Origin of the sequence: Bradyrhizobium sp. SZCCHNRI1009 (assembly GCF_032487575.1) — a bacterium.
Lineage (GTDB): Bacteria > Pseudomonadota > Alphaproteobacteria > Rhizobiales > Xanthobacteraceae > Bradyrhizobium.
The window spans coordinates 1-115,343 of sequence record NZ_JAUEUL010000010.1 but is presented as its reverse complement, the minus strand read 5'-3'; the positions used below and the strand labels follow the sequence as shown (position 1 = coordinate 115,343).

The 115,343-nt window shown below is 64.7% G+C and carries 94 protein-coding genes and 2 pseudogenes (1 of these 96 running past the window's edge); 35 read left to right on the top strand and 61 right to left on the bottom strand.

Annotation, left to right across the window (positions count from 1 at the left end):
• On the bottom strand, positions 1-402 hold the 5' portion of the coding sequence (locus QX010_RS18935; RefSeq protein ID WP_315804597.1) for a hypothetical protein. 207 nt of this gene lie to the left of the window's left edge; 402 of the gene's 609 nt are visible here — the first part of the coding sequence; the start codon lies at positions 400-402; the stop codon falls past the left edge of the window.
• Between the two features lie 154 nt (positions 403-556).
• On the opposite strand from QX010_RS18935, the gene QX010_RS18930 reads away from it, so the two are divergent.
• On the top strand, positions 557-2,119 hold the full coding sequence (locus tag QX010_RS18930) for an AMP-binding protein (RefSeq protein ID WP_316181127.1): 1,563 nt from the start codon (positions 557-559) through the stop codon (positions 2,117-2,119).
• Positions 2,120-3,072: 953 nt separating this feature from the next.
• Here the strand turns inward: QX010_RS18930 and QX010_RS18925 are convergent.
• Complete coding sequence (locus QX010_RS18925) at positions 3,073-4,152, bottom strand: hypothetical protein (protein WP_316181125.1); 1,080 nt, start codon at positions 4,150-4,152, stop codon at positions 3,073-3,075.
• A gap of 420 nt (positions 4,153-4,572) precedes the next feature.
• The gene (locus tag QX010_RS18920; RefSeq protein ID WP_315804600.1) at positions 4,573-4,995 is read right to left on the bottom strand and encodes a DUF1801 domain-containing protein; all 423 of its coding nucleotides are present in this window, start codon (positions 4,993-4,995) and stop codon (positions 4,573-4,575) included.
• Positions 4,996-5,237: 242 nt separating this feature from the next.
• Here QX010_RS18920 and QX010_RS18915 point away from each other — a divergent pair, with 242 nt between their 5' ends.
• Positions 5,238-6,929, top strand: a complete 1,692-nt coding sequence (locus tag QX010_RS18915; protein WP_316181124.1) for a methyl-accepting chemotaxis protein — start codon at positions 5,238-5,240, stop codon at positions 6,927-6,929.
• Between the two features lie 331 nt (positions 6,930-7,260).
• On the opposite strand, the gene QX010_RS18910 is transcribed toward QX010_RS18915, so the two are convergent.
• From QX010_RS18910 to minC, 4 genes are read right to left on the bottom strand one after another with little or no spacing between them, the layout of a single operon-like run.
• Positions 7,261-8,034 (bottom strand): thioesterase family protein, encoded by a 774-nt coding sequence (locus tag QX010_RS18910; RefSeq protein WP_316181122.1) that lies wholly within the window; start codon positions 8,032-8,034, stop codon positions 7,261-7,263.
• A 21-nt stretch (positions 8,035-8,055) separates the two neighbouring features.
• Positions 8,056-8,331 (bottom strand): cell division topological specificity factor MinE, encoded by a 276-nt coding sequence (gene minE, locus QX010_RS18905; protein WP_315716282.1) that lies wholly within the window; start codon positions 8,329-8,331, stop codon positions 8,056-8,058.
• Positions 8,328-9,143: a septum site-determining protein MinD gene (minD, locus tag QX010_RS18900; protein WP_315804603.1), complete on the bottom strand. Its 816-nt coding sequence runs from the start codon at positions 9,141-9,143 to the stop codon at positions 8,328-8,330. The genes minE and minD overlap by 4 nt, the downstream gene beginning before the upstream one ends.
• A gap of 20 nt (positions 9,144-9,163) precedes the next feature.
• Entirely contained in the window at positions 9,164-9,859 is a 696-nt protein-coding gene (minC, locus tag QX010_RS18895) for a septum site-determining protein MinC (RefSeq protein WP_316181120.1), read from the bottom strand.
• Positions 9,860-10,378: 519 nt separating this feature from the next.
• On the opposite strand from minC, the gene QX010_RS18890 reads away from it, so the two are divergent.
• The 4 genes from QX010_RS18890 (at position 10,379) to QX010_RS18875 (ending at position 16,118) form a co-directional block, all read left to right on the top strand.
• Positions 10,379-11,017, top strand: a complete 639-nt coding sequence (locus QX010_RS18890; RefSeq protein WP_315804605.1) for a hypothetical protein — start codon at positions 10,379-10,381, stop codon at positions 11,015-11,017.
• Positions 11,018-11,059: 42 nt separating this feature from the next.
• On the top strand, positions 11,060-12,670 hold the full coding sequence (locus tag QX010_RS18885; protein ID WP_316181118.1) for an ABC transporter substrate-binding protein: 1,611 nt from the start codon (positions 11,060-11,062) through the stop codon (positions 12,668-12,670).
• 131 nt (positions 12,671-12,801) lie between these two features.
• Positions 12,802-14,334 (top strand): ABC transporter substrate-binding protein, encoded by a 1,533-nt coding sequence (locus QX010_RS18880; RefSeq protein ID WP_316181116.1) that lies wholly within the window; start codon positions 12,802-12,804, stop codon positions 14,332-14,334.
• A 212-nt stretch (positions 14,335-14,546) separates the two neighbouring features.
• On the top strand, positions 14,547-16,118 hold the full coding sequence (locus QX010_RS18875) for an ABC transporter substrate-binding protein (RefSeq protein WP_316181115.1): 1,572 nt from the start codon (positions 14,547-14,549) through the stop codon (positions 16,116-16,118).
• Positions 16,119-16,200: 82 nt separating this feature from the next.
• Here the strand turns inward: QX010_RS18875 and QX010_RS18870 are convergent, their stop codons facing one another.
• The 5 genes from QX010_RS18870 to QX010_RS18850 form a co-directional block, all read right to left on the bottom strand.
• Positions 16,201-17,169, bottom strand: coding sequence for a nitronate monooxygenase family protein (locus QX010_RS18870; protein WP_316181113.1), 969 nt, complete (start codon positions 17,167-17,169; stop codon positions 16,201-16,203).
• 141 nt (positions 17,170-17,310) lie between these two features.
• Entirely contained in the window at positions 17,311-17,949 is a 639-nt protein-coding gene (locus QX010_RS18865; RefSeq protein ID WP_316181111.1) for a hypothetical protein, read from the bottom strand.
• Positions 17,949-18,530, bottom strand: a complete 582-nt coding sequence (locus tag QX010_RS18860) for a YqaA family protein (protein WP_316181277.1) — start codon at positions 18,528-18,530, stop codon at positions 17,949-17,951. Before QX010_RS18860 ends, QX010_RS18865 begins: the two co-directional genes overlap by 1 nt.
• A 69-nt stretch (positions 18,531-18,599) precedes the next feature.
• On the bottom strand, positions 18,600-18,998 hold the full coding sequence (hisE, locus tag QX010_RS18855) for a phosphoribosyl-ATP diphosphatase (RefSeq protein WP_316181109.1): 399 nt from the start codon (positions 18,996-18,998) through the stop codon (positions 18,600-18,602).
• Positions 18,999-19,102: 104 nt separating this feature from the next.
• The gene (locus QX010_RS18850) at positions 19,103-19,504 is read right to left on the bottom strand and encodes a hypothetical protein (RefSeq protein ID WP_316181108.1); all 402 of its coding nucleotides are present in this window, start codon (positions 19,502-19,504) and stop codon (positions 19,103-19,105) included.
• Between the two features lie 290 nt (positions 19,505-19,794).
• Between QX010_RS18850 and QX010_RS18845 the strand changes: the two genes are divergently transcribed.
• The 6 genes from QX010_RS18845 (at position 19,795) to QX010_RS18820 (ending at position 28,361) form a co-directional block, all read left to right on the top strand.
• On the top strand, positions 19,795-20,850 hold the full coding sequence (locus QX010_RS18845) for an ABC transporter substrate-binding protein (RefSeq protein ID WP_316181107.1): 1,056 nt from the start codon (positions 19,795-19,797) through the stop codon (positions 20,848-20,850).
• A gap of 86 nt (positions 20,851-20,936) precedes the next feature.
• Entirely contained in the window at positions 20,937-22,727 is a 1,791-nt protein-coding gene (locus tag QX010_RS18840) for a glucan ABC transporter ATP-binding protein/ permease (protein WP_316181105.1), read from the top strand.
• Between the two features lie 173 nt (positions 22,728-22,900).
• Entirely contained in the window at positions 22,901-24,319 is a 1,419-nt protein-coding gene (locus tag QX010_RS18835; protein ID WP_316181104.1) for a D-alanyl-D-alanine carboxypeptidase family protein, read from the top strand.
• Between the two features lie 187 nt (positions 24,320-24,506).
• Positions 24,507-26,198 carry a long-chain fatty acid--CoA ligase gene (locus QX010_RS18830; protein ID WP_316181102.1) on the top strand — a complete coding sequence of 564 codons (1,692 nt, stop codon included), beginning with the start codon at positions 24,507-24,509 and terminating at the stop codon, positions 26,196-26,198.
• Between the two features lie 139 nt (positions 26,199-26,337).
• Entirely contained in the window at positions 26,338-26,823 is a 486-nt protein-coding gene (locus tag QX010_RS18825) for a peroxiredoxin (protein ID WP_315804617.1), read from the top strand.
• Positions 26,824-27,017: 194 nt separating this feature from the next.
• A complete protein-coding gene (locus QX010_RS18820; RefSeq protein ID WP_316181100.1) occupies positions 27,018-28,361 on the top strand; it encodes an FAD-dependent oxidoreductase in 1,344 nt (447 codons plus the stop codon).
• 47 nt (positions 28,362-28,408) lie between these two features.
• On the opposite strand, the gene rnhA is transcribed toward QX010_RS18820, so the two are convergent.
• The 3 genes from rnhA to ispH all read right to left on the bottom strand — a co-directional run bounded on the left by rnhA (position 28,409) and on the right by ispH (position 30,960).
• Positions 28,409-28,873 carry a ribonuclease HI gene (rnhA, locus tag QX010_RS18815; RefSeq protein WP_315736125.1) on the bottom strand — a complete coding sequence of 155 codons (465 nt, stop codon included), beginning with the start codon at positions 28,871-28,873 and terminating at the stop codon, positions 28,409-28,411.
• Positions 28,870-29,844: a homoserine kinase gene (locus QX010_RS18810; RefSeq protein WP_316181099.1), complete on the bottom strand. Its 975-nt coding sequence runs from the start codon at positions 29,842-29,844 to the stop codon at positions 28,870-28,872. Before QX010_RS18810 ends, rnhA begins: the two co-directional genes overlap by 4 nt.
• 147 nt (positions 29,845-29,991) lie before the next feature.
• On the bottom strand, positions 29,992-30,960 hold the full coding sequence (ispH, locus tag QX010_RS18805; protein WP_315804620.1) for a 4-hydroxy-3-methylbut-2-enyl diphosphate reductase: 969 nt from the start codon (positions 30,958-30,960) through the stop codon (positions 29,992-29,994).
• Positions 30,961-31,228: 268 nt separating this feature from the next.
• Between ispH and QX010_RS18800 the strand changes: the two genes are divergently transcribed.
• The gene (locus QX010_RS18800) at positions 31,229-31,924 is read left to right on the top strand and encodes a DUF1013 domain-containing protein (protein ID WP_315804621.1); all 696 of its coding nucleotides are present in this window, start codon (positions 31,229-31,231) and stop codon (positions 31,922-31,924) included.
• Positions 31,925-32,222: 298 nt separating this feature from the next.
• On the opposite strand, the gene QX010_RS18795 is transcribed toward QX010_RS18800, so the two are convergent.
• From QX010_RS18795 to QX010_RS18770, 6 genes are all read right to left on the bottom strand, one after another.
• Entirely contained in the window at positions 32,223-32,954 is a 732-nt protein-coding gene (locus QX010_RS18795; protein ID WP_316181096.1) for an OmpW family protein, read from the bottom strand.
• A gap of 183 nt (positions 32,955-33,137) precedes the next feature.
• On the bottom strand, positions 33,138-33,410 hold the full coding sequence (locus QX010_RS18790; RefSeq protein WP_315804623.1) for a hypothetical protein: 273 nt from the start codon (positions 33,408-33,410) through the stop codon (positions 33,138-33,140).
• A 350-nt stretch (positions 33,411-33,760) separates the two neighbouring features.
• On the bottom strand, positions 33,761-35,665 hold the full coding sequence (locus QX010_RS18785) for a propionyl-CoA synthetase (protein ID WP_316181095.1): 1,905 nt from the start codon (positions 35,663-35,665) through the stop codon (positions 33,761-33,763).
• A gap of 122 nt (positions 35,666-35,787) precedes the next feature.
• Complete coding sequence (locus QX010_RS18780; protein WP_316181093.1) at positions 35,788-37,170, bottom strand: tetratricopeptide repeat protein; 1,383 nt, start codon at positions 37,168-37,170, stop codon at positions 35,788-35,790.
• A 98-nt stretch (positions 37,171-37,268) separates the two neighbouring features.
• Entirely contained in the window at positions 37,269-38,018 is a 750-nt protein-coding gene (locus tag QX010_RS18775) for a tetratricopeptide repeat protein (RefSeq protein ID WP_316181275.1), read from the bottom strand.
• Between the two features lie 118 nt (positions 38,019-38,136).
• Positions 38,137-38,307 (bottom strand): hypothetical protein, encoded by a 171-nt coding sequence (locus QX010_RS18770; protein WP_315804626.1) that lies wholly within the window; start codon positions 38,305-38,307, stop codon positions 38,137-38,139.
• 34 nt (positions 38,308-38,341) lie between these two features.
• Between QX010_RS18770 and QX010_RS18765 the strand changes: the two genes are divergently transcribed.
• The gene (locus QX010_RS18765; RefSeq protein ID WP_316181091.1) at positions 38,342-39,112 is read left to right on the top strand and encodes a hypothetical protein; all 771 of its coding nucleotides are present in this window, start codon (positions 38,342-38,344) and stop codon (positions 39,110-39,112) included.
• A 112-nt stretch (positions 39,113-39,224) separates the two neighbouring features.
• On the opposite strand, the gene QX010_RS18760 is transcribed toward QX010_RS18765, so the two are convergent.
• From QX010_RS18760 to QX010_RS18740, 5 genes are all read right to left on the bottom strand, one after another.
• Positions 39,225-40,025 (bottom strand): SDR family oxidoreductase, encoded by an 801-nt coding sequence (locus QX010_RS18760; protein ID WP_315804628.1) that lies wholly within the window; start codon positions 40,023-40,025, stop codon positions 39,225-39,227.
• Positions 40,026-40,048: 23 nt separating this feature from the next.
• Positions 40,049-40,423, bottom strand: a complete 375-nt coding sequence (locus QX010_RS18755; RefSeq protein WP_315804629.1) for a DUF1850 domain-containing protein — start codon at positions 40,421-40,423, stop codon at positions 40,049-40,051.
• On the bottom strand, positions 40,420-42,513 hold the full coding sequence (locus QX010_RS18750; protein WP_316181274.1) for a TRAP transporter permease: 2,094 nt from the start codon (positions 42,511-42,513) through the stop codon (positions 40,420-40,422). Before QX010_RS18750 ends, QX010_RS18755 begins: the two co-directional genes overlap by 4 nt.
• Before the next feature lie 144 nt (positions 42,514-42,657).
• The gene (locus tag QX010_RS18745) at positions 42,658-43,620 is read right to left on the bottom strand and encodes a TAXI family TRAP transporter solute-binding subunit (protein WP_315804630.1); all 963 of its coding nucleotides are present in this window, start codon (positions 43,618-43,620) and stop codon (positions 42,658-42,660) included.
• Between the two features lie 209 nt (positions 43,621-43,829).
• Positions 43,830-44,306 (bottom strand): hypothetical protein, encoded by a 477-nt coding sequence (locus QX010_RS18740; protein WP_315804631.1) that lies wholly within the window; start codon positions 44,304-44,306, stop codon positions 43,830-43,832.
• Between the two features lie 169 nt (positions 44,307-44,475).
• Here QX010_RS18740 and QX010_RS18735 point away from each other — a divergent pair, with 169 nt between their 5' ends.
• Positions 44,476-44,778, top strand: coding sequence for a hypothetical protein (locus QX010_RS18735; protein WP_315804632.1), 303 nt, complete (start codon positions 44,476-44,478; stop codon positions 44,776-44,778).
• A gap of 18 nt (positions 44,779-44,796) precedes the next feature.
• On the opposite strand, the gene QX010_RS18730 is transcribed toward QX010_RS18735, so the two are convergent.
• Positions 44,797-45,978 carry a hypothetical protein gene (locus tag QX010_RS18730; protein WP_316181088.1) on the bottom strand — a complete coding sequence of 394 codons (1,182 nt, stop codon included), beginning with the start codon at positions 45,976-45,978 and terminating at the stop codon, positions 44,797-44,799.
• A 25-nt stretch (positions 45,979-46,003) separates the two neighbouring features.
• Positions 46,004-46,633 carry a CoA pyrophosphatase gene (locus QX010_RS18725; RefSeq protein ID WP_316181086.1) on the bottom strand — a complete coding sequence of 210 codons (630 nt, stop codon included), beginning with the start codon at positions 46,631-46,633 and terminating at the stop codon, positions 46,004-46,006.
• 81 nt (positions 46,634-46,714) lie between these two features.
• Here QX010_RS18725 and QX010_RS18720 point away from each other — a divergent pair, with 81 nt between their 5' ends.
• From QX010_RS18720 to QX010_RS18710, 3 genes are all read left to right on the top strand, one after another.
• Positions 46,715-47,137, top strand: a complete 423-nt coding sequence (locus QX010_RS18720; protein ID WP_315804635.1) for a PaaI family thioesterase — start codon at positions 46,715-46,717, stop codon at positions 47,135-47,137.
• Between the two features lie 232 nt (positions 47,138-47,369).
• The gene (locus tag QX010_RS18715) at positions 47,370-48,380 is read left to right on the top strand and encodes an aldo/keto reductase (RefSeq protein ID WP_316181083.1); all 1,011 of its coding nucleotides are present in this window, start codon (positions 47,370-47,372) and stop codon (positions 48,378-48,380) included.
• A gap of 1 nt (position 48,381) precedes the next feature.
• Positions 48,382-49,704: a tetratricopeptide repeat protein gene (locus QX010_RS18710; protein ID WP_316181082.1), complete on the top strand. Its 1,323-nt coding sequence runs from the start codon at positions 48,382-48,384 to the stop codon at positions 49,702-49,704.
• Here the strand turns inward: QX010_RS18710 and QX010_RS18705 are convergent.
• Together QX010_RS18705 and QX010_RS18700 are read right to left on the bottom strand one after the other, a co-directional pair.
• Positions 49,701-50,666: an NAD(P)-dependent oxidoreductase gene (locus QX010_RS18705; protein WP_316181080.1), complete on the bottom strand. Its 966-nt coding sequence runs from the start codon at positions 50,664-50,666 to the stop codon at positions 49,701-49,703. The two genes, QX010_RS18710 and QX010_RS18705, sit on opposite strands and share 4 nt — an antisense overlap.
• Positions 50,667-50,853: 187 nt before the next feature.
• The gene (locus QX010_RS18700) at positions 50,854-52,155 is read right to left on the bottom strand and encodes a Xaa-Pro peptidase family protein (protein WP_316181078.1); all 1,302 of its coding nucleotides are present in this window, start codon (positions 52,153-52,155) and stop codon (positions 50,854-50,856) included.
• Positions 52,156-52,277: 122 nt separating this feature from the next.
• On the opposite strand from QX010_RS18700, the gene QX010_RS18695 reads away from it, so the two are divergent.
• The 3 genes from QX010_RS18695 to QX010_RS18685 are packed head-to-tail and all read left to right on the top strand — an operon-like array spanning position 52,278 to position 54,955.
• The gene (locus QX010_RS18695; protein ID WP_316181076.1) at positions 52,278-53,339 is read left to right on the top strand and encodes a LacI family DNA-binding transcriptional regulator; all 1,062 of its coding nucleotides are present in this window, start codon (positions 52,278-52,280) and stop codon (positions 53,337-53,339) included.
• 57 nt (positions 53,340-53,396) lie between these two features.
• Entirely contained in the window at positions 53,397-54,215 is an 819-nt protein-coding gene (locus tag QX010_RS18690; protein WP_316181075.1) for a CoA transferase subunit A, read from the top strand.
• Complete coding sequence (locus QX010_RS18685; RefSeq protein WP_316181074.1) at positions 54,212-54,955, top strand: CoA transferase; 744 nt, start codon at positions 54,212-54,214, stop codon at positions 54,953-54,955. Before QX010_RS18690 ends, QX010_RS18685 begins: the two co-directional genes overlap by 4 nt.
• Position 54,956: 1 nt before the next feature.
• Here QX010_RS18685 and QX010_RS18680 read toward each other — a convergent pair whose 3' ends face one another.
• A complete protein-coding gene (locus QX010_RS18680; protein WP_316181072.1) occupies positions 54,957-56,429 on the bottom strand; it encodes a D-aminoacylase in 1,473 nt (490 codons plus the stop codon).
• Between the two features lie 256 nt (positions 56,430-56,685).
• Between QX010_RS18680 and QX010_RS18675 the strand changes: the two genes are divergently transcribed.
• On the top strand, positions 56,686-57,723 hold the full coding sequence (locus QX010_RS18675) for a zinc-dependent alcohol dehydrogenase family protein (RefSeq protein WP_316181071.1): 1,038 nt from the start codon (positions 56,686-56,688) through the stop codon (positions 57,721-57,723).
• 26 nt (positions 57,724-57,749) lie between these two features.
• Here QX010_RS18675 and glgA read toward each other — a convergent pair whose 3' ends face one another.
• The 10 genes from glgA to QX010_RS18625 form a co-directional block, all read right to left on the bottom strand.
• A complete protein-coding gene (gene glgA, locus QX010_RS18670) occupies positions 57,750-59,216 on the bottom strand; it encodes a glycogen synthase GlgA (RefSeq protein ID WP_316181069.1) in 1,467 nt (488 codons plus the stop codon).
• A complete protein-coding gene (glgC, locus tag QX010_RS18665) occupies positions 59,213-60,478 on the bottom strand; it encodes a glucose-1-phosphate adenylyltransferase (protein WP_315804646.1) in 1,266 nt (421 codons plus the stop codon). Before glgC ends, glgA begins: the two co-directional genes overlap by 4 nt.
• A 144-nt stretch (positions 60,479-60,622) precedes the next feature.
• Complete coding sequence (locus QX010_RS18660) at positions 60,623-61,570, bottom strand: carbohydrate kinase (RefSeq protein ID WP_316181066.1); 948 nt, start codon at positions 61,568-61,570, stop codon at positions 60,623-60,625.
• Positions 61,571-61,572: 2 nt separating this feature from the next.
• Complete coding sequence (locus tag QX010_RS18655; protein WP_316181064.1) at positions 61,573-63,216, bottom strand: FGGY-family carbohydrate kinase; 1,644 nt, start codon at positions 63,214-63,216, stop codon at positions 61,573-61,575.
• A gap of 28 nt (positions 63,217-63,244) precedes the next feature.
• Positions 63,245-64,018: an SDR family NAD(P)-dependent oxidoreductase gene (locus QX010_RS18650; RefSeq protein ID WP_316181062.1), complete on the bottom strand. Its 774-nt coding sequence runs from the start codon at positions 64,016-64,018 to the stop codon at positions 63,245-63,247.
• Between the two features lie 47 nt (positions 64,019-64,065).
• The gene (locus QX010_RS18645) at positions 64,066-65,073 is read right to left on the bottom strand and encodes an ABC transporter ATP-binding protein (RefSeq protein WP_315804650.1); all 1,008 of its coding nucleotides are present in this window, start codon (positions 65,071-65,073) and stop codon (positions 64,066-64,068) included.
• A 15-nt stretch (positions 65,074-65,088) separates the two neighbouring features.
• The gene (locus QX010_RS18640) at positions 65,089-65,919 is read right to left on the bottom strand and encodes a carbohydrate ABC transporter permease (RefSeq protein ID WP_315804651.1); all 831 of its coding nucleotides are present in this window, start codon (positions 65,917-65,919) and stop codon (positions 65,089-65,091) included.
• Positions 65,920-65,923: 4 nt separating this feature from the next.
• Positions 65,924-66,796: a sugar ABC transporter permease gene (locus tag QX010_RS18635; protein WP_316181058.1), complete on the bottom strand. Its 873-nt coding sequence runs from the start codon at positions 66,794-66,796 to the stop codon at positions 65,924-65,926.
• Between the two features lie 502 nt (positions 66,797-67,298).
• Positions 67,299-68,588 carry a sugar ABC transporter substrate-binding protein gene (locus QX010_RS18630; protein WP_315804687.1) on the bottom strand — a complete coding sequence of 430 codons (1,290 nt, stop codon included), beginning with the start codon at positions 68,586-68,588 and terminating at the stop codon, positions 67,299-67,301.
• Between the two features lie 203 nt (positions 68,589-68,791).
• On the bottom strand, positions 68,792-69,739 hold the full coding sequence (locus QX010_RS18625) for a sugar-binding transcriptional regulator (RefSeq protein WP_316181057.1): 948 nt from the start codon (positions 69,737-69,739) through the stop codon (positions 68,792-68,794).
• A 286-nt stretch (positions 69,740-70,025) separates the two neighbouring features.
• On the opposite strand from QX010_RS18625, the gene QX010_RS18620 reads away from it, so the two are divergent.
• On the top strand, positions 70,026-70,349 hold the full coding sequence (locus tag QX010_RS18620; RefSeq protein WP_316181055.1) for a hypothetical protein: 324 nt from the start codon (positions 70,026-70,028) through the stop codon (positions 70,347-70,349).
• Between the two features lie 116 nt (positions 70,350-70,465).
• A complete protein-coding gene (locus tag QX010_RS18615) occupies positions 70,466-70,876 on the top strand; it encodes a flagellar basal body rod protein FlgC (RefSeq protein ID WP_316181053.1) in 411 nt (136 codons plus the stop codon).
• Positions 70,877-70,900: 24 nt separating this feature from the next.
• Here the strand turns inward: QX010_RS18615 and aqpZ are convergent, their stop codons facing one another.
• Positions 70,901-71,653: an aquaporin Z gene (gene aqpZ, locus QX010_RS18610; RefSeq protein ID WP_316181051.1), complete on the bottom strand. Its 753-nt coding sequence runs from the start codon at positions 71,651-71,653 to the stop codon at positions 70,901-70,903.
• A 1,125-nt stretch (positions 71,654-72,778) separates the two neighbouring features.
• Between aqpZ and QX010_RS18605 the strand changes: the two genes are divergently transcribed.
• From QX010_RS18605 to QX010_RS18575, 7 genes are all read left to right on the top strand, one after another.
• Positions 72,779-74,065: a TIR domain-containing protein gene (locus QX010_RS18605; RefSeq protein ID WP_316181049.1), complete on the top strand. Its 1,287-nt coding sequence runs from the start codon at positions 72,779-72,781 to the stop codon at positions 74,063-74,065.
• Between the two features lie 50 nt (positions 74,066-74,115).
• A complete protein-coding gene (locus QX010_RS18600) occupies positions 74,116-77,259 on the top strand; it encodes a tetratricopeptide repeat-containing protein (protein WP_316181047.1) in 3,144 nt (1,047 codons plus the stop codon).
• 1,287 nt (positions 77,260-78,546) lie between these two features.
• Positions 78,547-79,080, top strand: a complete 534-nt coding sequence (locus tag QX010_RS18595; RefSeq protein WP_315804660.1) for a hypothetical protein — start codon at positions 78,547-78,549, stop codon at positions 79,078-79,080.
• Positions 79,077-80,489 (top strand): mannose-1-phosphate guanylyltransferase/mannose-6-phosphate isomerase, encoded by a 1,413-nt coding sequence (locus tag QX010_RS18590; RefSeq protein ID WP_316181045.1) that lies wholly within the window; start codon positions 79,077-79,079, stop codon positions 80,487-80,489. The genes QX010_RS18595 and QX010_RS18590 overlap by 4 nt, the downstream gene beginning before the upstream one ends.
• A gap of 329 nt (positions 80,490-80,818) precedes the next feature.
• Positions 80,819-81,301: an A24 family peptidase gene (locus QX010_RS18585; protein ID WP_316181044.1), complete on the top strand. Its 483-nt coding sequence runs from the start codon at positions 80,819-80,821 to the stop codon at positions 81,299-81,301.
• A gap of 1,767 nt (positions 81,302-83,068) precedes the next feature.
• Positions 83,069-87,652, top strand: coding sequence for an RHS repeat-associated core domain-containing protein (locus QX010_RS18580; RefSeq protein ID WP_316181042.1), 4,584 nt, complete (start codon positions 83,069-83,071; stop codon positions 87,650-87,652).
• Complete coding sequence (locus QX010_RS18575; protein ID WP_315783590.1) at positions 87,639-88,121, top strand: hypothetical protein; 483 nt, start codon at positions 87,639-87,641, stop codon at positions 88,119-88,121. The genes QX010_RS18580 and QX010_RS18575 overlap by 14 nt, the downstream gene beginning before the upstream one ends.
• Positions 88,122-88,233: 112 nt before the next feature.
• On the opposite strand, the gene QX010_RS18570 is transcribed toward QX010_RS18575, so the two are convergent.
• A complete protein-coding gene (locus tag QX010_RS18570) occupies positions 88,234-88,497 on the bottom strand; it encodes a hypothetical protein (protein WP_315804663.1) in 264 nt (87 codons plus the stop codon).
• Positions 88,498-89,247: 750 nt separating this feature from the next.
• Here QX010_RS18570 and QX010_RS18565 point away from each other — a divergent pair.
• Positions 89,248-89,640, top strand: a pseudogene (locus QX010_RS18565) (NAD-dependent epimerase/dehydratase family protein); the annotation flags it as partial.
• Here the strand turns inward: QX010_RS18565 and QX010_RS18560 are convergent.
• The 16 genes from QX010_RS18560 to QX010_RS18480 form a co-directional block, all read right to left on the bottom strand.
• The gene (locus tag QX010_RS18560) at positions 89,637-89,792 is read right to left on the bottom strand and encodes a hypothetical protein (RefSeq protein ID WP_316181040.1); all 156 of its coding nucleotides are present in this window, start codon (positions 89,790-89,792) and stop codon (positions 89,637-89,639) included. The pseudogene QX010_RS18565 and the gene QX010_RS18560 overlap by 4 nt on opposite strands.
• A gap of 480 nt (positions 89,793-90,272) precedes the next feature.
• Positions 90,273-91,052, bottom strand: a complete 780-nt coding sequence (locus QX010_RS18555) for a type II secretion system protein GspK (RefSeq protein ID WP_315804665.1) — start codon at positions 91,050-91,052, stop codon at positions 90,273-90,275.
• Positions 91,053-91,331: 279 nt separating this feature from the next.
• The gene (locus tag QX010_RS18550) at positions 91,332-91,850 is read right to left on the bottom strand and encodes a hypothetical protein (RefSeq protein ID WP_315804666.1); all 519 of its coding nucleotides are present in this window, start codon (positions 91,848-91,850) and stop codon (positions 91,332-91,334) included.
• Positions 91,847-92,416 carry a type II secretion system protein GspM gene (gene gspM / locus QX010_RS18545; protein ID WP_315804667.1) on the bottom strand — a complete coding sequence of 190 codons (570 nt, stop codon included), beginning with the start codon at positions 92,414-92,416 and terminating at the stop codon, positions 91,847-91,849. The genes QX010_RS18550 and gspM overlap by 4 nt, the downstream gene beginning before the upstream one ends.
• Entirely contained in the window at positions 92,413-93,528 is a 1,116-nt protein-coding gene (locus QX010_RS18540) for a PilN domain-containing protein (RefSeq protein WP_315804668.1), read from the bottom strand. Before QX010_RS18540 ends, gspM begins: the two co-directional genes overlap by 4 nt.
• Before the next feature lie 43 nt (positions 93,529-93,571).
• Positions 93,572-95,338 carry a GspE/PulE family protein gene (locus QX010_RS18535; protein ID WP_316181272.1) on the bottom strand — a complete coding sequence of 589 codons (1,767 nt, stop codon included), beginning with the start codon at positions 95,336-95,338 and terminating at the stop codon, positions 93,572-93,574.
• A 20-nt stretch (positions 95,339-95,358) separates the two neighbouring features.
• A complete protein-coding gene (locus tag QX010_RS18530) occupies positions 95,359-96,186 on the bottom strand; it encodes a type II secretion system protein GspK (protein WP_315804669.1) in 828 nt (275 codons plus the stop codon).
• A gap of 8 nt (positions 96,187-96,194) precedes the next feature.
• Positions 96,195-96,845 (bottom strand): prepilin-type N-terminal cleavage/methylation domain-containing protein, encoded by a 651-nt coding sequence (locus QX010_RS18525; protein ID WP_315804670.1) that lies wholly within the window; start codon positions 96,843-96,845, stop codon positions 96,195-96,197.
• Positions 96,846-96,878: 33 nt separating this feature from the next.
• The gene (locus QX010_RS18520; protein ID WP_316181037.1) at positions 96,879-97,307 is read right to left on the bottom strand and encodes a type II secretion system protein; all 429 of its coding nucleotides are present in this window, start codon (positions 97,305-97,307) and stop codon (positions 96,879-96,881) included.
• On the bottom strand, positions 97,304-97,807 hold the full coding sequence (gene gspG / locus QX010_RS18515; protein WP_316181035.1) for a type II secretion system major pseudopilin GspG: 504 nt from the start codon (positions 97,805-97,807) through the stop codon (positions 97,304-97,306). Before gspG ends, QX010_RS18520 begins: the two co-directional genes overlap by 4 nt.
• A gap of 15 nt (positions 97,808-97,822) precedes the next feature.
• The gene (locus tag QX010_RS18510; RefSeq protein ID WP_315804673.1) at positions 97,823-98,293 is read right to left on the bottom strand and encodes a GspH/FimT family pseudopilin; all 471 of its coding nucleotides are present in this window, start codon (positions 98,291-98,293) and stop codon (positions 97,823-97,825) included.
• Positions 98,290-99,510, bottom strand: a complete 1,221-nt coding sequence (locus QX010_RS18505; protein WP_315804674.1) for a type II secretion system F family protein — start codon at positions 99,508-99,510, stop codon at positions 98,290-98,292. The genes QX010_RS18510 and QX010_RS18505 overlap by 4 nt, the downstream gene beginning before the upstream one ends.
• Entirely contained in the window at positions 99,510-101,765 is a 2,256-nt protein-coding gene (gene gspD, locus QX010_RS18500) for a type II secretion system secretin GspD (RefSeq protein WP_315804675.1), read from the bottom strand. The genes QX010_RS18505 and gspD overlap by 1 nt, the downstream gene beginning before the upstream one ends.
• Positions 101,766-102,755: 990 nt before the next feature.
• Entirely contained in the window at positions 102,756-103,370 is a 615-nt protein-coding gene (locus QX010_RS18495; RefSeq protein ID WP_315804676.1) for a hypothetical protein, read from the bottom strand.
• Positions 103,371-103,469: 99 nt separating this feature from the next.
• Positions 103,470-108,959, bottom strand: coding sequence for an RHS repeat-associated core domain-containing protein (locus QX010_RS18490; protein ID WP_410051960.1), 5,490 nt, complete (start codon positions 108,957-108,959; stop codon positions 103,470-103,472).
• A gap of 63 nt (positions 108,960-109,022) precedes the next feature.
• Complete coding sequence (locus tag QX010_RS18480) at positions 109,023-111,803, bottom strand: FG-GAP-like repeat-containing protein (RefSeq protein WP_315804678.1); 2,781 nt, start codon at positions 111,801-111,803, stop codon at positions 109,023-109,025.
• A gap of 225 nt (positions 111,804-112,028) precedes the next feature.
• On the opposite strand from QX010_RS18480, the gene QX010_RS33070 reads away from it, so the two are divergent.
• The 3 genes from QX010_RS33070 to QX010_RS18470 all read left to right on the top strand — a co-directional run bounded on the left by QX010_RS33070 (position 112,029) and on the right by QX010_RS18470 (position 113,563).
• Complete coding sequence (locus QX010_RS33070; protein ID WP_409997973.1) at positions 112,029-112,583, top strand: hypothetical protein; 555 nt, start codon at positions 112,029-112,031, stop codon at positions 112,581-112,583.
• A gap of 199 nt (positions 112,584-112,782) precedes the next feature.
• The gene (locus QX010_RS33065) at positions 112,783-113,028 is read left to right on the top strand and encodes a transposase (RefSeq protein ID WP_409997974.1); all 246 of its coding nucleotides are present in this window, start codon (positions 112,783-112,785) and stop codon (positions 113,026-113,028) included.
• 331 nt (positions 113,029-113,359) lie between these two features.
• The gene (locus QX010_RS18470; protein WP_315804679.1) at positions 113,360-113,563 is read left to right on the top strand and encodes a hypothetical protein; all 204 of its coding nucleotides are present in this window, start codon (positions 113,360-113,362) and stop codon (positions 113,561-113,563) included.
• 151 nt (positions 113,564-113,714) lie between these two features.
• Here QX010_RS18470 and QX010_RS18465 read toward each other — a convergent pair whose 3' ends face one another.
• Both QX010_RS18465 and QX010_RS18460 read right to left on the bottom strand, forming a co-directional pair.
• Complete coding sequence (locus tag QX010_RS18465) at positions 113,715-114,482, bottom strand: hypothetical protein (protein WP_315804680.1); 768 nt, start codon at positions 114,480-114,482, stop codon at positions 113,715-113,717.
• Positions 114,483-114,501: 19 nt separating this feature from the next.
• Positions 114,502-115,343 (bottom strand): annotated as a pseudogene (locus tag QX010_RS18460) (hypothetical protein); the annotation flags it as partial.

Below are 115,343 nucleotides of genomic sequence, written 5' to 3'. Positions count from 1 at the left end.
GAGATCGGCGTCCTCGGGCTTCGCTGCGGCCTTGTCCTGAACGTCCTCGGCGGTAGCGGTCTGGGTGACGGCGTTCGCCGAAGAGGCCGCCGTCGCCTCTGCTGCGGCGTCTTGCGGCGCCGGCGAGGGATCGGTCGAGACCGGGGTCACGGGCCTCGTCTCGGTTGCGGCAGGCGCCACCTTGACCGGCGTGATCGCAGCCGCCTGCGTTGCCGCAAGATACGAGGTGACCGTCGGACTTGGCGACGGCGCCTCCGGCACGGAACGCTCGAGCTTGGCCTGCTCGAGCGCCGGCGATCTCGGATGCATGCCTTCCGCGATCATGAGCCCGCCGCCGAGACCGGCCGCGACGGCAATGGCAACCGTTCCGGCTCCCGCAAAAAAAGCTGTCGAGGTGCGCATGGCCTTGCTCCGTTGTTGTTCGGCCGGGCAACGCGGCGCGCGCAGCGATGTTCCGAGGACGACAAGCGCACCTTGAGCGCGATCGGCTTTCTGATAGCGTCGGCAACAAGCCACGCGACGCAACAACGATCGCGGCATCTCGGAAGGATCGTCCATGAGCCCACAGCTTCATTCGTTTCCGGTCGTCTGTGAGCAGACCCTGCTCACGCTGTCGCGTCATCCGTCGCGCACCGCCTTCAGCTGGCCGGGTGGATCGCTGACCTATCAGGGCGCGACCGACCTCATCGGCCGCATGCAGCGCGTGTTCATGCGGCTCGGCCTGCCGCCGGGAACACGCGTCGCGTTCATCAGCGCGAACCGCGCCGATGCCTGGTGCGCCGGCACGGCGGCGCAGCTGTCGCGGCTCGCCATCACCTGGCTGCATCCGCTGGGCTCGCTGGACGATCAGCTGTTCCAGCTCGCCGATTCCGAATCGCAGGTGCTGGTGATCGATGCCGCCGCGTTCCACGACCGCGGCGGCGAGCTGGCCGCGCGCTCGGGCGGCCTGCGCCACGTGTTCACGCTGGGCGCAGCCGGCTATGGCGCCGACCTCCTCGCCGCGATCGAGCAGTCCGGCCACGCCACCGCGCGAAGCTTCGCCACGCCCGAGGACATCGCGACCTTGAACTACACCGGCGGCACCACCGGAAAGTCGAAGGGCGCGCTGCGTCATCACCGGGAATATGGCGGCTTCGCCACCGCGATCCTCGCCGATTTCGAGATTCCGGAGCGCGCCCGCTACCTGACGGTCGCCCCGATCAGCCATGTCGCCGGCACCAAGGTGCTGCCGACCCTGATGCGCGGCGGCACGGTCCACATGCTGAAGGGCTTCGATCCCGAGGCGGTGCTGGCGACGATCGCGCGCGAGCGCATCAACTTCACGCTGTTCGTGCCGACGATGATCTACGTGCTGCTCGATCATCCCGCGTTGGCTAGGACCGATCTCTCTTCGCTCGAGCTTGTGCTGTATGGCGCCTCGGCGATGTCGCCGACGCGGCTCGTCGAAGGCATCGAGCGCATCGGCCCGGTGTTCTCGCAGCTCTACGGCCAGACCGAATGCTATCCGGTGTCGGTGCTGCGCAAGGCCGACCACGATCCGAAGCAGCCGGAGCTGTTCCTGTCCTGCGGCTTCCCGATCGCGGCCTGCGAGGTCAAGATCCTCGATGACAATGATCAGGAGGTTGCGCAGGGCGAGGCCGGCGAGATCTGCGTGCGCGCGCCGCATGTGATGAGTGAATATTGGAAGCGGCCGGACACCACCGCCGAGACCCTGAAGAACGGCTGGCTGCACACCGGCGACATCGCCCGCCGCGACGAGCGCGGCTACATGTACATCCTCGACCGCAAGAAGGACATGATCGTCTCCGGCGGCTTCAACATCTTCCCACGCGAGATCGAGGATGTGCTGACGCAGCACGCCGATGTGGCGATGTGCGCCGTGGTGGGCGTGCCCGACGACAAATGGGGCGAAGCCGTCACCGCCATCGTGGTGCCGCGCGCCGGCGCGCAGATCGACGCCAGCGAGCTGATCGAGCTGGTCAAGGCGCGCAAGGGCTCGGCCCATGCGCCGAAGCGGATCGAAGTCGTCAACGAGCTGCCGGTGACCGGCGTCGGCAAGATCGACAAGAAGGTGCTGCGCGCGCGGTACTGGGAGGGACGCGGGCGCATGGTGGGGTGAGGACACAGCCACGCTGTCTCGACGGAGATCCGAGCATACGGCTTTGCAATCCCGAGGTAGGCCCCCCGCTCGCAGCCGCCACCCTCCGCTGTCGTCCCGGGCAGGCGAAGCGCGACCCAGGGATCCATGACCGCAGGAGGGCGTGGTGAGACGAGTCGTGTCGACATGCGTGCCTCGAACATCGGCCTGTGGCTATGGATCCCCGCGTTCGCGCGGATGACATTGTGTTTGTTGCACGAGTGGAGACCATGGCCCTTCCATCTCGCGACGCATCGGCGTCCGAGTCTTGCTGACGTTCTCCCCTCCATCAGACGGAGGGTGCAGGGAAGGCCAGGCCTCGACCGAGGCCTGCGGTCCGCGTGCAGCAAAAAAGCACGCGGCAGAACCACAGGTTCGGCCGGATAGACCCGGCCTTCCCTGCGCGATGGGTTGACGGATTATACGCAGTCTCCCCGGCGACCGGGCTTGTTTGCCACCGTCGTCCCGCAAGATGCCCCTGGGCGATCTCACGAAACTTGACCTCAGCGTCGGGAGGCCAGGACCCTGCGACTTCACCGTCCGCGACGAGACGTACGTCGGCATGCTTGGAGCACGCTGCGCCCGTCGCGGCCACCGCCTCCCACCCCAACGCGTCGTGACGTTCGCGAAGCGCCCCTCGTCAGTGAGGCGGGATGAGAAGAGGAAAACAGATATTTCTGATAATGCAAAGTCGAATATTTTTCGTCGAGGATCTGGACAGGCCAAATCTGCTTGAAGGCGTTGCCGAATTTCACATTTCGGCGCACGCGGTTTCCGCTGCGCGGCGCGGCCGTGGAGCCGGCGGTGAACGTGAGAAAGCCTGTTCGTCGGGCAAATCACCTCCGTCGGTCAATGGCCCCGCTCTGCGCGATGGCCGGGATACTGCCCGAGTCGTTCGTCGGGTCCAGCGCGACCGCGCCAGCGCGCGGGCTTCATCACAGCGCACCGAACGCGTCGCGCGAGGGTGGAAGCGGGAGCCAGTCGGGAATCCGGCGTTTGGCAAGCCAATAGGGCCGCCACAGCGCGCGCCAAGTGACGAGGTCGAGCGGCGCCTGGCCCCACTTCATCCTGGCCGGCTCGATCTGTGAGAGATCGTGCAGATGCAGCCAGCGTCGCGCGATCCACCACAGGTCGTGCGACGCGGCCGCGTTTCCGGCCCCCTTGAGCTGGACGATGTTCAGCAAAGGATCGCGCCAGTGGCGGCCGACCTCCAGCGTCGCAACGCGTTCACCCCGGTGACGGACGCTCCACAGCCGCGAGCGGTTGTGGACGATGTCAGCGCCGTAGGTGCGGACACAATTGCGCATGGCGGCCGCTTCGTCGACCAGATCCGGAATCTTGTCGAGCGGCCTGAACTCATAGTCCCCGATCCGGCCGGGATCGAGCCACATGTCGCTGATCGGCAATTGACCGAGATTGAGATGCAGCGAGATCCGACCGCGCCAGTTGGATGCGGCAGTGATTGCGGCATCGAGCCTCATGTCCGGCGTCCACGGCCGTTCGATGAGATCGTGGGCGAGACGGCCGGGCTGGCCAGAGAACCAGATCCACAGGGCGAGCAGATGCACGCGGTCGCGGTTCACGATCTTCGGCGCACGGACGTACTCCCGCGCAATCCAGACGGCGGCGGCCTCATGGGCGATGGTCGCCATCTCCGAGACGAGTTGCAGCCATATCGGCATCAACTTCGGCGAGCGCGGCAAGTGATTGCCGATCTGCCTGCGGAACAGATCGCCGTCCGGCAGCCGCGGGATCGGACAAACGAACGCCTCCGGCGGCAGCTTGCGCAGCCACATCGGCAGGCCCGCCGCGGCGGCCGCCTCGGCAAGCGAACGTCCCGCGATCACGCGAGCAATCGCCGGCTCCGGGTCAACCTGTTTGCGCGGCACCGCCAGCGCGAACAACAGCGCCGGAAAGCTCAGCGCGAGGTCGGCGAGATGCGGATGGCGCTGCGCCAGCGCAGTGACGCGGGACTGGAAACGAGACGCATAGCGCCGCAGCCGACGTTCACACAACGAAGAACGCACCGGCTCCCGGCGGGGAGTCAGCAGAGGATGAGATGTCATGACACAAGTGTTCAAGCGCAGGCCAGGAGGGCCGCGGGCTTTTCGATGAGTTGTGAAAGAGTCAGATCATATCCGGGACAATCATCCCGGTGGCCGCGTCAATGATCGCGCAGCGAGCCCGGGAAGCGTGCGAGTCTGGACATCGTCGCCTCCTGCGTTGAAGTTGGGGTGGCGCTGAATAGCCGGTTTCGCTGCGCGGCGCAACTCCAGCGAGTTCGTCAGGTGCTCGACCGTTTCCTGCAACTGGTGTGCTTCGCTAAGCCTGTCATCGCCTGTCATCGCGCCGCGCATGCGCAGCGGCCCGTTGGCTCGCGACCCCGGGCGGGCAGCGACGCGTGAGGATTGCCGTCCGCTGCTGCACCGCCCCTGCTACGCTTTCCGACCGCTCCGCTTCGTCCCATTCAGCGCAACCGCGGCGCGGATCAGCGCCATGAACGCCGCCTCGTCGATCACGTCGCCTTCGTGAAGGTCGATGGCGCGGCGGGTGTTGCCGTCGAGGCTGGCGTTGAAGAGGCCGGAAGGGTCAGGCACCGAAGCTCCCTTGAGGAAGGTGAGCTTCACAGCCGCCTTGTAGGTTTCGCCGGTGCAAACGATGCCGCCATGCGACCACACGGGAACGCCGCGCCACTTCCATTCTTCGACGATATCGGGATCGGCCTGTCTGATGAGATCACGCACATGGCCGAGCGTGACGCCGCGCCAGTCACCGAGTTGCTTGATCCGGACGTCGATCAGTTCCGACGGAGACTGGCTCCCCTCGCCGGCACCTTCAGCCTTCGTTGATTTCGCCATGACGCTTGTTCCGTTCAGCTGCGCGTAGTTCCATCTGCGTGTAGTTCGCAGCGCGCCGTATTTATACGGCTATCCTGGTCTGCTCAAGTTTAGAGCAATCTTTATAACTCCCCGGCCAAATCAGCCGCACGCGCGGACCATGACGCCTCACCGACGAGCGCTCGTCGCGCCGATTTGCAGCAACGCGCTCTCTTCGAGCCGGCTGCACCCAATCCCTGGACCTATCGAAGCCGGAGTCGCAGATGCCGTCGTTTTCCAACCTGTCCATTCGCAACAAGGTCCTGCTGGCGTTCGGCATCGTGCTGATCACGGCGATGGGGCTCGGCGGCTTCTCGATCGATCGTCTCGGTAGCGTGAACGGCTCGGCTGCGGAAGTGCGCGACAACTGGCTGCCGGCGACCGGATGGCTCGGAACCATCTCCAAATCGATCGAGCAATATCGTGCCCGGCAGGGTCAGTTCCTGCTGGCGACCACGGCCGACGAAAAGGCAATCCAGGAACGGCAGATCGCCGAAAGCCTCGAGCTGTTCGACAAGGCCTGGCGCCTCTACGAGCCGACGGTGACGACGTCGGAGGAGAAGGCGCTGGTGGCTGCGTTCAAGACGCCGTGGACCGCCTATCTCGACGACAGCAAGCAGTTGCTCGAACTGTCACGCAAGAACCAGGTCGACGCCGCAACCGCGTTCTTCATGGGCAAGCTGCGCGACGACTTCGTGCTGGCCCGCAAGGCGCTGGAACAGGACCTCGCCTGGAACGTCGAGCAGGGCAAGAAGGAAGCCGACAAGGGCGCCGCGGTCTATCTGTCCTCGCGCGCCTGGATTCTGGGTGTGATCGCACTGGCGGCGCTGCTGTGCATCGCGATGGGCTACATGATCGTGGCCGGCGTGTCGCGCCCGATCACGGCGATGACGGAGGCGATGCGCCGGCTCGCCGGCGGCGACATGGCGGCGCCGATTCCCGGCACCGACCGCAAGGACGAGATCGGCAACATGGCGGGCGCCGTGCTGGTGTTCAAGAACAACGCCATCGAGACCGAGAAACTGCGCGCCGAGCAGGCGGAGGCCGAGAAGCTCGCCGTCGAGCGGCGCAAGCGCGACATGCATGACCTGGCCAACAGCTTCGAGAGCGCGGTCGGTGAGATCATCAACACGGTCTCCTCGGCCTCGACCGAGCTCGAAGCGTCGGCCACGACGCTGACCTCGACCGCCGAACGCACACAGCAGCGCACCACCACCGTCGCGGCCGCATCCGAGCAGGCGACCGCCAACGTGCAGTCGGTCGCATCCGCCACGGAGGAGCTGAGCTCGTCGGTCACCGAGATCAGCCGGCAGGTGCAGGAATCCGCGCGGATGGCCAACGAGGCCGTCGACCAGGCGCGCAAGACCAACGACCGCGTCGGCGAGTTGTCCAAGGCCGCAGCGCGCATCGGCGACGTCGTCGAGCTGATCAACACCATTGCCGGGCAGACCAACCTGCTCGCGCTCAATGCCACCATCGAGGCGGCGCGCGCGGGCGAAGCCGGCCGCGGCTTCGCGGTGGTCGCCTCCGAGGTCAAGGCGCTGGCCGAGCAGACCGCCAAGGCGACCGGCGAGATCGGCCAGCAGATCTCCGGCATCCAGGCGGCGACCCAGGAGTCGGTCGGCGCCATCAGGGAGATCAGCGGCACCATCGAACGGCTGTCCGAGATTTCCTCGACCATCGCCGCGGCGGTCGAGGAGCAGGGCGCAGCGACGCAGGAGATCTCGCGCAACATCCAGCAGGCGGCACAGGGCACGCACGAAGTGTCGTCCAACATCACCGAGGTGCAGCATGGCGCCAGCGAAACCGGCTCGGCCTCGTCGCAGGTGCTGTCGGCGGCGCAGTCGCTGTCGCAGGACAGCAACCGGCTGAAGCTGGAGGTCGGGCGCTTCCTCGGCACGGTGCGCGCGGCGTGAGAGCGAGATCATTCGTGGTCGGACTCGTTCAGTCGCGACAACGGCAGTGCGTTCCCTCTCCCGCTTGCGGGGGAGGGCTAGGGAGGGGGCCGCTCCAGCGGCGGTGTGCGTGGCGCCCCCTCTCCAACTCTCCCCCGCGAGCGGGGGAGAGGGCGCAGCGGAGCTTGGCGCAGGGTTGATTGGTTCACCCGTAACGAAGCAAGCAACCGCCGATCACCGGCGCAACCTCATGACACCTCGCCGCGGCGCGCCGTTGGAAGCGAAGCAGCACTGGTGCGGTGATCAGTTCGCCAACCCGCTATGAACGAGATACGGACGGCGGACCGCCCCCTCACCGCTTCTCGATCACCAGGCTCTGCACCACGCGGCCGAAATAGCCTCTCGCATCACCCAATCGCGCCATCGCCAGCCCGGCGCCGTCCGGGCCGATCCAGCTTTCGGCGTCCAGCAGGATCCAGTCGCCGACCGGCTCGCGGGCCATGTTCACGGTGAGGTCGGCATTGAGGAACGTGTAGCTGTGGAAGTCGAGCGCGGCCGAGGTGCCGTTGCAGAAGTCGCTCGCGACCACGGCGCGCATCGCCTGCGATACGGCATGGCCTTCGACGAGCGGCCAGTCGACGCGGTACCAGATCGCGCCCGGTCCCTTGACGCCGAAGCGGCCGCGCGCGGCGCGGAGCGTCATGCCGCGCACGAAGGGGCTGGTCGAGAAATCAGCCGGCTCCGGCAGCGCCTCGTCGGGGCCGACCAGATCGACCGGCAGCTCGCCGACATCGTCCGGCAGCGGCACCGCATCCTGCCTGATCTTGAGCACGGTCGCCGTGACGACCACCGTGTCGCCGGCGCGCAAGCGCACGGCGCAGAGCTGGATCTTGCGCCCCTCGCGCAGCACCTCGGTCTCGATGAGGAGCTCTGCGAGCGGCACCGGGCGCATCAGGTCGATGGTGACGCGGGCGATGCGCATCGGCGACTTCGTGGGAATGCGCTCGGCCGCCCACACGGCCAGCGCCGATGGCGCAGACCCATGTTGCATGGTCGGATCCCATGGTCCCGCAGCATCGGAGCTGACGGCGACCCGATTGTCCGCGATGCGGAAGATCGGCCGCATCAGCGCGCGCCTCGCCACGTCTCAGCCGGCGCTGGCAAAGGCGCGGTCGGCGCCATTGGGCAGTTCGATGTCGACCTCGAGCGTCGAGACATGCTTTCCCCGGTCCATGCGAACGATGACCTTGTCCGGATCAAGTACCACATGGCGCGAAACCACGGCGAGGATTTCCTCGCGCAGCTGCATCAGGAGATCGGGCTGGCCGCGCAGGCTGCGCTCATGCGCGAGCAGGATCTGCAGCCGCTCCCGCGCGACGGGCGCGGAGGCCGCACGCCCCGTAAAGAGCCGCAGCACACTCATGCAGCCCTCCGTCCCAGGAGCAGGTTCATCAGGCCCTTGCGCTCGGTCGGGATCTGCATCTCGACCTCCTCGCCGAGCAGGCGGCGCATTGCATCGTGATAGGCGCGCGCCGGCGCGCTGGCCGGGCTGTTGAGCGTCACCGGGCAGCCGACATTGGAGGCGCGCAGCACGTCCTGGCTCTCCGGCACGATGCCGAGCAGCGGCGTCGCCAGGATTTCCAGCACGTCGTCGATCGACAGCATCTCGCCGCGCGCGGCACGGCCCGCATCGTAGCGGGTGATGAGGATGTGCTTCTCGACTCGCTCGCCGTTCTCGGCGCGCACGGTCTTGGAATCGAGCATGCCGATGATGCGGTCGGAATCGCGCACCGACGATACTTCCGGATTGGTGACGATGAGCGCCTCGTCGGCATAGCGCATCGCGAGCATCGCGCCGCGCTCGATGCCGGCCGGGCTGTCGCAGATCACCCAGTCGAATGTCTTGCGCAGCTCGGTGATGACGCGGCCGACGCCGTCCTCGGTCAGCGCGTCCTTGTCCTTGGTCTGCGAGGCCGGCAGCAGCCACAGATTCTCCAGCCGCTTGTCGCGGATCAGGGCCTGCGGCAGCTTGGCGACGCCATGCACCACGTTGATGAGATCGAACACGACGCGGCGCTCCGCGCCCATCACCAGGTCGAGGTTGCGCAGGCCGACGTCGAAATCGACGACGACGACCTTCTCGCCGGCCTGCGCCAGCGCCGCGCCCATCGCCGCCGTCGTGGTGGTCTTGCCGACGCCACCCTTGCCCGACGTCACTACGAGTACTTTCGACATGTCACGAATCCTCCTGCTACTCAGTTCAATGCAACGATCTTCATGGAATGACCTTCGAGCCGCGCCTGCACGGCCCGGCCGCGCAACGCGGCGTCGATCTGCTCGGCGGTCTGGTAGTAGCCGTCGATCGCGACCAGCTCGGCCTCGATCTTCTGGCAGTAGATGCGCGCCGCCGCGTTGCCGTTGATACCGGCCATCGCGCGGCCGCGCAGCGCGCCGTAGACGTGGATCGAGCCGCCGGCGACGATCTCGGCGCCCGACGACACCGCGCCGAGCACGGTGACGTCGCCATCGGGAAACACGATCGACTGGCCCGAGCGTACGGGCTGGTCGAGCAGCAGCGAGGTCGGCTGCTGCAGCTGTGGCTTCTCCGGCTCGATCTCCTGCACGGCGCAGTGACGGCCGCCGGACAACAAGGGCGGCATGCCGAGCGACAGCCGCCCCTGCTCGACGCCTTCGAGGCCGAGCACGCGGATGTTGCGCGACTCGATGCTCTTGATGAGATGGGTGATGGCGAGCGGGCTCAGATCCAGCGCCGAGAGATCGAGCACGATCGGCTTGCCGACGAAGAAGCCGGGCGAGCCCGCGAGCGTTGCATCGAGCTCAGCCAGCCAATCGGCAATCGGCACAACCGGCGAAAACACGAAGGCGACGTAGGAGCGCCCGCGCAGACGAATAACAGGACGCACCGTTTCAGCGCTGGCACTCATGACCATCCGACCCAACCCTTCTTAGTGATTGGTTAACTGTCGGCGCCAGATGGTTAACGGATGGTTAAATCGACGCTAAGCCGCTCAAAAATCGACAGCGGCCCGCCCGACATAGTTCGATGATGATCGAATCAAGGCGCAATGTTGGCATCAATGAGACGCAATTCATGAGCATCTGCGTCAAGACCTGTCATGCCTCATTTTAATCACATCATGATGATAACTTTAACGTACATATAATTCGGAACCGACGGCTTTAGGAAGTTCCGATCGATTGACACTCGTCAGGGGGCGGGGCATGGGATCGATAGAGGCGCCCAAGGCACGGCAAACGTGCCACGGCGCCTTGCAGGAAGGGACTGCTGGCGTGCGATCGCTGATCGACGCGAAACGTCTGATTCTGCAAATGATTCCGTGTGATCTGAAGTGGCAGAACCGCTCCCGCTCTTCGTTTGAAACTAGCTCTCATACGACCGTGGCAGAAGCGTATCAGTTTACCGGAATCGAGCGTCAGAGGAGTAGCGTATGAGTTCGTTGAGTGAACAGAATCCGATGAACCCGCAGGACCCGCTGCACTATGCACCGCGGTGGCTGCGCGAACGTCCGGAAGCCGCGCGTCTATCTCTCGTCGGTGACAATGCCAAGGCAGCGGAGGCGGCCGAGCGTCCCGCTTCGGGACAGCAAGGACCGCTCGATGCTCGCCTGGAGACCGCCGTGTTCGAATCCCTTCGCCAATCGCTGAATCCCCAGGTCATGCGCGAGCCGCCGGATCTGGAGCGCGAGCGCGACCGCCGCTCGGTCGTGTTCAAGGTGGCCGGCCGCTTCGCCGCCGCAACCGGCGTCGCCGCCGTCGTCGCGCTGTTCTTCGTCAACATCGTGCCGGTGTGGCGCCAGCCCGACGCGAGCTCGTCCTTCGTCGCCGCCGTGCAGTCGATGAAGACGCTGCCGCCGGTCGCCGCCGACGTGCAGGACGCCAAGGCGGATCAGACCAGCGCGCTGCCGGAGCGGGTCGAGGCTCAGGCCGCCCCGGCGCTGTCGCAGTTCAAGTCGCTGCTCGCGGACGCTCCGGAGCCCGCGGCAGATTCCGACAATCCCGAAAAGCCCATGCTGCAGCAGTTCATGCAGTGGAACCAGAAGACGGGTCAGATGGAGCGGGTTCGCTAACCCTCTACGACTGATCCAGCTTCCAACACTTCACAGGCGACGATGATCGACGTCCTACCGCAGAAAGCGGCAGCACGCCGTCCGCTGGCTCACGCCCGTGTGGCAGCCATCCTGCTTGCGGTCCTCATGGCCGGCGAGGCCGTTGCCGCGCCCGGCGAGAGTGTCAGCGTGGCGCGCCAGCTCGGCGGCCGCGTCGGCCCGATCATTGGCGCCGCGCTCGCGTGCCGCGACATCGCCCGGCCGCGCATCCAGGCCATCATCGAGAAATTCCAGCTCGTCATCCGCGAGGCCGCCTCCAGCGAGGCCGACCGTGATGAGCTCACGCGCCTGCTCGACCGCTATGTGGCCGAAGGCCGCAGCCTTGTCACGTCAGGCCGGATGGATTGCGGCGGCGCCGACCGGCAGCTCGCCGATCTCGAACGATCCATCGCAGCGCCGCCTCCGGCGCGCGCGAACCTGCCTGCCGTGAGCATCGGACCTGCGACGGCGCAGGCCGCGACCGTACCGGCGCAACTGCTGCCGCCGGCCGGCAACGTGCGCGGGGTGACGCAGAGCGAGATCAAGCTCGGCATGGTCATTCCCTACAGCGGACCGGTGAAGGAGAGCGGGCGACTGCTCAAGATCGGCGTCGAGGCGGCGTTCAATCGCGCCAACGAGGCCGGCGGCGTCAACGGCCGCGTGCTCAAGCTCGTCACCGCCGATGACGGCTACGATCCCGCGCGCACGCTGGATGCGATGAAGCTGCTCTACGAGAAGGAGCAGGTGTTCGGCTATATCAGCAATTTCGGCTCGGCCACCGCCGCGGTCGCCATCCCCTACGCGCTCGAGCGCCGCACGCTGTTCTTCGCGCCCTATACCGGCGCCAACGTCGTGCGCCACGATCCGCCCGACCGCTACGTCTTCAACTACCGGCCGAGCTATGCCGAGGAGACCGACGCGCTGGTCCATTATCTCGTGAAGATGCGAAGGCTGCATCCGCGCCAGATCGTCGTATTCGCGCAGAACGACGCCTTCGGCGACGCGGGCTTCGCCGGCGTGGCAAAGGCATTCCGAACGCTCGGGGTGAGCGACAATTCGATCGTCCGGGTCAACTATCCGCGCAACACGGTCGAGGTCGACGACGCCATCAATCAGCTGAAGCTGCTGAAGACCCCGGTCAAGGCGGTGGTGATGCTGGCAACGACGCGTGCCGCAGCCAAGTTCATCGAGAAGGCCCAGGGCGTATTTCCGGGCGTCATCTTCGCCAACATCTCGGCGGTTGCCGGCTCGGCGCTCGCCAGCGAGCTGATGCTGCTCGGACCGCGCTACGCCGAGGGCGTGATCGTCAGCCAGACCGTGCCCGGCGTCTCCGGCTATTCGAGCCTGGTGCTCGAATACAAGACCGCACTTGCGAAATATGCCCCGGGCGAGCCGGCCGACTACACCTCGCTCGAGGGCTACATCGCGGCGAGCATCCTGATCGAGGGACTGAAGCGCGCCGGTCCGAACTTCGATACCGAGCAACTGGTCGAAACGCTCGAGAACATGCGCAACGTCGATCTCGGCCTCGGCACGCAGCTCGGCTTCGGCCGCGCCGAACACCAGGCTTCGCACAAGATCTGGGGCACGGCGCTTGACAACAGCGGCACCTACCAACCCGTCGAACTTGAATAGGATACCGCTGGAGGCACGACGGCCTCGACTACCACGACAAAAGAGCGACAGAGAAACCCGACATTAATTCGAAATGCCACGAATAGTAGAACGAAGAGGGTTTGAAACAGGCTGAGCAGGTGGAAGGTTCGATGGCCGTGCGTTGGTCCACGTTGATCATCGGGAGTGTTTTCGCAGCTCCCTTCAGCCCCGCTCTGGCGGCGGCTCCCGACGTCGTCAGGGAGCTCGGCAGCCGGGTTGGGCCGATCGTGGGACAGGCATCCGCCTGCCCGGACATCGCGCAGGGCCGCGTCCAGGGCATGGTCGACAAATTCCGCGAAGCCATCCGCCAGGCGACGAGGAATGACGGCGAGCGCGATCAGCTGACCCGCAGCTTCAATGGCTACATCGCCGAGGGCCGTAGTCGTACGGGCGCCTCGCAGGCGACCTGCGCGGCCGCGGAGCGGCAACTGACGGAGCTCGAACGCTCGCTCGGCGAGCCGGCTGCGGCGACGGCCCCGATCACACCGGTCAAGGCCGAAACGACGACCGGCGCCGTCACCGCCGGCCCCGTGCGCGGCATCACCGACCGCGAGATCCGCTTCGGCATGGTCCTGCCGTTCTCCGGCATCCGCAAGGAGACCGGGCGTCAGATGCGCCAGGGCATCGAGGCCGCGTTCGCACGCACCAACGATGCCGGCGGCGTCAACGGGCGCATGCTCCGTCTCGTGGCGGCGGACGACGGCTACGATCCGAACCGCACGCTGGCGGCGATGACGCAGCTCTACGACAAGGAGCAGGTGTTCGGCTTCATCGGCAACGTCGGCACCGCCAACTCGCAGGTGGCGATCCCCTATGCGCTGGAGCGGCGCACGCTGTTCTTCGCGCCGAACACCGGCGCAGCCGTGGTGCGACGCGATCCGCCGGATCGCTACGTCTTCAACTATCGGGCGAGCTACGCCGAGGAGACTGCCGCGCTGGTGCGCTACCTGATCAGGATGAAGCGCGTCTCGCCCAAGCAGATCGCCGTGTTCACCCAGCAGGACCCATTCGGCGACGACGGTTACACCGGTGTCGCGAAGGCCTACCGACAGTTGAACATTGGCGATACCGTGACGCGCATCAACTATCCGCGCGCGACGATGGACGTGGAAGAGGCGGTCAATCAGGTCAAGGCGCACAAGCCGGGACTCAAGGCGATCATCATGGTCGCGACCGATCGCGCCGCTGCGAAGTTCATCGAGAAGACGCGCGACGCGGTGCCGGGCCTGATCTACGCCAACGTGTCCGCCGTCGGCTCGACCTCGCTCGCGACCGAGCTCAAGCTGCTCGGCCCGCGCTTCACCAACGGCGTCATCGTGACGCAGGGCGTGCCGGCGGTTTCCGGGTACTCGAGCCTCGTGCTCGACTACAAGAACGCCCTGGCCAAATACGCCCCCGGCGAGGGGCCGGACTACACGTCTCTCGAAGGCTATATCGCGGCGACGATTCTGATCCAGGCGCTGAAGCAGACCAATCCGCTCGACACCGAGCGGCTGATCGACACGCTCGAATCGATGCGCAGCCTCGATCTCGGCCTCGGCACGACGCTCGCATTTGGACGCGCGGAGCACCAAGCCTCGCACAAGATCTGGGGCACCGCACTCGACGAAACCGGCACGTATCAGGCAATCGAACTTGAGTAGAATTAGCTTCGAAGGGGAAGAACTGGTGAAGACGTTTCGTTAGCAGGTCCTAAAGTATGATCGGAAAAAGGCGTGTCGGGTTACCGAAATGGTCATGCTCTTAGGAAAGGCTGGTCTGTGCATGGTGACGGTCTTATGTCTTCTCCGTCGCAGACACGGCGTCAATTCACCAGGCGGAAGACCTGGATGGGGTCCAAAGTGGGATAGTGGCAATGAACTTTCGTTGTAGCGTGTTCTTGGTTGCGGCATTGCTCGCAACGCCCGCCAGCGCGGCGGGCACCAATGCGGATGTGGTGCGTAATCTTGCGAGCCGGGTCGGGCCGATCGTGGGAGCAGCATCCGCCTGTCAGGCGATCGACCAGGGCCGCGTTCAGGCCATTGTCGACAAGTTTCGCGAGGTGATCCGGGAGGCCTCCACCGGCGGCTCGGATCGTGACGAGCTCACCCGCGTCTTCAACGGCTACGTCGCCGATGGACGCAACCGCGTCGGGGCGGCTCAGACCGACTGTAACTCCGCGGGCCGCCAGCTCGCCGAGCTCGAGCGCTCGCTCGGGCAAAGCGCGCCGAGCCAGACCGCCACCAGCCTCGCCGGGGTGATCGCCCCGTCCGCGGCTGTCGCCGCGACGGCACCGACCGCGACGCTGCCGCCGGCGTCCACGACCAACGTCCAGGGCGTCACCGCCAACGAGATCCGCTTCGGCATCGCCGCTCCGTTCTCCGGCGCTGCCAAGGAGCTCGGCCGGCAGATGAAGATGGGCATCGAGGCTGCCTTCAACCGCGCCAACGACGCCGGCGGCATCGCCGGGCGCTCGCTGCGGCTCTATTCGGCCGACGACGGCTACGAGCCGTCGCGGACGCTGGACGCGATGAAGCAGCTCTACGAGAAGGACAAGGTGTTCGGCTTCGTCGGCAACGTCGGCACCCCAACTTCTGCCGTGGCGATGCCCTACGCCCTGCAGCGTCGCGTGCTGTTCTACGGCGCGTTCACCGGCGCCAACCTGCTGCGCAACGATCCGCCGGATCGCTATGTATTCAACTATCGCGCCAGCTACGCGGAAGAGACCGACACCGTCGTGCGCTACCTCGTCAAGCTGCGCCGCCTGCCGGCCAAGGACATTGCCGTGTTCGCGCAGCAGGACGCCTATGGTGATGCAGGCTTCTCCGGTGTGGCCAAGGCCTTCCGCACGCTCGGCCTTGCCGACACGTCCATCTTGCGCCTCAACTACAAGCGCAACACGGTCGACGTCGACGACGCGGTCAACCAGCTGAGGGCGTTGAAGAACCCGCCCAAGGCGATCGTCATGGTCGCAACCTATCGCGCCGCCGCGAAGTTCATCGAGAAGACGCGCGATCTGTTCCCGCACATGATCTACACCAACGTCTCCTTCGTGGGTTCGACCGAGCTCTCCGACGAACTGATGCTGCTCGGCCCGCGCTATGCCAGCGGCGTGATCGTCACCCAGGTGGTGCCGGCCGTCGGCGGCTATTCGAGCGCCGTGCTCGAATACAAGAGCGCGCTGGAGAAGTACTTCCCGGGCGAGGCGCCGTCCTACGTGTCGTTCGAAGGCTACGTCTCGGCCAACGTGCTGATCCAGGCGCTGCGCCGGGTTGGCCCGCAGCTCGACACCGAGGCGCTGATCGATACGCTGGAGAACATGCGTGACATCGATCTCGGTCTCGGCGCCAAGCTCGGCTTCGGCCGCGCCGAACACCAGGCCTCGCACAAGATCTGGGGCACGGCGCTGGACGAGCGCGGCAAGTTCCAGGCGATCGAACTGGAGTAACTCGTCCAGCTTATTGCGGGTTAAAAAAAAGCGCGGCAGCCCAGGCTGCCGCGCTTTTCCTTTTGTCCGTCGCTGAGCCGCCTCACAGCGGCGGGTCGATCGCCTCGTCATATTCCTTCTTGAAGCGCGCGATCAGCTCGGCGGCGGGGACGACGTCCTTGATGGCGCCGATGCCCTGCCCCGATCCCCAGATCTCCTTCCAGGCCTTCGGCTTGGCGCGCTCGCCCGAGGCATCGGTGCCGAAGCTCATTTTCGACGGATCGGAGGTCGGGAGGTTGTCCGGATCGAGGCCGGCGGCGACGATCGACGGCTTCAGGTAGTTGCCGTGCACGCCGGTGAACAGGTTCGAATAGACGATGTCGTCGGCGCCGGACTTGGTGATCATGTCCTTGTAGCTTTCGACCGCGTTCGCCTCCTTGGTGGCGATGAAGGCCGAGCCGATATAGGCGAAGTCGGCGCCGAGGACGCGCGCGGCGCGGATGGCGCGGCCGTTCGCGATCGCGCCGGACAGCGCGATGGGGCCGTCGAACCAGCTCCGGGTCTCCGCCACGAAGGCGAACGGCGAGATCGTGCCGGCATGGCCACCGGCACCGGCCGCGACCAGGATCAGGCCGTCGGCGCCCTTCTCGATCGCCTTGTGGGCGAAGAACTGATTGATGACGTCGTGGAAGACGATGCCGCCCCAGCCATGCGCCGCCTGGTTCAGCTCCTCGCGCGCGCCGAGCGAGGTGATCATCATCGGCACCTTGTACTTCTCGCACAGCGCGAGATCCTGCTCGAGCCGGTTGTTCGAGCGGTGCACGATCTGGTTGACCGCGAACGGCGCCGACGGACGCTCGGGATGTGCACGATCGTAGGCCGCAAGCTCCTCGGTGATACGCGCCAGCCATTCGTCGAGCAGCGCCGCCGGGCGCGCGTTCAGCGCCGGAAACGAACCGACCACGCCGGCCTTGCACTGCGCGATCACCAGGTCGGGCACGGAGATGATGAACAGCGGCGAGCCGATCACCGGGATCGACAGGCGGCCCTTGAACAAGGCGGGCATGGACATGGATGGGAATTCCTCGTTGTGAAATGCGGAGACGCTCGTGATCGCGAGCATGCCCGACATCAAGCCGTGATGGCAATTCGCCCGCAGAGGGACCGGAAAAGCCCGATCACGGTCTTGCGTTGAGGCGCTGGCATGCAGGCGTCATTGGCAGAGCGCCGAGGTGACGAAGGTATCTGTGCGGCAGTCGCCCGGCTTGCGCTGCCGGCCCGGGATCAGCACCCTGGCCGAGCAGGTCTCCGCCGAGTCGGTGTTGAGGCTCTTGCCGTCCTTGTAGCCCTTGCCCTGGCACAGCCGGTCGGCGCCGAGCTTGCAATCCGGTGTGCCGTTGGTGGCAATCGGGCAGACCGAGCGCCCGGTGATCATGCTCGAGGGCTTGGCGAGGCGCGACAAGGTCTCGCCGGTCTCCTTCAGCACGTCTTTGGTGTCGGCGCCGCCCTTCGGCGCGACCGGGCCAGTGGGCTGCACCGGTGTCGCGGCGGGCTGATCCGCGGCAGCGCCGGTGGGATCGCTGCCGGCCGCCGGCGGCTCGGCGCGGGCATCACCCGAAGGTTTCAGCGGAATGATCGACATCTTCTCGAACAGCTTGCCAAGCTCCTCCACCAGACCCGGATTGGAGGGCGGCGCAGGCTGGACGGCAGGCGCCTGCTGCGGTGGCTGTTGCGGCGCTTCTCGCAGCCCCAAGGAAGGCGTCGTTTGCGCCCATGCCGCGGCGGCAGAGAGCACCGAGACGACGACGAGCAGCGCCGCCCCCGCCCCCCGCCCCGGGCGCAGCGGCCGCATCAGATCAGCTTCACGGCGATGACGAAGCCGGCCACCAGCACGGCCGCGCCGATCGCCACCCACAGGCCGAGATGCCTCTCGATGCGCACCCTGATCCATTCGCCATAGCGGTTGAGCAATATCGCGGCGATGAAGAAGCGGCCGCCGCGCGCGATGATCGAGCAGACGATGAACAGAAACAGATTATAGCCGGCGAAGCCCGACGTGATCGTGACCAGCTTGTAGGGGATCGGCGTCAATCCCTTGAGCAGGATGATGACGGCGCCCCACTCGGCATAGGACGCCCGGAACGCCTCGACCTTGTCGCCGAGGCCGTAGAGCTGGATCAGCCAATGGCCGAGGGAGTCGTAGAGCAGCGCGCCGATGGCATAACCGACCAGGCCGCCCGCCACCGAGGCCGCGGTGCAGACGCCGGCGAACAGCCAGGCCCGCTGCGGCTTCGCCAGCGACATCGGGATCAGCATCACATCCGGCGGCACCGGAAAGAACGAGCTTTCAGCGAAGGCGACCGCGGCCATGATCCACATGGCATGCGGCTTGTGGGCGGCGTCGATACACCAGTCGTAGATCCGTCTGAGCATGGTGGCGATGAAGCAAACCGGGCAGGATTTGTCCATGGCCCATATGCCGGTCCGAATCGGACCGCCACACTAGTGCCGCTTGCGGATCGTCCGGTCGGCCGCGACGATCGGTCGCCCCGCCACCCGTCCGGGCGCGGCCTTGGCGACCTTCGCGGGCGATTTCGGCAGCTTCTCGGCGATGCCGAGCATCAGCTCGCGCCGTTCCATCTCGCGCCAGACGTCCTCGGGCTGGACATCGAGCTCGGCCCACAGCACGGCCAGATTGTAGATCAGGTCGGCGCTTTCGCGCACCACGGCCTGGGCGTCGCCGCCGACGGCATCGATCGCGACCTCGATCGCCTCTTCGGCGAGCTTCTTGGCCATCTTGGCCGTGCCCTGCTGCATCAGCTTGGCCGTGCGCGATCGCGCGGGGTCGAGATCCCTGGCCGCCAGGACAGCGCGATAGAGCCGATCGATCGAATCAGTCATCTCGCCACACTAGTTAAAATCGATGGCCCGCATATTAACGTTCGCAGCAGGCAAGAAAAAATCCGCCGGCACGGGGCCGGCGGATCGTCTCATCCGATCTCACATCACCAATGCGGGTGATGATGATAGCCGCCACCGTAATAGGGGCCGCCGCCGTAATACTGATAGCGCGGCCCGTAGCCGTAATAGGCCGGCCGGCCATAGTAATAATTGTCCTCGTAGTAGGAACGGCGGTTCTGCGCCGCCGCGATGGCGAGGCCGGTGCCGACGATGCCGGCAAAGGCAGCCGCAGCCGCCGCACCGCCATTGCCGCGATAGTGGCGCCGGCGCGCGCTGACATCGGTCAGGCCGCCATCATTGGCCGTCTTGGCGACGACGCCCTTCTCGGCCGGCGCGGAGCCGGCAAAGGCGAGTGTCGGCTGCACGGCCGTCAAAGTCACCGCGGCCACCGTCGCCAGGACGGTAGCACGGCCAAAGCGGGAAAAACTTCCGCGCTGTGCGATCATATGTTTTCTCCGTACGATCCAATCTCGCGTATCAACTCGCGAACTGCGCCCACAGTTCCCCTCGCGAAACCCGGAGTCGAAGCCGCAAATCGCCGCAGGCCTTGCTCATGGACCATTCACATTCGATCCGACATGATCAGGCACCGCCGGCCCCGAGCGGGCAGCGAGAAAGCGACGTTGTCACGAAATTGACATGACGATCCCGCGGCTCGATCCCGCGACGGCCGGCGAACTGATTAGAATACCGGCGTGACAAGACCGGTACGGCCTGCGAATACCGGCGTGACATGATGCGCATGCGACGATCCCTCACCCTGCTTGCTTTGGCGTTCCTCGCCGTCGTCGTCGTGCCCTCATGCCTGTCGCGACAGGAAGCTGCGGCGGAGGAGCCGAAACGTCCGGTCGCCGTCATGTTCGCGCTGGATCGGCCGCTCGATGGCAGCATGGCGCCCCTGGTCCTCGCCGCCAGCCGCGGGCTGTTTGCCACCGAAAGCGTGACGGTCACCATCACCACGGCCAAGGGCTCTCCCGATGCGATCGCGCGGGTCGCTTCCGGCGAGGCCGACATGGCGCTCGCCGACATCAACGAGCTGATCCGCTATCGCGACGCGTCGAACAGCCAGCCGGTCAAGGCCGTGTTCGTGCTGTTCAACAGGGCGCCTTACGCGATCATCGCGCGCAGGAGTCGCGGCATCAACGGGCTCGGCGACATCGAAGGCAAAACGCTCGGCGTCGCCGAGGGCGACCTCTCGATCCGGCTGTGGCCGGCGGTCGTGAGGCACAACCATCTCAGGCCCGAGACCATCAAGCTGTCGCGCGTCGGCGCGGCCGTGCGCGAGCCGATCCTGTCGGCCGGCCAGGTCGATGCCGTCAGCGGCTTCTCGTATCTCTCGGCGATCAATCTGCGCGACCGCGGCGTGCCCGCCGCCGATCTCGCGGTGCTGCGCTTCGCTGATTATGGCTGCGAGGCCTATGGCCATGCGGTGATCGTCAATCCCGGCTTTGCGGCCAAGCAGCCGGCTGCCGTGAAGGGCTTCCTGCGCGCGCTGACGTCGGGCCTCCAGCTTGCCATCAAGGACCCTGCCGGCGCGATCGCCGACGTGGTGGGCCGGATGGATGACGGCTCCCGCGAGCTCGAGCTGCAGCGGCTGCAGAGCGTGCTCGTCGACAACGTGCTGACGCCGGACGTCCGCCGCGATGGCATCGGCGGCATCGATCCCGCCCGGTTCGAGCGGGCCCTCGACCAACTCGCCGAGGACGGCAAATTCCACCACAAGCGTCCGCAACCCGCCGACATCTTCGACGACAGCTTCCTGCCGCCCGCCGACAGCCGGCTGGTCAACTGAGCGCTCGCCGCGGCGGCCGTTCCCTTGCTAACATGGCGCCGCGCGCCCAGCGCTGATTCCAACTGCCGACACGAAGCGCCCCGCCCATGTCCCTGCTCCGCATCTATGCCCGCGTGCTCCATCTGCTCGGAAAGGAGGCGCGGCTCGGCTGGTTTCTCGCGATCGCCAACCTGGCGCTGGCGGTGGCGCAGTTCGCCGAGCCGGTGCTGTTCGGACGCATTGTCGACTCGCTCTCGGGCAACGCCTCGACCAGCACCGCCTGGCCGCTGCTCGCGGCCTGGGCCGGATTCGGGCTGTTCACGATACTGGCCAGCGCCTGGGTCGCGCTGCAGGCCGACCGGCTGGCGCACCGGCAGCGCCATGCGGTGCTGACGAGCTATTTCGAGCACATCTTGCAGCTACCGCTGACGTTCCATTCCGGCACCCATTCCGGCCGGCTGATGAAGGTGATGATCAACGGCACCGACGCGCTGTGGAAGCTGTGGCTGTCGTTCTTCCGCGAGCACTTCGCCGCGATCATGTCGGTGCTGGTGCTGCTGCCGCTGTCGCTCTATCTGAACTGGCGGCTCGCGATCCTCTTGTTCGTGCTGTGCGTGGTGTTCACCGTGCTGACGACCCTGGTCGTACGCAAGACCTACGGCATGCAGAGCGAGGTCGAGGAGCATTACAGCGACCTGTCGGCGCGTGCCTCCGACGCGCTCGGCAACGTCGCGCTGGTGCAGAGCTTCGTGCGCATCGATGCCGAGGTGCAGGGCCTGCGCACCGTGGCCGGACAATTGCTGTCGGTGCAGATGCCGGTGCTCGGCTGGTGGGCGCTGGTGACGGTCATCACGCGTGCCTCGACCACCATCACCGTGCTCGCGATCTTCACGCTGGGCATCGCCCTGCATCAGGCCGGACTGACGTCCGTGGGCGAGATCGTGATGTTCGTGTCGTTCGCGACCATGCTGATCCAGAAGCTCGAGCAGGTCGTGTCCTTCATCAACAACGTGTTCATGGAGGCGCCGCGGCTGGCCGAGTTCTTCACCGTGCTCGATGCGGTGCCGGCCGTGCGCGACCGCCCCGACGCGATCGAGGTCGGCCGGCTCTCGGGCCTGGTCGAATTCAACGACGTCTCGTTCTCCTATGACGGCAAGCGTCCGGCGGTGGAGGACCTCACCTTCACCGCGCTGCCCGGCCAGACCATCGCGCTGGTCGGACCGACCGGCGCCGGCAAGTCGACCGCGATTGCACTCTTGCATCGCGCCTTCGATCCGCAATCCGGCTTCATCAGGATCGACGGCATGGACGTCCGCGGATTGAAGCTCGCGGCACTGCGCAGGAACATCGGCGTCGTGTTCCAGGAGGCGCTGCTGTTCAATCGCTCGATCCGCGAGAACCTTTTGGTCGGCAAGCCGGACGCGACCGACGAGGAGCTGCGCACCGCCGCCGCGCGCGCCCAGGCGCTCGACTTCATCGATCGTGCCGACCAGGGCTTCGATACCAACGCCGGCGAACGCGGCCGCATGCTGTCCGGTGGCGAGCGCCAGCGGCTCTCGATCGCGCGTGCCCTCTTGAAGGATCCTCCGATCCTGATTCTCGACGAGGCGACCTCCGCGCTCGATGCCGTCACCGAGGCCAAGCTCAACGCGGCGCTCGACGAGGTGATGAAGGGGCGCACGACCTTCGTGATCGCACACCGGCTCTCGACGATTCGCAATGCAACGAGAATCCTGGTGTTCGAGAACGGGCGCGTGATCGAAAGCGGAACGTTCGATGAACTCGTTGCCAAGGGCGGCCATTTCGCGGAACTCGCGAGGGCCCAGTTCATGGTGCAGGAGAACGCACGCGCGTCGCTTGTCGCGCCGGACAGCGACGGCACCACCGTCAAGGCCTGATCGCGGGACGCTTTCATCGTGGAATTGAATGGCTGGGCTCTGTTCGCCAGCGTCGAGCCGGTATAGGTTCGCGACCTGCCGCAACCGAAGCGGCACCGGACACGCTTGAAACCCGAAAGCCCGTTTGCCCACCTCGCCGCGCGAGGCGGGTCTCAAAGGACCGGATCTGACCAGTGCAGACGCTTCGCCTGTTGTTCCGCTATTCCCCGATCAAGATCATCGTTCTCGCTGCCGCTCTCGTGCTCGCGCCGCGCTGGGCCCATGCCGAGGCGCTGCTGCTCGTCGAAGCCGACACCGGCAAGGTGCTGGAAGCGCAGAACGCGACCTATCCCTGGTACCCAGCATCAGTCACCAAGCTGATGACCGCCTATGTCACCTTGAAGGCGGTCAAGGAGGGCAGGATCACGCTCGACACGCTGTTCACGGTCTCGCCGACCGCGGCTTCGCAGTCGCCGTCGAAGATGGGCTACCGGCCGGGCACGCAGCTCACCGTCGACAACGCGCTCAAGATGATGCTGGTGAAGTCCGCCAACGACATGGCGGTGGTGCTCGCCGAGGGCGTCGGCGGCTCCATCGACGGCTTCTCGGCGATGATGAACGACACCGCCCGCAAGCTCGGCATGACGCAGACTAGCTACGTCAATCCGAACGGACTGCCTGCCGACGGCCAGATCACCTCGGCGCGTGATCTCGCGATCCTGGCGCGCGCCATCATCCGCGATCTTCCCGAGTACGAATACTTCGTCCACATCCCGTCGATCCGCTACGGCCGCCGCGTGGTGCAGAACTTCAACAAGCTGATCGGGCGCTATCCCGGCGCCGACGGTTTCAAGACCGGTTTCATCTGCGCCTCGGGCTACAATCTGGTGGCCTCGGCGACCCGCAACGGCAAGCGCCTGATCGCGGTGGTGCTCGGCGCCTCCTCGGGACAGATGCGCGCCGTGCGCGCGATCCAGATGCTCGACCGCGGCTTCAACGGCAACCAGCTGAGCTGGCTGAAGTCGCCGCTCGGCACGGTCGATCAGTTGGCCCCGGTCGACGCGACGCCGCCCAACCTGCGCGACGACATGTGCAACGGCCGCCGCCACCGGCCGGCCAGCGACGAGGACGAGGACACCGTTGCCGGCGCGGACGGCGAGGCGACCGGCGGCACCCTGCTCGCCGGCCTGCAGGCGCAGTCCATGAAGCCGTCCGAGTTGCTGGCGGCGGCCCCCGCTCCGTCCGAGCCGGTCGTGGTCTACACCGGCCCGACGCGCACCGGCGCGGCGCTGATCGCAGCTGTCGCCGCCGATGCCGACGCGCAGACCCCGGCCAGGCACCGCGGCAAGAAGGCGCATGCCGCCGCCCGCAAGGATGCCAAGCCGGCGACCCGGACCGCCGCCAAGACCGATGCGGATGCGAAGGCCGCGGCCAAGCCGTCGGATGCCAAGCCGTCGAACGCCAAGCCGGGCGCGGCACGCCACGTCGCCGCCAAGCACGAAGCCGGCGGAAAACCGGCGGAAAAAGCCGGCTCCGACGCGCCCAAGCCCGCCAAGCCCAAGGCCGCCGCAAAGCCGAAGACGGACGGCAAGCCCGCGCCGAAGGACGGCTGATCCCGCGCGGCGCATGCTGACGCAGCCGGCAACTGGCGCGGGCCCTCGGCCCGGACTGCCTGTACCTCCCCTTTCATCGACGCGCCGGCCGCTTGCCTTGAACGGCCGGAAATTCGATATTGGCGCCGCCGGCCCCGGAGAGGCGGCTGCCGATATACGAACAAGAGACGATCAGAGAGGAAGGGTCATGGAGCGCATCTGGCTCAAGCACTATCCGGCCGGCGTTCCCGCCGATATCGATCCGGGCAAATACCCGTCGCTCGTCGACCTGCTGGAAGAGAGCTTCAAGAAATTCGCCGATCGCCGCGCCTTCATCTGCATGGACAAGGCGATCAGCTATCGCGAGCTCGACGAGATGTCGGTCGCGATGGGCGCCTATCTGCAGGGCCTGGGTCTGGCGAAGGGTGCGCGCGTCGCACTGATGATGCCGAACGTGCTGCAATATCCGATCGCGATCTCCGCGGTGCTGCGCGCGGGCTACGCCGTCGTCAACGTCAACCCGCTCTACACGCCGCGCGAGCTCGAGCACCAGCTCAAGGATTCCGGCGCCGAGGCGATCATCGTGCTGGAGAATTTCGCCCACACCGTGCAGCAGGTGGTGGGACACACCCAGGTCAAACACATCGTCGTCGCCAGCATGGGCGACCTGCTCGGCTTCAAGGGCGTGATCGTCAACCTCGTCGTCCGCCGCCTCAAGAAGATGGTGCCGGCGTTCTCGCTGCCGGGCGCCGTGCCGTTCAACGATGCGCTCGCCGCCGGCCGCGGCAAGCGCTTCCAGAAGCCCGCCATCGGCCCCGACGACGTCGCCTTCCTGCAATATACCGGCGGCACCACCGGCGTCTCCAAGGGCGCCACCTTGCTCCACCGCAACGTCGTCGCCAACGTGCTGCAGAACGACGCCTGGCTGCAGCCGGTCATGGACCGGCCGCCGCATGTCGATCAGCTGCTGATCGTCTGCGCGCTGCCGCTCTACCACATCTTCGCGCTGACCTGCTGCTTCCTGCTCGCAGTGCGCGCCGGCGGCGCCAATCTGCTGATCCCCAATCCCCGCGACATTCCCGGCTTCATCAAGGAGCTGATGAAGTATCAGGTCAACACCTTCCCGGCCGTCAACACGCTCTACAACGGCCTGCTGCATCATCCTGACTTCAAGAAGATCGACTTCTCCAAGCTCAAGGTCTCCAACGGCGGCGGCATGGCCGTGCAGCGCCCGGTCGCCGAGCAGTGGAAGCAGGTGACGGGCTGCAGCATCGCCGAGGGCTACGGCCTGTCGGAGACCGCGCCGGTGCTGACCTGCAACGTGCCGACCTCGACGGAGTTCACCGGCACCATCGGCCTGCCGTTGCCGTCGACCTGGCTGTCGATCCGCGACGATGACGGCAACGAGGTGCCGCTGGGACAACCCGGCGAAATCTGCGCCAAGGGCCCGCAGGTGATGGCAGGCTACTGGAATCGTCCCGACGAGACCGCCAAGGTGATGACGGCGGACGGCTTCTTCCGCACCGGAGACGTCGGCGTCATGGCCACGGACGGCTCGGTCAAGATCGTGGACCGCAAGAAGGACATGATCCTCGTCTCCGGCTTCAACGTCTATCCGAACGAGGTCGAGGAGGTCATCGCGACCCATCCGGGCGTGCTGGAGACCGCCGTGATCGGGTTGCCGGACGAGAAGACCGGCGAGGTCGTCAAGGCGTTCGTGGTGAAGAAGGACCCCAACCTCACCTCCGAGGACATCATCAAGCACTGCCACGAGCAGCTCACGAACTACAAGGTGCCGAAGCAGATCGAGTTCAGGACCGAGCTGCCGAAGACCAATGTCGGCAAGATCCTGCGCCGGGAGCTGCGCGACGAGAAGAAGAAGCCGGCAGCGGCGGCCTGATCCGTTGGCGGGGCGGCAGCGTTGTGCGATGACGGAGTCGTGATCGCGGCGGGCCGTTGCCGTTTCCGGCCTGCCGAATAGTGTAGCGCGCACCGCGCAAGACAGATCCAAGACACATCCAGGGGAAGGAGTAACTCGAATGACCATAAAGGTTGGCGATAAGCTGCCGCAGGCCCAATTCCGCGTCATGACCGGCGAAGGCCCGCAGGTCAAAACCACCGACGACATCTTCAAGGGCAAGAAGGTCGCGCTGTTCGCGGTGCCCGGCGCCTACACCGGCACCTGCCACAAGATGCATCTGCCCAGCATCTTCCTCAACGCCTATGCGATGAAGGACAAGGGCGTCGACACCATCGCGATCGTCTCGGTCAACGACGCCTTCGTGATGAACGCCTGGAAGCGCGACACCGACCAGCGCGACGAGGCCGTGTTCCTGGCCGACGGCAATGCCGAGTTCACCAAGGCGATCGGCATGGAGCTCGACGCCTCCGGCGCCGGCCTCGGCATCCGCTCGAAGCGCTACTCGATGCTGGTCGAGGACGGCACGGTCACCAAGCTGAACCTCGAAGCCGCCCCGGGCAAGGTCGAGGTCTCCGGCGGCGACACGCTGCTCGGGCAGCTGTGACGGCGATCAGGCGCGCTGGACGGCTCGATCCGGATTCGACCGTCAAGGCGCTAGGAGCGGCCGACTCCAACGGATAAGTCCAGGATATGCGGCGAAGGGCCGGGGGAATCTCTCCCGGCCCTTGCTTTTTGCGCGCTGTCGACGTCCCAGCCCGGCCCTCCACGCTCGGCCGTCGACCGGGGAAAGGCCGCGCAATGGACCGCCTCGGAAGTGACCTCGCGAAGACATTTTGCGCCGAACCGAAGTTGCATGACGGCGTTAGAGAGGCCGGTTCCTCAGTTCGCCGGGAGGTCGACATCTTCAACGATCAGCCGCAACAAATGCAGCAGGACGACGTCCGGAGCGTCAGGCCGCCCTGGCCGGATGTACCGTCGTTTTCGACGGCGGCCGGTGTCGCGAGTTTTCGCTGCGACGTCCTGATCGTCGGCGCCGGAATTACCGGCGCGATGATGGCTGAACGGCTCACCCGCGAAGGGCACGACGTCGTCCTGATTGATCGCGAGCAGCCCTGCCGCGGCAGCACGGCCGCCAGCACCGCCATGCTGCTGTGGGAAATCGATCGACCACTCGGGCAGCTTGGGTCGCTGATCGGCTTCGACCGCGCCGCGCGATGCTATCAGGCCAGCCTGCGCGCGGTGACGGAATTGAAGCGCCAGATCTCGGAGCGGACGCTGCCCGGTGAATTGCGGGCCCGCCAGTCGCTCTATCTTGCGCGCGATGACGACTCGAGGGTTTTGCGTGACGAGCTCGCGCAACGCACCCGAGCCGGGCTGCCCGGCATCTTCCTTGATCACCGCACTCTCCTCGACAATTTCGGCTTCGCCCGAGCGGGCGCGATCCTGTCCCCCGGTGCCGCCGACGCTGACCCGGTGCAGTTGGCAGGCGGCCTGCTGTCCCTGGCGCGGTCGCGAGGCGCACACCTTGTTCAAGGCAATGCCGTCTTCTTCGACTGCGGGAAAGCAAGGGTGACCGTCGGCCTCGACGACGGTCACGAGATCGAGGCTCGTCACGTCGTGCTGGCAACCGGCTACGCGATCCCCCGAATCGTCAAGCCGACGATCCATCGCGTGACGTCGAGCTGGGCCATTGCCACCGTGCCCCAGCCGCAGAATCTCTGGAAGGACGAGGTTCTGATCTGGGAGGCCAGCGACGACTATCACTATGCCCGCACCACACCGGACGGGCGGATCATCTTCGGAGGCGAGGACGACGACGAGCTCATCGAGCCGGACGCTCGTGACCATGCCATCCCGGAGAAGTCGCGGCGCCTGGCTGCAGAACTCTCGGCCCTATGGCCGCACGCTATTCTCGATACCGACTATCAATGGTCCGGAACATTCGACACGACCGATGACGGGCTGCCTCTGATCGGCGTCGTCCCGGGCTATAAGAACGTATACGGCGCCTACGGATATGGCGGCAATGGAATCACGTTCAGCTACCTCGCCTCGGAGCTCGTCGCGACGCTGATCGGAGGCCGCAGCTCCCCCTTGCTTGACGATTTCGCCATCGAGCGCAGCCCACTCGGAGGGACGTGACGAGAAGGCGACGCCACGATCGATGACGATCGACCGTGGCGATCGGGTCAGCCTCGCACGTTCTTCTGCATCCGCGCCATCGCCACCCCATCGCGCGCGAGCTGGTCGGCGCGCTCGTTCTCGGCGTGCCCCGCATGGCCCTTGACCCAGTGCCAGTTGACCTTGTGCGGCTTCAGCGCGGCGTCGAGCCGCTGCCACAGCTCGGCGTTCTTGACCGGCTTCTTGTCGGCGGTCTTCCAGCCGTTGCGTTTCCAGCCATGGATCCAGCCGGTGATGCCCTGCCGGACATATTGGCTGTCGGTGTAGAGCTCGACCTGGCACGACTTCTTCAGCGCTTCCAGCGCCGAGATGGCGGCCATCAACTCCATGCGGTTGTTGGTGGTGTGCGGCTCGCCGCCCTTGAGCTCCTTCTCCTTGTCGCCGAAGCGCAGGATCGCACCCCAGCCGCCGGGCCCGGGATTCCCCGAGCAGGCGCCGTCGGTGTAGATGCTGACGACCGGATGCTCGCTCACGCCACTGCTCCACCGATGCCGTAGTCGCGCACGCTGGTCACCGCCTGGTGGAAGCGCAGCTTGCGGGCGTATTCCAGCGGATCCTTCGGCTTGACCAGCGCGCCCGGCGGCACGTTGAGCCAGTCCACCAGCCGCGTCAGCAGGAAGCGGATCGCCGCGCCTCGTGCCAGCAGCGGCAGCGCCTCCAGCTCCGCCTCCGACAGCGGCCGGACGCGGCCATAGGCGTTGAAGAAGGCGCGCGCCTTGGTGACGTTCAGCGAATGATCGGACTCGAAGCACCAGGCGTTGAGACAGATCGCGACGTCATACGCCAGAATGTCGTTGCAGGAGAACGGGAAGTCGATCAGCCCCGAGAGCTTGTCGCCGAGGAAGAACACGTTGTCCGGAAACAGGTCGGCATGGATGACGCCCTCCGGCAGATCCGTCGGCCATGCGCGCGAGAGATGATCGAGCTCGGTCGACAGCAGCGCGGAGAGGCCGGCCTGCACCGTGTCGGCGCGGTCGCCCGCCTGGGCGAACAGCGAGCGCCAGCCGGACACCGAGAGCGGATTCTTGCGCACCAGCGGAAAGTCGCGTCCGGCGAGGTGCATCTGCGCCAGCGCCGCACCGACCCCGGCGCAGTGGGTGACGTTCGGCTTGCGCGGCCACATGCCTTCCAGGAAGTTGATGATCGCCGCGGGCCGGCCGGACAGGCTCGAATACACCGCGCCGTCCCGATTGCGCGCCGGCTGCGGACAGCTCACGCCGCGCTCGGCCAGATGCGCCATCAGTCCCAGAAAATACGGCAGGTCGTCCACCGCCACGCGCTTCTCGTACAGCGTGAGGATGTAGGAGCCCTTGGTGGTGTGGAGCAGGAAGTTGGAGTTTTCGACCCCTTCGGCGATGCCCTTGTAGGACAGCAATTCGCCGATGTCGTAGGTCTTGAGGAAGTCCGCAAGCTCGTCGGCGGCGACGTCGGTATAGACCGCCATGCGCTATCCCAGTTGTCGAAGTTCGCCTGCCCCCGCCTCTCCGATGCGAACTTCATCACCGGACAGGCCCGTTGCGCCCTTCATCGCGCATGCCGGCGCCGGGTTCAAGGCCGAGAGGCCGCCGAGGGCGGAAAACAAGCGGCCGGCTTACTCGGCGGCCGCTTCCGGACGCAGCGAGCGCGGCAGCGGGAAGAACTCGTTCTCCTCGGCCGCCGACACCGTCTCGACATGCAGCACGTAGCGCTCGGCAAAGGCACCCATGATCTCCTCGACGATCACCTCCGGCGCCGAGGCACCGGCGGTGATGCCCAGGCTCTTGATGCCCTCGAAGCGCGCCCAGTCGATGTCCGAGGCACGCTGCGCCAGCACCGCAATCGGGCAGCCCTCGCGCTCGGCGACCTCGCGCAGGCGCTGCGAGTTCGACGAGTTCGGCGCACCGACCACGATCAGCGCGTCGACCACCGGGGCCACCTTCTTGACCGCCAGCTGGCGGTTGGTGGTGGCGTAGCAGATGTCCTCCTTGTGCGGGCCCGAGATGTTCGGGAACCGGCCCTTGAGGATCGCGACGATGTCCTTGGTGTCGTCGATCGACAGCGTGGTCTGGGTGACAAAGGCGAGGTTGTCCGGGTCCTTCGGGGTGAAGGTCGCCGCGTCCTCGGCGGTCTCGATCAGGGTCACGGCGCCGGCCGGAAGCTGGCCGACCGTGCCGACCACCTCCGGATGGTGCGAATGGCCGATCAGCAGGATCTCGCGGCCGCGCTTGAAATGGATCGCGGCCTCGCGGTGGACCTTGGTCACCAGCGGGCAGGTCGCGTCCAGGGAGAAGAAATTGCGCGCCTGGGCCTCGGCGGGAACCGACTTCGGCACGCCATGCGCCGAAAAGACCACCGGTGCGTTGGTACTGTCGGGAATCTCCGCCAGCTCCTCGACGAAGATGGCGCCCTTGGTCTTCAGGCTGTCGACGACGTATTTGTTGTGCACGATCTCGTGGCGGACATAGACCGGGGCGCCATAGATGGCGAGCGCCCGTTCCACGGTGTCGATGGCGCGCACCACGCCGGCGCAGAAGCCGCGCGGCGAGCAAAGCACGATTTTGAGGTCTGGTTTGGCTGCCATGGGGCTGGTCTGAGCTGATCTGTGCGGGCTGGTTTCGGCGACCACGGACCCCCGGGCCGGCAAGCGGGGGCGGTCGATACGCGAAGAGCTTGGGTCTGACACTCGTTTGGGTAGGACTTGGGACTGCTTTCGAGCGCTGTCAAGGCCGTTTTCTCCAGGCCATTGCGCCCCGCCCCCGGGACGGCTTATATAGGGCCAATTCCCGTCATCGCCGATGACCACAGGTTTCGCCTCCCAGGGCCGGGGCGGAGCACAAAGGAGATTTGCCATGAGCAACGCCCCGCTGATGCCGAAGGCAACTGCCGTGTGGCTGGTCGACAATACTGCGTTGACCTTCGACCAGGTCGCCGATTTTACCAAGATGCACCCGCTCGAGGTGCGCGCCATCGCCGACGGGGACGCCGCCCAGGGCATCAAGGGCATGGATCCGATCTCGACCGGGCAGCTCACCCGCGAGGAGATCGAGAAGGCCGAGCGCGACCCGAACTACCGCCTGCGGTTGCAGGAGAGCAAGGTGGTGCTGCCGCCGCAGCCCAAGCGCAAGGGCCCCCGCTACACCCCGGTGTCGCGCCGCCACGAGCGCCCGAGCGCCATCCTCTGGCTGGTGCGGAACCATCCCGAGCTCAAGGACGCCCAGATCATGCGCCTGGTCGGCACCACCAAGACCACGATCGCCAGCGTGCGCGACCGCACCCATTGGAACGCGCAGACGCTGACGCCGATGGATCCGGTGACGCTCGGCCTGTGCTCGCAGATCGAGCTCGACTTCGAGGTCCAGCGCGCCGCCAAGGAAAAGCCGCTCGACGCCAATTACAGCGGCGCCACCCTGCTGCCGGCCTCCGAGACCACCCGCAAGGACGAGTACGAGCCGGCGGGCCGCGACGAGGACGATCTCAACGTCGACGCCGTGTTCGCCAAGCTCAAGACCATCGGCGGCAAGAAGCAGGACGAGGACGAAGAGTAGGACGCGCGGCGTCCATCTCTATCGGCCATCAACAGCGCCTGCCACAATCATCGGTGTCGTCCCCGCGAACGCGGGGACCCATAACCACAGGCTTGCGGAACGGCCCAAGCCGGTCGTGGCTAAGCGCCTCGTCCTTCATTCCCGCCGCGGCGTATGGGTCCCGGCTCAAGGCCGGGACGACAGCGGTGGGGGAGGCGTGAGCTCCAGCCAAACTCAAAACTAGCCAGCAGCAATTCTCCCCCAAAAAAATGGCGCCGGGGATGCCGGCGCCATGCAGTCTTGGGAGGAACGCGACAAATCAGAACTTGTAGGTGACGCCGACGCCGACCAGCCACGGATCGATGTTGGCGCGGCCGGTGACCGGAATTGCGCCGTTGACGGTCGCCGAGTAGTTCGGCTGCAGCCACAGCTTCTTCACGTCGACGTTCAGGCCCCAGTGCCTGTCGAGCATGTAGTCGAAGCCGAACTGGACCGCGGCGCCCCACTGGTTGGAGATGTGCAGGTTGGTGACGGCAAGGCCGTTCCACACCTGGTTTGCGGCGCTCTGGTTGAAGAAGACCGTGTAGTTCACGCCCGCGCCGACATAGGGTTTGAAGGCGCCGAAATCGGTGAAGTGATATTGCAGGGTCAGCGTCGGCGGCAGCAGCCAAGCCTTGCCCATGTTGAGACCGTCGAGCGAACCGGTGCCGCCGATGGAATGCCGGGTGACGCCGAGGATCAGCTCGGCCGCGATGTTCCTGGTGAAGAAGTAGCTGATGTCGAGCTCGGGCACGACCGAGTTGGAGATCGACAGGCCGGAATTCGGCGACGACAGCGCCGGCACGCCGGTCACGTTCACGGTGGAGCCGCCGGCATCCGGCAGCACGCCCAGCGCGCGGACACGGAGCATCCACGGATTCCACGCCTCGACCACCGGCGCCTTGGTGTAGACCGGCGCCGCCTGCAGGTCGGCTGCTTGCGCCGAGCCCATGGCTCCGCAGATCGCCGCCAGCACCAGCAGCGACGACGAGAGTTTCAACATCCTGTTCATCGAGATCCCCATAGCCACCCTTGAGCAACATCTGCGCGGGCACGGCCGCGCCTTGCGGTCACAGATGTGGCAGGGACGCCATGGAGTTGGATTTGATCTTAATCAATCGGCATTGTTGCAGCGCCGATGTCACGCAACTGTTGCATCGAAGTCACGCGCCATGAGAGGCGCTTGCACTGGCGCTCAGGGCCGGTCGGGGTGGTTCATCATGTATTCGCCGAGATCGCGCTGCCGGCGGTCGGCACGCGCCTCGGCGCGCTGCCGCTGCACGTCGCGGTCCTTGCGGCAGGCGACATATTCGGCGGAGCCCGGCGCGACCTTGCCGCCGGCCTGACAGACCGCATCATCATCGTCATTGCCGAGCGCCACCGCAGGACCCTGGTTGCGCGAGGCGCAGGCCGAGAGCGAAAGCACGGCCATCAGCACCAGGGCCAGGCGGGCGGAGGTCTGTCGCATCGAACGTTCCATTCTCGTCAATCGGGCGGTCCGGCCCGTTGCTTGACGACAATGGGCGCCCGGGTCAAGCCCGAGGGCGCGGATGTCGACGCCTCATGATGCTCCAGGGCAGAGCCGTGTTCGAGTGCAACTTGTGCTCCTCACCCTGAGGAGCCCGCCAGAGGCGGGCGTCTCGAAGGCGAGGCCCCCACTGCAGCCTCATGGTTCGAGACGCGCCTGTCGGCGCTCCTCACCATGAGGGGCAAGCGACGGAGCGGCCGCTGCATACGGGACCATGAACACGCTGTTTGCGTGTTCATGGAGAGGCTTGAGAGTGACCCGCGCCGCCCGGTAACCTGAGCAGCGTGACGCTACACCCGGCTCTTCAGTGCCTCGCCGATTTCCTCGAGCACCTTGGGATCCTCGATCGTGGCCGGCATGCTCCATTGCTCGCCGTCGGCGATCTTCTTGATCGTGCCGCGCAGGATCTTGCCGGAGCGCGTCTTCGGCAGCCGGCCGACGGTGATGGCGAGCTTGAACGCGGCGACCGGTCCGAGCTTGTCGCGCACCAGCGCCACGATCTCCTTTTCGATCTGCGACGGGCTGCGCGAGACGCCGGCCTTGAGCACGATGAAGCCGCAGGGCACCTCGCCCTTGATCGCATCCTTGATGCCGAGCACGGCGCATTCCGCGACGTCGGGATGCGACGCCAATATCTCTTCCATGCCGCCGGTCGACAGCCTGTGGCCGGCGACATTGATGATATCGTCGGTGCGGCCCATCACGAAGATATAGCCGTCCTCGTCCTTGTAGCCGGCATCGGAGGTCTTGTAGTAGCCGGGGAATTCGCTGAGATAGGATTCCTTGAAGCGCTCCTCCTGCTGCCACAAGGTCGGCAGGCAGCCCGGCGGCATCGGCAGCTTGATCACGATCGAGCCCATCGTGTTGGCGGGCACGGGCTTGGCGGCTTCGTCGACGATGTCGACCTGGTAGCCCGGCATAGGAACCGTCGGCGAGCCGTGCTTGACCGGCAATAGCCCGATGCCCACCGGATTGCCGGCGATGCACCAGCCGGTCTCGGTCTGCCACCAGTGGTCGATCACCGGCACCTTCAATTGCTGCTCGGCCCATTCCACCGTCGGCGGATCGGCGCGCTCGCCGGCCAGGAACAGGGTGCGGAAATGCGATAGATCATATTTGCGCAGGAAAGTGCCTTCCGGATCCTCCTTGCGGATGGCGCGGAATGCCGTGGGCGCGGTGAACAGAGCGACCGCCTTGTGATCGCTGATGACGCGCCAGAACGCGCCGGCATCGGGCGTTCCGACCGGCTTGCCCTCATACATCACCGAGGTCGCGCCATGGATCAGCGGGCCGTAGATGATGTAGCTGTGGCCGACCACCCAGCCGATGTCGGAGGCGCACCACCAGACCTCACCCGGCTTGATGCCGTAGAGATTCTCCATCGACCATTTCAGCGCGACGAGGTGCCCGCCATTGTCCCGCACCACGCCCTTCGGCTTGCCGGTCGTGCCGGACGTGTAGAGGATGTAGAGCGGATCGGTCGCCAGCACCGGCACGCATGGTGCCAGCTTGCCATTGGCGAGCGCGGATTTGCGCAGCGCCGCCCAGTCGTAGTCGCGGCCGGGCTTGAGCTCGCAGACATGCTCGGGACGCTGCAGGACGATGCAGGCCTTGGGCCTCTTGTCGGCGAGCTCGATCGCCTGGTCGAGCAGCGGCTTGTACTGCACGATGCGGCCGGGCTCGATGCCGCAGCTCGCCGACAGCACGAGCTTCGGCGTGGCGTCGTCGATGCGGGTGGCGAGCTCCTTGGCGGCGAAGCCGCCGAACACCACCGAATGCACCGCGCCGATGCGCGCGCAGGCGAGCATCGCCACCATGGCCTCCGGCACCATCGGCATATAGAGGATGACGCGGTCGCCCTTGGCCACGCCGAAATCCTGCATGATCGCGGCGAGCGTCTGCACCTCCTTCAGCATGTCGGCATAAGTGAGCTTCGTGACCGAGCCGGTGAGCGGCGAATCGTGGATCAGCGCCAGCTGATCGCCGCGGCCTGCGGCGACGTGACGGTCGAGCGCATTGTAGCAGGTGTTGACGACGGCCCCGGCAAACCAGCGGCCATAGGCGCCCATCGCGGGATCGAAGATGGTCTTGGCCGGCTCGATCCAGTCGATCGCGCGGGCGGCCTCGGCCCAGAACCCTTCCGGGTCCTGCAGCGACCGTGCATGGACCTCGTGATAGCGGCTCGCAGCGCTCATGACGTTTCCCCAAGATCTGTGTTTATTCCCGAGTATTGTCACGGGACAAAGCGACAGTTCAAGCCGTCATGAATTGATCCAGATCAGGCGCAACCTGGAGTCCGGTCACTTTCCCGGGCGGATCAATGCCCTGCGTCGCGCAGCATGTCCAAACGTCGCTGCAGGGCTAGACGAAGGTCGTAGCCGGGCTTGCCGAACCGGGCATTCCGTTCGGCGATGAAGTCACGCTGTGCGCTGCGCAGTTCGGCCGCAAGGCGACCACGGGACGATTTGAGCCGGCGAGCGTAGCTCTCGGCGATGCCGAGGTCCAGCACCGACAGCTGCGGGTCGGCACAGATGACCTTCTCGACCTCGCGCACGGCGGTGGTGCATTCGAACGACGGCCCGCTGCGCTCCGAAGGCGCATTCAACGGGCGCGGCGGCTCGGCGCCGAACGTCTTGATCTCGGCCAGCATGACGCGCCGGCCGGCGATGGCATTGTCGTTGCCGGGATCCAGCCGCAGCGCCGCCTCGTAATCCGCCAGCGCCTTGGCGCGTTCGCCCATCTTCTTGTACAGCACCGCACGGTTGTTGTAGGCGAGCGCGAAATTCGGATCGATCCGCAGCGCAGCGTCGTAGTCGCCGAGGGCCGCGCCGAGCTCGTTCTTGAACTGATGGGAATCGCCGCGATTGGTGAGGAAATTCGCCCGCTGCTCCATCCGGATCGCCTGGTCATAATCGGCGATCGCCTTGTCGTACTCCTTCATGGCGGCGTAGGTGAGGCCGCGATTGTCGTAATATTCCGACACCTTCGGATCGCGCCGGATCGCCTCGTCGTCATCGGCCAGCGCCTTGTCCATCTGGCCGAGCTTCTTGTAGGCGGCGGCACGGTTGGTGAAAGTGCGGGGACGTTCGGGGTCGAGCCGGATCGCCTCGTCATAGTCGCGCACCGCCTTCTCATTGTCGCCGCGCAGGTAGAAGGCGACGCCGCGGTCGGCATAGGCCTGCGCGAAGTCGCGCTTCAGCCGGATCGCCTGGCCGTAGTCGGCCAGAGCGCGATCGAGACGGCGCTGCTCGGTATAGACAACGCCACGCAGCTCATAGGCTTCGGCGTCATTCGGATCGAGCGAGATCGCCATGCTCAGATCGGCCGCCGCCTTGCCGGCATCGCCACCGGCCTCGCGCATCAGGTCGCCACGCAGCCGGTAGGCGCGCGCATTCTTGCCGTCGAGCGCGATGGCACGGTCGAGGTCCTTCAGGGCCTGGGTCATGCCGCCCGAGGTGCGGGCACGGGCGTCGGCGCGGGCGACCAGGGCGATGGATTGATCCTTGGGCGAATTCGATGCCTGCTGGATTGCGGTCGAGCAGGCGGCAATGAGTTCGGACGGTGGCGCCTTGCTGCCCAAAGCGCATTCGGGGTCCGCGGCGAATGCAGGCTGGGCCCCGAGGCCAAGGACGAGGCCGGCCGCAAGACGCAGCGCGAGGTAGGATGAGCGGGATGAAATCGAATGGATGAAAGCGTGCATCGGCGTGGGCTCGGAATTTCGACTGTTGCGGGTTGAGACGCTGATCTCCCCCGTTGTCGTCTCCGGCCGGAACCCGGTTCAAGCGGCCACGCCGATGATCAATAGCCGTCGACGCCGTTCAGCCGCCGCAGGCGGTCCTGCATCGCCTTTTTGAGATCGTAGCCGGGCCTGCCAAAGCCGGCGTTGCGCCGCGCGATGAACGCGTCCTGTTCGCGCTGCAGGGCGCGTGCCGCGGCGGGGCCGGCCGCCTCGCGAACGACGCGGGCCTGCGCGCCATCGATCTCGCGATCGAGATTGGCGAGCTCCGGATCGGCGCAGATCGCCTTTTCCACGGCGCGCCGCGCCGCGGAGCAATTGAAGCTCGGCCGGCCCGCGACGGCCATCTGCGCGCCCATGCGCTCGAGCTCCACTGCGAGCGCGTGATAGTTGCTGCGGGCGCTGGCGTGATCCGGATTGAGCCGCAGCGCCGCGGCGAAATCGGCCAGCGCCTTCGGACGGTCGCCCTTCTTGCGATGCAGTTCGCCGCGTGCATTGAAGATGCTGGCGAGCGTCGGGTTGAGCTGCAAGGTGACGCCGTAATCGGCGATGGCGCGATCGATCTCACCCCTGGTGATGAAGATCGAGGCGCGCGCGATCAGTGCGTTGATGCGATCGGCCCTCGCGGCCTTGGGATTGTCGATCACGGCGCCGCATTCGGTCAGCACCTTGTCGCCATCGCGCGCCTCCGAGGCCGCCATGCAGGCACCGGCATCCACCGCCGGCTCCTTGCCAGGCTCGGCCGCGCCGACCGCATGGGCCTGGGTCGAAGCCAGCCATCCGAGCGTGACCAGCGCGGCAAGGCGCAGCAGCCCATCCCGGCGACCGGCTGCAACCCATGAGGAGGCGGATGAGGTCAAGGCAGATGGCTCTCTCAGGTGGTGGGCGATCCGGCACGGCGCGCGGGGCGTAACCGCCTCTGCGGCGACTTCAACTATACAGCGGCAGCAGCGGTGCGACAGTCCTTTCCTGCAGAAGGCAACCCTTGCGAATGGGGCTCGCGAGCTGATCGCGGCCCCCGGCTGAAATGCGCGTGATCGTGCCGCGCATTCCCTTCAAGATGTTGTGGATGCGCGCCCCGGCGACGTCCTCGATCGTCATTTGAACCTGTTGCGGTTCCCGCAGACACAACCGCATGACTATTCTGACCGACAATTCGCGCGCACGCGGCGTCGTTGAGTCCCCTGCGCGCTATTTCTATTTCAACATGGCTCTGGCCTGCATGGCCATTGCGATCATCGGCTTCGCGCCGACCTACTGGCTGCCACTGGCCCGCGGCTCATTCTCCGGCGCGCCCGTGATTCATTTCCACGGCTTCCTGTTCTTCACCTGGACCTTGTATTTCGCGCTGCAGAGCTGGCTTGCCGCATCCGGACGCACGGCGTGGCACCGCTCGTTCGGCATCTTCGGCGTATCGCTCGCCACGGCGATGACGATCTTTGGCTTCCTCGTTGCTATCGAGGCGATGAAGCGTTCCGCGGCGATGGGGCAGGCCAACGAGGGCATCGCCTTCGCCATCGTGCCGCTCAGCGGCATCGCCTTCTTTGCCGTGGTCTTTACGCTCGCGGTTATCCATCTGCGCCGGCCGGAAACCCACAAGCGGCTGATGCTGCTCGCCGGCATCTCGCTGCTGGACGCCGCCGTGGCGCGCTGGTTCCTGACATTCCTGGCGCCCCCCGGTCCGCTCGGCCCGCCGCCGGTGTTCGTGACGATCCCGCCGGCCTTCGTCGCCTACCTGCTGCTCGTCGTCGCGATCATCCACGACCGCCGCACGTTCGGACGCGTCCACCCGGTCTACATCTATGGCGGACTCGCGCTGATCGCCGTGAAGCTGCTGAACTGGCCGATCAGCGTGACGTCGGCGTGGCACGCGATCGGCGGCAGCATGCTGGCAATGGCGCAATAATCGCGCAGTGTATCGCACCTCGTCATTGCGAGGAGCCGCAGGCGACGAAGCAATCCAGAGTCCTTGCTCGGCCCTGGATTGCTTCGCTTCGCTCGCAATGACGCAGAGAGAGTTAGCTTCTGCAGGTCAGTCCGCCATCGACCACAAGCATGGTGCCGGTGACATAGCGCGACTCGTCGGAGGCGAGGAACAAGGCGGCATTGGCGACGTCGAAGGCGTCGCCCATATGTCCCATCGGCACCTGCGCATCCCGCTTCTTCCACATCTCCTCGACATCGCCCTTGGCGTAGCTCGCGGCCAGCCCCGCGGAGTGCTCGACCATCGGCGTCTTCATCAGCCCAGGCAGGATCGCATTGACGCGGACGTGCTTCGGCGCGAACTCGACCGCGGTCGTACGTGTCATCTGGTTCATCGCCGCCTTGCTGGCGCCATAGCTGACATAGGAAATGCCGACCTGGCGGATCGAGGCCACTGAGGAGATGTTGATGATGGAGCCGCCGCCCTGCCCGATCATCACTGGAATGACGTGCTTCATGGCGAGATAGGCGCTCTTCAGGTTGACCGCGAACACGCGGTCCCATTCCGCTTCATCGACATCGACCACGCTGCCCATCTCGGCAATGCCGACATTGTTGTCGAGCACGTCGATGCGGCCATAGGCGGCAACGCAAGCCTTCACCATCGCCTCGACCTCGACGGCCTTCGAGACATCGGCGGTGAACGCCTCGGCCTGCCCGCCTTCGCCTGAAATGATCGAGGCCGTCTCCGCGGCGGCGTCCTTGTTGCGGTCGACGCAGAACACCTTGGCGCCCTGCCGCGCAAAGGTCACGGCCGTGGCCTTGCCGTTGCCCCAGCCCGGCCCGATCGAGCCCGCACCGACCACCAGCGCCACCTTGCCCCTGAGACGATCCATCGCGTTCTCCCGTCGTTTGTTCGTTATTCGGTACAGGCGCTCATCGTGATCGTCGCGGCGCCGATGTCATGGCCGAAGATGTCCGACAGCGTCCGGCATTGCCCGTCCGCGCAGATGCGCCACTCGCCGGCCGCGCCGGAATTGGCGAGCACGATCCGCGACAGCGGACCCCGCTGGGCCTGCCATTGGAACCAGCCATCGACCAGCCGTGCCTCCGGCGGCGGCTCCATGCCGGCGCCGGAGCCCTTGACGCGGGCCTGCACCAGTTCGAGACCGTCAGGCGTGACGCGCCAGTCCTCCTGCCACGCGGTCTTCTCGACCGAGTGGGTCCAGGCCAAGGTGAAGCCGGCGAGGGCCAGCGCCTTCACCACACCCGATGACGCGAGGCAGAGGCTCAAGCGGAGGCCGCCACGGCAGCCGGCGGCCGCTGCCGCCACTGCCACGCCACGATCACCACCGCCAGTGCAAATCCCAGCATGTCGCTGTAGGGAAATTCGCCGAGCAGGCAGACCGACGCGACAAACGCCAGCAGGCGCTCGACCAGGGTCATGCGCACGTACAGGAAGCCGATCGCCACCATGCCGAACAAGCCGATCGAGATCAGCGCCTTGACGGAAGCATACGTCACCGCGCCGATGAAGCCGAGTTGCGCCTCCATCGGGTCACCTGGCTGCAGCATCAGCGCGGGCGAGTAGACGAACAGAAACGGAATGACATAGCCGGCGAGCGCGATCCGCATCGCCTCCCACCCGATCTTGTCGGGATTCTCCTTGGCGATCGGGGCGGCGGCCAGCGCGGCCAGCGCAACCGGTGGCGAAAGGTCGGCCATGATGCCGTAGTAGAACGCAAACATGTGACTCGCGATCAGCGGCACGCCCAGCTTGGCGAGCGCGGGGGCTGCGAGCGCCGCGGTGATGATGTAGGTCGGGATGGTCGGGATGCCGGTGCCGAGCAGGATCGACAGCAGCATGGTCATGATCAGCGCCGCGAACAGGCTGGTCTTGCCGAGGCCGATCACCCAGCCGCCGAAGATCGAGCCGACGCCGGTCTGCGTCATCATGCCGATGATGACGCCGACGATCGCGCAGGCCATGCCGACGGTCAGCGCCGACTTCGCACTTTCCGCCAGAGAATCGCGGCAGGCGTGCAAGGTGCCCATGCCGCCGCGCACGAAGCCGGTGATGACGATGAGCGCGACGACGACGGAGGCGACGGGAATGATCTGCAGGCCGTTGCGCGACAGCGCGCCGACGACGAGCGCGAGCCCGATCCAGAAGACGTAGCGCAGCACCTGGTTGGAGAAGCCCATGGTGATCGAGGTGCCCAGGATCAGCGCCACCGTCAGCGCGAGTCCCATCGAGCCCGCATACAGCGGCGTGAAGCCCTCGAACAGCATGTAGACCAGCGCGGCGAGCGGCAGCACGAGATACCAGCGCGCCACCAGCGCCTTCCAGGCGCTCGGGATCTCCGACGGCTTCATGCCGGTCAGGCCGTGCTTGCCGGCCTCCAGGTGCACCATCCAGAACGCCGAGGCGAAATACAGGATCGCCGGGATCACGGCGGCCTTGACGATCACCGAGTAGTCGACGCCCAGCGTCTCGGCCATGATGAAGGCGACGGCGCCCATCACGGGCGGCATGATCTGGCCGCCCATCGACGCGGTGGCTTCGACGCCGGCCGCAAAGGCGCGGCGGTAGCCGAACCGGATCATCAGCGGAATCGTGAACTGGCCGACGGTGACGACATTGGCGACGCCCGAGCCCGAGATCGTGCCCATCATGCCCGAGGCGAATACCGCGACCTTGGCCGGACCGCCGCGGGTGCGACCGAACAGGCCGAGCGAGACGTCGGTGAACAGCTGGATCATGCCGGCATGCTCGAGGAACGAGCCGAACAGGATGAACAGGAAGATGTAGGTCGCCGAGACGTAGATCGGCACGCCGTAGAAGCCCTCGGTGCCAAACGACAGATGCGTGACGATCTGATCGAAATCATAACCGCGATGGTTGAGCGGCGCCGGCAGATACTGGCCGAAGAACCAGTACAACAGGCAGGCGCCGCACATCAGCGGCAGCGCGAGTCCCATCAGCCGGCGCGTGCCCTCGAAGATCAGGACCGCCAGCAGGGTTCCGACCACGAGATCGACGCGGGTCGGATCGCCATCGCGCGCGATCAGGTCGGCGTAGAAGATCCACTGATAGAGGCCGCAGAGGAAGCCGATGGCGCCGACGGTCCAGCCCGCGATCCGTCCCGCATCGGTCCTGGCGGTGAAGTTGCCGATCAGGCCGAAGGTGAGCAGCAGCAGGAAGCCGACATGGACGCCGCGCACGACCTGGCTCGGCAGATAGTTGAAGGCGGCGACGTAGAGCTGGAACACCGCGAACGCGAGACCGATGCCGTAGGCCAGATAGCCCCAGCGGCCGGGACCGAAGCCCTCCGGAAAGCCGTGCTCGAAATTGTCGAACTCGACCTTGACCGGCGTTTCCATGTTAACGGCTTCGATCGTCATCATCCCCCCAGGCGCTGCTGACCATGGCCGCAATCAGCTGAACGACAAGACTGCGCGAAAGGTTTCCCGCGCAGGCGGTTGCGAATGACCCGGCCTGCAAGGCAGGCCGCGCGAGCAGCATCCTTATTTCAGGATGCCCTTCTCCTTGTAGTAGCGGATCGCACCCGGATGCAGCGGCACCGGGCTGTCCTGCGCCGCCGTCTCCAGCTTGATCTCCTTGCCGGCCGCATGCGCATTGGCGAGTTCCGGCAGCGACTCGAAGATCAGCTTGGTCATCTGATAGGCGAGATCGTCTGATACCGCCGAGCTGGTGACGAGATAGTTGATCACCGCTGCGGTCGGCACGTCCTTGTCCTGGCCGGTATAGGTGTTGGCCGGGATGGTCGCCGCGACGAACGGGGGCCCGATCTTGTCGACGACCTCCTTCGGCACCGACACCACGGTGATCGGCGACGAGGTCGACAGATCCTTCAACGATGCGACGCCGAGGCCAGCCGACTGCAAGGTGGCGCCGAGCTGCCGGTTCTTCATCAGGTCGACGGATTCAGCGAAGGGCAGATACTCCACCTTGCCGAGATCCTTGTAGCTCATGCCGGCAGCGGCGAGGATCGCGCGCGAGTTGAGCTCGGTGCCGGACTTCGGCGCGCCGACCGACAGGCTCTTGCCCTTGAGGTCCGCCAGCGTCTTGATGCCGGATTCGGCCGTCGCGACGATCTGGATGTAGTTCGGATAGATCGCGCCGATGGTGCGCAGCTTGTCCAGCTTGGTCTTGAAACCGGCCTCCTCCTCGCCGTTCCAGGCGGCCTTCAGGGAGTCGCCGAGCGCGAAGGCGAGCTCGCCGCGTCCCTGCTGCAGCAGGATCAGGTTCTCGACCGAGGCCTTGGTCGCCTGCACCTGGGTTTTCACATTGGGGATCTTGTCGCCGTAGATCTTCCCGATGGCGACGCCGAGCGGATAGTAGACGCCCGACGTGCCGCCGGTGAGCACGTTGATGAAGCTCTGTGCCTGCGCCGCCGGCGCCGCGAGCATGCAGGCGGCCGCCAGAATGAAACCGGTTGCAGTGCCAGAGATTTTCGAGAAACGCATGGATCCTCCCATTGATTTTGCCGCAAATTGGACGGCTGCGGGCGCGGGGTCAACCCATCCGAAAGACTGGCGCACCAGCCTCTCCCGCTCCCACGGCGCGAGGCCGGGACCGATGCGCCCCCGCGTTCAATCTTACATTGACAGTAGCACCAGCTTGAACCGCAGGTGCAGCCCAGAGCGGCGGGCTGCCTCCCTCGCAAGGCCGCCGCTCATTGGAACGTCATGTCGACGCACTTGGAGATATCCGAGCCGAGCCCGGACGAGATCGTCATGCAGCCGCGCACTTTCTGCTGGGTCGTATCCGCCACCCAGATCGAATAGCCGCCATTGCCGAAGAAGGAGTTGGTGTTCGCCGGCTCGGTCTCGGTGGCATCGAACTCGTATTTGGAATCGGTGTCGAACACGCGCGGCTTCCTGGTGCAGCCGCCGTCGGTCTGGACGTTGATGACCTCCTTGTTGTCCCGGGTCAGCGACAGTGAGACCTGGCAGCGGAAATATTCCGAGGTCTTCACGTTGAAGAGGTAGGCGTAGGACTTGCAAACGGCCGTATTGAGCTTGCCGGCGGAGAGACCGCGGCTGCAGGCGATGCGCTGGTTGTTGGACAGCTTGAAGTCGTCGGCCCGGGCGGATGCCAACGTCACCAGCGACAACGCCGCAACCCAACCGATCTTCGTGACGAGGCTCATCCGAATCATCCCCAAAGTGTTTTCTTGGCCTATGTTTCTAAACCACGCTGCAGGATAATCGCGAGATCGGCGAATGGAAAATCCGCCAACGATCACCGCGCTGCGACGGGGCCACGATGATGCCAACGCGTTCGCGATTTGTTCGAGACGACATCGATTGGAGGAGGACATGAAGAGCCCGTTTCTGAAAGCCCTGATCGCCCTGGGGGCGCTCGGCGCACTGACCAGCGTGAGCTGCGCCGCACCGCCGGAGCCGTGGGAGCTGAAGCCCGACATGGGTTACGCCTATGGCAAGGACGGCAAGACGCTCGCCTACAAGATGGGCACCAAGAACGCCGACATGCTGCTCAAGGGTGCCAAGAAGGTGCCGAAGGGCACGCTGTTCTTCGTCGGCCAGAACGGTCAGCTCTACATGCGGACCGCCCCCTATCTCGACGGCGACGGCAGCTTCTCGTTCGGCGCGGATGAGTAGAGGCGAGCGCGCGCAGCCTCAGAACGCGGCCGCCAGCTCCTTGGCGCCGGGCAGGCTGCTGAGCGAGTCCATCCTGGAATCCGTCACCGCAAGCAGCTTCGCCACGGTGTTGTGGCGAACGGCGACCGGATTGCGCTCATAGCCGCCGCGCTGGAAGAAGTTGGCGGTCGGAACCTGATCGCGCATCTCGAGCGGCATCGTCACCATGTCGAAGCCCGTGCCGTCGCCGGTGAGATTCATCATTTCGAGCTCGGCGGCCGAAAGCGGCCTCGTGTAGCCCTTGGCGCGTGCGAACAGCACCGACGTCAGGAGCTTGTGCGTCTGCAGCATCGGCCCGACGTCGATGTCGAGCACCATCGCGTGCATGGCCCAGCCCTGCGGCGTGTTGCCGATCTTCTCATGCGCCGACCAGTCGTCCGGTACGGAGCGCGCGATTGCGACCATCTTCTTCAGGACCGCGAGCTTGTGCTCCATCGCGCCGCGGACCGGGCCGGACGTCCGGGCCACGCGTTCGCCGAGCAGGCGGATGAACAGCGGACCCTGCTCGGCCAGCAGCTCGACGCTGTTGGTGGTCAAGAGCTGATTGTAGCCGATCGCCGTCGAGATCGCGCGGTTGCCCTTGAAGCCCGATTGCGAATCGTGCTTGCCGTTGCCGCCGGTCTCGAAGGCATAGACGCGCACCGCCTGCTCGCGAGTCAGTCCCGACGCCGCGGCGAAGCGCGCATAGGCGCGCTTGAAATCGATGTCGCTGGCGGGGCGCTGCGGCGACCATTGGAAATGCTCCTGTGCCGCCTTCACGAGGTCGGCGACCACCGGGATGTATTTGCGCTCGCGCGGCTCGCCCTCAGGTTCCGGCTCGGGATTCACCGGCCGCTTCGGCCCGGTGTAGACCGGCGGCTGCTCCAGCACATAGTCGTCGAGCCCGATCGGCTGACGATCGCGGCGCTTGGCATTGCGCGCCCGGCGCTTGTCGGCGATCGCCTTCCAATAGGCGCCCGCCTCCTGGTCGAACTCCGCACGCGCCTGCTGATATTCGGCGAGTTTGCGCCGATACTCCGCAATCGCGGCGGGCGATGCCATCTGCGCCAAAGCTTCGCGCGGGGCGACCGGTGAGCCGGGTTCCGCGGCCAGCAGAGGCGGCGCGCCGGACACGGCGCAAGCGACAATCAGGACAAGCGTGCGAATCGGCTGATGAAGCATGCCGCCCTTGTAGCCGAAACGGCGGCTACTTCCAGGCAAACACCGGCTGTTCCAGCTCATGCACCCGGGTGTCGCGGCCGGACAGCACCTCCCGGAACTGATAGATCAGCGCCGCGGTGGGTGCGTGAATGAGGCCCTCGCGGGCGTGAAACCGGATGACGCGCCGCGTGCTCTCGGGGATCGCGGTGAAATCGAACGCGTCATCCGCCGTGATCGCGTCGAGGCCGATCCGGTGCACCGACGCGACCTCGTCCGGATTCGGCCGCAGCGTGCGGCCATTGGCCGCCCATACGACGACGGGGGTAATCAGATAGCCCGACCGTGTCGGATAGTCGTCGAGCATGCCCAGCACCGCATCCGGCGCCAGGCTCAGCCCAAGCTCTTCCGCGAGCTCGCGGAGGGCGGCCTCGACCGTCGTCTCGCCGGCATCGCAGCGTCCGCCCGGCAGCGCCCATTGCCCGCCATGGCTGCGCAGCCCTGCAGCACGCAGCGTGAGCAGCAGCGCCGTGTTGCCGGTCTCGTGGTGGGGCGCCAGCGCGATCACCACCGCCGCGCGCTTCAGCGAGGCCGCCCCCGCAGTCGCCTCCAGCCGCACGAAACCGGCACAGCAGCCTGCGATTTTCCGCCTCGTGGCATCGTCGAACGGCATGGGCATGCAGCTTGACTACACCAGGCCAGCGACGGATGAAACGATCTGCGAGCCGGATTTCGGGCGCGACAGGAAAGGTCTTCAGCGATGACGAAATCAGCCGCGGCCAGGATGACGTCCGACGGCTGGGAGATCGTCGACACCTCGGGCTTCCTGCACCTGATCGGCCCGCTGTGGCAGCGCGTCGTCGACGGCGCCCATGAATACGCCATCGTCACCGAGGACAAGCATCACAACCGCCGCGGCCTGGTCCAGGGCGGCGTGATCATGACGCTGGCGGACCGCAGTTGCGGCATGATGGCCCGCCATGCCGCGGGCAAGGAGCACATGGCGACGATCCAGTTCGACACGCATTTCGTCGAGTCCGGCAAGATCGGCGAGACCCTGGTGTCGCGGCCGCATGTGGTGCGGATCACCCGCAGCCTGGTGTTCATCACCACCGAGGTGACGGCCGGGCATCGCGTGATCGCGATGGCGTCGGGCGTGTTCAAGATCCTGAAAAGCGAGTGAGAGCCCTACTCTCTCCGCCGTCATTGCGAGGAGCGCAGCGACGACGCGTCCGCCGAAGCCGATCGGGCGAAGGCGGAAGCAATCCAGAGTCCCGCCCCGGCTCTGGATTGCTTCGCGGAGCCTGTCATCGGGCCGCGCATCCGCGCGGACCCGGTGGCTCGCAATGACGCGCAGAGAGAGCTATCGTATCCACTCCGTCCGCGGGCGGTGATGGTTTGGAAATGAGGCAAGAATGCAATATCGCCAGCTCGGCCGTTCCGGCCTGAAAGTGTCGCCGATCTGCCTGGGCACGATGATGTTCGGAGGTCCCACCGACGAGCCGACATCGGCCCGCATCATCGCCAAGGCGCGTGACGCCGGCGTCAACTTCATCGACACTGCGGATGCCTACAACAAGGGCGCGTCGGAGGAGGTGGTCGGCCGCACCATCGCGCGCGAGCGCGACCGCTGGATCGTCGCCACCAAGCTCGCCAACCCGATGGGCGACGATCCGAACCGCGCCGGCCTGTCGCGGCGCTGGGTAATGCAGGCCGCGGACGAAAGCCTGCGGCGGCTCGGCACCGGGCATATCGACATCTACTATTTGCACAAGGAGGACCACGCGACGCCGCTGGAGGAGACCGTGCGCGCCGTTGGCGACCTCATGCGCGCCGGCAAGATCCGGTATTTCGGCGTCTCCAACTACCGCGCCTGGCGGCTCGCCGAGATCTGCAATCTCTGCGACGGCATGGGCATTGACCGTCCTGTCGTCAGCCAGCCCTACTACAACGCGATGAACCGGATGCCCGAGGTCGAGCACTTGCCGGCCTGCGGCTATTACGGCCTCGGCGTCGTGCCTTACAGCCCGCTGGCGCGCGGCGTGCTCACCGGCAAGTACAGCCCCGATGCGCCGCCGGACAAGGAGACCCGCGCCGGCCGCAACGACACCAGGATGATGCAGACCGAGTGGCGGCCCGAATCGCTGAAGCTGGCGCAGGAGATCAAGCGCCACGCCGAGACGAAGGGCTTCACGCCGGGGCAGTTCGCCGTGTCCTGGGTGCTCAACTCCGCCTTCATCAGCTCGGTGATCGCGGGTCCGCGCACCGAGGCGCAATGGGACGACTACATCCGCGCGCTCGACTATCCCTTCGCCGCCGACGACGAGGCGCTGATCGACCGGCTGGTCGTGACCGGTCACGCTTCGACGCCCGGCTACAACGATCCGGCCTATCCGATCGAGGGCCGCAGGCCGCGGGTGGGCTGAGATGGAGGAGGATCGCTACGGCCTGCCCCTGTCGACCGCCTCCACTGATGCGGCCGCGGCCTATCGCGAGGGCGTCGACCTGCTGCTCGCCTTCTGGCCCAGCGCGGCAGATGCGTTCGAGCGGGCGATCATGCTCGATCCGGATTTCGCGCTGGCGCACGCCGCCCGCGCGCGCATTCATGCCATCTATATGCAGCGCGAGGCGGCGCTGCAGACGATCAAGCGCGCCCGCGACCTCGTCGCCAGGCGCGGCACGCCGCGCGAGCAGAGCCATGTCGCGACCCTGGTGCTCGCCATCGAGGGCCGCGGCACCGACGCGCTCGACGCGACCTTGGCCCATCTGGAAAGCTGGCCGCGTGACGCCATGATCATGGCGCTGCCGCTCGGCGCCTTCGGCCTGCTGGCCTTTTCCGGTCGCAGAGATCACGACGCCGCCCGACGCGAGCTGTGCGACCGGTTTGCCGCCGCCTATGGCGAGGACTGGTGGTTCCTATCGAACCACGGCTGGGCGCTCACCGAGGCCGGTGATATCGCGCAGGGACGCGCCGTCACCGAGCGCAGCTTCGCGTTGCGCCGGCACAACGCTTATGCCGTGCATGCGCTGCTTCATGCGATGTTCGAGGCTGGTGCGCTGGACGAGGCCGATGCGCTCGTCGAGGGGTGGATCGGCGACTACGATCGCACCGGGATGCTGCACGGTCATATCTGCTGGCACCAGGCGCTCGGCGCCCTGGACCGCGGCGATGCCGCCGGGGCACTCAAAGTCTACACCGACGTGCTGGTACCGACGATGGACACCGCGCCGCCGCTCAACACGCTGTCGGACTGCGCCTCGCTGCTGTGGCGACTGCTGGCGGAGAACTACACCGTGCCGAGTGGCGCTTGGGCCGAGGTGGCGGCCTATGCCAGCCCCCGTTTCACGGGCTCGACGCTCGCCTTCATCGAGATGCACCTGGTGATGATCGCTACGGCCACCGATGATACCGCGGCGCTCAAGGGCCGTCTCGCCGCGATCGAGCGGCGGCAGACCGAAGGCACGCTGCCGGCGGGCCGCATCGTGCCGCACATGCTGCGGGCGCTGCGCGCCTTCGCCGAAGAGAATTGGCGCGCCTGCGCGCGTGAGCTCACCCCTGTCATCGGCGACCTCGCCCGCATCGGCGGCAGCCACGCCCAGCGCGAGGTGATCGAGGACACCTACATCCTGTCCCTGATCCGCAGCGGCGCGCTGACCCAGGCCCGCGAGGTGCTCGACACCCGCCTGCACCGCCGGCCGTCGGCGCGCGACACGCGCTGGCGGGCCCTCACGACCCCTGCGCCTGCTTAGCCCTCGGTTTCCAGCCCGGTCGGCATCGGCACGTTTTCCGGCTGCAGCTTGAGACCGGCGGCGAGCGCCACCGTCTCCAGCAGCGCCGCAAAATCCTTCTCCAGATAAGCGGCCGGGTCCGATTGCAGCGAGGCGGCGCCGACATGGGCCTGCAGCGCCTCGCGCGTCGCCGCCGTCACCGGCATGGCGACGTCGAGCTGGCGCGCCGCCGACAGGCCGAGATCGAGATCCTTGCGCAAGAGCGGCGGCGTGAAGGTCGTGGTCCAATCGAGATTGACCAGCGCGTTGCTCTTGTACTTCGTGAAGGTCGAGCCCATCACGCTGGCATTCATGAAGTTGAGAAAGGCATGGCGCGGCACGCCGGCCTTCTGCGCCAGGATGGTGATCTCGGCGAGGTTCTGGATCACGACGCCGAGGAACACGTTGTGCGCGATCTTGCAGATGCGCGCGAGCTCGCCCTCGCCGACATAGGACACGCCGGAGACGGCGATCTTGGCGAGATACGGCTCGATCGTATCGAACGCGGCCTTGGGGCCGGAGACGACCGACGACAGCTTGCCGGCCTTGACGCATTTGCCATTGCCGGACACCGGCGCGCGAACGAACTCGCAACCGAGCTGATTCAGCTTGGCGGCGATCGCCTCCGACTGCTCGATACCGATCGAGGAGCAGTCCACCAGGATCTGGGGACGCGATCCAGAACTTGCGGCCACCAGGCCGTGGTCGCCGAAATACACCTGCTCGAGATCCTTGCCGGTCGACACCATCGTGAACACGATGTCGCACGCGGCGAGATCGCGGGGATGATCGACGATGACGCCGCCTTTCGCCGCCAGCGGCTCGGCCTTGGCGCGGGTGCGATTGTAGATCGACACCTTGTGGCCGGCCTTGAGCAGGCGCTCAGCCATCGGATAGCCCATGCGCCCCATGCCGATCCAGCCGAGCGAATGCGTCGCGGTCATCGTCCTCTCCTCGTTACTGATCACAGTCTTCGTCATTGCGAGGAGCGAAGCGACGAAGCAATCCAGAGTCACGACTCCCGCCCTGGATTGCTTCCGCCTTCGCTCTTCGAGCTACGGCGGACACGTCGCTTCGCTCGCAATGACGAAAATCACAAAGATCGCTCTATTGGGCGCATTGCCCATCAGCTCAGTAGCGGTTGGCGATCGGCAGCTCTTCCGCAGGAAACAGCGTGATCACCTGGCAGCCCTTGTCGGTGACCACGACCTCCTCCTCGATCCGCGCAGCCGAGAAGCCGTCGGTCGCCGGACAGTAGGTCTCGAGCGCGAACACCATGCCGGTCTTGATCTCCATCGGATTGTCCAGCGAGACCAGCCGGGAGATGATCGGACGCTCATGCAGCGCAAGTCCAAGTCCATGGCCGAACTGCAAGCCGAAGGCCGCCATCTCCGAGGGAAAGCCGAACTCCTCGGCCTTTGGCCAGACCTTGGCGACGGTGTCGGTCGAGACGCCCGGCTTGATCAGCGCGATCGCATTGTCGAGCCATTCGCGGCACTGCTTGTAGGCATCGTGCTGCGCCGGCGTGGCGCGGCCGACGTTGAAGGTGCGGTAGTAGCAGGTCCGGTAGCCCTGATAGGACTGCAGGATGTCGAAGAACGCCTGGTCGCCCGGACGCAGGATGCGGTCGGTGAAATTGTGCGGATGCGGATTGCAGCGCTCGCCGGAGATGGCATTGATCGCCTCGACGTCGTCGGAGCCCATCTCGTAGAGCATCTTGTTGGCGAGCGCGACGATGTCGTTCTCGCGCACGCCCGGCTTCAGGTGCTCGTAGATCGAATGATAGACACCGTCGACCATGGCCGCGGCCTGATTCAACAGCATGATCTCGTCGATGTTCTTGATCTCGCGCGCGTCCAGCATGACCTGCTGGCCGTCGACCACCTTCATGCCGGCCTTCTGCAACTCGAAGAACATCGCGGTCTCGGCGAGGTCGACGCCGACCGGCATGTCGGCAACGCCGGCTGCGCGCAAAAGGCTCATCACCTCCTCGGCATGCGCCTTCATCAGCCCGACCGCCGGCGGCACGGTGCCGCGCATGCCGAGCATGCCGGCGCGGCAGTTCTCAGGCGCCAGCCAGTCGCAGAACAGACGATGGTGGACGGCTGCCGAACCGAAATCCCACACGATCGGCTCGCCGTCGCCGGCCAGCAGCGCGAAACGGCACAGCTTGTCGCGCTCCCATTCGCCGATCTTGGTGCCGGACACGTAGCGAATGTTGTTGACGTCGAGCAGCAGCAGCGCACCATAGCCCGACGCCTTCAGCGCTGCGCGCGCCCGCGCCAGCCGGTAGCGCCGCAACCTGTCGAAATCGACGCGGCGCTCGAAATCCACCGAGACATGGCCATGCGACGGAATCGCCCGCCCCCAGCGCCAATGCGGATCGAGATGCTCCGGGCTGACCAGATGCGGCTTCAACGCGCTGGCTGTCATGTGGGCGTTTCCCATTGTGCTATTGCAATCGATTGCAGAGCCGGGTTTATTGCATGCACGCAAAATGTGTCAAGGTACCGCGCGATCAAAACGTCGTTGCGCTGCGGCATCAGGGAGCGGAGATGAAAAGGACGTCGCCATCGACAAGGAGCCCGCGCGCAGCGGCGTCCTCACGTCCGACGATCAAGGATGTCGCGGCGCGCTGCGACGTGCATCCCTCCACGGTGTCGCGCGCGCTCAGCCCGGCCATGAAGCATCTGGTGGCGGGCGATGTCGTGGAGCGGATCCAGGCCGCCGCCAACGCGCTCGGCTATCGGCTGAACATGGCCGCCAAGGGCCTGCGCACCGGGCGCAGCGGCCTGATCGGTGTGCTCGCGCCCGATATCGCCGATCCCGGCTTCCCGCCCGTGCTGTCCGGCATCGCCGATCATCTCAACGCCGAGGGTTATGCGACGATCGTCGTCGACGTCGGCAGCAAGGGCTCGGAGCAGGATCTGGTCGACCGGCTGATTGCCCGCGGCGTCGACGGTCTGGTGCTGGCGACGGTGAGCCTGCGCGACGATGTCGTGAAGCACTGCCTGGACGCGGCGCTCCCTGTTGTGCTGGTCAATCGCGTCGATGCCGCCGGACTGCTGCCGTCGGCTGCCAGCGACGATGCCGCCGGCATGCGTCTCGCCGTCCAGCATCTCGTCGCGCTCGGCCACCGCCGCATCGGTCACGTCGCGGGCCCGCAGCACATCTCGACCGGCGCGCGCCGCCGCGCCGGCTTCGAGGCCAGCATCGCGGCTGCGGGACTGTCCGCCCGCCATGCGCCGGTCGAAGCCGTCGAAGCCTATACGCGGGCTGCGGGTCGCGAGGCTGCGCTGCGCCTGCTCGCGCGGCGGACGCGCCCAACCGCCATCGTCGCCGCCAATGACCTGCTGGCGCTCGGCGTCTATGACGCGCTCGCCGCGCGCGGCCTCGCCTGCCCCGGCGATGTCTCCGTGGTCGGCCACAACGACATGCCGTTCGTCGACATGGTCGCGCCGCCGCTGACCACGGTGCGGATCGCCCAGCGCGACATGGGCGAAGCCGCGGCGCGGCTGCTGCTCGACCGCCTTGCCGGGCGCGAGGCCGTGACCGACCACATCGTACTGGCGCCGGAGCTCATCATCCGCGGCTCGACGATCGCATACGCGCACTGACAGACCCGCGGCCCATCGCTACACTCGGCGGCCAAGCAACAACGGGAGGATAAGCCGATGACGGAGATGGTCGGCCTGGAGGCGCTCGTCGCATCAATCGCATCGGGGCAATCGATCGCGATCCCGGTCGACCGTGCCGGCGTCTCGATGGCGGCAACAGCGGCCATGATCGAGGCCGGCCTCACCGGGCTGCATCTCGTCTGCGTACCGATATCAGGCCTGCAGGCCGATCTGCTGATCGGCGCCGGCGTGGCCACGGTGGTGGAAACCAGCGCCGTCTCGCTCGGCGAGGCCGGCGGCGCACCGCGCTTCGTCGCGGCCGTGCGCGACGGCAGCATCATCTTGCGCGACGCCACCTGCCCTGCGATCCATGCCGGCCTGCTGGCCGGGCAGAAGGGCGTGCCGTTCATGCCGATCGCCGGCATCATCGGCAGCGACCTGTTGCGGGTCCGCCCCGACTGGAAGGTGATCGACAGTCCAATCGGCGAGCCCGGCAAGGTCGTCGTGGTGCCGGCGATCACGCCCGACGTGGCACTGTTCCACGCGCCCGAGGCGGACCGCTTCGGCAACGTCCGCATCGGCCGCTACCGTGAGCTGGCGACCATGGCCTATGCGGCGAAGCGCACGCTGGTCACCGTCGAGCGCATCGTCGATCGCGATCTGATGGCGACCGAAGACTCGGCCGCCGGCGTACTGCCGGCGCTCTATGTCGATGCCATCGCGGTCGCCGAGAACGGCGCCTGGCCGCTGCCGCTGTGGGACGAATACGAGACCGATGGCGCGGAGCTTTCGCGCTACGCCGCGATGGCGCGTACGGACGAAGGCTTTCGCACCTATCTTTCCGCCTTCCTGAGCCGCAGCAAGGAGGTGGCATGACCATGCACGACGAGCGCGCGCGCAAGGAACTGCTGATCACCGTCATCGCCGACCTGCTCGACGGCGTCCGCCACGTCGCCGTCGGCGCCTCGTCGCCGATCCCGGCGGCCGGCGCGATGCTGCTGCGCGCACGCAACGCGCAAAGGGGCAAGCCGCCGGTCCGCATCTCGATCCTCGGCTCCAGCCGGCACAATTTCTTCACCAATGGCGGCGTCGAGCTGTTCGACTGCGCCGCGCAGGGCCGCGTCGACGCGTTCTTTCTCGGCGGCGGCCAGATCGACGGTGCCGGGAATATCAACCTGGTCGGCACCGGCGACTATCCGCGGATGGACGTGCGCTGGCCGGGCTCGTTCGGCTCGGCCTATCTCTATCATCTGATCCCGCGGGTGATCCTGTTTCGCGAGGAGCATTCGCCGCGCGTGCTGGTGCCGAAGGTGGACTTCGTCAGCGCCGCCGCGACCACGCCGGAGGTGAAGCGGCGCGGCGGCCCGCATGCGCTGCTGACCAACCTGGCGCTGTTCGATTTCGACCGCGAGCGCGGCGGCTTCCGGCTGCGCTCGGTGCATCCCGGCTACACGGCCGAGGACGTCCGCGACCGAACCGGGTTCGACTACGCTTCCCCGGAAATGGTACCGCCGACGGCCGGCCCTGATCGCGCCACGGTCGAGCTGATCCGCGGCCGGATCCGCGACGAGCTCGCGGAATGCTACCCGGAATTCGCGCGCGCGATGGCCGCGTAGCTCACTGCAGCGTACCGCGGGTGATCACCTGCCCCGCATGCGCCTTCTGATGCGCGCCCTGCCACCAGGTCAGCGCGCCATTGACGATGACGGCCTCGATGCCGGCGGCCGGCACGCAGGGGGCATCATAGGTCGCGCCGTCGCGCACGCTGGCGGCATCGAACACCGTGATGTCGGCATGGTTGCCGACCGCGAGCGTGCCCCGTCCCTTGATGCCGAAATTCCGCGCCGTCAGCCCGCTCATCTTCCACACCGCGGTTTCCAGCGGGAACAGCTCGAGCTCGCGGCAGTAGTAGCCGAGCACACGCGGGAATGTGCCCCAGAGCCGCGGATGCGGACGCTCGCCGAACGGCAGGCCGTCGGAGCCGATCATGGTCGGCTCGAAGGCGAGGATGGTCTGCACGTCGGCCTCGTCCATCGCGAAGTAGATCGCCGACGCCGGCTGCAGCCGCTTCGCGGCTTCGAGCCGGTCGACGCCCCAATCGGCGGCGATGTCGGCGAGATCGCGCCCCGCCACTTCCGGATGGGGTCCGGAGGCCGCGACGACGACCTTGACCTGCAGCTTGGCCGGGTCGGTGTGCAGCATGGTCGAGGAGGCGTTGTAGGGATAGCAGTCGAGCGCGACGCACTGGCAGCTCATCGCCTTGGTGATCAGCGGCAGCGTCTCCCTGGTGCGGCCGAAATTGGCAGGGCCCACCACCTTGTGATGCGAGATCACGACCTGGACGTCGAGCGCCTTGCCGATGGCGAAGCTTTCCTCCAGCGATTGGATGACCTCGTTCGCCTCGTTGCGCATATGCGTCGCATACACGCCGCCGCTGCCGGTGAGCGGACGGCAGACCTCGATGATCTCCTCGGTCGGCGCCGCCTCCGCCGGCGGATAGAACGTCCCTGTCGAGACGCCGATGGCGCCGGCATCGAGCGCCTCCTGCACGTGGGCGCGCATCTCGGCGATCTCGTCTGCCGTCGCGGCCCGGCCGAGATCGCTCACGACCGAGGCGCGCAGCGCGGTGTGGCCGACCATCGGCGCGACGTTGACCGCAGCCGGCGCCGCGCGCAACGCGGCGACGTAGTCGGCGAACGCGGCATACTCGACCACCTGTCCCTCGCTTGGCGATAGCAAGCCGAGCGGCATCGGCCGCGGCGAGCCTGGCTTCAGCGGCGCGATGCTGACGCCGCAATTGCCGGTCACGACGGAGGTCACGCCCTGCGAGACCTTGCAGGTCATGTCGGGATCGACCAGCACGGCGCTGTCGTCATGGGTGTGGGAGTCGATGAAGCCCGGCGCAACGATGAGGCCGGTGGCGTCGATCACGCGCGTGGCCTTCCGGCCGTCAAACCCGCCGATGGCGACGATGCGGCCATCCTTGATGCCGATATCAGCCTCGAAGCGTGGCGCACGCGTGCCGTCGATGACGGTGCCGCCGCGGATGATCAGGTCGAAGGACACGGACGAAGGCTGGCTGTCGGTCATGAAATCTCACGCGGAATGGTAGGAAGCCGGGAGACTATCCGCGAGCCGCGCCGATGCGTCCAGAGCGATGCGCATGTGATCTGAGCCGGGCTGGACTGCATTGGAGGCGCGACGCGCGTCCGCCGTCCGCATCTCGCCCTGGCCACCCGGGACACACGATAGTGATAGGGACTCTGGTCAGGATTGATACGCCTCAACGGCGCGCGACCTCTCTTGCGCCATCCATCCTCCGGGCAGAAACCTGCGGAGGTAAGTCATGAAAGCCCTGGTCTATCATGGTCCCGGCAAGAAATCCCTGGACGAGCGCCCGAAGCCGACCGTCATCGAGCCGGGCGACGCGGTGGTCAAAATCCTGAAGACGACGATCTGCGGGACCGACCTTCATATTCTCAAGGGTGACGTGCCGACATGTACGCCGGGCCGCATTCTCGGTCACGAGGGTGTCGGTGTGGTCGATGCGGTCGGCAGCGCCGTGCGCGCGTTCAAGCCGGGCGACCACGTCATCGTTTCCTGCATTTCGGCCTGTGGAACGTGCGACTATTGCCGGCGCGGCATGTATTCGCACTGCCGCCACGGCGGCTGGATCCTCGGCAACAAGATCGACGGCACCCAGGCGGAGTATGTGCGGACGCCTCACGCCGACACCAGCCTCTACCACGTGCCCGCGGGCACCGAGGAGGACGCGCTGGTGATGTTGAGCGACATCCTCCCGACCGGTTTCGAATGCGGCGTGCTCAACGGCAAGGTCGAGCCGGGTTCGACGGTGGCGATCGTCGGCACCGGTCCGATTGGATTGGCGGCGCTGCTGACGGCACAATTCTATTCGCCGGCCGAGATCATCATGATCGACCTCGACGACAACCGGCTCGAGGTCGCCACCCGCTTCGGCGCCACCAGCGTCATCAACAACACCGACGGCAAGGCGGTCGACAAGGTCATGGCCCTGACGAACGGCCGCGGCGTCGACACGGCGATCGAGGCGGTCGGCGTGCCCGCGACGTTCGTCACCTGCGAAGACATCATCGCCCCCGGCGGTGTGATTGCCAATGTCGGCGTGCACGGGGTCAAGGCCGATCTGCATCTGGAGAAGCTGTGGGACCGCAACATCGCGATCACGACACGGCTGGTGGACACCGTGACGACGCCGATGCTGCTGAAGACCGTGCAGTCGCGCAAGCTCGAGCCGAAGCGGCTGATCACCCACCGCTTCAGGCTTGATCAGATCCTCGATGCCTACGAGACGTTCGGCGCCGCGGCCAAGACCCATGCGTTGAAGGTTCTCATCGAGACATAGGCGTCCTGACCCGCACGCCGCGGCGCTCAGCCTGCCGGACGCCGCTGCGCGACGATCTGCCGGTAGAGTTCGGCATAACGACCGGCGCGGTGGCGCCAGGAGACGTCGGTCAGCATCGCGTTGAGCTGCATGCGGGTCCAATTCGAGGCGTTGCTGCGCGCGGCGTAGAAGGCCGCAGCGGCGCGGCGCAGGGTCTGGTCGAGCGCCTCCGCTGTCACGGACGCGCACTTGAACCCGGTCGCGGCGACGCCGGCCTCCGTCTCGTCAATGACGGTGTCGGCGAGACCGCCCACCGCAGTGACGATCGGCAGCGCGCCATAACGCAACGCGCAGAGCTGTGTCAGCCCGCACGGCTCGAACCGCGACGGCACGACCAGCGCGTCGCAGCCGGCCTGGATGAGATGCGCCAAGCCCTCGTCGTAGCCGATGACGACGCCGATCTTTCCGGGATCGTTCGCGGCCGCGGCGCGGAACGCGTCGCGCAGCTCGGCCTCGCCGTCGCCGAGCAGGGCCAGCTGGATGCCGCTACTGGTCAAGGTCGGCAGGCAGGACAGCAGCAGGTCGAGCCCCTTCTGCGAGGTCAACCGGCTGACGACGCCGAGCAGGAACGTCTCCGGCGCCACCTGCAGGCCCATGCGCGTCTGCAGCGCAGCCTTGTTGGGCGCCCGCGCCTCGATCCGGTCGATGCCGAAATGAGAGGCGATCGCCGGATCGCTGCCGGGATCCCACACCGCCGTGTCGATCCCGTTGAGGATGCCAACGAGGTCGGACGATCGCTGCCGCAGCAGGCCGCCGAGGCCCATGCCGTGCTCGTCGCTCTGGATCTCCCGCGCATAGGTCGGCGACACCGTCGTGATCTTGTCGGCGAACTGCAACCCCGCCTTGAGGAAGCTGATGTCGCCGTAATATTCGAGGCCGTAGATCGAGAACGATTCCGGCGGCAGTCCGAGCGGCGGCAGGAAATGACGGGGGAAGCGGCCCTGGAACGCCAGATTGTGCACCGTCATGACCGTGCCCGGATGCGGCCGGTGGCTGTAGAGCAGATAGGCCGGCACCAGCCCGGCCTGCCAGTCGTGACCGTGGACGATGTCGGGGACGAAGGCCGGCACCGCGCCGAGCCCGATATAGGACGCCGCGCGGGCCAGCGCGGCAAAGCGGAACGCATTGTCCGGCCAATCCTTGCCGTCGGGCCCCAGATAGGGGTTGCCCTCGCGGTCGTAGAGATGCGGCGCATCGAGCACGAACAGATCGAGCGCACCATGGCTGCCGCCGAGCAGCCGGGCGTTGCCGCCGAAGAAGTTCGGCAATGAGCTGATCTCGCTGGCCCGCTCCAGCGCCTTCATCACGGCGGGATAGCCGGGAATCAGCGTGCGGACCTCGACGTCCTCGGCCAGCAGCGCCCAGGGCAGCGCGCCGACGACGTCGGCGAGACCGCCTGTCTTGACGATGGGATAGACCTCGGAGGCAACCGACAGAACGCGCAGCGGCGTCATGAATTGAGCCCATCGATCATCGGCTGGGTAATCAAGGTCACGCCATTCTCCGTGGTCCTGAACCGCTTGGCGTCGAACTCCGGATCCTCGCCGACAACCAGCCCTTCCGGAATCTGCACGCCGCGGTCGACCACGACGTTGGTCAGGCGGGCGTGGCGGGCGACGTTGACGTAGGGCAGCAGCACCGCGTTCTGCACTCTGGCGTAGGAATGCAGGTGCGCGCCGGTGAACAGCAGCGAGCGCTGCACCTGCGCGCCGGAGACGATGCAGCCGCCGGAGACCAGCGAGCAGGTCGCCTCGCCGCGGCGGCCATCCGTGTCGTGAACGAATTTGGCGGGCGGCGTGATCTCCGAATAGGTCCAGATCGGCCAGGAGCGGTCGTAGAGATCGAGCTCCGGCACGACGTCCGTCAGGTCGAGATTGGCGGCCCAATAGGCGTCGACGGTTCCGACGTCACGCCAGTAGCTGCGCGGATCGTGATCGGCACGAACGCAGGAGCGCGAGAACTGATGGGCGACGGCGCGGCCGTTCCTGACGATGTGGGGAATGACGTCACGTCCGAAATCATGGTTCGAGTTCGGGTCGGCAGCATCGCGCTTCAGCTCCTCGAACAGGAACTTGGCGTCGAACACATAGATGCCCATGCTGGCGAGCGACTTGTCGGGCTTGCCCGGCATCGGCGGCGGATCGGCCGGCTTCTCGATGAAGTCGCGGATCGTGTCGTCATCGTTGATGTGCATGATGCCGAAGCCTGAGGATTCCTCACGCGGCATCTCCAGGCAGCCCACGGTGACGTCGGCGCGCTGGTCGACATGCTGCTGCAGCATCAGCTCGTAGTCCATCTTGTAGATGTGGTCGCCGGCCAGCACGACGATGTATTTCGTGTTGTAGGTCTCGAGAATGTCGATGTTCTGGTACACGGCGTCGGCCGTGCCGACGTACCACATCGTCTCGGAGACGCGCTGGCTCGCCGGCAGGATGTCGAAGCTCTCGTTGCGCTCGGGGCGGAAGAAGTTCCAGCCCATCTGCAGATGGCGGATCAGACTGTGCGCCTTGTACTGTGTCGCGACGGCGATGCGCCGGATGCCGGAATTGACGGCGTTCGACAGCGCGAAATCGATGATGCGCGACTTGCCGCCGAAATAGACCGCCGGCTTGGCACGCCGGTCGGTGAGTTCGAGCAGGCGGCTGCCGCGGCCGCCTGCCAGCACGAAGGCCAGCGCGTGACGGGACAGCGGCTCGGTCCTGGCGGCGACTGCCATAGTTCTCCTCCCTGCAACTCGTTGTCGCGTCATGATTTCGGCGGCCCCGACAAGGACGCTTCGCGATCGCGCTCCGCTGTCCGGACCTCACATATGACGGGGGAACAGCCAACCAGTTCCGAATGACGAGTGCAATGGGGTGCTTCAGCCCAGGCGATCCCAGGTTGCAGCCATGTCGTCCCAGCGCGGCGGGTCGGCGCCCTCGCGGGTGCAGGTGACGGCCGCACACGCCCCGGCAAAGGCGAGCGCCTTGCGCATTTCAGTCTGGCTCAACGCCTTCAGGGCCTCCCGGCCGATGCGGCCGAGCTTGCGCAACGCGAACAGGAGCCCCGCCTGGAACGTATCGCCGGCGCCGATCGTATCGACCACCTCGACCTGGGGGACCGAGACCTCGACCGCGCCGGCCTGCGCATGCCAGCCGAGCGCCCCGTTGGGGCCGCGGGTGACGACGACCAGGCTGGTGCCGCGCGAAAGCAGCGCGTCGGCCCGTGCGGCGTAATCGTCGTGGCCATGCAGATAGTCGAAATCCACATCCGACATCTTGATCAGGTCGGCGCTCGCGGCAAATCCATCCATGCCGGCGCGATAGGCGGCCTTGTCAGTCACGAGATTCGGCCGGCAATTCGGATCGAAGGAGATCGTCACCCCGCCTTGCGTGGCGGCGATCAGCGCACGGGTCTCCGCGGCACCGAGATCGTGGATCAGCGTAGTCGATCCGACATGGATGGCGTCGATGTCAGCAAAAGGGATGCTGCCGGGTCTGAACGTCCATTTCCGCGCGGCGGTCTCGGCGTCGTAGAAGGCGTATTGCGCCTCGCTGCCGACATGGCGAACGAAAGCGAGCGTGGTCTGGTCCGGGCTGCGCGTGGCGTAGCCGAGGTCGACGTTCGAGCCTTGGGCATGCGCCGCGATCATGCTGCCGAACAGGTCGGTCGAGATGCCGCCGACGAAGCCCGTGGGCGCACCGAGCCGGGCCACACCGACGGCGACGTTCAGGCACGAGCCGCCGACCACCGGCCGCAAGGCATCGCGCCCGTCGGGCAATCTGGCCGGGACGAAATCGATCAGCGCATCACCGCAGCTCAGGATCATGGTCATGCCTCCCCGTGGCCCCCATGCATCACGGAACGGCTCTCGCGATCAAGCGTCCGCAGCATGCCGTGGATGCGCCGCTTGCGGCGATGGAAGGCCGCGATGTTCGGATCGGTCGGGTCGCTGAGACGCCCCAGCGTGGACATCGAGGCCATCGTGTCGACGATCGAGCGGAAGGCGCCGCTGGCGACCGCGCCCAGCATGGCCGCCCCGAGCAGCACCGGCTCCTGGGTCCCCGGCAGCGCCACCGTCAACCCGGTCGTATCGGCCATGATCTGGCGCACCAGTGGGCTGCGCGAGGCGCCGCCGGCCATCACCAGCGTGCGGCTGGTGACGCCATTGGCGGCGAAGGCATCGATCACGTCGGCCAGGCCATAGGCGAGCCCGCACAACCCCGCCACGAACAGCCGCTCCAGCGCCGCGATATCGGCATCGAGATCGAGGCCGGCGATGACGGCGCGCGAATCCGGATCGGCATAGGGCGAGCGGTTGCCGAGAAATTCCGGAAGAATGTGGAGATCACGCGCCAGCAGCGCCGCACTGCCGGCATTCGGCACCTGCGCCATGATCCGTTTTTCGAGCAGGCTGATCAGGTCGAGCCCTTCCGCGCGCGCCGCAGCGGTCGCCTCGACAGAGGCCGGGTGCGAGCGCAGCAGATGGTCGATCGCCGCGCCCGCGGCGGACTGGCCACCCTCGTTGAGCCAGGACCCAGGCACCATGCCTTGATAATAAGGTCCCCATACGCCGGGCACGAAGGACGGCGCCTGCGTCGTCGCCATGATGCAGGCCGAGGTCCCCATGATGTAGGCGAGGCGGTCGCAGACATTCACCTCACCGCCGTCAGCCGCTCGGCCACCGATGGCGCCGATGCCGCCGGCATGGGCATCAATCAGCGCGGCGCCGACCGGCGTGCCCGGGGCCAGCCCGAGCTCTTCGGCTGCGACGCGGGACAGCCCGTGGCCGAGCGGCGTGCCCGGTGCGACGATCTCGGTGCCGATCCGCGCGTAATCGTCTGCGACGAAATCGTCCAGCCCGATGCGCCGGAAATAGGCTGCGCTCCAGCGCGTCTCGTGGGCGAGATAATTCCATTTGCAGGTGACCGTGCACATCGAGCGCGCCAGCGAGCCTGACGCGCGCCAGGTCAGGAAGTCGGCCAGATCGAAGAAGTGGCCGGCGGCGTCGAAGCTGTTGCGGAGATGCCGCTTCAGCCACAGGAGCTTGGGCATCTCCATTTCCGGCGAGATCGAGCCGCCGACATAGCGCAGCACGTCGTCCCCGGTCGCATTGATGTCGCGTGCCTCCGTCAGCGCGCGATGATCCATCCAGACGATGACGTTGCGGCGGGCGTCGCCGGAGCTGCTGACCGTGACCGGCGCGCCCGTGGGATCGAGCGCCACCAGCGAGCAGGTCGCATCGAAGCCGATGCCCCTGATCAGATCCGGCGCGATCCCCGCTTCCGCCAGCGCGGCTTTGACCGACGCGCAGCACGCGCGCCAGATGTCGTCGGACGATTGCTCGACGACATCGCCGGCCTCATGCCAAGTCTGGATCGGATGCCGCGCCGCGGCAAGCAGCCGACCGTGACTGTCGAAAATTCCGGCGCGCGTGCTGGTCGTGCCGACATCGACACCGACAAAGGCCTGCATGTTCCGCTCCCGTCAATTTGACGAGAGCTTACCAGCAAGTGTAGCCGCCATCGACAACGACGACGCTGCCGGTCATCAAACTTGCCGCCTCGGAGGCCAGGAACAGCACCACCGAGGCGATCTCCTCGACCTGACCCATGCGGCCCATTGGGGTTCCGCCGATCCAGGCGTCGTACATGCGCGGATTGCTCTTCACGAAGGCGTTGAGCGGCGTCTCGATATAGGTCGGCGCCACCGCGTTGACGCGGATGCCGCGCGCCCCCCACTCGGCCGCCAGCGACTTGGTCAGATGGTGCACCGCGGCCTTGGACGCATTGTAGAAGCACTGCTCCTGCGGCTTGTTGACGATGAAGCCGGACATCGAGCCGATATTGACGATGCTGCCGCTCTTGGCCGCCAGCATGTGCTGGCCGAAGGCGCGGCAGCACCAGAAGGTGCCGTTGAGGTTGACATCGAGCACGTTGAGCCAGTGCTCGTCGGTGACGGTCTCGGCCGGTGTCTCGCTGCGCGCGATGCCGGCATTGTTGACGAGAATGTCCACCTTGCCGTAGCGCGCCACCAGATCGTCGGCGACCGCCGTAACCTGCGCCGAATTGGTCACGTCCATCAGCGCGGTCTCGGTGGTGAAGCCCTTGGCCTTCATCGCCGCCTGTGCGTCCGCGGCCGCCTTCGCATCCCGATCGGCGATCACCACATGCGCGCCCGCCTCCGCCAGCGCCTCGACGCAGGCCAGGCCGATGCCCTGCCCGCCGCCGGTGACCAACGCGGTCTTGCCGTTCAGTTTGAATTTTTCGAGATACATGGTCGTGGTCCGTTGTTGTCGTTGACGCCCGGAGGGGACGTCACCTCTCATGCGAAGATCGAATTGCCGCTCTGGTCGAAGCGGTAGATGCGGCTGGGCTCGGGCCGCAGCGTTACAGCGTCGCCGGCACTGAGCCGTTTCTCGCCGACGACGCGCACTGTCAGCGTGCCCAGCGCGCCGGCGTCGACGTAGAGAAAGGTGTCGCTGCCGAGATGCTCGGCGATCACGACCTTGCCGGGCCAGCCCCCGCCGCCCTCATCGACGACCGCGACATGCTCGGGCCGCACGCCGATCGTGGTCGCATGGTGTTTGTCCGCTTCCGCGCCGGTGATGAAGTTCATCTTCGGCGAGCCGATGAAGCCGGCGACGAACAGATTGGCGGGTCGCTGATAGAGCTCGATCGGCGAGCCATATTGCTCGATGCGGCCGGCGTTCAGCACCACGATCTTGTCGGCCATGGTCATGGCCTCGACCTGGTCGTGCGTCACGTAGATCGCCGTCGTACCGAGCTGCTTCTGCAGCCGCGTCACCTCGAGCCGCATCTGCACGCGCAGCGCGGCATCGAGATTGGATAGCGGCTCGTCGAACAGGAACGCTTTCGGCTCGCGCACGATGGCGCGGCCGATCGCGACGCGCTGGCGCTGGCCGCCGGAGAGCTCGCGCGGCTTGCGGTCGAGATAGGGCGTGAGGTTCAAGGTCGCCGCGGCGGCCTCGACCTTGCTGTTGATCTCGGCCTTTGGCAGCCCGGCCATCTTCAGGCCGAAGGCGATGTTGCCGCGCACGCTCATGTGCGGATACAGCGCATAGGACTGGAACACCATCGACAGGCCGCGCTTGGCCGGCGGCACGTCGACGACATTGTTGCCGTCGATCAGGATGCGGCCGCCGGAGACATCTTCCAGCCCTGCGATCAGGCGCAGCAGCGTGGTCTTGCCGCAGCCGGAGGGGCCGACGAACACCACGAAGGCACCGTCGGGAATGTCGAGGTCGGCGCCCTTGATGATGTGGACCGGCCCGAACGATTTCTGCACACCCTCAAGCGTGATCCGTCCCATGATTCAGCCCCTTTATTACTTCACTGCGCCGAAGGTCAGCCCGCGCACGAGCTGCTTCTGGCTGAACCAGCCGATGATCAGGATCGGCGCGATCGCGAGCGTCGAAGCCGCCGACAGCCGCGCCCAGAACAGGCCTTCGGGGCTCGAATAGGAGGCGATGAAGGTCGTCAGCGGCGCCGCCTCCAGGGTCGACAGGTTCAAGGTCCAGAACGCCTCGTTCCAGGCCAGTATCAGGTTGAGCAGCAGGGTCGAGGCGAGGCCCGGGATCGCCATCGGCGTCAGCACGTAGATCAGCTCGCGCCCGATCGTGGCGCCGTCCATTCGCGCTGCCTCGAGAATGTCCTTGGGGATCTCCTTGAAGTAGGTGAACAGCATCCAGATCACGATCGGCAGATTGCCGAGGCACAGGATGAAGACCAGCCCAGTCCGCGTATCGAGCAGCCCCATGTTCTTGTAGATCAGATAGATCGGCACGAGCACGCCGACCGGCGGCATCATCTTGGTCGACAGCATCCAGAGCAGGATGTCCTTGGTGCGCTTGGTCGGCGCAAACGCCATCGACCACGCCGCCGGAATGGCGATCAGCATCGCAATGAGCGTCGAGCCGCCGGCGACGATCAGCGAGTTCAGCGCGTGGTGCAGATAGTCGCTGCGCTCCTGCACGGTGACGTAGTTCTCGGTGGTCCAGTGGAAGAACAGGAACGACGGCGGCGTCGCGAACGCCTCGAGCTCGGTCTTGAAGCTCGCCAGCACCATCCACAGGATCGGGAAGAAGATCACGAAGCCCGCAAGCCAGGCGGCGACGGTGGAGATCGCGACATGACGTCCGGTGACCTTGCGCGCCATGGTGTTACGCCTCGAGGTTACGGCCGACGATGCGGACCAGGAAGAAGGCGACGATGTTGGCGATGACCACCGCGACGAGGCCGCCGGCCGAGGCGGTGCCGACGTCGAACTGGATCAGCGCCTGCGAATAGACCAGGAAGGCGATGTTGGTGGTCTGCAGCCCCGGCCCGCCGCCGGTTGTGACGAAGATCTCGGCAAACACCGTGAGCAGGAAGATGGTCTCGATCAGGATCACCACCGTGATCGGGCGCGCCAGATGCGGCACAGTCAGGTAGATGAAGCGCGACAGCGCGCTGGCGCCGTCCATCTCGGCGGCCTCCTTCTGCTCCTCGTCGAGCGACTGCAGCGCGGTCAGCAGGATGAGCGTGGCGAACGGCAGCCACTGCCAGGCCACGATGAAGATGACCGCGAGCAGCGGCGCGTCGGTGAACCAGTCGACCGGTGTCATTCCGAGCGAGGTCGCGATCCACGCGAACAGGCCGGACACCGGGTGCATCAGCAGGTTCTTCCACACCAGCGCGCTGACCGTCGGCATCACGAAGAACGGCGCGATCACCATCAGGCGGATGATGTTGCGGCCGATCACGGGCTGGTCGAGCAGGATCGCAAGGGGAATGCCGAGGCCGATGGTCAGCAGCAGCACCGAGCCGACCAGCACCAGCGTATTCTGCAGCGAGGCGAGGAAGGCCGGATCGGTGAGGAAGTAGGTGAAGTTCTCGAAGCCGACGAAGCTTTCCGAGCCGGGATCGAGCAGGCTGTAATGCAAGCTCGAGAAGTAGATCGTCAGCGCCAGCGGCACGATCATCCAGATGAACAGCAGAATCACCGCCGGCGACATCAGCGCCCGGGCGAGCAGTTGGGTTTGTCGGGTGGCCATGTCGCGATCCATTCTGCTCGATGAACACTGCCGTCATTGCAAGCGAAACGACGAAATCTAGGGGCGTCGATGGGACTCTGGATTGCTTCGTCGCTTCGCTCCTCGCAATGACGAGGTGACAGCTTGCTGTCGCACTAAACAACTCTCACCGTAGCGCTCGAGCGCGGTGCCCGTTACTTCGCCCTCTCCCCTTGCGGGAGAGGGCATTTAGGAAAGTGCGGCAAGCTCGGTCGGGTGAGGGGTTTCTCTCGCCGAACTCCGCTTGCGGAGACATACCCCTCACCCAACCGAGCGCGCGGATGGGCTGCTGATGCCCTCTCCCGCAAGGGGAGAGGGCGCATTCGTCGGCAGCGGCCTCGTGGCGCGGCGGTAGCTGCGCTTTGCCCACCCTACGGATCTCGCGTTAGACCGGAGAGAAAATGCGGCCATCCCTGTGGGGAGGGATGGCCGCCAGTGATCAGCTCGGGAGGAGTTTCTTGTCGAGCTGATAGACTTGGCACGCCTATTTGATGTAGCCGGCGCGTTTCATCTCACGTTCGGTGGCGGACTGTGCCGCCGCGAGCGCCGCATCCACTGTCATCGAGCCGGCGAGCGCGGCAGAAAACTGCTGCCCGACCGCGGTGCCGATGCCCTGGAATTCAGGAATGGCGGCGTATTGCACGCCGACATAAGGCACCGGCTTCACCGTCGGATGGTTCGGATCGGCGGCGTCGATCGAAGCCAAGGTCAGCTTGGCGAACGGCGCGACCTTCAGGTACTCCTCGTTCTTGTAGAGCGAGGTGCGCGTCCCCGGCGGCACGTTGGCCCAGCCATCCTTCGAGGCGACGAGCTTGAGATAGTCCTTGCTGGTCGCCCAGGCGATGAACTTCTCCGCCGCCTCGACCTTCTTGGAGCCGGCGGGCACCGCGAGGCTCCAGGCCCACAGCCAGTTGGCGTTCTTGCCGAGGCCGGTGTTCGGCGCCAGCGCGAAGCCGACCTTGTCGGCGACCTTGGACTCCTTCGGATTGGTCACGAACGAGGCCGCCACCGTGGCGTCGATCCACATCGCGCATTTGCCGGAGTTGAACAGCGCGAGGTTCTCGTTGAAGCCGTTGGAGCTGGCGCCGGGAGGGCCGGCCTCCTTCATCAGCTCGACATAGGTCGACAGCGTCTTCTTCCATTCCGGCGTGTTGAATTGCGGCTGCCACTTCTCGTCGAACCAGCGCGCGCCGAACGAGTTCGACATCGCGGTCAGGAACGCCATGTTCTCGCCCCAGCCGGCCTTGCCGCGCAGGCAGACGCCGAACACGCCGGCCTGCTTGTCGGTGAGCTTCTTGGCGGCGTCGATGACGAAGTCCCAGGTCGGGCTCTCCGGCATCTTCAGCCCGGCCTTGTCGAACAGGTCGGTGCGGTACATCACCATCGAGCTCTCGCCATAGAACGGCGCGGCGTAGAGCTTGCCGTCGACGGACACCGCGTCCTTGATCTTGGGCAGGATGTCGTTCGCGTCGTAGTCGGCGCCGAGCTTGTCGAGCGGCACCAGCCAGTTCTTCTTGGCCCAGATCGGCACCTCGTAGGTGCCGATGGTGAGGATGTCGAACTGGCCGCCCTTGGTGGCGATGTCGGTGGTGACGCGCTGGCGCAGTACGTTCTCTTCCAGGGTCACCCATTTCACGGAGATGTCGGGATTGGCCTTGGTGAATTCGCTGGTGAGGCCCTGCATCCGGATCATGTCGCCGTTGTTGACGGTGGCGATGGTCAGGCTCGTCTCCGCCAGTGCGGGCGTAACTGTCAGCAGCGTGGCGGCGCCCATCAGGGCGGCAAGCGTGCTCGTCCGAGTGAAGATGGTCTTCACGGTCTCCTCCCTTCCCGTGTCTTTTGAATATATGCTCACGGGCTGAGCTGATGTTCACAACACTGGTCGGGCTTTGTCAAGCATGCGCCGGCGCCCACAGGTTGTGCGGCGCGACAGAGATCGGGCTTTGATAGAAGGGCGCGCGACAACGCCGCGGGCATTCACCCCAGGACGGCGCGCGCCGTGGCCTCGTCGGTGATCAGGCCATTGATGAGACGACCGGTCAGCGCGGCGCGGATCGCCGGGATCTTCGCCGGCCCCAGCGCCGCCGCGATGGTCATGGCGCGGGCCGGCACCTCGGGCGGAATGCTGGTGAGCCGGCGGTTGGTGCCGCCAGCGATCACCTTGCCGCCGGCGTCATAGGCCCAGCCGGTGATCTCGCCGATGGCGCCGAGCCGCATCATCTCGGTGAGTTCGTCGCGCGTGACGAAGCCGTCGACATGCATCTGCGCCTTCTGGTCCATCTGGCCGATGCCGACCAGCTTGAGATCGGCCTTGTCGGCGACCGCCTTGACCTTGGCGATGGCATCCAGCCGGACCATGCGGTCGCGCTCGTCCTCGCTGCCCATCAGGAACGGCAGCGGCATCGGATAATGCCGCGCGCCGGTGCGGTCGGCGAGGCGGCCGACGGTATCGAAGAAGCTCGCCGAGCCGTCCGCCAGGATGTTGCCGACCAGCGAGACGATCTGATGCTCCGGGCGATCGATCGGCGAGACGCGCTCGACCGCGGCGCGCACCGCCCGCCCCGTTCCGAGCGCAATGATGACCGGCGTCTCGGCGCGCAAGGTCGTCTCCAGCAGGTTGGCGCAGCGCTCGGCGATCCCCGCGGCGCCCGCCGGGGCGGCCGGATCGGTCGGTACCACCTCGCAATGCACCAGCGCGAACCGCTCCCTGAGCTGCGCCGCGAGCGCCATGCAGGACGCGATCGGGTGTTCGAGTCGGAAGGTGATCAGCCGCTCGGCGAGGCACAGCGACACCAGCCGCTGCGCCGAGGCGCGCGACACCTGCAGCATCCGGGCGATCTCGTCCTGGGTGTGGCCGGCGATGAAATACAGCCAGCCGGCGCGGGCGGCGTCGTCGAGCCGGGATTTTTCGCTGTCGCCTGCCATGACGCAGAGCGGTCTCCTTCTCAGACACGTCGTCCCCCGGCCGAGCAGGGGCGCGACGGTGATCGGCCGGCACTATGGCATGGCCGCCGCGGCGCCGGGAACCGAAGCCCGCCACCATCCCCAGCCGGACGCGGCGGGGTCATTCAGACCAGATCATATGCCCCGATCATGGGCAATAGCCCAGGCTCGGAAGGTTGCAACCCAAGCCCCGGAACCTCGCTCGCCGCACGACGGCTGCGCATCCGCGAGGGATGCGGCGCCTCGGCCGGCCGCTTAGCTCGGAGGCATGGCCCTCCCAGCTCTCGTCCGCCCCCGCCGCGCCGCTCCGGTGCTCGTCTGCCGCAAATGCCTGAAGCGCAGCGATGACCCCAAGGAAATCAGGAAGGCCATCAAGCACGCGCTGAAATCCCACGACAGCTCTGGTCACGGCGCAGGCGAGAAGCCGGCGCGCATCGTCATGACGAGCTGCTTCGGCCTGTGCCCGAAGCGGGCGGTCGTGGTCACCGGCGGCGTCCGCGCGGCGCGTGGCGAATATGTGCTCGTCTCCGCAGCCAAGGACGTGCCCAGCGCCTTGGCGCTGCTGCGCGATGATCCGAACAGGCCGGGTTGAGATCGTCATGGTGAACAAAACCTTTCGCCGGACGCTCGAGTCTCATCGGCGGTCTTGACGCTTGCTTGGTGCGCTGCGGGCTTAGCTGACGCATCACGTCACCAGCAAGCGCCGCCATGAGCCCCACCGCCACCATCGCAGTCTCCGGCATGCAGGCCGCCTCGCGCCGGCTCGAGGTGTCCGCCTCGAACATCGCCAATGCCCGGAGCACGGGCGCGCTGCCCAATGCCGACGGCACGCTGCCGGCCGGCGCGCCGAAGGCCTACGACCCGCTCGCGCTGGTGCAGAGCGACGTCGCCGGCGGCGGCACGCAGACGACCATCACCCGGTCGAGCTCGGGCACGTCCGCGAGCTACGATCCCTCCGCGCCATTCGCCAACAAGGACGGCCTGGTCGCCGCGCCCAACGTCGATCTCGCGCAGGAGATGATCAGCCAGCTCGTCGCCAAATACAGCTTTGCCGCGAACGCGAAAGTGCTGAAGGCGAGCGACGAGATGAGCCGCACCGTGATCGACATGAAGGTGTGAGCGCGACCGCGTGGGAAAATCTCGCTAGGCGCTCTTCGCGACCACGCCCTGCCCGGCGCGCTCGCCGGTCACCTCGCCGGCCGGCTCCGGGCTCAGCCAGCGATAGATGAAGCCGCCGGCCGCGCCGCCGAGCAGCGGCGCCACCCAGAACAGCCAGAGCTGCGCCAGCGCCCAGCCGCCGACGAACAGCGCCGGCCCGGTGCTGCGCGCCGGGTTCACCGAGGTGTTGGTGACGTGGATGCTGATGAGGTGAATGAGCGTCAGCGCGAGCCCGATCGCCAGAGGCGCAAATCCGGCCGGCGCCTTGCCATGGGTCGCGCCCATGATCACGAACAGGAACATCATCGTCAGCACGAATTCGCTGAGCAGGCAGGCCCCCAGCCCATATTTGCCCGGCGAATGCTCGGCGTAGCCATTGGCGGCAAAGCCGCCGGCCGTGCTGAAGTCCGGCGCCCCGCTGGCGATCGCATACAGCACGGCCGCACCGACGATGGCGCCGACCACCTGCGCGATGATGTAGGGCACGATCAGCCCGCTCGGGAACCGCCCGCCGCACGCCAGCCCCACCGTCACGGCCGGATTGAGATGACAGCCCGAGATGTGCCCGATCGCATAGGCCATCGTCACCACGGTGAGCCCGAACGCCAGCGCCACGCCGAGCATCCCGATCCCGACATCAGGCACCCCGGCCGCGATCACCGCACTGCCGCAACCGCCGAAGGTGAGCCAGAACGTCCCGATCGCCTCCGCCACGAGCTTGTTGTTGTTGCCGTTCATCATCGCCTCCCTGGGTGCGTGTGATTGGCTGGAGCCCTGCTTCTCCCGTCAGCAGAGAAGATGATCACTTCGGCAACCTGGAGTCAAAGCCGGATTCGCGGCCGCCGTGGGATGCCTGAAACTTCGAGTCGGCAATCGTCGGCGTAATTCGTAGTTCGTAGGGCGGATGAGCGCAGCGTAATCCGCCGTCTTACTTGCCAACAGTCGCCGGCCCGAATTCCGGAGGACGCGCACTTCCCCCGTGATCAAGCTTGATTGGCAAGTGGCTGCTCATCGAGCTCGCGGCCGACAGCCCAAAGCCGACATCGATGATCCCCGCAGGGCGGATGGCGCTCCCCTCATCCGCCCGACACGCTATCGATCTTGCCGACACGCCGGCGAGAGCATCGGCACGTTCGCCCACGGCCAATTGTGCCAGCGGCCATCCTCGCCGACGCAAGCGGCGGATGCCTGGGACGGACTCGTTGTCGCGTCCGGCGATGCTTCAAGCGCGGCAAATCGGTGGTCGACATAGGTCGTGGACAGAACTCCGGCGACGGTCACCGCCACGACGACCGCAAATCCCTTGGCTGCTTCACTCCAGCGCATGTCATCACCTCCCTTGTCGACGTGCCAGGACCACATGGGACGACATTGACGCACAATCCCGTCGCGGGCTGTGAGAGAGGTCACATCGACATCTCGCCGGATGCACTCATCCCTGACGCCGCAAGCACCGGGAGAGGAATGCAGTGCAGGCCCAAAATTACGGTGACAGTGCTGGACTGTCACCGTATCCCAGCTTCTGCAGTGCTCCGGAGGCTTTCGAACATTGGCCGCCGCACGACCGACGCGGCTCCTCAACCGGCCGGCATCCCAAACCTCCAAAGCTCGGGATCTGCCCTCAAACAATCTCAAGGTGTATAACCAGCTGATGTTGATCTAGCGCAATGGTTGTACCGAGCGGCTAGTCTATTGTTCGTTTGGAACTGCAGAGAGCGTCCGTATGGACCATACTCAAGCGGCATTCTGCAATCCGTCAGAAATTTTTGGTTTTCCTATTCGAGGCCTTGGTCATCAGCGGCCTTGTTGCTTTGCGCCATTTATCTCGACCTCGACGCTGATGCCAATCTACCGGAAGCCGCTATGAGCGATGTTTTCGTAAGCTATGCGAACGAAGACCGGGCGTGGGCTGAAATGCTTGCGCGCGCACTTGAAGGCCGCGGCTGGTCGATCTTTTGGGATCGGACTATTCCGATCGGCAAGACATGGCGGGAAACGATCGGCCGAGAACTCAGCGAGGCGCGCTGTGTCGTCGTCATCTGGTCCAAGGCCTCGATCGCCTCCGGCTGGGTGCAGGAAGAGGCGGACGATGCAAAGCGGCGAGGGATACTGGTCCCGGTGCTCATCGAAGGTGTCGAGGCTCCTATCGGATTTCGGAGTCTTCAAGCGGCGGACCTGTCGGATTGGAAGGCCCCGGAGCCGACCCAGGCGTTCCAGAGGCTGATCAATGATATTTCGCAGCTTATCGCCTCCCCGTCGAAAATGCCTGATGAGGCACACGCCGGAAAACCGCCGCCGCCGATTCTGCCCCCTGTCCCGATACTCCCTGCGCGACGGAGTCGGTGGGCGCTGGCAATTGCTGGCGCAGCGATCGTGGTAGCGGGCGCATTTGCCTATCAATTCCTGGGCCCGCAAGACAGCTCGAATCGCAATAATTCGTATGATGCACGTCACCAGAATACGGCCGCCAAAGAGCCCTTCGGAGTGACAACAGCCAAGGAGGTTGCCGGAGCGACGACAGCCAAGGAGCCCCCCGGAATGACAACCCCCAAAGAGCCTCCCGGAGTGACAACACCCAAGGAGCCCCTCGGAGCGACGACGGCCAAACTGGCTCCGGAAGTCCCGCCAGCGAACGAGACGCCGCCGAGTCGCCTCGACAACTACACACTGCAATACAACCAAGACATTGATAAACAAGACATCGTGCAACCTGATGGCCAAGCTGGCATTCGCGATTCGGAAATCAACGCCTGCGCCTTGCAGTGCGACGCGAACCCGGCATGCGTCGCATTCAGCTTCGATCGCTGGAATAAAATGTGCTTTCTAAAGCGGAAAATCTCAACGTCCGTACTTGAGCCGCGCTCCGCAATCGGCATCAAGAAACCTTTCGCGCTGCCGACCCGTTCAACGCTGCCAGTACAATTGGCTACTGTTCATAATCATCGGTTTGATGCACGACCGATTGCAACCGCGAACGTCTCCGACCTGACGGCGTGCCAAGTGGCTTGCGCCGGCGACCGGCGATGTGTGGCGTTCAGCTTCTTAAGAGGGAGCGGGCAGGCGAAGAACTGTCAGATCTTCGACAATGTACAAGATGCATATATCGACGATCCTTTGGCAGACAGCGGCTGGAAGGAACAGGCCCGCTAGCTCTCTGTAGGAGGCTGCCACTCGAACGATGCGACTCAAAAGGTGCCAAGTTGCTGAGCTCGACATTCCGCAAGAGATCCTCGGTACTCGCGCTCGCCGGACGACGGATCGATGGAGCTGATACCGCTCCCTCACGCTTTCCGCCCGAAAGCATCCCGGTTGTACGCCAACGACTTGCCGACCTGCTCACCAGAGAAAGCGTCGTCACCATCGTCAGCTCCGCCGCCTGCGGCGCTGACCTCCTCGCACTCGAGGAGGCGGAGCGTCTCAGTCTACGACGTCGAATTGTCGTGCCGGCTCCGCTGGAGCGATTTCGACAAACCTCCGTGATCGACCGACCGGGCGATTGGGGCCGGCTATTTGACCGTCTCGTCTCGGCTGCCGAAGCAGCAGGAGACCTGATCGTACTCTCCGGCAATCACACCAGCGACGCTGCCACCTATGCCGCCGTGAACGAAGCCGTGATCCGCGAGGCCAGGACGCTTGCAGGAGAGGGTGCTCTGCATCGGCTCGTCGCCGCAGTTGTCTGGGAGGGGTCAGCCAGATCCGAAAGCGATATAACCGGTCAATTCCGGAAATTGGCGGCGGAGGCAGGGTTTGAGGGGCGGGTCATTCTCACGCGCTCTGCAGCCAACGAAGCACAGGAGTACCTGCGAGGCCATCAGCTCCCGCCCGAGCGGGTGAAGGATTTGGTGGTCCGCCTGAAGAACGAGGACAGGTTCGGCGTGGCGCGGAAAGTCCTTGCGAGAATTCGTGAAGAGTCGACCTCTGAAGTCGCTCTTCGGGTTTGGTTTGCCCAGCAGCACGCGCTGTGCACCTACAAAGATCCTGATTTGCCCGTATTGAAGGCTCTTGATCAAGCGCTTGCGATCCTCAAAGGAACCTTCGATATCGCGAACACCTCCGACCAGGAGACTCTCGGCATCATGGGCGCCATCTGTAAGCGCCGCTGGCAGGCCACCGGGCAAAAGGACCAACTGGAACGTTCATATCACTACTACCGTCGTGGCTTCGATGTTGGTCCGGAGAAGGATTATGGCTACAGCGCGATCAACGCTGCGTTCGTTCTCGACCAACTTGCCGACATCGAATCATCTGAAGGGACGCCATCGGTCGAGGGACGCCGAATGGAGGCCAGGGCGATACGAGAGGCCGTCGTGGCGAAGCTGTTACCGTTGCGCACGACAGACCCCACGCTCAACAACAACTGGTGGTATCTTGTCACGCTTTCCGACGCGCTGTTTGGACTCGGCAGGTACGACGAGGCCGAGAGCTGGCTCTCGGAGGCCAAGGCCCTCCCAAGCGTCCCTGATTGGGAATTCCGGAGCACCGCCACGCAGCTTGCGACGCTCTGTCAGCTCCAGAACCGAGGCATCCCATCACCGAACGAGCCCGTGGTAGCGAAGGCTGCGAAGGCGCTCGACGCTTTCGTTGGTTCCGCCGCCGCACGCGAAAGCGCCTTTATTGGAAAGGTCGGCCTGGCCCTGTCCGGTGGCGGCTTTCGTGCTTCGCTCTTTCATATCGGGGTGCTTGCAAAACTGGCCGAGCTCGATGTCCTGCGCCGCGTGGAGGTCCTTTCGTGTGTTTCCGGTGGCTCAATCATCGGCGCTCACTACTACCTTCAGCTACGGGAGACGATGGAGACCGAGGGGCTGGAGAATCTGAACGAGATCGAGCTACGCGATGCGTACATTAGGCTCGTTCGGCGCGTAGCGGCGGATTTTTTGGCCGGCGTGCAGACAAATATACGGATGCGCGTATTTGCCAACCCTCTACCGCTCCTGCGTTCAATCGTTAGCCGCGCCTACACGCGAACGGTTCGACTAGGCGAACTCCTCGAGGCCCAGCTCTTCGCAAGGGTGTGGACGAACGCAGTGAGTGAGCGCAAGCCGAAGGGCCCGTTGCTTCTCAAAGATCTGAAAATCCAGCCTTACGGAGGAGAAGAGGATTTCGAGCCGAACAAATACAACTGGCGTCGTCAAACAAAAGTTCCAGTATTGATACTCAATGCCACGACGCTGAATACGGGACATGCTTGGCAATATACGACGAGCTTCATGGGTGAGTCTCCTTGGGGAATCGATCCCAATGCAGACGGCACGAACCGGCTCCGGAGAATGTACCATAGTGAGGCGCCACCAGAGCACCGAGCGACCTGCCTCTCTCAGGCTGTTGTTGCTTCTGCGTGCGTGCCCGGCCTCTTCGAGCCAATCAGAATCGATGGTCTATATCGTCTCGAAGAACGAGGTAAAAAGTCCGAGCCACTTATACTGAGACAGGTCGACGGCGGAGTGCACGATAACCAGGGGATCGCGAGCCTCTTCGAACAAGGCTGCAGCGTTGTTCTCGTGAGCGACGCCTCGGGACAAACCGCATTTGCGCCAGATCCTGGTGGGGGCACGCTAGCGTCGCTAACGCGGAGCAATTCCATTCTTATGGAACGCGTTCGACAGGAGCAATATGCCCGCTTAGAGACCATGGAAAGAGGCGGCCTGCTCAAGGGAATGATGTTCATTCACCTTAAAAAGGATCTCGATGTCGTACCGATCGACTGGTTGGGATGCGAAGAACCGCGCGATGATTCAAACCAAACAGACGAACCGGTGACCGAATACGGTATTCGGAAGCGAGTTCAGGAACTTCTTGCAGGGATTCGCACTGACCTTGACAGCTTCTCCGAGGTCGAGGCGTACGCCCTGATGGCCAGCGGCTATCGCATGACCGAGTACTACTTACCTCAAGTTCAGGTCCTCCCCATCCACACTCAAGAAAGTGTCGAATGGGACTTTCTGGCCATTGAGTCAGTGCTACGAGATTCCATGACCTCGGACAAAAACTACAGATACCTATTGCGACTGCTCGGAAGTGCAGGCAGCCGGATGTCTAGAATCTGCTCGCTGTGCCGTGTTCTACCTCTGATCATCTCTCTTACTGCCGCTGCAGGAATTGTGCTGGCAGCCGCTTGGCTAATCCATAACGGCGGACCCGCCACAATAAACATCTCGGTGAACGGATGGGTGATTCCCCTGCTTGTTGTTCTCGTGATTCCGCTCGCATCACCTTCAGTTCGCGAGCACGCGGGTCGAATATCGATGGGCATTCTCAGCCTCGTCCTCTGGATCCCCGCGCAATTCCATCTCAGGGTGACTGATCAAATTTTCCTAAGGATGGGTCGGCTAAATAGGTTGCAATAGAATCCGAGTTTCTGCGCGCTCCGTCGATGGAGAAGTTGTTGCAATCAAGGGGACCTTTCATCTTCGAGCTCGAATCGCCGTAACAGTGCACATTTCTTCCAGACTCGGATTCCATCGGCCAACGCATTCCCGGTCTGCACAAACTGCCCGTCGTGCCACTCTGCCGCAGTGATTCCGCTTGCGCCGTCGGGCAAATCACCTCCACATTTCTGGCCATCCCGCCCGCACTGAGAGGGGCGTATCGCGATCGTCACGGGACGTTGCGGCGGGGAGCGGTGGCCGCGGGGCGACGCAGCATCTCGATGGGGTGCGGACGAACGTCGTGCCGCGGACGGTCAAGCCGTGTGGTCCCGACACCCCGACGCTGGTGTCTTGGTCGGCGACGACGTCGATGACGGGGGCAAGCAAGCCCGGTCCCCTGGGAGAGCACGGAGCAGCCGTTCAAACCATCGCGCAGGGAAGGCCGGGTTGTTTCCGGCTGAGCCTGTGGTTCCTGCCCCGTGCACTTCTTTCGCACGGGGGCCATGGGTGCCAGTCGGCACTTGGCCTTCCCTGCGCCCTCTCACCTGAAGAGGACGCCAAACTGCAGCACAGCTCGGGCCTGACAGGCCGCGGGATCGCGGCGGCATGGGCGTCAGCAAGGCTGCGACGTGCGGCAGGCTGTTTGACAGGGTTGATCAGGAGATCAGAGAACGTGGCTCAAGCACGAGTGGGGCTCAAACGCCCGGCTTCGCCGGACACGCTTCGCCCTTCGGGCACTAGCGCGGCTGCGCCACGCGTAGCCCGAAGGGCGAAGCGTGGTGCCCAGGGGCGGAATCGAAAATTTCTGTATCAGCATGATTAATATGATGTTTTTCGCGCGCCAAAGGCATCGTGTACCTGCCAGTGTACCCGACGATCATCTCTCCTCCGCCACAGTTTACCCCCCGCTCTGGCCTGAGCTACGTGGAGAATCTCCGCTGGCTGATCGATGAAGGCCCCCGCCAGTACGCGCCGAGAGAATGTTCTCGCGCTGGCCATGATGCGTCCTGCGAATTCGAGCTCACTGGCCCAAAAAGACGCGAGCGAGCCGCGATCCAAAGAGGGGAGTCAGAATGCACCCCCACGAGGGCGACTTTGGCTCTTAAGGTTCCGAGGTCGAGTGCGCGACGCGCAACTCCCCTCATAGCGGGCCGGACTTAAGGCGATGCCGCGGCGGAGACCGCCCCCTTGCGGTACTGACGCCCCAGTGGCTAAACAGCCGCGGGGTGGCGTCAATGGCCTCGCAAACAACCGGAACACCAGTTTATGTCCCATGGACTGATGATCGCAGCGATAGGCGGTGCTTATGCCGGCTCGCCGGTCGCGGCAGCGTTCGTGCAAGCCGGCCAGCCCGCGATCGGATTTGACATCGACGTCGTCCAAATGGCCAAGCTAGAAGACGGTAGGGACAGCAGCTATGAGATCCCGTCGGCCGCTCTGAATCGGCCGGACTTGCACTTCACCAGCGATCCGAGCGAGACGGCCGCCGATCCGAGCGAGACGGCCGCGGCTGCTTGCGTCTTCGTCACCGTTCCGATCGACAGTGCCCACCAAGCCGATCTGGGCTCGATGCTCCCGGCCACGCGAGCCCTCGGGAAGGCGCTTGAGAAGGAGATCGGCCGTCCGCGCATCATGAAGATGTTGCCGATGCAGCCGGAGACGTCGAGACCAACTATGCTGATGTCAGCGATCTCGAGCGCGACATCGGCTTCCGGCCGGCAACCTCGATCGCCGACGATAAAGGACATTTTGCAAAATGGTACCGCGACTACCATCGGATTTGACGGGTTGATTTCATGACCGGACGCATCATTCCTCTCATCATGTGCGGCGGCGCCGGGACCCGGCTCTGGCCGGCCTCGCGCGAGGTCAGGCCGAAGCAGTTCCTGCCGCTGTTCGGCGCCCATTCCACATTCCAGGACACGCTGCTGCGCGTCTCCGATGCCGATCTTTTCGAGCGGCCGATCATCATCACCAACCTGGCCTATCGCTTCATGGTGCTGGAGCAACTGGCCGAGATCGGCATCGAGGCCGACGTCCTGCTGGAGCCGATGCGGCGCGATTCAGGCCCGGCCATCGCCGCCGGAGCCGCCTTCGCCCAATCGCGCCATCAGGATGCCGTCGTGCTGGCGCTCGCGGCCGATCACGTCGTTCGCGACACCCCGGCTTTTCTCGCGGCGTGCCGCCAGGGGCTAGCGGCCGCTGAGGCCGGCCGCATCGTCACCTTCGGCGTCAATCCGGAGCGCGCGGCCACCGAATACGGCTATATCAGCTCGGGTGCACCGGTATCCGGGGAAGTGCGGGCGGTCGCAAAATTCGTCGAGAAGCCGGATCAGCCGACCGCCGAGCGCTATATTCGCGAAGGCTATCTCTGGAACAGCGGCAACTTCATGTTCCGCGCATCGGTGCTGCTCGACGAATACCGCAAATTCGATGCCGCCAGCGTGCAGACGGTGACCGACGCGGTTGCCAAGGCCGGCCGCGACCTCAGCTTCATCATCCTCGACTCCGACGCCTTCGCCGCGGCCAAGCCGATCTCGATCGACTATGCCGTGATGGAGAAGACCGAGCGGACGGCCGTGGCCCCGGTGTCGTGCGGCTGGTCCGACGTCGGCTCCTGGCATGCCGTCTGGGAACTGTCCGACAAGGACGGGCAGGGCAACGCCGCGCGCGGCACCGCCGTGTTCGAGGATTCCCGCAACTGCAACGTCGTCACCGACAAGGCGCTGGTCGCGCTCGAAGGCGTCGACGATCTCGTCGTGGTGGCGGCGCAGGATGCCGTGCTGGTGTCGCGCCAGCGCGATGCCAACGGCTTGAAGCGGCTGGTCGCCAAGCTCAAGACCGTCGCGCCGGAGGTCACCGAGGCGCACATCAAGGTGCACCGGCCCTGGGGCAGCTATCAGTCGGTCGACAATGGCGAGCGCCACCAGGTCAAGCGCATCATCGTCAAGCCCGGCCAGCGGCTGTCGCTGCAGAAGCACTATCACCGGTCCGAGCACTGGATCGTGGTGCGCGGCGCGGCGCGGGTCACGGTGAACGAGACGGTCCAGACCGTGCACGAGAACGAATCGATCTACATTCCGATGGGCGCGGTGCACCGGCTGGAAAACCCGGGCAAGATCCTGCTGGAACTGATCGAGGTCCAGACCGGGTCCTATCTCGGCGAGGACGACATTATCCGTATCGAGGACGATTACCGCCGCGAGTGAGGCGGGGTCTCGCCGCGAATCACGCGAGCCGAGCTAGGGGCGATGTTCGGCAAGCCGCTGGCCTGCCTCCTGACTTTGACGCAGAACACGACCAAAACATCGGGCAGAAGCGAAGTCGTGACTTCCCGCATTGACACTTGAAATGAGGGGATAGCGTGAGTGATTACTCAGGGTTATCGAGCACTCGGACGCGGAGATTTTGTTGGCAATATGAATCGCCTGTTTCACGCGCGGGGCGCGAAGGTGATTTTCGCAATCAAATGTGAACTGTGCGGATTCTGATTCGACTGCATCCAGCACGATCTCCGCGCGCAGCTCATTAGTACGCGATGACCGGACTTGGGGTAGCTACGGCTTGTCTGATCTTCCTACCAGGCCTTGTGGTTTTGCTGGCTTGGATCGATTTCAAGCGCAGAACAATACCCAACGCGCTGAATGCGACGATCGCCCTAATTGGGGCGTTTCGGGCAGCTGCCCTGGGCGGATTGCCTGCCCTCGTCGAAACAATTCTCCAGGCAATGATCGTCGCTGCTGCCGTCTGGCTCCTACGCTGGCTCTATTTCGTCATCCGAAGGCAGCAGGGCCTGGGACTAGGCGACGTGAAGCTACTGACTGCGTCGACTTTCTGGGTTGGTATGGTCGGCATCCCTCTCCAGTTGTTGTCCGCCTCACTATCGGCGCTCGCGGTAGTCGCCACCCTACATGCGGCTGGCTACTCCGTCACACGGAGGAGCGCGGTCCCGTTTGGACCATTTCTGGCTTTTGGGCTGCTCGTCACCCTTGCTGCGCAGGAAAGTCGATGGCTCGTTTGATTCGTATACATCTGGGCACCCGCAGGGGGGATTCTGCCAGCCCTGGGCGTTTGAACCATCAAGCTTAGAACGTCGTCAGTCTCGGGAATAGAGCTGAAGGTCGATCGTGCACCCGCCACTCGAGCAGTGGAGTGCTTGCTGCATGGCGCTTTGGTCTCCTCAGTGGCGCCGATGCGCAGCTGCCGTTCTCGGTTACAACATCGACCATTCGGTCAGCGTATTCGTCAACACTGTTGGCTACTCAACGGCTCGTATAACAATCGCACTCCGATGATGACATCCTGCCTGACACTCTTGAGGCAGCTGACAGATCGGCAGTCAAACCACAGCTGATCCTGAACCCAGGCAGGGGGTCCATACCGGCGGCTGCTTCCTCAAAGTCACCAACGCTTCCCTTATACTCGATCGAGAACATGAGCCCATTGACGGACCAGACTGTTGCATCCAACGCCCCCAGGCCGTTCATCTCGATGCTCACCGTAGCCAAAAGCCGCCTCTCTCTTGTTGGGGAATGCGATAATTCCGTCGAAGCTCGGTCGTCCGTTTGACATCCTGTAGAAGTCCACCTCAACGCCGTTTGGCAGCCGTTGGACCTTGTTGATAGCCTGAACCTGACGATCCCACAAATCTCGAATTTGATCATCCAGCCGCGCTCGCACACAATCGAGAACCTGCTTCTCAAGCGACGATAGGCGCGAATTAGCCCCAGATAGCCAGGCGAGAAGAGCTCTGATTACCTGCATGAGCAATCGCCCCCGCCGCTTCCCAACTCAACGCCCCCACGCCGGCGCCCATGCCCTTGCAGACTTTTGGAATGCGATCCCACAGCTTGAAGACGGTCGGCATCGGCTTCCGAGCTGCCCAATCTGCTAGAAATTGAGACATTTCCTCGTTCGGACGTCCTGCAACGTTTCGGCGCCGCCGCGGCCCGTCGCGCCTTGCGTCCAAGCGAAGCATTGGCGTACGAGATGATGATAACCGTCAAGAACCCTCGATAGTTCTCGTCCTGAAACTGAAACATGCCCACGTCTCCGGTTTAGCGAGCGCCTCAGTGCAGGGAAATCCCGGGCTGACGGATTCGATATCGACGCCTATGACAACGATCTGCCGCGCCTGCGCGAACTAACCAGGGAGCTCATTGCGTCGCTGGTGGACAGCACCAAGCTGATACAGAGCGTCCAGGCATCGTATCAGAACGTCGGCCGGACCTCACTCACACGGCGATCGAGGTATGTCGCAGGCCGGCCTGCTTTCAACCGCGTGCCTCAGCGACGGCTTGGGCCATGCGGTGAACCGATTTGACCCTGCGAACCTGCACCCCCAAGCGATCTGCGTCCTCCTAATCCATCGACGACTCTTTGATCGACTTGATCACGAGGGCCTCGCCTCCTCAAGGGTTAGGACTCGCGACTTGAACAACTGTAGCCGCACAACCAAAAGTATCGACAGGGTCAGCCACCCCAGCACGATGAACTCAGAAACCGAGCGCCCCCGCAGCCTGCTGCACCACCAACTCCCCCCGCGAAATCACACCTTCCCTCGGCCTGGTCTCAATGATCCGCTCAAGCCTTTGGCCCCGCAGCCTTCCGATGCCGCCTTCGGACTCCCGCCGTCACCAACTTTCGGCGATAGCTCCTGCAATCATTCAGACCAATTCTAGCGGCTCGCCCTAAAGTTGTTGATAAAGCCGCACGACCGTTGAAGGTATAATGCGACTTCTATCTTATGCCCCCGTAAATCTACGGGGAAGCAGGCGAGGGGCATGGGATGTCGTCAGCGATCGGAGCGGCGGGACAAAGAGCGATCGAGCACTCTACAATCCAGTATTTCGTATCCTCTTGGATTAGAAATACCGATTCTGGCTGTACTTTTAGCTTGAAGGTTCTTGCTCCAATTTTCCAGATGCTTCTTGGGGCGGCGCGTCATTTTCGTTGCCTGGGACGAGCCTGTTTCATTCTCGCGTGCGCCGCAACCGCAGCCGATGCAAACCCGCAATTGGGATATCCGATCGTCGTCAACAATATCCCTCTGACTACCCAATACGTCACCGAGCCAGCTGCGGCTTGTCAGCTCGCAGCTTTGTACCCGCAATATATCATCATCGGCTTTTACGATTATGACGTTCATTTGCCGTTGAAATTCAACGGCGTCGAGGTTCGCCCGAACGGCAGCCTTATATGCTACGTTGCCGACGCCACCCGAGTGGCGTACGAGATCAACATCACATCGCCCGACTGCGTCTCCGGCTACGCGCTGCAGAGAGGGGTGTGCACAAAGGATCCGAGCCGCGGCCCCCCGAACAGCCACGCACCCGTGCCGCAGAACAGCCCCGATCCGTGCACAACTGATCCGAGCGTTGGCAATCCGATCTCACTCTCGGGATCTTCGAAGTCAGAGGATGCCGTCGACTTCATGTCGGGGGGAGCGCGGCCGCTCGGGCTTGTACGCCACTATCGAAGCCGGGGAACGCCGGGCCAACGGCTAGGCACGGCACGGTGGCACTTCGACATCGAGTACGAGATACTCGTTGGCAACACCGTCGCTGTGTTCTCGCCAGACGGCGTCGAATACGATTTCTACCAGCCGACGCCGGGGGTCTACGCGAGCGTCTATAGCGAATCGAAAGTATCGCTGACGAGCTCTGACAATGGCGGCACGAAGTTCTTCTCTTTCAAGGACGAGAATGATCGAACGGTCATTTTCATACAGAGCGGGAATACCTATTGGCCCAAATCGATTACGGAAAGGAACGGCGTCAGCAAGGGTATCATCGCCAACACAGCCGTACATCCCACGCGAATCGACTCCATAGGATTCGCCGATTCGAGGCATATCGATTTTCGCTACGAGACGAGCGCCTCGGGAACCCCTCTCCATGTCTCGACCGCAACGTTTTACACCTATGCGCAGAGCACAGGCCCCACTGAATACTTCAAGATCGACTACGGATATACGAACGGCAACCTGACGACTGTCACGAGGTCGGAAAAGAACAACGGAGTATGGCAGCAGCTCGATGTGACGACGTATCACTACGAGAACACGACCTTTCCGGACCTTCTCACCGGAGTGACTGACGCCCGAGGCGTACGTTACGCAACTTGGGCCTACGATCCGGATGGGCGACCGATCTCCAGCTCGCACGCGGGTGGCGCAGACCTGACCACGGTTGTTTATGACGATGCTGCCGTGACCCGTACGGTCACCAATGCTCTTGGAAAGCAGGCTACCTACTCGTTTGCAAAGCGAGAGGGAACGATGAAGTCAGCAGGAGTGGCCGGCCAGGCGACCACCAATTGCCCCGCTTCAGCCCGATCCGTCAGCTACAATACGCTTGGGCAGGTCAGTCAGGTCGCCGATGACGAGGGACGCGTCACAGCCTATACGAGGGATTCTTACGGACGCCCGACCTCGATCGTACGCGGAAGTGGCACCGCAGCGGCGACTACCACGGGTTTCGTGTACGACAACACCTTTAATGTGGTCGCGCAACAGGTCGAACCTGGCCTGACCACGACATACATCTGGAGCACAGCCGGCCAGCTGTCGCAAGTGACCCAGACCGACACGACGTCGCAGACGGCGCCGTATTCGACCAATGGACAGACGCGGACCTGGACGTTCAACTATACCGGGACGCTGCTGACGAGCGTTGACGGCCCCCTCCCCGGCCCAGGCGATACGGTCTCTTTCTCATACGATGCCAACGGCTATCCTGCCTCCTACACAAACGAGATCGGACAGGTCACGATCATCAACTCGGTCAATTACCGCGGACAGCCGACGCTCGTCACCGATCCCAATGGCGTCACCACCAGCCTTACCTACGACGCGCTCGGCCGACTCCTGACTGTCACAGTCGACCCGTCGGGATTGGCCGCGACGATGTCGCTGACATACAATGCAGTTGGCGATGTCACCAGAGTGACGCGCGCCAACGGAGCCTATCTGTCTTATACCTATGATGATGCGCGGCGGGTGGTTCAGATCCAGGACAATACTGGCGCATCCATCTCACTGACGCGCGATGCGATGGGCAACGTCACAGCGCGACAGATCAAGGGATCTGACGGAACCATCCAGTTGGCGCAAACGGCCGTATTCGACGAACTCGGCCGACTGTTGAAGTTCATCGGGGCTTCAAAGCAGACCTGGGTTCACGGCTACGACAAGACCAACAATCGCGTCTCGATCACCGACCCGCGCTCGAATGTCTTCGGATGGTCATTCGATCCGCTGAACAGGTTGGTCAATTCGAAAGACGAGGAGGGCAATAGCGAGACGGTCACCCTCGACGGCAGAGATGAAGTAGCCAGCTATCGCGACCCACGCTCTCTCAACACCACTTTCGTGCGGGACGGCTTCGGCGACGTAATCCAGCGAACGAGCCCTGATACAGGCACGACCACCTATGTCTACGATGCCGCTGGTCAACCGACGCAAATGACTGACGGGCGTGGCGTCGTTACCAATCTGACCTATGACGCAGCAGGGCGCTTGTTGAGCAAGCAATATCCGGCTGCACCGGGCGAGAACGTAACACTAACCTGGGATGGGACATCTGGCGGAAGCAAGGGCGTTGGGCGCCTGACACGGATCGACGACGCCTCCGGGAGCATCGAGTGGACCTTCAACTCGCTTGGACAGGCCATTCAGGAAAAGAAGACAACAGCCGGGATCGTCTACCTCGTTGGCTATGCCTATGATCTCGACGGCAATCTGACCCGCATCACCTATCCATCCGGCCGGATCGTCAACTATTACCGCGGTGCAACGGGGCTCGTGAACACCGTGACGCAGCAGCCGGGCGCCGCAACTGCCGAAATGCTGCTCGCTAAGTGGGTGACTTACCAACCCTTCGGTCCATTGCAGTCGCTCTCGTACGGCAATGACCTAATCCTGTGGAAGACATTCACGCAGGACTACAATTTGAGCACCTTCGTGGTCGAGCAGGGATCGAATTCGGTCATCAACCGCGCCTATACCTACTGGTACGATGATTTCGACATCACCAATGTCTGGGACAACAATGTCGCCGGTCGGACCGACAACTATGTCTTCACTCCTGGTCATCGGCTACAGAATGTCTACGGGGACTGGGGGACGCAGACCTATTGGCAGGACCCGGTCGGCAATCGGACCGGCGACGTCTTTACAAATGGCACAACCACCACGACAAGAGTTTTGGGCTATCCGTACAACAGCAATCTCTACGTCGGCACCACTGAGGGCACGAATACGCTGCGGAGCGTCACGAATGACGGAGCCGGCAATATCGTCACTGATGTCAGGGGCACTACGACCTACAACTACCGCTATAATAATCGTAATCGGCTCGATCAGCTCACAATCGGCACGACGGTGACCGCGAGCTACGTCTATGACGGGCTCGAGCGGATGGCCGTTCGGACCACCCAGAATATGACGCCATCGACTACGAACCACTATATCTATGACAGCTCTGGGCGGCTATTGGCCGAGGCAGGCGCGAACGGCACGTCGCAGCGGGAATACGTCTGGCTGGATGATACACCCCTTGCGCTTTTTGCAGATCTGGACACGGCAACGCCTAAACAATGGTACGTGCATCCTGATCATCTCGATCGCCCGAGCAAGATGACCGACGCAAACCAGACCGTGGTTTGGGACGCATGGTACTGGCCTTACGGTGAGGTCCGCTCGATCACCGGAACCGCAAGCAACAACCTGCGATATCCGGGTCAGTATTTTCTCGTCGAGTCAGGGCTTCACTACAACTGGCATCGGCATTACGATGCATCGATTGGGAGATACACGCAGGCAGATCCGCTTGGGCTCGTCGCAGGGCCGAGCCTCTATGTATACGCTGGCGGGAATCCTGTCTCTTTTACAGATCCGACGGGAGAATTCGCGTGGGGCCTCGCTTTTGCCGCAGCAGATATTGGACTTCAGCTCTACGAGAACGGCGGAAACTGGCGGTGCATTAACCTCGGAGAGGTTGGACTCAGCCTCGTCGGGGGGGGCCTCGCTGGCGCCTTGGAGAAGGGAGCGTTCCGATTTAAGGATTTTGGGAGTCATACTTGGAACGCGACACGCAAGTGGATGAACAGGGAAGGCATTCAGCTTCTCGGGGAAGGGCAGGCGAGACATCATTGGCTATTGGAGCGGAACCAAGGCATAGGACGGATGGTACCGGATTGGATTAAGAACCAGCCCTGGAACACCAATCCCATCTCCGCGTCCCTCAATTCGACGCTCGCGCAGTATCCCGAGCTGGCTTGGGTGGCTGGCCCCGGATGGTCTAAGAGCCTAACGATCGGCGCAATTTTAGCGGGCACTTCACCCCGGGGAGGCGGATGTGACTGCAGATAGTGGGCCACGTACCTTGCTGTTCTTTGATGAGAGAAGAGAAACGATCCTGCCATATAGCAGCGATGCGTTCAAAGTCTCGACGGGTCCGAGAGAACGGGTCCTTGAGCGCTATCTCGGGGTAATTGTTTTGGATCGTGACGGGACAATCTGGCGGATTGATGAGATTCGCTTCGAGCATCTTTGGGGTGAAAGCCGTTGGCGAAGGATATTCAGCTTTGTGAATGGTGGGACCAGGAAGATATCGGTAACTCTGCGCCAGGCGCCTGAAATTCGCTTTAATGAGATGCGGCAGCGCGCCGTCGACTATATAACAAAACGTCCCGAACTCATTGAGCAGTACTTTGACAAGACGGATCCTGGACAGACTGTAAGTCAAGCGGCCCGGTCGTCAACGGCGTCAGAGCTGTTTGACGCCCTGGGAGCACCGGCGCCGTTAGACTGCCTCGACGCGCTCATTGCTGGGTCCTGATTCCTCCAAAGAACCAACATGACTTCACCACTACATGGCAGTGAGACGGCGGTTAACGGATGGACCGGCTCATCCCAATGATGTTGATATTTGTCGGCGACCGAATCGATGGCTAATGACGGAAAAGGTTAGACATGCGCTGAGACGGGTCGTTCAATTGAGAATCGTCCCAGCGCTTGAGCAGCGAGGATTCCGGACGATCCCGCTTACGGGCGGCGATGCGCGGAGCCGGGAGATTCGTTCCGCATTCCCATTTGGGAGACTGCGGCGCGAAGGCATTCAAGGATTTCAGATCGTCGAAATCCAGCTCGACAAGTGCGGCCGCCCCGCGTTTCGCCTCAACCTTGGCATCGTCCCTCGAGAGGGGATTGTCCATGCGTCAGGGCGCATCCCTGCAGAGGACGTATGGGTCCAGTATCTCGAACAATACTTCCAGGTGTATCGTCGCCCATTCTTCAGGCGCTGGTTCGATGCGCGGGGGTGGCTGGGTTCGGCGCCAACAGAGGCGGATATCGAAGCGACCGTCGATGAGGCCGTTACCTTGATGCCTGAAATCGAGGAGGTGTTCGTCAGTGGAACTTGTGGTCCGCACGTAAGATGCGTGGGAGGCTAGCCGCGACCATGGTCCAATGCCTCCATCAAAGCGCCGTCCAGCGAGCCGAGCACCTTTGGCAATGCCGCAGGATCTAATCAGGACGGATCAGTGTGAGATCACCTCGAGATTTACACAAAGTACGCGGCAGAGCGAACGCCGTCAAAGCATCGGGCGGCAAGGTTGTGCAATCCGAGACGATGGCTGGCGAACCAACAGTGGGTTATCAGATACCGGCAAAGTTGAACTAGACGCCCGCGTAAAGGTCGAGACGGCCGTCGGCAACACGACGAGACTCGTCGCCAGCTCCCCCGTTGCGCGTCTTTGGTCTTGAGCATTGCAGCGAAAAGGCCGAGCAAATCCGTAGAGCGTCAAGGATGGTCGGTGTTGAGCGACGTCCGTAGGCGCTTCGCCTCGTACGTGTCGAGCAGCGCCATCGATCTAATGTCACTGACAACGCCCGGGAGCTTCCAGCCGAGATTTACGGCGATCGCAGATCATGGGATTTAGCCGACCCCATCCATCGGCGCAAACGCGGCGCTGATCCGCCGCTTCCATGAGGCCAAGCTCGCCGATGCGCCGGAGGTCATGGTCTGGGGCACCGGCACGCCGCGGCGCGAGTTCCTCTATGCCGACGACATGGCGGATGCCTGCGTGCACCTGATGAAGACCTATTCGGACACCGCGCTGGTCGACATCGGCACTGGCGAGGATATCACCATTGGCTACTTCGCCCGCGTGGTTGCCGCCGTAGTAGGCTTCAAGGGCAGCATCAGCTTTGACCGGTCACGGCCGGATGGCACACCACGCAAGCTTCTCGACGTCTCCCGCCTGACGGAGCTTGGCTGGCGCGCGACGACTTCCCTGGAAGTGGGAGTCGGGCTCGCCTATCAGGCATTCTGCGCGAAGCGGCGACGCAGTCGTTAGTCATTATTGGCAAGGGCGAGACCACCAAAGGCCATTCGGCGCTGGATCTCGTTGAAGCTGCCGTAAGCCTCGATCTCAGCAACGATGTCAAGACCCCGATAGTGCCGCGAATAATCCGGATTCTGGGCCTTGCTGAAGTGCTCGGCTGCCATGAGAGCCTCACACTCCTCCGTCCGACGGTTGTTGTTGATAGCGGCGAGCCCCCTGTTCTGCGACGAGACGCGGCTCACTTCACGAGAAAGCGTGGCCTATCAGTGAAGTTCCTGCGGCACCGTGGCTAGCTAGCCTCCCGGTTGCCAGCCGCATCTCTCGATTGCCGGTGCGGATCAAACATTTGCTGCGGCAGCAATACGTAGCACCTTGCCGCCGCGCGGACTGAGCCGCCCCATGTTTCCGTGACATTGCGGCCTCATCTTCGTCGCTCCAACGTAAGCGTAGCTCTGCGGCCCTACTGACTGGCGCTTGACGCCTATTTGGTCCGCGGGGTACGCCGCCGCGGCGTCCCGCTTTCGCACAAGGCATTGACAGCTGCGTCGAGCGTCTTCCGGTCGATAGTCGACGTCCTCGCCAAGCTCGCGGCCAGGAAGGTGTTCCACAGACACTACGTCTCTGACAGAGCGCTGGTCGCGAGCTTACGTCATCTTCCAGCTGAGAAGGAAATAGGGATGTACCGGATTGTCCGTCATTCGAATAACAGCTCGATATCGAGAAACCTGGCCTGACTTTGCGACTTCGATACAGATCATGAAGGCGCGACCGCGCAAGGATGACGTTGGCTCTTCGTTTGCGCCGATCGGAAATGGAGGCGGGCGATCGGAGGCTGTCCCTTGCGTACTGATCATCTCGGGCATCGCCGCCAGAGCTTCAGGTGTGGCACGTCGTGGGTCAACGAACTGGCTTCCGGAATACACGGTCACGGCTGGTTCGATCCGCTGGAAGAGAGCAGGCGTCATGTCCATTACGAGAAGAAGCTCGTCGACGCTCTGAAACGGACCGTTGCGCGGCCGGTGGGGACTATTCGCCGCGCGATAGTCGAACTCCTTGGCGCCATTAAGATGCTTCAATTCGCTCGCGGTTCGCCAGTCTACGATCTTGTCTGCAAGCCCACTTGCCGCATCGGCGTTTAGCCCCGCCGACCGCAGCAAACTGGCAAGCAAGGCAGGGTCGGCCTGGTTGATGTCGATCTTGCCGAGCTCGTCCTGGATCACGATCCGGATCTCGGCTTCGCCAAAGTGGAGCAGGTGAACCTCGCCTACACCTGGACGCAAGAGGCGATCAGATTTTTGATCAAACAATCCCGACACGGCGTAGTCCAGCGCCCCGTCCGCAGTCGCACTCCGATTCGCAAGTTCACAATCGTTGCGGGCGAGGCGGTACGACACCTCGCTGCCCCAGAGCAGCGACAGTGACAACGTTGTCAATAATCCTAGGATCCACAGGACCGCTATGACTGGCATTTCTGATCTCTGGGACTGCCATGGTCCGAAGATCGCTTGGCGGACGACGGTTTCGAGAAGACATGTAAGAGACCTAGCTCATATGAGAGCACCGAGAAGCCGAGCCAAGCAGGAACGAACAATTCGCGCTCCTCCTCTACGAGCGGCTGTCTGCGGATTGGCCCTTGATCTTTCGTCTGTGCGAACAAGGCTATTCTACTCCGGCTCGAGGGGCCGCAGCGCGGCCTGTATTCTTCAATTCTTGGGGTAGAGCTGCAATTCGATGGCGCGCCCCGCCTGCTCGATCCGAACACCTGACGCGTCGATCGACGTCACCCGCCAGCCCTGAAATGTCTCGTTTTCGTTGACCCAGGAGCCTGCGCCACCTCCCACCTTGGAGAGCAGATAGGCCTTGCTCGTGCCGCTGTTGATCATAACGCCGCCGACCTGGAGGCCCGGGTCAGTGGCCACCGGGGGCGGAGCGGCCACCGGCATCGGCGGTGGCGGCGCGGGTGGGGGCGGAACGAACGGCTCGCGCGACTTCTGGAACACCGGATGGGCCAGGATCTCGGCATATGTCTGCAGCGGCTGCCGTCCAGCCACGCCCGCCATGGTCCGGGGCACCGGCGCTTCCCAAGCCGCGCGGCGGGCGCCGGGCGCTTCGCCGCCTCCGACCGACGTCGCGAGCCAGGCGCCGAGCACTAGATCAAGACCCGCCAGGAGCGCCAGAACGGCGGCCTGCGGCCTCACCCGCCATCGCACAAAGCTCCTCATTGCACGGCACCGTAGATATCGAGCTGCGCCTGAAGCACCGGCTCCTCGGCCGTTCCCGGGCGCACCGCAGGCGCGCTCTTCAGCACCGCATTGGCAATGAACAAATATGGCCTTGCGCTCTCGACCGCGTGGACCGCGCGCATGACGGCGGGCAACGGCCCAGACAGGTCGATGCGCGCGCCGCTGTACTTGATCTGATCGACGGTCCGGCCCGGCAGCGATTGAATCGCGCGGGACTGGGCGCCGGCATTGCCCATGATCGTCTTCAGCTTCGTCTGCAGGTCGGCGGCGATCACGTTCTCATTCGCACCCGTCAGGAACTCCCCGTTCTGGAGCTGCGACTCGGTTTCGGAGGCAAGGCCCTCGATGGCCGATGCCTGGGCTGCGATCGCGCTCAACCGTGCCAGCAGCGCCTGCTGCTGCTGGATCCGCGCCTCCCGCTCGGCGAACATCGCCGCGATCGGCGCCACGAAGCCCCAGAACAACAGAGCAAGAAGCGCGAGGTTGACGACGATGAACAGGCCGCGGCGTCCGAGCGCGTCCCTGCGGTTCGTCCATTCGCTCATGGCGCCACCTCCTTGATGGCATCGGGCACACGAATCCTGGCCTGCAATGAAAAGCGTTCCCGGTTCTCGATCGGATCCATCGCGACCGGCGACGTCAGGGCAGCGTCCACGAACAGTCTCGATCCACCGAGCGTGTTGATCAGGCTCGGCGCCGCGGCCGAGAATCCGGTCATCGTGACCGTTGCGCTCCGCGGGTTCGCTCCCTCCACGAGCCGCAATTCGGTCAGCCAGGAATGCTTCGGCAGAATGCGCGAGGCTTCATCCCAGACGTCGATCAATCCCGGCACTTCGCTGCGCTGCAGACGAAGGCGCGACAGCGCCGTCCGCCGCTCCCGCAATTGATCCACCAGGACGCGAACGCGCTCGGCGCCCTTGCGGGCCACAACGATCTCGGCATCGAGCCGGTCCAGCGTGGCCTGTTGCCGGGCAAAGGTCAGGACCGCGATGCCGGACCCTAGAAGCACGGCGAGCGCGCCAAGCACTGCGATCGCAACGGTAGAGGTCTTGCGGGCAGCAGCAGGACGCGCCAGTCGGATCGATGGCGAGGTTTGATCGTCGCCGAACACGACAAAGTCGATGTGCGCGACGGCAAGCCCGAGCTGATCTGCGGCCTGCTGCACGTGATGGCGCCGCGTGACCCATTGCCGAACCGCGATCCGACCGTCAGGCGATGTGGCGGTCAAGTGGTCGCAATAGATGTCCTCCGCCTTGAACGGCGTCCGGCGCAGCAGGTCCTGCGGCACGATCGTATCGATCGCGCCCTTCGCCTCGGGTGGAAGCATGAGCTCGCGGCGAAAAACACTCTCTTCCGGCAGACGCAAGCCCAGATCCGCGTCGCGCCGATCCAGACCATGACGCCGCAGGATGGATGCGATCGCCGCCGTCACCTCACCTGCATGGGTCGTTTCGACAGCCTGCACTCCTGATCGGGGATCGTTCAACTGAAGCCGGATCCGCGTGTCGTCGCGATCGACCAGAAGTCTCGGCCGGCCGGCCGGCGCCAGCGCGGCCACAAACCGTCGCGGCAGCAGATCGACCGCTTCCCTGCACCACCAGGCGGCCGCCGATTGCGCCCAGTCGCGCGGACGCGCCGCACGAACCGTGGCCAGCAACGCGCCTCTATCCTTGCTCTCATGCATCGCCCGTCCCGCCGCCCTATCCCATGCGCGTCGCGCGCAGAACTTCGTCGATCGTGGTCTCGCCGCGCCAGACCTTCCGGACTCCGGTCTCGTACATGCTCTGCATGCCCTGCTCGCGGGCGGCGCGCTCGATCGCAGTGTCCGACGCCTTGGCCAGGATCAGACTCTGACATGCCTCGTCGATGACCAGCATCTCCGCGATGGTCGAACGTCCGGAGAAGCCGGCATTGCCGCAATCGGAGCAGCCGAGAGGCTGGCGAATGTCGGGCCGCCCATGCGCAAGGAGCCCGGTCACGGAGCGCTCGAAGCTCTCCGCCCAATAGGCCGCCTGCGGATGTTCATGGGAACAACGAGGGCAGAGCCTGCGCACCAGGCGCTGCGCAATCACGCCCTTCAGCGTCGAGGCCAGCAGATAGTTCTCGACGCCGATGTCGATCAGCCGCGTGATCGCAGACGCCGCATCGTTGGTGTGGAGCGTCGAGAGCACGAGGTGACCGGTCAGCGAGGCCTGAATGGCGATGCGCGCCGTCTCGAGATCGCGGATTTCACCGATCATGATGATATCCGGATCCTGCCGGAGCATCGAGCGCAGCGCGTGAGGAAACGTCAGCCCGATCTCCGACTGGACCTGCACCTGATTGATCCCCGGCATCTGATATTCGATCGGGTCCTCCACCGAGAAGATCTTGCGCTCGGTGCTGTTGAGCGCCTTCAGCGCCGTATACAGCGTCGTGGTCTTGCCGCTGCCGGTCGGTCCGGTGACCAGGATGATGCCATTGGGCTGCTGCAGCAGCACCTGGAGCGTCGCGATATGCTCCGCGGAGAAGCCAAGCTCGACAAAATCGAGGCTGATGCGATTGCGGTCGAGCACGCGCAGCACGACGCTTTCGCCGAAGGCCGTGGGGATCGTGGAGACGCGGAAGTCGATGTCGATGCCACGGACCGCGATCTTGATGCGCCCGTCCTGCGGCAGGCGCCGCTCCGCAATGTCGAGCTTCGACATGATCTTTACGCGGGACGTGATCGCGGCACGCAGGTCCGCCGCGAGCACCTGGACCGAGCGCAAGGCGCCGTCGATGCGATAGCGGACGAGCACCTGGTCCACATTGGGCTCGATATGGATGTCCGACGCCCTCGCCTCGACGGCACTGGTGATGATCTGGTTGACGAGGCGGATGATCGGCGCCTCGCTCGCAAGATCGCGCAGCCGCTGCACGTCGGCTTCGTTGGCCTCGGCGCCGCCGGTGGCGCGGGTCTCGTCGCTGCGCGACATGGCGGGATAGAGCCCCGTGCAGGCCTTGTCGAAATCGGCCGCCGTGAACAGCCGCATGTCGACCGAAAGGCCCGTGAGGAATGCAAGGGCCCGGATCGGATCGTGGTTGAACGGATCGGTCACGCCGACGGCAAGCCGGCCATCGCTGCAGCCGAGCGGCAGCACATGATTGTGACGCACGAACTCGGCTTCGACCAGTTCGGGCAACACAGGGTCGATCGGAATCTGATCCGGACGCACCAGATCGAGTGCCAGGAATTTCGCCAACGCCGCGACCAGACCGGCCTCCGACACCAGACCGAGCTTGGTCAGCACGGTGTCGAGCCTGTCTCCGGTGGTTTGTGCCGCGCGTCCGGCACGGTCGAGGCTCATACGATCGACGATGCCTTCCTCGCGCAGGAAGTTGCCAAAACTCTGCAACAATGCGGTCCGGTCCATGTCGGGCATGGACCCGTGCAGCTGCGCGCGCGGCTGCTCAATGTCTGCGGCGAAGGCGGCGTCCTGCTGCATCGCTGGCCCTGCGCGTCCGGTCATCGCGTCCCCCAGCTCAGCACCCAATAGGGCTGCTGCGGATTCTCCGTCAGGCGCACCGCGACCTCGCCTTCGACCACGCGCGAAGCCTGGGAAAACTCGGTCCGGATCGTGAAGGCGCGCCCACGCAGCACCGTCATCGGGTTGCCTTCGGCAAGGCCAGACCTGGCACCGTCACGCGCGGCCAGCGTCGCTTCGGCACTCTGCGCGGTCATGCCGGGCAGCGCGCGCAGCACCTCGCGCGGCGCCAATTGCGGATCAACGAACTGCCGTCCCGAATGGACCGTGAGCGCCGGCGCGATCCGGGCGAAGATCGCCGGAGTCATGTCCATCACCAGGAGCAGCTCATCGACGCTCTGGAACGGACCGTTGCGGGGATGATAGGCGGCGTTGCGCGACGCGTAGTCCCGGTCCTTGGCGCCGTTCAGATGCTTCAGGGACGTTGCGGTTCGCCAGTCGACGATCTTGTCGGTCAGGTCAGCGGCGGCCCGCGCGTCCAGCCCCGCTGATAGCAGCAGGCTGTTCAGCATTGCCTCATCGGTCTGGTTGAGGTCGACCCGTCCGAGCTCGTCCTGAATCCTGATGCCGATCCGCGTGCCGTTGAAATCGAGCGTGTAGAGACGGCCGTCGGCGCGCCAGCGGTGGTCCGCCCGGGCATCGAGCAGACCGTCGATGGCGGCGTTCACGCCGGCCTCGACGAGCGCACCGAGAGCGGCCTGATCGACGCCGTTACGGGCAAGGCCATAGGACACGCTGCTCGACCATGACAGCGACAGCGCAATCGCCGTCAGTAGCGCGAGCCCCCAGAGAACCGACAGCACCGGCATGAGGCCCCCTATCGCCCGCGACAGCGCATCGTGAGCGCGTCGTAGACGCAGGCCACATCGGCCTGCACCCGCGGCGCGATCACGAGCTCCGGCCAGTGACGGGCATCGTCGGGACGCATCAGGACCCGCAGCCGGATCAGGCCGGGAGCCTCGCTCTGATCCTTCCAGCTTGTGCTCCAGGCCGCATTGGCGTCTCCCGTTGCTCTTGCCGCATAACTGAGCTCGATTCGATCGATGTCGGACACCAGCAGCGTCCGCTCGGTGTCCTGCTTCACCGCCAGTTCGGGTCGGGACTGCAGAACGAGATCGACCCCGTCACGCCTGCGGTCTGCGAACAGCTTGAAGCGGAAGCGGCCGGCCCCACCGGACACGGCCGGCGCGTCGCTGAGGAACTCGAGGCTCTCGGCCTGGCCGTCGATATCGATGCGCCGCTGCGCCGCGCCTTCGCCCAGCATCATCGGATAGAGATTGCCGATCAGTCGCCGCAATACGTCCTGCGCCGCGAGCTCGCGCTGGAACGACTCCGCGCGGGCGCTGCCGCTTTGCCAGGCCTGCGCGCCGAATTTGAGATTGTCGAACAGCAGAACGGCGAGCAGGCTGAACAGCGCCAGTGCAACGAGAACCTCGACCAGGGTGAAGCCTGCGTCGCGATCATCCATCCCGCTTGCTTTCGGCGACATCATCGGCCTGGCTCACTGCGACCTGGAGACTCTGGGCCCGAGGCGAAGCGTCGAGAGCGCATAGGAGCGCGGGTCCTGCCCTTCCAGCCAGCCGATCTCGACCGAGACCTGATACAGCTCGACCGGGCGTGCATCGCTGTTTGGTGCCGGCCGATAGGGCTGCATCGCAAGGCGCCACCGATAGCCGTTCGCCTCGGCGCCATCGCGCGTCTCGGTGCGCAGCGGAATCGAATTGCCGACCTGGGCCATGAGCGACTGCGCCAGCGCAACGGCACCAGCCACGCGTTCGGCCATGCCCGTTCGTGACAGTCCGGTCGAGAACAGGCTCATCACCAAAGCGAGGCCGACCGACAGCATGGCAAGTGCGACGAGGACCTCCACCAGTGTGAAACCGGCGTCGTCGCCGTCCGCGTGCTTCATCTCTGCCGTGGCGGGAGTCACGGCTGCCAGCTCGTCACATTGGCCGTTGCCGAGGTCTCGTCCTCGCGTCCCTCGGGCCCGAGCGAGACGATGTCGTAGGTGCCGTGCTGCCCCGGGAATCTGTATACATAAGGCCGTCCCCACGGATCGTTCGGGACCAGGGTGCCGCTGAGATAGGGTCCGTTCCAGGTGGTCGCGGTGGCCGGCTTCTGCACCAGCGCACCGAGCCCTTCGGCTGCGGTCGGGTAGCGGCCGTTGTCAAGGTGATAGAGGTCGAGCGCCGAGGACAGGCTGCGGATCTGGATCCGCGCCGTCTTGAGCTTGGAGTCGGAGAGATAGCTCAGCACGCGCGGGCCGACGAGACCCATGATCAGGCCGATGATGGTGATGACGACCAGCATCTCGACCAAGGTGAAGCCGGCCTCGCCATCGCTGCCTCTGCGTAAACGAAGCCGGAATTGCCCGGGCCACGCGGCCAAGCGCAGCTTCACGACATCACGACATTCCATCCATCCCAGCATGATCGTCCCCTCCCCTCAACACGTCGCGGCGGTCCGCACCGTCCCGGTCAGCCATTCGACACAGAGCCTGATATGACGCCCGTTCAACTCCAGGCTCAGATCGCCGCCGGTCGACGAGCCGTCCGGAAAGAACCGGAAGCCGCCCACGGCGGCGCCCACGCGCGTCGCGGCGGCATAGGTCAGCTTCGCCTGGATGTCCGGCGCAAAGGTACGCGGCCGGACGACGTCCGAGCTGAAGGCCCGGCGGTCGACGTCGATGCTCAGGGTCATCACGCGGTTCTGCACGATCGCAGCCGAGCGCGTCGCGCGCAGCGCCGACGCAATCTCGCCTGTCGCCGCATCGAGGCTCACCGTGCCGGCGCCGCGTGACAGCAGCGGGACGGCGGCGGATACCGTCAGCGCCAGGATGACGAGCACGGCAAGCATCTCGACCAGCGTAAAGCCGGCGCTCGCCTCGTCCCGTCCCAGTTCCGCCCGCGCGCTCATCGCCCCGCCAGATCATTGATGCTGAGGACGGCGTTCATCACCGGCATGATCAGCGCGCCGATGATCAATGCGATGCCGACCGTCATCGCCGGCGTCAACGCCGCCATGAAGCGATCGACGCTGGTCTGCAGCTGCTTCTCCAGCATCTGCGCCACGCGCAGCAACATGCGGTCGAGCTTGCCCGCCTCCTCGCCGACCGCGATCATCTGCAGCGCCACGGCCGGCAAGGCCACCTCGTTGCGCAGCGCGCGGTGCAACGCTGTGCCCTGCTGGATCCGCTCGATCGCCTGTTCCATGCCGGCGCGGAGATGACGGTTGTCGACGACGTCGCTCGCCGATTTCGTCGCCGCTATCAATGGCACGCCGGCCATCAGCATCGTACCGAGCGTGCGGGCGAAGCGCGCGGTGTCCTGCTGCAGAAGGAAGCCGCCGAGCAGCGGCAGCCGCAGCGCGAGCCGGTCGAGACGCCGGCGGCGGCCGGGATCACCCAGCACGAATGCGACGACCGCCCCCCCAGCCACGATGGCGGCAACGCCGCCGATCACCATCTCGAGCCAATGCGCCTTCAAGGCCAGCATCAGCTGGATGGTCAATGGCAGCGGCTTGCCGCTCTGCGTGAAGATCGGGGCCATCGACGGGATCACGCCGCCAACGATGATCGCCAGCGTTGCGAGGCTCAGCACGATCAGCATCGCGGGATAGATCAGCGCCGACTGGATGCGCGCACGGATCTCCGCCCGCCGCTCCAGGAGCTCGGCGAGCTCGGTCAGCACCTGCGCCAGCCGCCCGCCGCTCTCGCCGGCGCGCACGACAGCGACATAGTCGGCCGGGAAGATGCGCGGCTGCGCCTGCATCGCCTCCGACAACGGGCGGCCATTGAGGACATCGGCGAGCAGCGCCTCGACCAGGGTGCACAGCCGTGCTGCCGAGGCCTGCGTCTGCACAATGCGCAAGGCGTCGTCCATCGGAATGTCGGCCGCGCAGAGCGTGGCGAACTCGCGCGTGAAGGCCAAGAGGTCCGCGCGCGCCGCGCCGTTGCCGAGCGTGATCTCGCGGTTCCACCATGCCGTGCCGGCGCTATCGGCGGCCTGCATCTGGAACGGCGACAACCCCTGCGCCCACAGCGTCGCGCTCGCCGCATCCGCGGACGCAGCCTCGATCGTCCCCTCCGCGAAGGAGCCGTCGGTGCCGTAGGCGCGGTAGCGGAAGCGCGGCATCAGTCGAGAATCCTGCGTCCGGTGTCCTCGACCCGCCGCCGCGCCGGCTGCCGGCGATGCGGACCCTCGATCGCCATGAAGTGGCGGTACTCCTCGGTCACGCTGCGCGCCTCGTCGAGGCTGCGCATCACGTGCGGCCGGATCAGGATGATCAGCTCGGTCTTGCCGATGACGTTGTCGCGGCTGCCGGCGAAATTGCCGATGAACGGGATGTCCCCAATGATCGGCAGCTGGCTGCGGCCGGTGGTGCGGCCCTCCTGGATCAGCCCGCCCAGTACCAGCGCGTCATTGTCGTTCACGACCACCGATGTCCTGATCTTGCGCTGCCGGATGGTCGGCGAATCGATGTTCGATGACGTGGTCGGCGCCACGCTCGACACCTCCTGCTCGATGTCGAGCAGCACCCGCCCGCTCTCATTGATGCGCGGGATGATCGACAGGATCACGCCCGTATCCTTGTAGCTCACGGTATTGACGATCGGCGCGCCGGGCGTCAGGGTGCCGGTCGCCGACTGCGTCGTGATCGGCACCTGATCCCCGATCTGCAGCACCGCCGGCTTGTTGTCCATGACCGCCAGCGACGGCGAGGACACGATGTTGACGTTGGTGATCTGGTTCAGTGTGTCGATCGTGGCAGCGATGTTGGCCGCTGTCAGCGCGTAGGAGAAGCCGGGAAACACCGAGCTGACGGCGCCGGAGGCCGCCTCCGTCAGGGTGAATTTCGAGCTGTGCTTCTGCATGTACCATTGCACGCCGAAGCGCAGCTCGTCGTTCAGGGTGACCTCGGCGATTGTCGCCTCGATGAGCACCTGGTTCGGCATCTGGTCCAGCCGCTCGATCACCTGCAGCACGCGCTTGTAGTCGGCCGAGGCCGCCTCGATCAGGATCGCGTTCTTGGCCTCGTCGGCGACGATCCGCAGCCGCGGCCCATCCGCATCGCCGTCGCGGCCGGTGGGTGCAGCCGGAGCCGCCGCCGGCATGACGCTCGGCGCAGCAGCCGCCGGCGCCGCATTGCGCATGCCGCCAAAGCCGCCGCCGGACGCGCCGAGCCCGCCGGTGAAGGACGGCGACGACGATCCGGACAGCCCGCCTCCGGAGGGCGACGGCTGCGACTGCACGCTCGCCTCCTGATAGTTCGGCGCCACGGTGCGCCGACCGGCTGTCGCCGTCTGCGTGTCCGTCGGGAACATCGACTGCAGCACGTCGACCAGCTCCTGGGCCCGCCGGTTCTGCACCGCATAGGTGAAGAGCTGCTTCTCGGACCCTTGCGCCTGCGCGTCGAGCTTGCGGATCCAGGTCTCGGCGCGGCGCAGATACGCAACCTGCGGCGAGATCACCAGGATCGAGCGCAGCCGCTTGTTGGGCACGAACTGCACCATGCCGGCCATCGGCCCGTCGCGGTCCGAGGCAAACACGCTTTTCAGCTCGCTGGCGATCGCATCCGGCGCCGAGGTCTTGACCGGGATCAGCGCGAACGACATCCCCTTCATGGTATCGACGTCGAACAGCGCGATCGCATCCATCATGGCCGCGATCTCCTGGCGATTGCCGGACAGCGTGATCAGGTTGCGCGCATCGTCGACCCGCACCACGCCGCCGCGCGGCGCGATCGGCTCGACCACGCGCCGGATCTCGGAGGCCGAGACATATTTCAGCTGCACCACCTGCAGCCCGTTGCCGACCATCTCGCCGCCATCGGCCGGATCGTCGGTGCGATACGCGGATGACACCGCCGTCTGGTCCGCCGCCACGATGCGATAGATGCCGCGATTGTTGACCACGGCCGCATTGTTGGCCCGCAGCGCCGCCTGGAACAGATCGATCACGGCGGCCCGCGCCACCGGCTTCGGCGTCTGAATCGTGATCCGCCCCTCGATCCCCGGATCGACCGTGTACTTGACCCCGAGAATATCCCCGAGCACCGTCTTCGCCGCCTGCGGCGCCGGCACGTTGACCAAATTGATCGTGACGCCGTCGGCCACGTCCTCCGCACCGCGCGACACCGCCCCGGTCGTCGGCTCCCCGACGAAGCGCCCGGTGCCTTCCATCACGGTGGCCGGGCCGCCTTTACTGTCGTCGAGCAGCGGCGAACCCGAGATCCTGCTGGCCCTTGCACTCCCCGCGGGCGACCGCATCGCCGCCTGCGCCTGTGCAGCCGATCCCACCTCCGCAGCACTCGTGCTCCAGACGAACGACGACGTCCCCTCCTCCAGGGTCTGGCACGCCGAAAGCGCCAGCACCATGGGAAGCGCCATGTACCCGCGTCTGCAAGACTCACCACGCACAGCCGTTCGCCCCAACCCGAAGCAGCCAAGGCTGCTCAACAACTAACAGGCGGAGACTAGAGGGTTTTGAGAGCGAGAGATATTGCTGGCAGGACACGCCGGTGAGTCATACACATGCTTTGATACGCGGAGGTAAGGCGACAGCCGTAAGACTCAATCCTGGATTGCGCACTTACAATGGGAATTTCGACCAGACTTTTCCTACTCGTCGATCGCCATAGCATCACGCACCCAATCAACGGTTAAACGCACTGTCACCATAATCCTCGCCACCAGATCCTCGGATCGGCCCTGTACTTGCCCCCCCCCGAGCACCGTCTTGGCCGCCTGCGGCACCGTTACCCGGCGAGATTGATGCTGACACCTTCGGCAACATGCTCCGCACCGCGCGGCACGACGCCGGTCGGCGACTCACCGACGAAGCGTCCGGCACCTTCGACCATGGTGGCAGGGCCGCCCTTATTGTCATCGAGCAGCGGCTAGTCCGAGATCCTGCCGGTCCGAGCACTCCCCGCCGGCACCCGCATCGCCGCCGGCGCCTGCGCCGCCGATCTCGCTTCCGCACCACCCGTACTCCAGGCGAACGACGTGCTCTCGTCCATGGTCTGGACGCCGACAGTGCCATCACCATGGGAAGCGCCATCCACCCGTGCCTGTAAGCCTCGCCAGGCACTGCCGCTTCCGACAACCTGAAGCAGCCATGGCTGCTCAACATCTAACAGGCGGCGACTAGAGGGTTTCGGGAGTGAGAGATATTGCTAGCAGGGACACGCAAGTGATTCATTCACAAGCCTTGACACCTGCAGTTTCGGTCAAAAAACGCATCACACTTTCGATCTGACCGCTCGAGCGCCAATGACGTCGTAACACCACACACCTAGTCAACAATTTAGGCGCACTCAATTTATCCAATCAAGCTCCTCAGCGCGGCGTCAATGCTTTGTGATCAACTCGTCACCCTTAACTAAACATAATTCTCATCTCCGCCAACGCCTCTCGACTCGCAGTCAATCCCGTCGCTCCAGACGCATTGGACCGGAGCACCTTCTGCTCCTCTGAAGTCAACACGATGAATTCATCAGGTGATTTAATCCGCCTTTTGAACAGACTATCCACGAGGGACAGCTCATCTGAGTCAAACTCAAACTCATGCTGCCACCTGTGAAGAGCATCGTGACCAGACAAAAATTGACGCTCAATCAGAAGCGCACCTTCCTCAAATACGACGGACCAAGGCTCCACGGCTTCCACAACTGATCCTTCGGCTCCGCACCAGAACGCCGCCGTTACAACCGGAATTACCTGCCCCTGGACGTCCTGAATAACGTACCGCAGCGCCTGCTCTTTAAGAGTTACGAGATCTGAAGGCAGACTGAATAGAAGATGTTCACTAAGTCCTTTCGTTGCATCTACCGGTCGATCGACCGTAAGACGGAGAGGATTTCTAGAGCTTTCTGAATAATAGAAGACACCAACGAACTGAGTCTTACTGGGTGCAAATGCGACGGCCCCCCGCGAGTCCGCGTTATCTTGAACACAGTAGACGTTATCATCCCACGATTGAGAGCTAACCATATATGGCGCTCTCGCAACAAAGACTGCATGCGCGATTGATGCTAGCACTGCTCCTTCCCACAATGAGCGCGGATCCGGTATTGGGCTTTTCATTGCGTCCTACGGAAGAATGTTGGATTTGGCACGATTTTCTGCACGCGATATAACTTGCGCATTACTGTAACTATTGGTTCCCCCGAAACTCCGTGGGAATATATGGTCGATTTGCCACTCGTTCGGATCCGGCACCATCCCGCTCTGGCTCTTAAGTGGCTGACTTAAGACCTGACCAGAGATGTCTGAACGCACTACGCCCCCATTTCGGCTCATGTTCTCTCGAATGATCGCATCCTTTTGTGCCGCAGTAAACTCTCCAAAGTAATCAACAGGTCTGGAGTCCTTAAGATTGCTGTATGGTCCCCTTACCGAGTCTACCCAGTCTTGATAGGCGTCTCCTATGGCGCCCCCGAGTGCGCGCGCAATATATACTAGGGCAGGATCTGCTGGTCCGGTCTCGGCAAACACTACCATAGCAATCGAACCTGCGATCAGTCCTCCAGCTATTCGCCCTCCCTCTGCATTGAACAGGTAGCCAAATGCACCAGTCACCGCGCCGTTTGCGAATTTTCCGCCTCCCGCGACAGACGCGGCGCCGCCGATGACAGCATTGGCTGTAAGCGCGGCAACCCCGTTCAGCCTGTTAACTACCGGACCGAATGCGGCACTCACTCCCCCCGATAGAGCACCAGATTTGCAGTCTCCGCCGGAAGCAACAGAGGATCCACAGCCGACCAGTGCATGACCGGCAACATTGAATGCGTACTCGGGAGTCCCAAAAGCTGGCTGCGTGTGTGGCCCCACTATGGAGAACTTATCCATGTTACCAGCGGCAAGGGCGTCAGTTGCGCCTCCGACGACCGCGAAAGCAAACGCCGTTGCTGCTGCTATTGCACCCGCTCTCAGCGCCTGACTGAGACTACCGCCCTGCAATCCCGTAACGAAGGCCGCAGCCACACCTGCCGCCGCAAATGGCCCAATGAACGGTGTCAGCCCAATTGTGGCAGCCAGCTGCACGATGCTCGCCAGGATCGGGACCTGCTGGAACAGCCGCTGAATCGGTTTAGCAATCCAGTTGAAGATGCCGCCGAAGAAATTGGAGAACCAGTTGAATCCGTTCGGATCGGTGAACGTCAGCGGGTCGTTGCCGACATACGAGTACCGGTTCCATCCCTGCGGATTGAGCGGCTCGGTCACCGTTGGATCGGCGCTGGTGAAACGCGCCAGCAGCGGATCGTAAACCCGGCCGTTCAGGTGCACGAGGCCGGCGACCGAGAGCTCCTCCTGGCCGGTGAAGCCGCGCGTCGTCTGGCTGGTGGTGCTGCCGGCGACGTCGTCGGTGCCGTCGACGTTGCGGCGCTTGCCCCAGGCGTCATACGACAGGCGCTGCTGCAGCAGACCGTTCTCGTCGGTGAGCGCCACGATCGAGCCGAGATGGTCGGTGTGGAAGTAGCGCATCGTCAGCGTGGCGCCGCTGGCGGCGGTCTGGGTGACGCGCATGCCGACCTTGGCATTGCCGACCGAGAGATAGTCGGTCCATTTCTGCGTCGTCGTGCCGGGGTTCTGCACCTCGGCCATCACGCCGAATCCGGCGATGTACAGGGTCGTGCCTTCCGGCGTCACCTGCTTGAAGCGCTGGTGCTCGGTGTCGTCGACGAAGGAGATCGTCCGCGTGCCTTGCGTGATGCTCGCCGGCTTGTTGTAGGAGGTATAGACGATGCTGCGGCCGAGGCCGGAGGTCTGGTTGCCGTTGGCGTCGTAGGTGAAGGTCGCATTGATGCTGCCGCCGGCGACGCTCATGACGGCGTGCGGCAACGGCGCTCCGGCCGCCGGATAGACGTAGGTGCCGACATCCGACTTCGACAGGATGTTGCCGATCGCGCTGTAGGAATAGGTCTTCACCAGCGGCGTCGGGTTGAGGCTGGTCGTCGACGTCGTCAGCCGGTTCAGCCCGTCGTAACTGAAGCTTTCGCTGACATTGGTGTTGGCGTCACTGCGCGAGGTCAGATTGCCGAGCCGGTCGTAGCCGAAGCTCAGGTTCTGCACGGCGCTGCCGGTGCCGGTGGCGACGCTGGTCAGCCGCCCCGTCAGCGGGTCGAAGCCGCGCGTCGTAACGAGACCGTTGCCAGCCGTCTGCTGCGTCAGATGCCCGTCGGCATCCATCGTATTCGCGGTCCAGAAGGCCTGGCTGGTGGCGTCGTCCTGCAGCTGGTTGGCGAAGCCGAGGCTGTTGTAGCCGTAGCGCGCGGTGAAGCCGGAGGGGTAGCTGACCTTGATCAGCCGGCTGTTGGCGTCATAGGTCGCACCCATCGTGTAGGTGGCGCCATCGATCGTGGTCGCGACCTGCTGCGGACGGCCGAGGCTGTCATAGCTGAAGCTGCGGGCAAAGCCGTTGCCCGAGCCGGAGGTGATACCGCTCGAGGCCAGCTTGCCGATGCCGTTGGCCGCGGTGTCATAGGCCCAGACCGAGGTCATGTCCGGCTCGACCCGCTGCACCATGCGGCCAAGCTTGTCATAGCTCAGACTGACCGTCTGGCCCTTGGCGTCGGTCTGGGTGACCAGCTGCCCCAGCGTGTTGTAGCTGTAGGTCCAGTTGCCGAGATCGGGATCGCTGCTCGCGATCTTGCGGCCCCTGAGATCATAGGTCGCGCTGACAATATTGCCCAGGGCATCCGTGGTCTGCACCAGATTGCCGACCGCATCATAGGCATAGGTCATGGTCTTGCCGAGCGTATCGGTGACCGAGACCACCTGGCCCTGGCTGTTCTTGGTGACCGTGCGCGTCTGGTTCAGCGCGTTGGTCTCGACGACGGTCAGGCCGTGATAGGCGGTCTGCGCCACGCTGCCGTCCGGCTGGGTCGACGAGACCACGCGTCCCAGCACGTCATGGCTGAACGTCGTGTATTGCGGCGTGCCGCCGGTCAGGAAGTACGGCCGGCTGGTCTGCGCGACGCGCCCGAGCGCGTCATAACTTTTGGTCGCCTGCACCGTGCTGCCGTCGAACCCCTGGGTGCGGCGGCCGATCTCGCGCTCCAGCGTGTCGAAGAACACGGTCGTGACGGGGCCGTTCACGGTGGCGCCGTCGGCGGCGTAAGGCGTTTCCTGCACCAGATAACTCGCGCCCGACAGACAGCTCGCGCTGCCGCCGTTCACGCCGCTGCAGAACTGGTAGGCCCAGCGCGTCTGCGTGCCGTCCGAGCGCGTCTCCTGCGTTTTGCGGCCGAACTCGTCATAGCTCCACGTCGTGGTCAGGCCGTTCGGGCCGGTGCGGCTGACCGGCTGGCCGAAGCGGCCGTCATATTGCAGCGTCTCGCTCTGCCCTAGTGCGTTGCTGTTGGACGTCGCGAACTGCCCGCGCGCGTCATAGCTGGTCGTGCTCGAACGCGAGACAATGTCGGCGCCGCTGACGGTGACCGACTGCTTCTGGCCGAACGCATTGTAGACATAGTCGGTCTGCAGCCGCAGCGTCGGCGTATCCGGCTCGACGACTTCCTGGGTCAGGAGACCCGAGGCGGAGTCGTAGGCGAACGAGGATGTGCGGGTGATGGTGTAGATATCGGAGACCGGCGTCGATCCTCCTCCGCCCGTCGCCGGTGTGTAGGTGATGACGATGATGCCCGGCGCACCGGTCGTACCAGCTGTGCTGACGCCGGAGCCGCCCGGACCACCTGCGCCGTAGAGACCCGCGGCGCCGTTGGATGCGCCTGGGCCGCCCCCGCCGCCGCCGCCGCTGCCTCCGCCGCCACCCGAACCATGCGTCGCATCCCACTCGGAGCCGCTGCTGCCACTGCCGCCTGCATTGTTGACGAACGCGATGACACCATCCCAAAAGCCTGCACCGCCGCCGCCGCCATTGCTGCCGACGCCGCCGGGAACGCGCAGCGCGCCCGCGCTGCCGCCTCCAGTTCCAACAAAGTTGTTGCCGCCCGCACCGGCGCCAGCTCCGCTCGATCCGCCGCCATTGCCGCCGCCGCCGGCGCCCGAGCCGTTCGCGCCGCTGGAGCCGCCATTGCCGCCATTGCCGTTCGGGCCAGCCGCACCGCCGCCGCCTCCCCCGCCGTTGCTGCTGGCTCCCGTTCCTCCGCCAGCGCCACCTGAGTATCTGACGGTACCGACGCCGTTGCCCGCTGCACCACCCGCACCGCCACCAGCCGGATTGAGCCCGCTGCTCACGCCGCCTCCGGCGCCGCCGCTGGCACAGACCGACTGCCACAAGCAGGCCGTCCCGGTGCCATTGAAGTAGGTATCACCACCGCTCGCACCGACATTGGCGGCACTGCCACCAACGCCACCTGCGCCGATTCGGTAGCTGACGCTCGATCCGGATTGAAGCGAGAGGTTGGAGATCTTGGCGTAGCCGCCACCGCCGCCGCCGCCGGCTCCTTCCGACGATGCATTCGAACCAGCACCGCCGCCGCCGCCGCCGATGACCTCGACGGTATTGTTCCCGCTATTCCAGTCCGCCGGAACCGTCCAGCTCGAGCCGCTGGTCAAGTAGATCCGCGTGGCCGATGAAGGCGGCGGCGGCACCGGCGTATAGTTGATGACGATGATGCCCGATGCACCAGGCGCTCCGGCAGTGCTGTTGCCGGAGCCGCCGGGGCCACCCGCACCATAGAGACCCGCCGAGCCGTTCGCCGCTCCCGCGCCACCGCCGCCGCCAGCGCCGCTGCCGCCGCCGCCGCCAGAGCCGTGGTTGGCGTCCCATTCCGTCCCGGTGCTGCCGCTGCCACCTGCATTGTTGACCCAGGCGCTGGCATTCCAATAGCCCGCGCCACCGCCACCGCCGCCGCTGCCATTGCCGCCAGCGATGCCGATGGAGCCAGCCGTTCCTCCTCCCGCTCCGGAGTTGTTGTTGCCGCCGACACCCGCGCCGATTCCGCTCGTGCCGCCACCGTTGCCGCCACCGCCCGCACCCGAGCCGTTCTGGCCGCTGGAACCGCCGTTGCCACCATGCCCGAGCGGCCCCGCCGCACCGCCACCACCGCCGCCGCCATTGCTGCTCGCGCCCGAGTTGCCGCCCGCTCCGCCGGAATATCTGACGGCACCTATGCCGCTCGCCAACGCGCCGCCGGCACCGCCGGCTGCGGCATTCAATCCACTGCTGGGCTGACCGGCATTGCCGCCCTTTGCGCACACCGATTGCGCCTGACAGGTCGCTCCGGAGCCGTTGAAATAGGTGTCGCCGCCGCTCGCACCGGCAGCCGTCGCGCCGCCTCCCGCGCCGCCGGAGCCAACGCGGTAGGTGATCGCCGCGCCTGGCTGAAGCGGGAGGTTCGATATCTTCGAATAGCCACCGCCGCCGCCACCGCCAGCTCCTTCCGTCGAAGAGTTCGAGCCGGCGCCGCCGCCGCCCCCTCCGATGACCTCGATGGTGTTGTTCGAGCTGTTCCAGTCACTCGGGACCGTCCAGGTCGATCCATTGGTGAGGAAGATCTGCGCAGCGCTGGCGAGCGACGGAGCACCAGCGCCGATCAAGAACGCCAGCGCCGCAGCTGACAGCCGGAGCGGTGCACGGGAGCGCAAGGCGCGCGGAGACACGGCATTGAACATGGTCAATTCCTTAACCAACCAAAGCAGCAGAAGATGTGAGATCTGATGAGAGGCAGCGGCCGGCTATTGTGGCCGCTGGCTCGTGACGGTCGCGCGCGTCAGACGCCCGAGATACCAATAGGACGTATCATTGGCGTAGATGTTGGACGTGGTCTTGCTGAACCCATCGGACGTCGAGACCGTCACGCGCGTGGCATTGCCAAACGAATCGTACTGATTTGATGTCGTCACGGTCGGCACTGCCGATCCATCGAGGTCAGTGCTGCTGGACACGCCCTGCGTCAGAAACACACGATACGGCGCGCTTGACGGCGAGATCGTCGCTCCATCGCTCGCATTGATGAAGCGATACGTGTTCGTCGATTGGCCCAGGGTCTGCGCGCCGAGCGTGCGAGCAGCCGAAGCGACCATGCCGATGTAAGGAAAGTCCTGCCGATAGGTCGTCGTATCCGCAATTCCGGTCTGAGCATCTCTGACCGTCACCTGACGGAACCCGAGCAACCCGCGCCCGGTCAGATCGATCTTGGCGCCTGTATAAGTATACGTCGAACTCGATGTGCCGCCGACACCATTGGATGCGTCGACCCGCGACACGACATAGAATGGGATCTGCAGGTCCTGAACCGGATAGGCGCTGGTCGTATCCTTGGCGTAAACAGTCGTGTCTGTCAGCGGAGTATAGCTGATGCTGACCGTCGCTCCGAGACCGCTTGTGATCGTGCTGATGACATCGCCAGCCGCCCCGTCGGCCCTGACGCTATAGACGTTGGTGCCGGCAACCATGGCGAATTCCAGCCGACCATCGCCGTTGAAATCACCGAGTTGGGGCCAGAAATTCTTGGCGGGCGGAGCACCGAAATTGAATCCGTAGGGCATTCCGAGTGTACGATAGCCAAATGTGCCGTCACCATTGCTCATGAACTGATAGATATAGGGACTGTTGCCGCCGATGAGCGCAAAGTCGGTCTTCCCGTCCGCGTTGAAATCGCTCGAGAACGCCATGAAGTTCGCACTCGGTTGAGCACCGAAATCCCAGCCGTTGGAGATATGGATCGAGCTGTAGTCGAACGTACCGTCTCCACGGCTCTGCATTTCGTAGAGCCAGGGCCCTTGCAGCATGATCAGGTCGGTCTTGCCATCGCCGTTGAAATCGCCCCCGATCGGCGTAAAGTTCGTGCTGCTGGTTATTCCGAAACTCCACCCGCCCGGCAGTTGCCACGAGCTGTATGTGAAAGATCCATCGCCATTGCCGAGCATCAGATAGGCAATCTTCCCGGCCGTGCTCGTCGCCGCGCCTGGACCGGCAGCAGCAAGACCGCCGAGGACCATCAAGTCCGTCTTCCCGTCGCCGTTGAAGTCACCCGTGACTGGCGTGTAGCCGGCCGAGGACGGAACGCCGAAGTCCCATCCAGGCGTCTGCACCGTGCGCCCCACGAATGTCCCGTCTCCGTTGCTCAGGAACATGTAGAGGTACTGACCAGCCATCATCGCGAAATCGCTACGACCGTCCGAATTGAAGTCACCTCCGATCGGAATGAAGTTGTCCGCCGGCGCCGTGCCGAAATTCCAACCGTTCGGGCAAGGGAACGTTACGCCGCTGAACTGCCCGTCTCCGTTGCTCAGGAAGACGTATAGATTGGCGCCGCCCAGCATCGCAAAGTCGGTCTTTCCGTCGCCGTTGAAGTCGCCGCTGATGTTCATGAAGGTCTTGGACAGACCGAAGTTCCAGCCATTCGGCGCTATCGAATTCACGTTGGTGAAGCTGCCGTCACCATTCCCAAGGAATCCGTACACGTTCGATCCCAACAGCATGACGAAATCGTTCTTCCCGTCGCCATTGAAATCAGCCGAAACCGGCACGCTCAGCATGCCCAGAAACAGCGGCCCCAGATTGGAAAGAAATCCGCCGCCAGACGTGCTGGAGCCGGACGGAGGAGTGAATGACAAGCCATTCGGGAGCGTCGTCACGGCTCCGGAGAATGACGCTCCTCCGCCATTCGCCCATTGGAACATGGTCGGCGGCAGGCAGCCGCCCGATCCGCCACAGACATTGATGGATGCGATTTCCGACACATTGCTGGTCGGGCTCTGCTGATAGGAAAGCTGATAGTCGGACACCAAGGCCGCATCCGAGAACGTCCTGATGTTGGTCAGCCGGACAGCCGTTCGGACCAACGAACCGGCCTGGTAATGTTGAATGACGTCGGGACGCGACGAATAGACGAATCCGATTGAGTTGTAGGGCGAGGCTCCCGCCGCCGCATTGCCGGTGTAGACGATGCCGCTCGGGACCGACTGCCCCGTCGTCGTGTCCGTCGTATAAGTGACCGAGAAATAGTTGCCCTTTGTGTCGCTGACCTTGTTGACGCCCCACGCGCGCGCGGTGGTTTTCCCCTGAGCCAGAACCTGCGAGTCGGCCGTTCGACCGAACTCCATGATCTGCCCAGCCTTCGTGCGCACCTCGAACCAAGCCGGGCCGCTACCGGCTATGCCGCGCGATACGATCTTGGAATAGGCATCGATCTCGGTGCGATATTCGGCGCCGTCGGCACCATAGGCGCCGCTCACCAGGATCAACCGCTGCCCTTCGAGGCAGAAACGATCATTGCCATCGAAATTGACACCACCGAGCACACCGTCCTGCGCTACCGTCCGCTGACATCGGCCGATCGATGGCAGCCCGCCCAACGACCAACCGACACCCAGCACGCCGTTGCCCCCCTGGCTGCTGTAGTCGAGCGTCAGCGACGGCACCATACCGGCGGAGCCAGGCGGAATGGCAATCGGAAGCGAATAGGTCGCGGCACCCATCTGGCCAACAGAAAACTGGCCGGGGAGCGTCATCGTTCCAGCACTACTTAAAGTAGTAAAAGACATACAAAAAAAAGCGGCGCTCAGTCCGACGCGCGCTGCTCGTCCTACCAACCCACGCGCGCCATTTTCTCGACTGGCCCGAGTCGAATTCCCAAACATCCCTGCCCCCGCAGCATCTTCACAATTCGAAATATAGCAGATGCCATTCGCGTCTGACGATCAACGGGCATTGGAACTTATTCACAACATAAGGTGATGACAAACGACGAATACAACCCGCTTCAGCAATTCCACCAAACTTCTCCTGTCGCGTGCATCGAGCGGTTAGTTCGGGTGCGAGAGGAATTTCGGCTGCTTTCCGTCGTTCGTTGGTTTTGGTTTTCTGCGGAGGTCATCTCACTCATCCCAGGGTCAAAGATGGGAATGCCGCTGCGCGCGCAGCAATTGATGCAATTGATCGTAACCGGCGATCATCTTGCCCAGATGATCGGCGTCGCCAACTCGCCATTGATGTTGATGGAGGTCGCAGGACTGACCAGAGCCATTTTGGCGAGAAGAGCGCCCTGCGGCTGGCACATCAGAGTGGCTGTCGCGACCGGACTTGGAGGCGCGAGCCGGTGCGGTCGAACTGCGTATCTCCAAGCTACGCAGGGCGAGCTACTTCCCAGGCTTTCGCAAGCGGCGGCGGATGGCGGAGAAGGCGCAACTCCCTTGATCCAGAAGGCCTATGTGCAGGGCGTCCCCACTCGCTCGGCCGAGGATCTGGCGTGGGGGGCGATGGCATGGGCAGAATCTCCAGGAGCCGGGTGAGCCGGCTCTGCGGCTGGATCGACGACACGGTGAGCGCGGTCCTCGGTCGTCCTATCGAGGGTGACGGGCTCTACCTGTGGATCGACGCTACCTACGCGAACATACGTTGCGTGAAAGTGCGCCAGAACGCCCAACTCACCTCAGTGGAGGCTATCGTTACGATTGCAGTGAAGGCGACGGCCGCCGCGAGGTTCTTGGCATGGATATCCCGCGCAGGCTCGCGCGGCGCGGGCCGGCGGTCAAGCTGCTGATCTCCGACTCGCATGAAGGCATCAAGGCCTCCGTTGCCGTGGTCCTGAGCGCCATCTGGCAACGCGGCCGGATCCATTCGATGCGCAATGTCCTGGCACCTGCCGGCAAGAGCGGACGGCTACGCATTCTCGGCGCTCATTGCCGCGGCATTCCCCCGGAACGACCCCAACACCCAGATGGTGCAAGACACTGATATGATTCCTTCCGCCGAGACCGACGCACCACTCTACACAGACTTCCTAGCTTGGCGGACAAGCCACCACTTTAACGAGAGCAACAGCGCATCGCCACTTTTTGGCGCCGAGACTGCGGCACACTGGCCACACCAATTGGCTAAATCCCCAGGACTAACCACAGAGGACTGGCTGCAATGCGGCTTCCGTGCCATCGCAGATGGTACGCGGGAGGGGTAACGGAGTGCCGATTCTACGTCGATTGTCTTTAATGTTGGGGCTGTTTCTTCTTTGCTTGGCCTTCTTCGCGCTGGCCAAATTGGCGGCCGACAAAGATCCTGGTGGTCCTCCGTGCAGCAGGGGATCCATTGCGAGCATCATGACGGGTTGCCAACCGGCATCGCGCCCCATGGCAACAGAGGACGTGATGACCTTCCAGAGGCCCGGCGGCATTTCCCGAACGGCACCTCCGAACTGAGCCACAAGATTGCTCCGAATCTGCTGGGCTTTGGTGTGCGTAAGAGCGTCTGTATCGAATGTGTAGCGCTGGCGTGAAGCAGACTGAAACGCTCTCTATGAATTCACTCCCTTGGGCAGGCCGAGATGTGGTCCGTTCGTCGCAGGTCGAAGGCATCCGCCCCGCCGCCCTCGTCTGCCGGTGCCTTGGTAGCTCAACCCGTGACTTCGTTTCCACATCTCGCATGGTCTAAGGCACGCAACCATTATCGAGAATCAACATCACAATTGAGAGCGGCGGGACCAGTGGCCGCGCAATTCGCGCGTTGAGTCGAGAGCAGCGGGAGCCGGTCGCCATTCTCCTCATAATGCGCGTATTGGCCGACTTCTTAGAGGCGGCGGTCACGGAGCTCAAAGTTTGGTCGACGGAGACGAACTTCTGGACAAGCTTCACAGTCAGACGATGTGGAAGCTCGATAGATGCGACAGCAGCTCGGCGGTCGACACATGCTTGACGATGATCGCGTCCAGTGGCCGCATCGGTGATGACGGCGTTGCCCGCCGTATCGTCATGGATCGCTGCCTGCAACGCCGACTGGTCGGCGAATAGGCTCTGGGTGAACACGACCTTGTCGGCTCCAAGGGCGAAGTCGTCGATTCTCACTTGACCGAAATGCGCGGCGAACACGAATGTGTCGTGGCCCTGCAGCGATACCGGCTCAGACATCACGCCGGCCGCTTGCGCCGCCGCGCCGGAATTCAAACTACCGCCTAGGCCATCCCCGGCGAATTGGAAGTTATCCTGCGACAGCGGACCGACGAATTGCAGGGATGAGCTGCTCGTCCCGTCACTTGGCGACAGCACGCCACTCACCTCGTCGAAATGCGTCTGCAGCGACGCGAAGACGATTTTCTGGAGGTCGATTTGGGCCGCAGTGCTGCCAAGGGCGACAAGATTGCCGCTGAAGGAGGGGGCGGCGAGCATCAGGTTGGCGCCGCCCGACGTGTTGGCGGTCACCGCGGTCGCCGTTACCGCGCTATTCGAAGCCCGAATGCCGATCGTGCCGTCGCCGTTGAGATCCTGGTGGAAGCTGGCTTCCAGCGTCTCGAGCGCCGCCGACCCGCCCGAAACGGCGCCGATCGCGTTGCTGACATACCGTCACGCCCGTGGAATTGCCGCCGAGCGCCTGAACGACTTGGGCGCTGGTCGCGCCTTGTGCACTGACCGCCGAGGCGATGGCTTCCGTCACCGCGTCCTGGAGCGAGGGCGCGGGCTCTCCGCTCGGTCCGGCGTGCGCCGTCGCGGGCTTTCCGAGGCTGCTGAACGACCATGTCTGCAGAGATGCGCCGGCGCCCGACCACATCTCGACGCTGATCGACAGGACGACGCCGCTCGCGCCGGTGCTCTGCCCGGAATGCGCCGATTCGACGGAGACGCTGCCCGCAATCGCTTCGGCTGGATGGAAGGACGTCTCGCTGACTTGCCAGGTCGAGCCGGCGACCACCGTCCGAGCCGTTGGCTCGGCGGCCCCCTGCGGCGCCGACGCCGGGGCCCGCGCACTCACCTCGAAGAGTTGTGCTGCCACCGTTGTCTCGCCGTGGACATGCGCGAGCAGGCCGGTGGTTTCGCTTGGAGCAACCGCGGTCGTCTCTACGACCCCGAGATCGATCAGCTCGGCCGGGCCATGCTGGATCTGCGCGATGGCGGGAGCCGGCTTGGCTTCGTCTGCGGCGTCCGCAACAGGCTGCTGCACATGCAACTCGTGACGCCGGCCAGCAGCAGGATCGAAAATGAGGGACTCGGCGGCTTCACGCCAGCGGTCAGGAATGTCTTCGGTACGGCCGGATTCGTAGAGCATGCATGCAACGATGGTGATCC

Bases quoted from the DNA above. Each gene is read 5' to 3' on its own strand.
- QX010_RS33065 (WP_409997974.1), top strand. From the start codon at position 112,783: ATGGATATCCCGCGCAGGCTCGCGCGGCGCGGGCCGGCGGTCAAGCTG.
- hisE (WP_316181109.1), bottom strand. From the start codon at position 18,998: ATGACTGATTCGATCGATCGGCTCTATCGCGCTGTCCTGGCGGCCAGG.
- QX010_RS18745 (WP_315804630.1), bottom strand. From the start codon at position 43,620: ATGCGTTTCTCGAAAATCTCTGGCACTGCAACCGGTTTCATTCTGGCG.
- QX010_RS18710 (WP_316181082.1), top strand. From the start codon at position 48,382: ATGGAGGAGGATCGCTACGGCCTGCCCCTGTCGACCGCCTCCACTGAT.
- QX010_RS18770 (WP_315804626.1), bottom strand. From the start codon at position 38,307: ATGACGATCGAGGACGTCGCCGGGGCGCGCATCCACAACATCTTGAAG.
- QX010_RS18480 (WP_315804678.1), bottom strand. From the start codon at position 111,803: ATGACGCTCCCCGGCCAGTTTTCTGTTGGCCAGATGGGTGCCGCGACC.
- QX010_RS18645 (WP_315804650.1), bottom strand. From the start codon at position 65,073: ATGGGACGGATCACGCTTGAGGGTGTGCAGAAATCGTTCGGGCCGGTC.
- QX010_RS18765 (WP_316181091.1), top strand. From the start codon at position 38,342: ATGACTATTCTGACCGACAATTCGCGCGCACGCGGCGTCGTTGAGTCC.
- QX010_RS18720 (WP_315804635.1), top strand. From the start codon at position 46,715: ATGACGAAATCAGCCGCGGCCAGGATGACGTCCGACGGCTGGGAGATC.
- QX010_RS18615 (WP_316181053.1), top strand. From the start codon at position 70,466: ATGAGCCCCACCGCCACCATCGCAGTCTCCGGCATGCAGGCCGCCTCG.
- QX010_RS18730 (WP_316181088.1), bottom strand. From the start codon at position 45,978: ATGCTTCATCAGCCGATTCGCACGCTTGTCCTGATTGTCGCTTGCGCC.
- QX010_RS18750 (WP_316181274.1), bottom strand. From the start codon at position 42,513: ATGGAAACGCCGGTCAAGGTCGAGTTCGACAATTTCGAGCACGGCTTT.
- QX010_RS18700 (WP_316181078.1), bottom strand. From the start codon at position 52,155: ATGACAGCCAGCGCGTTGAAGCCGCATCTGGTCAGCCCGGAGCATCTC.
- gspG (WP_316181035.1), bottom strand. From the start codon at position 97,807: ATGCTGGGATGGATGGAATGTCGTGATGTCGTGAAGCTGCGCTTGGCC.
- QX010_RS18870 (WP_316181113.1), bottom strand. From the start codon at position 17,169: ATGTCCATGCCCGCCTTGTTCAAGGGCCGCCTGTCGATCCCGGTGATC.
- QX010_RS18510 (WP_315804673.1), bottom strand. From the start codon at position 98,293: ATGAGCGCGCGGGCGGAACTGGGACGGGACGAGGCGAGCGCCGGCTTT.
- glgA (WP_316181069.1), bottom strand. From the start codon at position 59,216: ATGACGCCGCTGCGCGTTCTGTCGGTTGCCTCCGAGGTCTATCCCATC.
- QX010_RS18560 (WP_316181040.1), bottom strand. From the start codon at position 89,792: ATGGCAGCCGAGCACTTCAGCAAGGCCCAGAATCCGGATTATTCGCGG.
- QX010_RS33070 (WP_409997973.1), top strand. From the start codon at position 112,029: ATGACAAACGACGAATACAACCCGCTTCAGCAATTCCACCAAACTTCT.
- QX010_RS18875 (WP_316181115.1), top strand. From the start codon at position 14,547: ATGAACTTTCGTTGTAGCGTGTTCTTGGTTGCGGCATTGCTCGCAACG.
- QX010_RS18795 (WP_316181096.1), bottom strand. From the start codon at position 32,954: ATGAACAGGATGTTGAAACTCTCGTCGTCGCTGCTGGTGCTGGCGGCG.
- QX010_RS18625 (WP_316181057.1), bottom strand. From the start codon at position 69,739: ATGGCAGGCGACAGCGAAAAATCCCGGCTCGACGACGCCGCCCGCGCC.
- gspM (WP_315804667.1), bottom strand. From the start codon at position 92,416: ATGAGCGAATGGACGAACCGCAGGGACGCGCTCGGACGCCGCGGCCTG.
- QX010_RS18550 (WP_315804666.1), bottom strand. From the start codon at position 91,850: ATGAGGAGCTTTGTGCGATGGCGGGTGAGGCCGCAGGCCGCCGTTCTG.
- QX010_RS18885 (WP_316181118.1), top strand. From the start codon at position 11,060: ATGATCGACGTCCTACCGCAGAAAGCGGCAGCACGCCGTCCGCTGGCT.
- QX010_RS18760 (WP_315804628.1), bottom strand. From the start codon at position 40,025: ATGGATCGTCTCAGGGGCAAGGTGGCGCTGGTGGTCGGTGCGGGCTCG.
- QX010_RS18605 (WP_316181049.1), top strand. From the start codon at position 72,779: ATGAGCGATGTTTTCGTAAGCTATGCGAACGAAGACCGGGCGTGGGCT.
- minE (WP_315716282.1), bottom strand. From the start codon at position 8,331: ATGAGTGTGCTGCGGCTCTTTACGGGGCGTGCGGCCTCCGCGCCCGTC.
- QX010_RS18910 (WP_316181122.1), bottom strand. From the start codon at position 8,034: ATGCGGCCGATCTTCCGCATCGCGGACAATCGGGTCGCCGTCAGCTCC.
- QX010_RS18840 (WP_316181105.1), top strand. From the start codon at position 20,937: ATGTCCCTGCTCCGCATCTATGCCCGCGTGCTCCATCTGCTCGGAAAG.
- QX010_RS18785 (WP_316181095.1), bottom strand. From the start codon at position 35,665: ATGAGCGCTGCGAGCCGCTATCACGAGGTCCATGCACGGTCGCTGCAG.
- QX010_RS18860 (WP_316181277.1), bottom strand. From the start codon at position 18,530: ATGCTCAGACGGATCTACGACTGGTGTATCGACGCCGCCCACAAGCCG.
- QX010_RS18685 (WP_316181074.1), top strand. From the start codon at position 54,212: ATGACCATGCACGACGAGCGCGCGCGCAAGGAACTGCTGATCACCGTC.
- QX010_RS18930 (WP_316181127.1), top strand. From the start codon at position 557: ATGAGCCCACAGCTTCATTCGTTTCCGGTCGTCTGTGAGCAGACCCTG.
- QX010_RS18640 (WP_315804651.1), bottom strand. From the start codon at position 65,919: ATGGCGCGCAAGGTCACCGGACGTCATGTCGCGATCTCCACCGTCGCC.
- QX010_RS18530 (WP_315804669.1), bottom strand. From the start codon at position 96,186: ATGCCGGTGCTGTCGGTTCTCTGGGGGCTCGCGCTACTGACGGCGATT.
- QX010_RS18830 (WP_316181102.1), top strand. From the start codon at position 24,507: ATGGAGCGCATCTGGCTCAAGCACTATCCGGCCGGCGTTCCCGCCGAT.
- QX010_RS18590 (WP_316181045.1), top strand. From the start codon at position 79,077: ATGACCGGACGCATCATTCCTCTCATCATGTGCGGCGGCGCCGGGACC.
- QX010_RS18525 (WP_315804670.1), bottom strand. From the start codon at position 96,845: ATGGATGATCGCGACGCAGGCTTCACCCTGGTCGAGGTTCTCGTTGCA.
- QX010_RS18850 (WP_316181108.1), bottom strand. From the start codon at position 19,504: ATGATCGCACAGCGCGGAAGTTTTTCCCGCTTTGGCCGTGCTACCGTC.
- QX010_RS18800 (WP_315804621.1), top strand. From the start codon at position 31,229: ATGAGCAACGCCCCGCTGATGCCGAAGGCAACTGCCGTGTGGCTGGTC.
- QX010_RS18570 (WP_315804663.1), bottom strand. From the start codon at position 88,497: ATGGACAATCCCCTCTCGAGGGACGATGCCAAGGTTGAGGCGAAACGC.
- QX010_RS18740 (WP_315804631.1), bottom strand. From the start codon at position 44,306: ATGAGCCTCGTCACGAAGATCGGTTGGGTTGCGGCGTTGTCGCTGGTG.
- QX010_RS18660 (WP_316181066.1), bottom strand. From the start codon at position 61,570: ATGATCCTGAGCTGCGGTGATGCGCTGATCGATTTCGTCCCGGCCAGA.
- QX010_RS18915 (WP_316181124.1), top strand. From the start codon at position 5,238: ATGCCGTCGTTTTCCAACCTGTCCATTCGCAACAAGGTCCTGCTGGCG.
- QX010_RS18825 (WP_315804617.1), top strand. From the start codon at position 26,338: ATGACCATAAAGGTTGGCGATAAGCTGCCGCAGGCCCAATTCCGCGTC.
- QX010_RS18655 (WP_316181064.1), bottom strand. From the start codon at position 63,216: ATGCAGGCCTTTGTCGGTGTCGATGTCGGCACGACCAGCACGCGCGCC.
- QX010_RS18505 (WP_315804674.1), bottom strand. From the start codon at position 99,510: ATGCCGCGCTTCCGCTACCGCGCCTACGGCACCGACGGCTCCTTCGCG.
- QX010_RS18630 (WP_315804687.1), bottom strand. From the start codon at position 68,588: ATGGGCGCCGCCACGCTGCTGACAGTTACGCCCGCACTGGCGGAGACG.
- QX010_RS18620 (WP_316181055.1), top strand. From the start codon at position 70,026: ATGGCCCTCCCAGCTCTCGTCCGCCCCCGCCGCGCCGCTCCGGTGCTC.
- gspD (WP_315804675.1), bottom strand. From the start codon at position 101,765: ATGGCGCTTCCCATGGTGCTGGCGCTTTCGGCGTGCCAGACCCTGGAG.
- QX010_RS18680 (WP_316181072.1), bottom strand. From the start codon at position 56,429: ATGACCGACAGCCAGCCTTCGTCCGTGTCCTTCGACCTGATCATCCGC.
- QX010_RS18880 (WP_316181116.1), top strand. From the start codon at position 12,802: ATGGCCGTGCGTTGGTCCACGTTGATCATCGGGAGTGTTTTCGCAGCT.
- QX010_RS18715 (WP_316181083.1), top strand. From the start codon at position 47,370: ATGCAATATCGCCAGCTCGGCCGTTCCGGCCTGAAAGTGTCGCCGATC.
- QX010_RS18865 (WP_316181111.1), bottom strand. From the start codon at position 17,949: ATGCGGCCGCTGCGCCCGGGGCGGGGGGCGGGGGCGGCGCTGCTCGTC.
- QX010_RS18845 (WP_316181107.1), top strand. From the start codon at position 19,795: ATGCGCATGCGACGATCCCTCACCCTGCTTGCTTTGGCGTTCCTCGCC.
- QX010_RS18920 (WP_315804600.1), bottom strand. From the start codon at position 4,995: ATGGCGAAATCAACGAAGGCTGAAGGTGCCGGCGAGGGGAGCCAGTCT.
- QX010_RS18735 (WP_315804632.1), top strand. From the start codon at position 44,476: ATGAAGAGCCCGTTTCTGAAAGCCCTGATCGCCCTGGGGGCGCTCGGC.
- QX010_RS18780 (WP_316181093.1), bottom strand. From the start codon at position 37,170: ATGCACGCTTTCATCCATTCGATTTCATCCCGCTCATCCTACCTCGCG.
- QX010_RS18585 (WP_316181044.1), top strand. From the start codon at position 80,819: ATGACCGGACTTGGGGTAGCTACGGCTTGTCTGATCTTCCTACCAGGC.
- QX010_RS18810 (WP_316181099.1), bottom strand. From the start codon at position 29,844: ATGGCGGTCTATACCGACGTCGCCGCCGACGAGCTTGCGGACTTCCTC.
- QX010_RS18725 (WP_316181086.1), bottom strand. From the start codon at position 46,633: ATGCCCATGCCGTTCGACGATGCCACGAGGCGGAAAATCGCAGGCTGC.
- QX010_RS18690 (WP_316181075.1), top strand. From the start codon at position 53,397: ATGACGGAGATGGTCGGCCTGGAGGCGCTCGTCGCATCAATCGCATCG.
- QX010_RS18820 (WP_316181100.1), top strand. From the start codon at position 27,018: ATGGACCGCCTCGGAAGTGACCTCGCGAAGACATTTTGCGCCGAACCG.
- ispH (WP_315804620.1), bottom strand. From the start codon at position 30,960: ATGGCAGCCAAACCAGACCTCAAAATCGTGCTTTGCTCGCCGCGCGGC.
- minC (WP_316181120.1), bottom strand. From the start codon at position 9,859: ATGGTCATGAGTGCCAGCGCTGAAACGGTGCGTCCTGTTATTCGTCTG.
- QX010_RS18790 (WP_315804623.1), bottom strand. From the start codon at position 33,410: ATGCGACAGACCTCCGCCCGCCTGGCCCTGGTGCTGATGGCCGTGCTT.
- glgC (WP_315804646.1), bottom strand. From the start codon at position 60,478: ATGGCAGTCGCCGCCAGGACCGAGCCGCTGTCCCGTCACGCGCTGGCC.
- QX010_RS18580 (WP_316181042.1), top strand. From the start codon at position 83,069: ATGTCGTCAGCGATCGGAGCGGCGGGACAAAGAGCGATCGAGCACTCT.
- QX010_RS18595 (WP_315804660.1), top strand. From the start codon at position 78,547: ATGTCCCATGGACTGATGATCGCAGCGATAGGCGGTGCTTATGCCGGC.
- QX010_RS18650 (WP_316181062.1), bottom strand. From the start codon at position 64,018: ATGTATCTCGAAAAATTCAAACTGAACGGCAAGACCGCGTTGGTCACC.
- QX010_RS18675 (WP_316181071.1), top strand. From the start codon at position 56,686: ATGAAAGCCCTGGTCTATCATGGTCCCGGCAAGAAATCCCTGGACGAG.
- QX010_RS18705 (WP_316181080.1), bottom strand. From the start codon at position 50,666: ATGACCGCGACGCATTCGCTCGGCTGGATCGGCATGGGGCGCATGGGC.
- QX010_RS18535 (WP_316181272.1), bottom strand. From the start codon at position 95,338: ATGCAGCAGGACGCCGCCTTCGCCGCAGACATTGAGCAGCCGCGCGCG.
- QX010_RS18890 (WP_315804605.1), top strand. From the start codon at position 10,379: ATGAGTTCGTTGAGTGAACAGAATCCGATGAACCCGCAGGACCCGCTG.
- QX010_RS18695 (WP_316181076.1), top strand. From the start codon at position 52,278: ATGAAAAGGACGTCGCCATCGACAAGGAGCCCGCGCGCAGCGGCGTCC.
- QX010_RS18490 (WP_410051960.1), bottom strand. From the start codon at position 108,959: ATGTTCAATGCCGTGTCTCCGCGCGCCTTGCGCTCCCGTGCACCGCTC.
- minD (WP_315804603.1), bottom strand. From the start codon at position 9,143: ATGTCGAAAGTACTCGTAGTGACGTCGGGCAAGGGTGGCGTCGGCAAG.
- QX010_RS18495 (WP_315804676.1), bottom strand. From the start codon at position 103,370: ATGGTTAGCTCTCAATCGTGGGATGATAACGTCTACTGTGTTCAAGAT.
- QX010_RS18635 (WP_316181058.1), bottom strand. From the start codon at position 66,796: ATGGCCACCCGACAAACCCAACTGCTCGCCCGGGCGCTGATGTCGCCG.
- aqpZ (WP_316181051.1), bottom strand. From the start codon at position 71,653: ATGAACGGCAACAACAACAAGCTCGTGGCGGAGGCGATCGGGACGTTC.